The following is an 86823-nucleotide window of genomic DNA, read 5'->3' as shown; positions in this document are numbered from 1 at the left end:
TCTTGCCGTGGTCAACGTGGCCGATCGTGCCAATGTTGACGTGCGGTTTATTACGCTCAAACTTTTCCTTTGCCATTGCAAAGCTCCTTTTTTCTCTTGCCGGTACGTGCAGGCACGCACCCTAAGGGTTGACAGGGTGCGTGGTTTCCCACGCACCACCGATTACGCGTATTTCGCCTGGATCTCGTCCGAGATGTTCTGCGGGACCGGATCGTAGTGGTCGAACAGCATGGTGAACTGGGCACGGCCCGACGACATCGAACGCAGGGTGTTGATGTAGCCGAACATGTTGGCCAGCGGCACGAAGGCGTTGATCGCGATCGCGTTGCCACGGCTTTCCTGCCCGGACACCTGACCCCGACGCGACGTCAGGTCACCGATGATGCCACCAGTGTATTCCTCGGGCGTGATCACCTCGACCTTCATGATCGGTTCCAGCAGCTTGGCGCCGGCTTTCTTCATACCTTCGCGCATACCCATGCGGGCCGCGATTTCGAAGGCCAGAACGCTGGAGTCAACGTCGTGGAACTTACCGTCGATCAGGGCGACCTTGAAGTCGATCACGGGGAAACCGGCCAGCGGACCGCTATCCATGACGGACTTGATGCCCTTTTCCACACCCGGAATGTATTCCTTGGGCACGGCACCGCCGACGATCCGGCTCTCGAAGGAGTAACCTTCGCCCGGCTCGGTCGGGGTGATGACCAGCTTGACCTCGGCGAACTGACCCGAACCACCCGACTGTTTCTTGTGGGTGTAGGTATGCTCGACCTCTTTCGAGATGGTCTCGCGATAAGCCACCTGCGGCGCACCGATGTTGGCCTCGACCTTGAACTCGCGCTTGAGACGGTCCACCAGGATGTCCAGGTGAAGTTCGCCCATGCCCTTCATGATGGTCTGACCCGATTCCAGGTCGGTTTCCACGCGGAAGGACGGGTCTTCGGCGGCCAGACGGGCCAGACCCTGGGACATCTTTTCCTGGTCGCCCTTGGTCTTGGGCTCAACCGCGATCTCGATCACCGGATCGGGGAAGGTCATGGTTTCCAGAACCACCGGATCCTTGGCGTCGCAAAGCGTGTCACCGGTGGTGGTGTCCTTCAGACCCGCCAGCGCGATGATGTCGCCTGCAAAGGCTTCATCGATTTCCTCGCGGTTGTTCGAGTGCATCATCATCATCCGACCAACGCGCTCTTTCTTGCCCTTGGTCGAGTTCAGCATGGTGTCGCCCTTTTTCAGGACGCCCGAGTAAACGCGAGTAAAGGTCAGCGAGCCGACAAACGGGTCGTTCATGATTTTGAACGCCAGGCCCGAGAAGGCCATGTTGTCATCGGCGCGGCGCGCGATGTTCCGCACTTCTTCCTCGTCGCCGGGCTTGAAGCCCATGTAGTCGACAACGTCCAGCGGACTGGGCAGATAGTCGATCACGGCGTTGAGCAGCGGCTGAACACCCTTGTTCTTGAATGCGGAGCCACCCAGAACCGGCACGAAGTGCAGCGCCAGCGTGCCCTTGCGCAGCAGTTTGCGCAGGGTCGGCACGTCAGGCTCTTCGCCTTCGAGATAGGCCATCATCGCGTCGTCGTCTTCTTCGACGGCCGCTTCGATCATCTTGCCGCGCCATTCGTCAGCCATGTCCTTCAGGCTGTCGCGGATCGGGGCCTTGACCCAGCTTGCGCCGAGGTCTTCGCCCTGCCACAGCCATTCTTCCATGGTGACCAGGTCAACCAGGCCTTCCAGCTCGTTTTCCGCGCCGATCGGGATACCGACCGGAACCGCGCGGGCGCCGGTGCGATCTTCGATCATGCGCACGCAGTTGAAGAAGTCGGCGCCGATCTTGTCCATCTTGTTGACGAACACCATGCGCGGCACCTTGTAGCGGTCAGCCTGACGCCACACGGTTTCGGTCTGGGGTTCGACACCGGCGTTGGCGTCGAGCACGCAGACAGCACCGTCGAGCACGGCCAGCGAACGCTCGACTTCGATGGTGAAGTCAACGTGGCCGGGGGTGTCGATGATGTTCAGGCGGTGCTTGGGGGTGTCGGCGGTCTGGCCGTCCTCGGTGCGCTCCCAGAAGGTGGTGGTCGCAGCCGAGGTGATGGTGATGCCGCGTTCCTGCTCCTGCTCCATCCAGTCCATGGTGGCGGCGCCGTCATGCACCTCACCAATGTTGTGGGATTTGCCGGTGTAATACAGGATACGTTCCGAGCAGGTCGTTTTGCCTGCGTCGATGTGAGCCATGATACCGAAGTTCCGGTACAGGTTCAGCGGATATTCGCGTGCCATTGGTCTGAGCCTCTAGAATTACCAGCGGTAATGGCTGAAGGCTTTGTTCGCCTCGGCCATCTTGTGGGTGTCTTCGCGCTTCTTCACGGCGGTTCCGCGCGACTGGACAGCGTCCAGCAGCTCGCCGGCGAGGCGTTCTTCCATGGTGTTTTCGTTGCGGTTGCGCGCGGCGGCGATCAGCCAGCGGATGGCCAGCGCTTCGCGGCGCTCGGGGCGCACTTCGACCGGAACCTGATAGGTGGCACCACCCACACGGCGCGAGCGGACCTCGACCGAGGGTTTGATGTTGTCGAGTGCTTCGTGGAACACTTCGACGGGGGCGCGCTTGATCTTGTTCTCAACGCGATCGAAGGCGTTGTAAACGATGCGCTCTGCGACCGACTTCTTGCCGTCGATCATCAGGTTGTTCATGAACTTGGTCAGAACCTTGTCGCCAAATTTGGCGTCGGGCAGGACTTCGCGTTTTTCTGCGGCGTGACGACGGGACATCTCGGCCTCTCCTTCTTATTTGGGACGCTTCGCGCCGTATTTCGAACGACGCTGCTTACGGTCTTTGACGCCCTGGGTATCCAGAACACCGCGCAGGATGTGGTAACGCACGCCGGGAAGGTCTTTTACACGGCCGCCACGGATCAGAACAACCGAGTGCTCTTGCAGGTTGTGGCTTTCACCGGGGATGTAGGAGATCACTTCGTAACCGTTGGTCAGGCGGACCTTGGCAACTTTACGCATTGCCGAGTTCGGTTTCTTCGGAGTGGTGGTGTAGACCCGGGTGCAGACGCCGCGCTTCTGCGGGCACTGTTCCAAGTGCTGGGACTTCGAGCGTTTTACTTTCGGCTGCCGCGGCTTGCGGATCAGCTGTTGGATCGTTGGCATTCCGGTCTTTTCCCCGTTTTGCAACACACATGTCATGCACGCGCGCTGCGTGCGGCTTAGTTTGGCGCACCTGCATCATATGCAAGCGCAAAACCCGCGAGCGTTCCCATTCCGAGGTGAACGTCGCGGTTGGTTATCAGAGGATCGGGACGATAAAGGTGTCCGGACCTTGACCACGTCTATTTGAAATCGGTCGTGGGGCGACCCACGGTTTCCGAGATAGCGGGCGTAATAGGGGGAGTCGGCCAGAGTGTCAACAGCCCACCCCGGTTGCCAAGGCTGTAGCACCCTGCCAAAGTCGCGACGCAGTGTCGAGAAGGTTTTTTTCATGGACAGCAGAGACATGCAGGCCATCGGCCTGTGCCGGTTCTCTTACCCTGCGATCGGCGGGTTCCAGGTCGAACACGAGACCATCGAGGAGCGTATCTCCTATCTCTATGCCGAAGATCGGCTGGAGGAACGGTTTCAGCTTCTGGAAACCGTCGCACTGCCCTGTTTGCGAGAGCAGACGGATCAGAATTTCGAGCTGATCGTAGTGATCGGCGACACCCTGCCAAAGCGGCATGGCGACCGGCTGCACGACCTGACCTCGAACATGCCGCAGGTTCGGATCGTGGTCGAACCGCCGCGTCCGCAACGCGAGTTGATGAAAAAGCTGCTGAACAGCGCCCGCACAGACCCATCCAAGCCCTGCCTGCAATTCCGTTATGATGACGATGATGCCGTTTCGGTCGATTTCATCGAACGGTTCCGCCGCACGCTGAACGACTGCAGCGGCCTTGTGACCACGAACCGTACCGTGGCCGTCGATTTCAATAGGGGTTACGTGGCCGAACTTGGCGCCGACGGGATTGCCGCCACCGAAACGGTGCGCAACCTCTATGTCGCTTCGCTGGGAATGTATGTGAAAGGCGGCTGCAAGCTGACGATCATGAACTTCGCGCATGAGAAGATCGGGCGCTTTATGCCTGTCATCAGCGTAACCGATGCGCCCATGTGGGTCCGCAGTCACAACGGGTTTAACGACTCGCGCCAGAAAAAGGTCAAACCGGTGCCGGTCGAACCGTTGACCGAAGATCAGAAAGCGGAATTTGCCGCCCGCTTCGCGATCCGCGAGGATCACGTCAAACGCGTCTTTTCGGGGGGCTGAGCATGCAGGTTCTGGGTCTTTGCCGGTTCAGCTATCTTGGCCATGGCGGGTTCAAGGTGATGCACGAAACGCTGGACGAACGGCGCGCCTATCTCTATGCGCCTGCCCGGATGGAGGACCGGTTCCGCCAGTTCGAGGCGATCACCCTGCCCTCGGTCGCGGGACAGACCGACCCGGATTTCAAGTTTCTGGTGGTGATCGGCGAGTGCTTTCCCGACAGCTACCGGGCCCGGCTGGAGGGTCTGGTGCGGGACGTCCCGCAGGTCCGGATCAGCGCCTATCCGCCGCTGCGCCACCGTACTGCCATGGCGCAGGCGCTCGACGATCACCGCCACGACATCGATGCGCCCTGCCTGCAATTCCGGTTGGATGACGATGACGGCATGGCCCGCGATTTCGTCGCCCGCTATCGCGAGGTCGCCGCAGATACCGAAGCGCTCTGGCGCAAACACCCGGCGGTGGCGGTCGATTTCAATACCGGCTACGTGTTTCGCTGTGTCCAACGCGGGATCGAGGTCAGCCCGTTCCAGTTCGCCTACAGCGCCATCGCGCTTGGGGTGATCGTTGCCCCCGGTCATCGTGAGGGCATCATGCATTTCGGTCATCACAAACTATGGACCGTCATGCCCACGATCACGGTCCCCGGCGAGGACATGATGCTGCGCGGCCATAACGACTTTAACGATTCCCGCGCCAAGCCGGGTGCCAAACAGTTCCGCTATCAACCCCTCGATGCGGATGAAGAGGCTTATTTCAAGGCCCGCTTCAATATCGACAATGCCCGCGTGCGCGAGATCTTCTCAGCTCCGCCGCCGTGACGCCCGTTCGCGGAACAGGGTAAACAGCCCAGTCGCCACCACCAGCGCCACCCCGGCCATGGTCAGCGGATCGGGCCAGTCGCCAAAGACGAGCCACCCCAGAACCAGCGCCCAGATCAGGCTCGAATAGCGAAACGGCGCGACAAAGCCGACCTCACCGATCCGCATCACCATCACGCTGAACAGATAACCGCCCAGAACCAGCAGCGAGGCCGCCAGCAGTCCCAGGGACAGGTCCGTTCTCAAGGGAATCCAATCCACTGTCAGCGACCCTACGAGCCCGAAGCACATCACCGACACGGCCGTGGCCAGCGTGACCGTCAGCGAAGGCACCTGCGACGACATCCGCCGCGTTACCAGGTCACGCGCGGTGACGCAGATCACCGCCGCCATCGCATAGATCGCATGAAGCGTGAACCCGTCTGGCCCCGGTCGCACGATCAGCAGCATGCCACAAAAACCAAGACCGATCGCCAGCATCCGCCGCCATCCAACCTGTTCGCCAAAAAACAGCGCCGCCCCCAGTGTCACGGTCAGCGGCAACATTTGCAGCACCGCTGTCACATTCGCCAGCGGCATGTTCAGCAGCGCGGTAAGAAAGAAGTAGGTGGCGCCGATCTCGGACAGGCAGCGCAATGCCACCAGCATCCTGTCGCGGCGCCCAAACCGCAGGTGGAGCGCCCCGAGATGCCGCGCCATGAAATAGATCCAGACCGCCGACAAACCGCTGCGCAGGACCAGAATCTGGAACAGCGGCATCTCGGCGCCCAGCAGTTTCACAACCGTGTCGTTGCAGGTGAATGCCGCCATGCTCGCCATCATCAGAAGCGCGCCGCGCATATTGGGTGACATAACCTGGCCTCGCCAAATGGAATAGGCCGGTACCGGTCTCCGAGGCCGCGCACTGGCTGCGTTTCATTTCTGGCGAGGCCAGAACGAAATGGCAAGTCGCCACATTTCGGGCCCGCGCCTATTCGCGTCGGCGGCGCCACCATAACCAGAGATGCAGTGAGATACCCGCCAGATAGATCAGGATCACCGCCGCCAGCAACGCTCCGGTTCCCCAAGCGGCCAGCACCAGCAACAGCAGCGGTGTGCCCAGCGTGTTGCCCAGATTGCCCATCTGCGCCAGCGCCCCATTCGCCAGCGCCCGATCCTGGGCCGAGGTGTTGAGCGCGGGAATCGCGGCAAAGCTCGCCCCCTGGACCAGGCCCAGTGTCGCAAAGAGCGCCACGCACAGAACCGGCGTGGCCACCCCCAGCCAGAACCCCGACAGCACCAGCGCCGACAGGCCAAAGCCCGCGATCGCAACGCCAGTAGCCGGCCAGTGTCGCAACAGCGGGGTCACCACCAACAGCGCCACCGCAATACTGGTCAAGGGCATCACGCCCACGATGGTCGCCCGCAGATTTTCCGGCAATAGCGGCGGCAGGATCGCCACCAGCGAAACGAAGGTCAGCGTATAGAACAGCCAGCCCGCCGCCGGCGCGGCAATGCGCGGCGAACCATAGGCCGAGAGGTGCCGGGCAAGCAGGTCACGCGGGCGCAGGCTGTTTTCCGCGTCGTCGGCGGTCTCGTCGGCAGGCAGCAGTCTCCAGACCGCAACCGCCAGCATCACCATCGCGCCCCCGTGGCACAGGAACAGGCCCGCCACCCCATGCGTCTGCGCCCAGGGCAGGCCGATCCAGGCGACCAGCGCAAAGGCGACGCCAAAAAAGGTACTCCACAAGGTCATGGCAAAGTTGCGCAGCGGCTCGGGGGCAATCTGCGCAATCAGGGTGGGTGCGGCCACTACGATGGCCAGATGGGAAAGCCCCTCGATCATGCGGCTGGCCAGCATCAGTGCAAATGCGGGCTGTGTGGCCTGCCACAGCGACATGAGCGCGCCCAGGGCAAGACCCGCCACCAGCAACCGGCGACAGCCGTAACGCGCGGTCAGAAGGCCCGCCACCATGCCAAAGAGAATACCAAAGAGGCTGATCACCGAGAGCAGCCAGCCCTGCCCCGCGCCCGCATCGGGATAGAGTTGCCTGACCAAGTCAAAGGGTACCGCGATCTTGGCAAATTGCCCCGCAGCACCCAGCCCTGCCAGCCAAAGCAGCAGGATCAGGGGCAAGGGGGGCAAGGTCAGTTTCGGGCGCATGATCCCGCGATACCCCGCCAGGGCATCACGCGCCACGTATTAATTATGCGGGCTTTGCGCCTGCGAGCAGAGCCGGACCGGCGTGCCGTCGGAAAGATAGAGCCGCTCCCACAAGAGACCGCCCTCGACCACGGTCAGCGCGTCGTAAACCCGGCGGCTGGTATGGAACAGCCGGGGGTTCGGCGTCTGGCTCTCCCACCAGTCCGATCCGTCCAGAGCCGCCTCGGCGGCCTGGATCTCGACCGTGGCATAAGGCCAGAGTGATTGTCCCAGCAGGGCCCGCTGCGATTGCCGCCATTGCCGCGCGCGGGACGGGGAATAGGCCAGACAGACATGATTGGCCTCATCCACCAGATGCAGGCAGTCCGATGAATGCTCGACCAGTCGACGCAGCACCGCATCGTCGCAGACATCCCGTGTCAACAACTCCAGCGCGCGGCGGCGGGTTGCCCCGTCTGGCAGCTGCGTCCCCGCCTCCCAACGCGAAACGGTGGCTTGGCTGGTATCCAGCGCCTCGGCCAGCGCCGCCTGTTTCATCGACCGCGCCCGCCGCAAACGGCGCAACCGGGGGCCAAAGCCGGGTAAATCCCGGAGCATGGGTTCGGGCATGTCACACCTCCTGCGCCGCCCATTCTACGCCAGGTCACACAAAGAAAAACCCCCGTGCGCGGCACGGGGGTTTTTCTCGTTCACATGCGATTGGATCAATCGCGGCTTTCCGGCGTGTCCACCAGCGTGTCGAAATCGTCGTCCACGATATCCGCATCCATGATCGGTGCGGCCAGCGCGGCGGCGGCTTCGGCCTCTTCGCGACGCGCGGCGATGACCACGTTGTCGCGCTGGGTTGCGATGTGACGCATCTGCTGCGTCGCGCCACCGGTCCCTGCCGGGATCAGACGACCGACGATCACGTTTTCCTTGAGGCCGACCAGCTTGTCCTTCTTGCCCTGGACCGAGGCTTCGGTCAGCACGCGGGTGGTCTCCTGGAAGGAGGCCGCCGAGATGAAGGAGCGGGTCTGCAACGAGGCCTTGGTGATCCCCAGCAGGATCGGCTCGCCCGAGGCCGGACGACCGCCGCGGGCGATGGTCTTTTCGTTGGCCGCGTCGAATTCCTGCTTGTCGACATGTTCGCCCTTGAGCAGCGTGGTGTCACCCGAGTCAGAGATCTCCCACTTCTGCAGCATCTGGCGCACGATGACTTCGATGTGCTTGTCGTTGATCTTCACGCCTTGCAGACGATAGACCTCCTGCACCTCTTTCACCATGTAGTTGGCCAGAGCCTCGACACCCAGGATCGACAGGATGTCGTGCGGCGCCGGGTTGCCGTCCATGATATAGTCACCCTTCTGCACGAAGTCGCCTTCCTGCACCGGGATGTGCTTGCCCTTGGGCACCATGTATTCGACGGGTTCCATGGCCTCGTTCGACGGCTCGATCGAGATGCGACGCTTGTTCTTGTAGTCGCGGCCAAAGCGGACATACCCGTCGATCTCGGCGATGATCGCGTGATCCTTGGGACGACGGGCCTCGAACAGTTCCGCCACGCGGGGCAGACCCCCGGTGATGTCCTTGGTCTTGGCGCCTTCGCGCGGGATACGGGCGATGACGTCGCCGGCCTCGATGACCTGACCGTCCTCGACCGACAGGATCGCGTCCACCGACATCGGATAGTGAACCGGGTTGCCCGCGTCGTTGCGGACCGGTTCGCCATCGCTGTCCACCAGGATGATCTCGGGCTTGAGATCGCTGCCCTTGGGCGCGGCCCGCCAGTCGATCACGATCTTCTGGGTCATGCCGGTGGCCTCGTCGGTCTCGTCGCGGACAGCGATGCCCGAAACCAGGTCGACATATTTGGCGGTACCGGCCTTCTCGGCGATGATCGGCAGGGTATAGGGATCCCATTCGAACAGCTTGTCGCCGCGCTTGATCTGGGCACCGTCCTTGACGAACAGCTTGGAACCATAGCCCAGCTTGAAGCTCGCGCGTTCCTCGCCCTGCGCGTCCTTGATCAACAGCTTCATGTTACGGCCCATGACCAGGCTTTCACCTGCGGCATTGACCAGAAGCTGCGGGTTCTCGAACGCGATGGTGCCGTCCTGGTTGGCTTCCTGGAACGACTGCTGGCCACCCTGGGCCACGCCGCCGATGTGGAAGGTCCGCATGGTCAGCTGGGTGCCCGGTTCACCAATCGACTGTGCCGCGATGATGCCAACGGCCTCGCCCTGGTTCACCATGGTGCCGCGCGCCAGGTCACGACCATAGCACATGGCGCAGACGCCCTCCTCGCTCTCACAGGTCAGCGGCGAGCGCACGCGGGCGGTCTGAACACCGGCCTCGTGAATGGCATCGGCCATCCGCTCGTCGATCAGTTGACCGGCAGCCACCAGCACTTCTTCGGTGCCCGGACGCAGGATGTCGTCGGCCGCGACACGGCCCAGCACGCGCTCGGCCAGCGAGGCAACGACTTCACCGTCGTTGACCGCTGCTTCGGCGGTCACGCCGCGATCGGTGCCGCAGTCATGCTCGCGCACGATGCAGTCTTGCGCCACGTCCACCAGACGGCGTGTCAGGTAACCCGAGTTCGCGGTTTTCAGAGCGGTGTCCGACAGACCCTTACGGGCGCCGTGGGTCGAGTTGAAGTATTCAAGAACGGTCAGACCTTCCTTGAAGTTCGAGATGATCGGCGTCTCGATGATGTCGCCGTTCGGCTTGGCCATCAGGCCGCGCATGCCGCCCAGCTGTTTCATCTGCGTAACCGAGCCACGCGCGCCCGAGTGGGCCATCATGTAAACCGAGTTCGGTTCCTTTTCGGCACCGTTCTCGTCACGCGCCGAGGCCGAGATGGTGTTCATCATCGCCTCGGTGACGCGGTCGTTACATTTCGACCAGGCATCGACAACCTTGTTGTACTTTTCACCCTGAGTGATCAGGCCGTCCATGTACTGCTGTTCGAAATCCTTCACCTGATCGCGGGTCTCGTCCACGATGCCCCACTTGTCGTCGGGGATCACCATGTCGTCCTTGCCAAAGGAAATCCCGGCCTTGAACGCCTCGCGGAAGCCCATGGTCATGATCTGGTCGCAGAAGATCACCGACTCCTTCTGGCCGCAATAGCGGTAGACGGTGTCGATCACCTGCTGCACCTCTTTCTTGCGCAGCAGACGGTTGACCAGTTCGAACGGGGCCTTGTTGTTCATCGGCAGCAGCGCGCCCAGGCGCACACGACCCGGAGTGGTCTCGAAGCGCTTGAGCACCTCGTTGCCCTCGTCGTCGATCTGCGCGATGCGCGCCGTGATCTTGGTGTGCAGATGCACCTCGCCCGCGTCCAGCGCGTGCTGAACCTCGTCGATCGAGCCAAAGATCTTGCCTTCGCCGACCATGCCTTCGCGTTCCAGGGTCAGATAGTAGAGACCCAGGATCATGTCCTGCGAGGGAACGATGATCGGTGCGCCGTTGGCGGGCGACAGAACGTTGTTCGTCGACATCATCAGCACGCGAGCTTCCAACTGGGCCTCAAGGCTCAGCGGCACGTGCACGGCCATCTGGTCACCGTCAAAGTCGGCGTTGAAGGCCGAACAGACAAGCGGATGCAGCTGAATGGCCTTGCCTTCGATCAGGATCGGCTCGAACGCCTGGATGCCCAGACGGTGCAGCGTGGGCGCGCGGTTCAGCAGAACCGGATGCTCGCGGATCACCTCGTCGAGGATATCCCAAACTTCGGGGCGCTCCTTTTCGACCAGTTTCTTCGCCTGTTTCACGGTGCTCGACAGGCCCTTGGCCTCGAGCCGCGAATAGATGAAGGGCTTGAACAGTTCGAGCGCCATCTTCTTGGGCAACCCGCACTGGTGCAGCTTGAGTTCGGGGCCGGTCACGATGACCGAACGGCCCGAGAAGTCGACCCGTTTCCCCAAAAGGTTCTGGCGGAAGCGGCCCTGCTTGCCCTTGAGCATGTCAGACAGCGATTTCAGCGGGCGCTTGTTGGCACCGGTGATCACGCGTCCGCGGCGGCCATTGTCGAACAGAGCGTCAACCGATTCCTGCAGCATCCGCTTTTCGTTGCGCACGATGATATCGGGCGCGCGCAACTCGATCAGGCGCTTCAGACGGTTGTTCCGGTTGATGACGCGGCGATACAGATCGTTCAGATCCGAGGTCGCAAAGCGGCCACCATCCAGCGGCACCAGCGGGCGCAGTTCCGGCGGGATGACGGGGATGACAGTCAGCACCATCCATTCCGGGCGGTTGCCGGATTCCAGGAAGCTCTCGACCACCTTGAGCCGCTTGATGATCTTCTTGGGCTTCAGTTCGCCGGTGGCCTCGGCCAGATCGGCACGCAGCTGTTCGGCTTCGGCTTCGAGGTCGATCTGGGATAGCATCTCACGGATCGCCTCGGCACCGATATTGGCGGTGAAGGCGTCCATGCCATACTGGTCCTGGGCATCCATGAACTCTTCTTCGGTCATCAGCTGACCGTAGGTGAGATCGGTCAGGCCCGGCTCGGTGACCACGTAGTTCTCAAAATAGAGGATGCGTTCCAGATCGCGCAGCGTCATGTCCAGCATCAGGCCGATGCGGCTGGGCAGCGATTTCAGGAACCAGATATGCGCAACGGGCGCGGCCAGTTCGATATGGCCCATGCGTTCGCGGCGCACCTTTTGCAGCGTCACCTCGACACCGCATTTCTCGCAGACGACGCCGCGATATTTCATGCGCTTGTACTTGCCGCACAGGCATTCGTAATCCTTGATCGGGCCAAAGATACGGGCGCAGAACAGGCCGTCACGCTCGGGCTTGAACGTGCGATAGTTGATGGTCTCGGGCTTTTTGATCTCGCCATAGGACCACGAGAGGATCCGCTCGGGCGATGCCAGAGAGACCTTGATCTCGTCAAACACCTTGGGCGGTGTCAGCGGATTGAACGGGTTGTTGGTCAGTTCCTGGTTCATTTGTGTACCTCAAATTCGTGCGGATGATGGGGGGAGGCCCCACATTTTTCGACGAAAAATGTGGGGTCGAGAATTTTCGACGAAAATTCTCAGTCCTCCACCTCCGCATCCAGGAGTTCCATGTTCAGGCCGAGGCCGCGGACTTCTTTCACCAGAACATTGAAGCTCTCGGGAATACCCGCCTCGAAATTGTCCTCGCCCTTGACGATCGACTCGTAGACCTTGGTCCGGCCGGCCACGTCGTCCGACTTCACCGTCAGCATTTCCTGCAGGGTATAGGCGGCGCCATAAGCTTCCAGAGCCCAGACCTCCATCTCCCCGAAACGCTGACCGCCGAACTGCGCCTTGCCGCCCAGCGGCTGCTGGGTAACCAGGCTGTAGGGGCCGGTGGAACGTGCGTGGATCTTGTCGTCGACCAGGTGGTGCAGCTTGAGCAGATACTTGATACCCACGGTCACCGGGCGCGCGAACTGTTCGCCGGTACGTCCGTCGAACAGAACCGACTGGCCCGAGGTATCGAAACCGGCGCGTGCCAGCGCGTCGTTCACATCTGCCTCTTTTGCACCGTCGAAGACGGGCGTCGCGATCGGCACGCCACGGGTGACGTTGCCTGCCGCCTCGACCAGCGTGTCCTCATCCATGCCCGAGATGCCCTCGGCATAGACATCCTCGCCATAGGCGTGCTTCATCGCGTCCCGCACCGGGGTCAGGTCGCCCGAACGGCGATATTCCTGCAGCGCCTCGTCCACATTCAGGCCCAGACCGCGCGCGGCCCAGCCCATATGGGTTTCGAGGATCTGACCGACGTTCATCCGCGACGGCACACCCAGCGGGTTGAGGCAGAAATCGACCGGGGTCCCGTCGGCGAGGAACGGCATGTCCTCCATCGGCACCACTTTCGAAATCACACCCTTGTTGCCGTGACGGCCGGCCATCTTGTCGCCCGGCTGCAGCTTGCGCTTCACCGCGATGAACACCTTGACCATCTTCATCACGCCCGGGGGCAGATCGTCGCCGCGACGCACCTTTTCGACCTTGTCTTCGAAACGGGCATCCAGGGCGCGCTTTTGCAGTTCGTACTGCTCGTTCAGCGCCTCGACGATCTGGGCATCCTGCTCACCTTCCAGCGCCAGCATCCACCATTGACCGCGGGTCAGGGTTTCCAGCAGCTCTTCGGTGATCTCGGAACCCGGCTTGATGCCCTTGGGGCCCTTGACCGCTGTCTTGCCCAGGATCAGCGACTTCAGACGCGCATAGATGTTGCGGTCGAGGATCGCCAGCTCGTCGTCCCGGTCACGGGCCAGACGCTCGACTTCCTCGCGCTCGATCTGCAGCGCACGCTCGTCCTTGTCGACGCCGTGGCGGTTGAACACGCGCACCTCGACCACGGTGCCGTAATCGCCCGGCTTGACGCGCAGCGAGGTGTCGCGCACATCGCTGGCCTTTTCGCCGAAGATGGCGCGCAGCAGCTTTTCTTCCGGGGTCATCGGGCTTTCGCCCTTGGGCGTGATCTTGCCCACCAGAATGTCGCCCGGCTGCACCTCGGCACCGATATAGACGATACCCGCCTCGTCGAGGTTGCGCAGCGCCTCCTCGCCGACGTTCGGGATGTCGCGGGTGATCTCTTCCGGCCCCAGCTTGGTGTCGCGGGCGGCAACTTCGAATTCCTCGATATGGATCGAGGTAAAGACGTCGTCACGCGCGATGCGTTCCGAGATCAGGATCGAGTCCTCGTAGTTGTAGCCGTTCCACGGCATGAAGGCGACGACCACGTTCTTGCCCAGAGCCAGTTCGCCCATGTCGGTCGACGGACCGTCGGCGATGACCTCGCCCTTGGAGACCTGCTGACCCACCTTCACCAGCGGACGCTGGTTGATACAGGTGTTCTGGTTCGAGCGCTGGAACTTGCGCATGCGGTAGATGTCGACGCCCGCATCGCCCAGTTCCAGATCCTCGGTGGCGCGGATCACGATCCGCTGCGCGTCGATCTGGTCGATGATGCCCGCACGCTTGGCCTGAATGGCCGCGCCCGAGTCGATGGCGACCTTTTCCTCGATCCCGGTGCCGACCAGCGGCGCCTCGGCCCGCAGAAGCGGAACCGCCTGACGCTGCATGTTCGAGCCCATCAGAGCGCGGTTGGCGTCGTCGTTTTCGAGGAACGGAATGAGCGAGGCTGCGACCGAAACCAGCTGTTTCGGCGACACGTCGATCAGGTCGACACTTTCCATCGGGGCCAGCGTATAGTCACCCGCCTGGCGGGTGTTGACCAGCTCGTTCACGAACTTGCCATTCTCGTCCAGGGTGGCGTTGGCCTGCGCCACGGTGTGGCGCATTTCCTCGGTCGCGGACATATAGTGCACCTCATCGGTGACCTGCCCGTCCTTGACTACGCGATAGGGAGTCTCGATGAAGCCGTATTTGTTCACGCGGGCAAAGGTGGCCAGCGAGTTGATCAGACCGATGTTCGGACCTTCGGGCGTCTCAATCGGGCACATCCGGCCATAGTGGGTCGGGTGCACGTCGCGCACCTCGAAACCGGCACGCTCGCGGGTCAGACCGCCCGGCCCAAGCGCCGACAGGCGGCGCTTGTGGGTCACTTCCGACAGCGGGTTGGTCTGGTCCATGAACTGGCTGAGCTGCGAGGAGCCGAAGAACTCGCGCACGGCGGCAGCGGCAGGCTTGGCGTTGATCAGGTCCTGCGGCATCACGGTGTCGATCTCGACCGAGGACATGCGCTCCTTGATCGCGCGTTCCATACGCAGCAGACCCACGCGGTACTGGTTCTCCATCAACTCGCCAACCGAGCGCACCCGGCGGTTGCCGAGGTGGTCGATGTCGTCCACGTCGCCCTTGCCGTCGCGCAGCTCCACCAGCGCCTTGATACAGGCGATGATGTCTTCGCGGCGCAGGGTGCGCTGGGTATCGGCGGCATCCAGATCGAGACGCATGTTCATCTTGACCCGGCCCACGGCAGAGAGATCATAACGCTCGCTGTCAAAGAACAGGGTGTCGAACAGGGCCGAAGCGGCCTCGACGGTGGGCGGCTCGCCCGGACGCATGACGCGGTAGATGTCCATGAGCGCGGTTTCCCGGTTCATGTTCTTGTCCTGCGCCATGGTGTTGCGGATGTAGGGACCGACATTGATGTTGTCGATGTCCAGCACCGGAATGTCGGTGATACCGTTGTCGATCAGCTCCTTGACAGTGCCGCCGATCAGATCGCCATCCTTGTCATATTCCAGCGTCAGCTCGTCGCCGGCCTCGACATAGATCGCGCCGGTCTCCTCGTTGATGATGTCCTTGGCCGCGAACTTGCCGACGATATGGTCGAACGGGACCAGCAGATCGGTCACGTTGCCTTCTTCGATCAGCTTCTTCACTGCGCGCGGGGTGACCTTCTTGCCGGCTTCGGCGATCACTTCGCCCGAGGCGGCGTCGATCAGGTCATAGGTCGGACGGGTGCCGCGCACACGCTCGGGGAAGAACGGAGTGACCCAACCGCGCTTCTTCTCCAGACGATAGGAGACGGTCTTGAAATAGGCATCCATGATGCCTTCCTGATCCAGGCCCAGCGCATAGAGCAGGGTCGTCACCGGCAGTTTGCGGCGACGGTCGATACGGGCAAAGACGATGTCCTTGGCGTCGAATTCGAAATCCAGCCACGAGCCGCGATACGGGATGATGCGGCAGGCAAAGAGCAGCTTGCCCGAAGAGTGGGTCTTGCCCTTGTCATGGTCGAAGAACACACCGGGCGAACGGTGCATCTGGGACACGATCACGCGCTCGGTGCCGTTCACGATGAAGGTGCCGTTGGGCGTCATCAGGGGCATGTCGCCCATGAACACGTCCTGCTCCTTGATATCCTTGACGGATTTGGCACCGGTGTCCTCGTCCACATCGAACACGATCAGACGCAGCGTGACCTTCAGCGGGGCGCTGTAGGTCATGTCGCGCTGCATGCACTCCTCGACATCGTATTTCGGCTTTTCCAGCTCGTATTTCACGAATTCCAGCACGCTGGTTTCGTTGAAATCCTTGATCGGGAAGACCGACTGGAACACGCCCATGATGCCTTCGCCATCCAGCGGCTGAGGCGCGTCGCCGGAGTTCAGGAACAGGTCGTAGGAGGATTTCTGGACCTCGATGAGGTTCGGCATCTCCAGCACTTCGCGGATTTTGCCGTAATATTTGCGAAGACGTTTCTGGCCAAGGAACGTTTGAGCCATGTCAGATGTCACCTTTCAGTTTCTCACCGGTCAAGGGCACCGCCGGGCCCCGGCGCCTTGACCATTCGAGACGGAGCGTTTCGGATCAATTCATGGCCACCGTCCCGAGTGGCGGCCTCCCGATCCGTGAACCGCGCCTTAGAAAACACCCTGCCGCAAGGGTCCTTTCTAAGACAGGTTCGGCTGGGCCCGGATTCCCCGGGTCCAGCCTCGTAGTTTCGGAGCGCAACCGGAATTTTGCAAAAATTCCGGCCCGTTTTCCGTGTCGGAAAACGGCTCCTGACCGATCGGCCTTAGGCCAGCTCGACCTCGGCGCCAGCTGCTTCCAGCTTTGCCTTGATCTCTTCGGCTTCTGCCTTGGCAACGCCTTCTTTGATCTTGCCGCCGGCTTCGACCAGGTCCTTGGCTTCTTTCAGGCCCAGACCGGTGATGCCGCGAACTTCTTTGATCACGTTGATTTTCGAAGCGCCGGCGTTCTTCAGAACGACGTCGAATTCGGTCTTTTCTTCTTCGGCCGCTGCGCCGGCGTCGCCGCCTGCCGCTGCCATCATCACGGCGCCGCCAGCTGCGGGCTCAATGCCGTATTCATCCTTCAGGATGGTTTTCAGTTCCTGTGCTTCCAGCAGGGTCAGACCCACGATGCTTTCTGCGAGTGCTTTCAGATCAGCCATTTTATCAGCTCTTTCCGTTTACAGTGTGTGTTCCAACGTCAGGGCATATGCCCCACGCAGATCATTCAGTGCCAACCGCTTACGCAGCTTCCGCCTTCTCGATGATGGTGGAAAGGATGCCAGCGATATTGCTTGCAGGTGCGCCAATCGCGCCAGCGATGTTCGAAGCAGGTGCGCCAATGCAGGACACGATCTGAGCAATGAGCTCTTCACGCGACGGCATTTTCGACACGGCTTCGACGCCGGCACGGTCCAGAGCGTTCTCGCCCATTGCACCGCCGAGGATCTCAAATTTCTTGTTATCCTTGGCGAAGCCCTCGGCCACCTTGGCTGCTGCCACGGGGTCCTCGGAATAGGTCAGAACGGTCATACCCGTCAGCAGGTCGGCCATGTTTGCACACGGCTTACCCTCAAGGGCGATTTTGGCGAGCCTGTTCTTGGCAACACGCACAGACCCACCCGCTTCGCGTGCACGCGCGCGCAGGTCCTGCATCTCGGCAACTGTCAGACCGGCGTAGTGAGCAACCACCACGACGCCAGAGCTTTCGAAGATCTGGCCGAGTTCCTCGACCACTTTCTCTTTCTGGGCTCTATCCACAGTTCTCTCCAAATTTGGGATGGTGAACATCCCGGCTCATATTTGCCGGGCTCGCACCCGGCGTTCATGTCCGTTTTACGGGGTGGAGCCAAATAATCGCCCGAGGGTCGAGCCCCCGATCTCTTTGGTCTTTACCCGTCTCAGGCAGGAAATTAAGGCTACGGATGCAGCCACCCACCGTCTTGGACGAAACAAAATAAAGCGCACGACGAATCGCACGCTTTACTTCGCCCCTCCTCTTAGGCCAGAGCGGCGGGGTTTCCAAGGGGTAAAACGACCGTTCGCGCGGGGTCAGGCGGTGGCAAACGTCGCGCCAAAGACCCGGGCCGCGACCCCGTCCACATCGACCCGCGACTCCAGGCAGGCACCTTCGGCCCGCAACCGGTCTAGACGCTCCGGATCGACCGCATGCAGATCGCTGTGCAGCGCCTGCAGACGGCTCTCGGCGTCGGGTTCCACCAACAGCGCCCGGATTCGCTCGGTCAGAGGTACGGTAAAGCCGCTCGACACCAGCCGCCAGTCGAGCTTGGCCCGCCAGATGTCGTAGTCGAGCCCGATGTGATGCAGAAGCGCTGCTGTGCCCACGCGCACCGGCACAAAGGTTTCGGCCATCTCGGCGCCACGTTGCCGCTGCGCCCAATGCTGACGCAGGACCACATCCTTCAGCCCACAACGGATGAAGGATTTACCTTGCGGATGGCCGATCAGCCCCTTGCGCCGAGGCCCGAACAACGCCGCGCTGTCGCCATAGACCCGGCGCGCGGCGTCGCGCTCCATCGGCAGGCGATAGACCGGGCCCGCAGCCCCGTCGGGCGCCGCCACGATCTCGGCGGTCTCGACCCGAATTGCCTCGGCTTCGGCCGGTTGCGCGGCCAGGAATGCCCCGATACCCTCCCCGGGCGCCCACATGAACTCGTCGGCGTCGACATTCAGCAACCATCCATCGGCCTGCCGCCGATAGACCCAGGTTAGCGCCACGTTCTGCCGCTTTGTGAACCGGGTTTCGGGGGTCAGCCCTAGATCCGCCCAGAATTCGGGCGTACACGGCACACAGGTAAGGCGCGGATGCCCGTCGAGGATCGCGATCGCCGGGTCTTGCGGATTGTCGAACAGCAGGGTCACCGCCTCAGCGCCGGCCTCAAGATACCAGGCGGCGAAGCGGAGTGTATCGGCCAGGGTTTCGTTCAGAATGGCGCCAACATGCCAAGGCACCGTCATGCCGCGTTCCGATCGTTCATCACTGCCTGCCTCGTTGATATGCCGCTCTTTTCCGCCGCGTAGCCTATACCGCCGCCCGGCGGCAAGTCAAAGCGGGCCTGGCGCGCGTTGACCCCGGCAAAGGCCGTTGCTAGCATCCCGTCACGCAACGGGCAGCCCCGCCCAAGGCAGCGCAACGCAAAGGGCGGAGGCCGATGACCGAAGCAAACGGTTTCTCACTTCTGACCTTTGTCCTGCAACCGACGCATTGCACTATACTGCGCGACTGGATGGGGTTTTTCGACCAGCTGCCGGATCGCCTTGTCGTACATATCGGCCAGGACCCGGCCATCGCCAAGGATTTGACCGACCTCGCAGGCGCGTTTGGCGCCGAATTGGTGATTGCGGGCCAAACCGATCCCGCCGAGACGACCGAGAACGAAACCGGCCTCTTGTGGCAGCAATTCAATCTGATCGGTGACGATCTAGCTTGTATCGTACGGCTCGACACCCTGCCCTATCGCCAGTCCAATCTACCCTGGCAAGCCGAGGCAATGGAAGCAATGGCCCGCCATGGTGCCCTTTTCCTGACAGGCTCGACCCTGCCGTTTCGCGCCGACACATCCGTGTCCGAAACGGGCCTGATGCGAACGCAACGGTTCAGCAACTGCTTCGCGATCCTGCCTGCACAAGTGTGGCGCGAGGCACAGCAGGCCCAGGAAAGCGGCGCCGATGCCTTTGGCCGGTTTGGCTCCGAAGCGGCGGTGGAACTCTACTGCTCGGAAACCGGGGCCTTTGGTCTGCGCCTGATCAATCGTCCCGACCTGCGTGTGTTTCATTGCCAGGAATGGGGACCGCGCATGGCTGAGGTGCGCGCAGCCTTTCAGGCAGGCCGGGGCATCGCCCCCTTTCTGAAGGGGTATCAGGATGATTTCATGGGCGCCCGGGCTCGGTTCTACATGGAGAAACGCCCCCCCCTGCATCGGCGCGCGCGCATCCTGCTGGGGCGGTGGAAACGCAGCTTGCTGGGGCGGGCGGGCTGAACCGGAAAAAGAAAACCCGGCACTGCGAGAAACAGGCCGGGTTCCCTTGTCTGTATCTGGCGGCCAGAACCGCCAGTCTGACCGCTTAGTTGCCCGAGGCGCTCGCCACGTCAACCGACACGCCCGGACCCATGGTCGAGCTGATCGCGATCTTTTTCAGGTAGGTGCCCTTGGCACCTGCCGGCTTGGCCTTGGCCACAGCATCCACAAAGGCGCGGACGTTTTCGACCAGTTTGGCCTCGTCGAACGACACCTTGCCGACACCGGCATGGATGACGCCGGCTTTTTCGACCTTGAACTGAACTTCACCGCCCTTGGCGTTCTGCACGGCCTGGGCGACATCCATGGTCACGGTGCCGACCTTGGGGTTCGGCATCAGGTTGCGCGGGCCCAGGATTTTACCCAGACGACCGACAACCGGCATCATGTCCGGGGTCGCGATGCAGCGGTCGAACTCGATCTTGCCTGACTGGATGGTTTCCATCAGGTCCTCGGCACCGACGATATCCGCGCCTGCGGCTTGGGCTTCTTCAGCCTTGGGGCCACGGGCGAACACGGCGACGCGCACGGTCTTGCCGGTGCCGTTGGGCAGGCCGACAACGCCGCGGACCATCTGGTCGGCGTGACGCGGGTCAACACCCAGGTTCATCGCGATTTCGACGGTCTCGTCGAACTTGGCCGAGGCGGCCGACTTGACCAGCGCAACGGCTTCTTCGACCGACAGTTCTTCCTTGCCGGCAAAGGCTTCGCGGGCAGCGCGGGTGCGTTTTCCAAGCTTTGCCATCTTACTTCACCTCGATGCCCATGGACCGGGCAGAGCCCAGGATGATCTGCATTGCGCCGTCGATATCGTTGGCGTTCAGATCCTTCATCTTCGCTTCGGCGATCTCGCGGACCTGGGCAACGGTGACGGTGCCGGCGGTCGCGCGCGAGGGGGTCTTGGAACCCGACTGGATCTTGGCGGCTTTCTTCAGGAAATAGGACGCGGGCGGCGTCTTGATGTCCATGGTAAAGGACTTGTCCTGATAATAGGAAATCACGGTCGGGCAGGGTGCGCCCACTTCCATGTCTGCGGTCTTGGCATTGAACGCCTTGCAGAATTCCATGATGTTGATGCCGCGCTGACCCAGCGCCGGACCAACTGGCGGCGACGGGTTCGCCTTGCCTGCGGGCACCTGAAGCTTCAGCGTGCCGATCAGTTTCTTGGCCATTGGCCTTCTCCTTTTCAACTCCACCGGAACGCGATCCGGCAGATGCTATTGATGTGGTCCGACATCCGGGGCGCGCCCCCTCCGTCTCCCACGGGATTCGCCGCCCAAGGGCGGCATCGGGTGCCGATAGACCGGATCGCCCGGCAATGCAAGGGCCGCGCGCGGTAAAGGTCCAAGGCGCCGATGGTTTGAAGGGCAGCGCAGCCTTGCCGCGATCAGCCCTGTTTCGAAACCTGGGTAAAGTCGAGCTCGACAGGGGTTTCGCGACCGAAGATCGACACCGAGACGCGCAGTTTCTGGCTGTCGTCATCGACACCCTCGACCATGCCATCGAAGCCTTCGAACGGGCCGTCATTGACCTTGACGCGCTCGCCGATCTCGAACGAGATCAGGGTGCGCGGCGTCTCTTCGCCTTCCTGCACGCGGTTGAGGATCTGGTTGACCTCGGCATCGCGCATCGGCATCGGGCGACCCTGCGGTCCCAGGAAACCGGTGACCCGGTTGATCGTGTTGATCAGGTGATAGCCCTGGTCGGACATTTCCATGTGCACCAGCACATAGCCGGGCATGAACCGGCGTTCGGTCGAGACCTTCTTGCCGCGGCGCACCTCGATGACCTCTTCGGTCGGCACCAGCACCTCGTCAATCTGATCTTCAAGCCCGTGTTCGGCGACCGAGGCGCGGATCGTCTCGGCGACCTTCTTTTCGAAGTTCGAAAGCACGCTGACCGAATACCACCGTTTCGCCATGACCCTGTCGTCCTCGTCTTCTGGCCGGTCCGCGGGCGCGTCCCGGAGCATTTCTGAATTGTGGCCACCCATTGAGCGGCCCGCCGGAACAAAAAGCGGCGCGCAGCTCGAATCGCCGCACGCCCGTCCCGAAGGTACTGCGTGACCTAGCCCCTGATCCGGCGATGTGCAAGGCCGGATTGCGCCGCGACGCGGGCCCTGGTCAGTTGAACATGCCCAGCAACAGTTGCAGCCCGCCCCGGATCGACAGGTCGACCAGCGCGAAGAAAACAGCCGTCAACGCCGCCATGATGAACACCATCACCGTGGTCAGCAGCACCTCGCGGCGGGTCGGCCAGACGACCTTGGACACTTCGGCGCGGACCTGCTGGATGAACTGGATCGGGTTGATGGTGGCCATATGCCTGACTTCTCTCTGCTTGCGGACTATCGGCACATAGCCGGAGCAGGCCGCGAATTCAAGGCCGGTTCGGCGTCGTCTGGGGCGGGGTCAGATAGTCGGCGTCGCTCACCTTCTCCAGCCAGTTGGCGACCTGACCGTCTTCGGCCTCCTGAATGGCCAGGTGCACCATGCCGGTTTCCGGGCCCGCGCCGTGCCAGTGCTCCTCGCCGGGCGGGATCCAGACCGTATCGCCCGCGCGGATCACGCGCGGGGCGGCCTCGCGCAGGCCGACCAGACCGGTGCCGGACAGCACATACAACGTCTGGCCCAGCGGATGAGTATGCCATGCAGTACGCGCACCCGGTTCGAACCCGACCCGCAGCGCCCGCACCCGCGCGGGCGCCGGCGCCTCGATCACCGGATCCTGCCAGACGGTACCGGTGAACCAATCCGACCGCGCTTTGCGCGTCGGGCGACTGCCATTCTCATAGATATCCATCTTATCCCTCCCCTTCGGTTCCAACTCTGGCGCGGGGCGCGGCGGGGTCAAGGCTTGGGCTTGTCGTCCCAGTCCCCCGACAGGATACGGCGCGCGTCGCCCTCGGGGTCGTCATACTGATCGGATCGAACCGTATAGACAAAAGCCAGCAGGCCCACCGCCCCCAGGATTAGCGATATCGGGATCAGGATCGTCAGGACTTCCATCAACTCACCTCAGGCGCAGGGCATTCAGGGATACGGTAATCGACGAGGTCGACATCGCCAAGGCCGCGATCAGCGGCGAGCAAAGACCAACAACCGCCAGCGGCACCGCGATCACGTTATAGACAGTGGCGATACGGAAGTTTTCGCGGATACGTCTGGTCGCGCGGACGGCTGTGTCGCAGGCCCCCGCAATCGGTGACAGGTCGGTACCCAGCAGCACGATATCAGACGCCACGCGCGCGGCGTCCAGCGCCGAGGCCGGCGAGATCGAGACATGGGCGGCGGCCAGAGCGGCGGTGTCGTTCAACCCGTCACCCACCATCAGCACCCGCTTGCCCGCATTGGCCAATGCCTGCACCCGGTCGGCCTTGTCCTGCGGCAGCGCCTCGGCCATCCAGGTCTCGATCCCCAGACGGCGGGCCAGCGCCTCGACCGCGCCTGTGGTATCGCCCGAAATCAGCAGAACCTCCTTGCCCGCGGCCTTGAGGCCCGAGACGGTTTCCTCGGCCCCCTGGCGTAGCGCGTCGGAGAACAGAAAGGCCACCGGCGCCCGGTCGCCGACCGCCAGCCAGGCCGAGGTCTGCGCGGCCTGTTCAGCGCCCACCCAGGCGGCACGGCCCAGCCGCACCCGTTGCCCCTGCCAGATACCTTCGGTGCCGAAGCCCGGCACCTCGGTCACATCGTCGATCCGGGCCGGATGCAGCCCCGCAGCCCGCGCTGCGCGGGTGATCGCAACAGAAAGCGGATGCGAGGATGCCTCGGCCAGGGCCAGCGCGACCTCCATGTCGGCACGGCGGTGATCGCCCAGATTGGTCAGTTCGGGTGTGCCCGCCGTCAGCGTGCCGGTCTTGTCGAACACCACCGTGTCCACTTCGGCCAGACGTTCCAACGCGGTGGCATGCTTGATCAGCATTCCCCGCTTGAACAGCCGCCCCGAGGCGGCCGTGGTCACCGCCGGCACCGCAAGGCCCAGTGCACAGGGGCAGGTGATGATCAGCACGGCGGCGGCGATGTTGAGCGCGGTGCGCACATCCCAGCTGTAGAGATACCAGCCGACAAAGCTGAGCGCCGACAGGATATGTACCCCCGGCGCATAGAGTTTCGCGGCGCTGTCGGCCAGTGAGGTATAGCGCGAGCGCCCGCTTTCGGCGATGGCCACCAGATCGGCCATGCGGTGCAGCGAGGTATCCTGCCCTACCGCGCTGGCGCGGATCACCAGCGGACCGGTCAGGTTGACCTCGCCCGCGCTGACCACAAGCCCCGGTTCGGCAAAGATCGGCAGCGTTTCGCCGGTGAGCAGCGAGCGGTCCAGTTCCGAACGCCCCTCGACAATCTCGCCATCGACGGGCATCCGCCCGCCGGGGCGCACCAGGATCAGGTCGCCCACCGCCAGCTGCGCAACGGCGACCTCGGTTTCGACCCCGTCTTGCAGCCGGATCGCGCGCGGCACCTCCAGCGCGGCCAGTTCCTCGGCTGCGGATCGGGCCACGGCGCGGGTACGGTAATCCAGATAGCGACCTGCAAGCAGGAAAAAGGTCAGCGTCAACGCCGCATCGAAATAGGCATGTTCGCCGCTCAACGAGGTTTCCCAAAGCGAGGTGACCAGCGCCAGAACGATGGCCAACACGATGGGTACATCCATGTTGAGCCGCTTTGCCTTGAGCGCCCCCCAGGCGCTGACAAAGAAAGGTTGGCCGGAAAAGGCGATGGCAGGCATCGCGATGGCGGCGGAAATCCAGTGGAACATGTCCCGCGTCGCATCCGAGGCACCGGACCACACCGAGACCGACAGCAGCATCACGTTCATCGAGGCAAAGCCCGCCACCGCCAGCCGCATCAGCAGGTCGCGCCCCGCCCGGTCGGTGCGGGTGGCGTTGAGCGTGCCGGGATCCAGCTCGTGCGCCTCGTATCCGACACGCTCCAGCACCGGGATCAGATCGGCGGCGCGCAGTTCGGGACCGGCCTTGATCAGGGCCCGTTTCAGCGTCAGGTTCACCCGCGCATCCTCGACCCCCGGATGCGCCTGCAAGGCGCGCTCGACCGTCGAGATACAGGCCGAACAGTGGATGCCCGGCAAAGACAGCGCGATCTGCACATCCTCGGGCACCGGGCGGGCCGGCTGGGCCGGGACCGCAACACAGGCCGGACAGGCCGCGGGCGAGGGGCGAAGTTGCGCCGTCATCGGGTCAACCCTTCACATGCAAAACGACGCGTTGGATAAATTCGGTGCCGTCCTCGGCCCGCGCCACCATGCGGATGTTCCAATTGCCATCACCCAGTTCCGCCTTGGCCACATAGGCCGTGCCGTCAAAGGCGAAATCGGGTGCGAAATCCTCTTGCACATGGGTGGCGCGACCCAACACCGCCTTCAGTTCGGAAACCTCGACCGGCTTGCCCGCCTGATCGGTGATCGACAGGACCACCAGACCACCGGTCGCATCGGCGCGCACATGCCAGCCCAGCGCCTCTTGCGCGTCGCGGCGCGTGTCGAATTCCTGGCTGGCGACATAGGAGTTCTTAACCTCCAGACCCGGAAAGGTCTTGATCGCGCTATAAGCCAGCAGGATGTTCACCCCGATGATGATACCGAATGCGCCGACAAAGACCATGGCCGCATGTTTGCCGGTGAAGGTGCGCTCAGCCATCTTCAGTTCCCCCGTCCGTTGAATGTCGTGTCCTTATAGGCGCGCTCGCCGTTGCTCTGATCCTCGACCCAGATACGGACATCTGTGCTGGCCGCTTGCGATGGGGCCGCGTCCTTGGGTGTCACGATATAGACCCGCTGCAAAAAGGCGGTATCGGCAGGAACGGCGACCTTGTTATCGGGCAGGCCTTCGAGCTCGATCCGCATCGCCGGATCGCCGACCACGGACAGCTGGAACGGGCGTTCCTCACCATGCTTGTTGCGCAGTCGCACGTCATAGGTGTTGCGGATCGACCCGTCCGAAAGGGTAACAAAGGTCGGGTTGCGAACCGGGGCCACCGTCAGGTCGATGTCGGACCGGATGAACAGCGCGAACAGCAACGCGAAACCGACCAGCGACCAGAGACTGGTATACATGATGGTGCGCGGCCGCAGGATATGTTTCCAGATGTTCTTGGGCGGGTGACCGGCACGCTCGGCCTCTTCGTCCTTGAGCGCCATATAGTCGATCAGCCCGCGCGGCTTGCCGATCTTCTCCATCATGTCGTCACAGGCGTCGATACACAGCGCGCAGGTGATGCATTCCAGCTGCTGGCCATCTCGGATGTCGATCCCGACCGGGCAGACGTTGACGCAGGCCATGCAGTCGATGCAATCGCCCAGTTCCGAATCCTCGGTGCGCTTGCCCTTGCCGCGCGGCTCGCCCCGCCATTCGCGGTAGCCCACGACCAGCGTATCCTCGTCCATCATCGCGGCCTGAATACGCGGCCAGGGGCAGGCGTAAATACAGATTTGCTCGCGCGCAAAACCACCGAAAAAGAAGGTGGTAAAGGTCAGCACGGCCATCGTCGTATAGGCGATGGGGTGGGCGTTGCCGGTCACCAGATCCCGCAGCAGCGTCGGCGCATCCGCGAAATAGAAGATCCACGCCCCGCCGGTGGCGAGACCGATCAGCAGCCAGGCGGTCCATTTGGTGACCCTGAGCCGCGCCTTGCGGAAATCGAGCTTTTTCTGGCGGTGCAGGCGCAGACGGGCGTTGCGGTCGCCCTCGATCCAGCGTTCGACGAGAATGAAGAGGTCGGTCCACACTGTCTGCGGACAGGCATAACCGCACCAGACCCGGCCCAGCGCCGACGTGAACAGGAACAGGCCAAGCCCCGCCATGATCAGCAGACCCGCGACAAAATAGAATTCGTGCGGCCAGATCTCGATCCAGAAGAAGTAAAAGCGCCGGTTGGCCATATCCAGCAAAACCGCCTGATCCGGCAGGCTGGGCCCACGATCCCAGCGAATCCAGGGTGTCAGATAGTAAATCCCCAGCGTTACCGCCATGATGAACCATTTGAGATTGCGGAACGTGCCCGAAACGCGCCGCGGGAATATGGGCTCTCGGGCAGCGTAAAGGCTGGGTTCTGGGGTCGACTCGCTCACGGACTCACTCCGGTTTTGGCTATTCTACAGCGCGACTTCTTCCAGATGCGCGCGCGACAGACTTTGACATGGGTCAAAAAGCGTATCTGTGGCGCAGCTTTTGATGCTGCAATTGCATCGGGCGTTACGTCGCACGCGGCCAAAACGACCGAAAACATTGTACAAATGGCGCATCCATTCGCTGAACATCACGAAATAGTGATTACATCCCAAGCCATTAACTGTTCCGCGCCCCTGTCACAAAAAAGATCCGCCGACCGGATTGGTCAGCGGATGCTTTGTCATTATGACTAAAGGCGCCGGCTGTTCAGGAAACGCGCGAACAGATCGAACAGCCGACGCCACCCTCCGGGCCGCGATAGCAGCCCGGAGGTATCCTTATGCTACTCGCCACCGCCCAGCTGGTGGACATAGACCGAAACCGCGCGGATCTGCGCTTCGGTCAGGCGGCTGTCCCACGGAGGCATCACGCCAAAGCGGGCGTTGTTCACCGACTCTGCGATCGCAGCGTAATCGCCACCATAGAGCCAGATGGCATCCGCCAGGTTGGGGGCACCCTGCGCGCGGTCGCCAGTGGCGTCCTCGGCATGGCAGGACGAGCAGTTGTCCTCGAAGACCACTGCACCGGCCGCTACCTGAGAGGCATCCTGCGGCTCACCCGACAGTGACATCACGAAATTGACCACCTGGTCGATCTCGGCGGCTTCCAGCAACTCGTCACGGCCAAAGGCGGGCATCTCGGAATAGCGCGCATCATCGTTTTCCGTGTTCCGGATACCGACAGTGACGGTTTCGTGGATCTCCTCGACCGAACCACCCCACAGCCAATCGTCATCCAGCAGGTTGGGATAACCCACCGCACCGGCAGCGCCCGACCCGTGACACTGGGCGCACCAGGTCTTGAACACGGCAGACCCCGCCGACACGGCATAGGAGTTCAGATCCGCATCCGATGCGATAGCGGTCAGTTCGACTGACTCCAGCTTGGCATTGATCGGGGCGTTTGCCTCTTCCACTGCGGCGATATCGTTCGCCACATTGGCCCGCGTCGACCAGCCCATCACCCCGGCGGTGGCCGAGTTGATCATGGGCCAGGCCGGATAGGCAATGGTATAGCCGATGCCCCAGATGATGCAGAGATAGAAGGTCCACAGCCACCAGCGGGGAAGCGGGTTGTTGTATTCCTCGATCCCGTCCCAGCTGTGGCCGGTGGTTTCGACCTCTTGTTTCTGAACAGGTTTCTTGCTCATTGCCGCGCCTCCTTGAATGTGGCGGGTTTGTCGTTGCCTCGCAGGGGCGCTGCCGTAACGCCCTGACGAGGCGCAGGTGCGTCCGCATGCCGAAACGGGATGTTGGCGGTGTCGTCATAGGTTCTGGTCGATCCCGGGCGGAACACCCAGACCACCACACCGATGAAGAACGCGAACAGTGCAAGCAGCATCCAGCTGTCCGCGAACTGCCGGAGAAGGGTATATTCTTCCATGTCCCCCTCCTCAGCGGCTCGCGTCCGGCGTGAAGGTCGAGAAATCGACCAACGTACCCAGCATTTGCAGATAGGCGATCAGCGCATCGGCCTCGGAGACACCCGGCTGGCCGTCGAAGTTGCGCACATTGACCTTGTCGCCATAACGCTCCAGCAGCCCGTCATAGTCGCTGTCGGGATCGGCCTGGGCGGCAAAATCGGCTTGGGCGGCTTCGATCATCTCGTCCGTGTAAGGAACGCCGACGATCGCGTTGGCGGCCATGAGATCACCGATATACTTGCCGTCGATCATGGTGCGTTCCAGGTAGCCATATTTGGGCATCACCGATTCCGGCACCACCGATTGCGGGTCGCGCATGTGATCCACGTGCCAATCATCCGAGTAGCGACCGCCCACGCGGGCCAGGTCGGGCCCGGTCCGCTTGGACCCCCACTGGAACGGGTGATCGTACATCGATTCCGCCGCCAGCGAGTAGTGGCCATAGCGTTCGACCTCGTCCCGCATGGGGCGGATCATCTGGCTGTGGCACACATAGCAGCCTTCGCGAATGTAGACTTCGCGCCCCGCCATCTCGAGAGGGGTGTAGGGCCGCATGCCCTCCACCTTCTCGATGGTGTTTTCCAGCCAGAACAGCGGTGCGATCTGCACGATGCCACCGATGGTCACGACCAGAAAGCTGAAGATCAGCAGGAGGGTCGCGTTGGTCTCGAGGATTTTATGTTTGTCGAGAATTGCCATTGCTCCGGCCCTCCTTATTCAGCCGGGACCGCGACGGACAGGCTGGCCTCTTTGGCCGGTGCCTTCCGAACGGTCATCCACAGGTTGTAGCACATGATGATGGCACCGGTGAGGTACAGGACCCCGCCCAGACCACGCACCACATACATCGGGAACTTGGCGGCCACGGTGTCGGCGAACGAGTTCACCAGGAAGCCGTTTGCATCCACTTCGCGCCACATCAGGCCTTCCATGATCCCGGTCACCCACATCGAGGCGGCGTAGAGCACGATGCCGATGGTGGCGAGCCAGAAGTGGTAGTTCACCAGTTTCAGCGAGTAGAGGCGATCCCGCTTCCACAGCACCGGCACCAGGAAGTAGAGCGCGCCGAAGGTGATCATGCCGTTCCAGCCCAGCGCACCCGAGTGCACGTGACCGATGGTCCAGTCGGTGTAGTGGCTCAGCGAGTTCACCGCGCGGATCGACATCATCGGGCCTTCGAAGGTCGACATGCCGTAGAAACCGACCGAGATCACCATCATCCGGATGATGGGGTCGGTGCGCAGTTTGTCCCAGGCGCCCGAGAGCGTCATCAGACCGTTGATCATACCACCCCAGGACGGCATCCACAGCACGACCGAGAACACCATGCCCAGCGTCGAGGCCCAGTCAGGCAGCGCGGTATAGTGCAGGTGGTGCGGACCGGCCCAGATATAGATGAAGATCAGCGCCCAGAAGTGGATGATCGACAGCTTGTAGCTGAACACCGGACGTTCGGCCTGTTTCGGGATGAAATAATACATCATGCCGAGGAAGCCGGCGGTCAGGAAGAAGCCCACGGCGTTGTGGCCATACCACCATTGCACCATGGCGTCCTGCACGCCCGGCCACACGATGACCGATTTCGAACCCCAGATGCTGACGGGGATGGTCAGGTTGTTGACCACATGCAGCATGGCGACGGTGACGATGAAGCTCAGATAGAACCAGTTGGCCACATAGATATGGGGTTCCTTGCGCTTGATGATCGTGCCCAGGAACACGGCCAGATAGGCCACCCAGACCACCGTCAGCCACAGGTCCACATACCATTCGGGCTCGGCATATTCCTTGGACTGGGTACCGCCCAGCAGATAGCCGGTTGCCGCCAGCACGATGAACAGCTGGTAACCCCAGAACACGAACCACGCCAGATTGCCGCCCCAGAGCCGCGCGGCGCTGGTGCGCTGAACCACATAGAACGAGGTCGCGATCAGCGCGTTACCGCCAAATGCGAAAATCACCGCCGAGGTGTGCAGCGGGCGCAGACGACCAAAATTGGCATAACCCTGGGCCCATTCGAAATTCAGCCCCGGAAAGGCAAGTTGAAATGCGATGAACGTCCCGGCCAGAAAGCCGACGACGCCCCAGAATGCGGTTGCGATGACACCGTAACGGACGACATCGTCCATGTATTCGCCCGACAGGTCGAGCAGACCGCCGGCCTCGTCGGTCTTGCGCAGCGTCCAGATGAACAGCCCACCGGAGACAAGCAGCACGATGACTGCATGCACCATGTAAGCCACGTCGCGCGCATAGTTGATCCCCATCGCCGCGAACAGTGCGATGAGACCAAGCGCGATGAGCTTGATATAGTTCGACATATTGCGTCCCTTTGCCTTGTCCCGCGCGATTCTCACGCCACGCCAGACGGATTAGACTGGTCGCTTAATTGAAGAGTTGAGCAAAAACCCGCTTTGATCTGCATCAAGACGCGACCCTGAAATGTGTGACACGCATATCTCAATTGAAACGCCCGGGCCGATCCGGGCAAAAATGCAGTCACGAGGTTCATGATGGCCTATAAATCCCTGTTGACCGTTCTGACCGATCCCAAGCTCGCCCCCGCGGCCTTGGCACAATTGGTCGCCCTGGCCGAGGCTCAGGACGCCCATGCCGAGGCGCTATGCCTTGGCGTCGACCGGAGTCAGACCGGCTATTACTATGCCGGCGCCAACGCGCTGATCCTGCAAGAAACGCTGAACCGGGCCAATGCCGAGGCCGAAGAGGTGCTGAAACTGGCTCAGGATACACTGGGCAAGTCCGGCGTGCGCTGGTCCGCCGAAAGCGGCGTCGCCCAGATTGCCGATCTGGGACGGCATGTGGCTCATCGCGCCCGTTTCTCGGACCTGGTGGTGCTGTCGCGCCCCTATGGCGAGGATCGCGGCAGCGAGGCCGAGCCCATCGTCGAAGCCGCCATGTTCGAGGGGCACGCCCCGGTTCTGGTGGTGCCCGACAACGCTCCGGCGTTGAAACAGCCGCGCACTGTCCTGCTGGGGTGGAATGAAAGCGTCGAGGCGATGCGCGCGATCCGGCTGGCGATGCCCTTCCTGCGGGCCGCCGATCTGGTGCGGATCGTGGTGATCGACCCGCCGCGCCACGGCCCCGACCGCTCGGATCCGGGTGGCCTGCTCAGCCAGATGCTGGCCCGCCATGGCGTCAAGGTGGAAATCGACGTGCTCAGCAAGACGATGACGCGGGTGTCGGACATCCTCAATCGCCACGCCACCGACACCAGCGCCGACATGCTGGTAATGGGCGCCTATGGTCATTCGCGGTTCCGCGAGGCGATTCTCGGCGGCGCCACCCGCAACATGCTGGAACAGGCCACCGTTCCCGTTTTCATGGCGCATTGAACTGGCGCGGGGCTACTCCGGTAGCCCCATCGCCCTGAGCAAGCGCGTATTCTGCGCGGTGTGCAATGCAGTGCGAAAATACTTGTGGTGGTCCTGAAACCGGGACACCGAGAATTCGGGTGACAGGTCCAAGAGCCTGTTAGCCAGAACTTTTGCTTCGTCCATCCTGTCCAATTCGCACAGTGAACAAATCGAATGGACATAAAGCACCACGACATTGGGATTGAGCCGCAATCCCTCTTGAGCGGCCTCCAGCGCCTCTTCAAACCGTCCAGCATCCCGATGAACGGCGGCGATGGCGACAAGTGCGCGAAACCACAAAGGATCTTTGGGGTTGAGTTGACGCGCGCGCGCCGCAAGCTCCAGCACCTTGTCGCTGTCGCCCTGCAACGCTTCGAGCATCGCGAGCGAGGTCCACGCCCAGGCAAAGCTTGGACAGCCTTCACATGCTTGCCGGACCAGCCCCATGCCCCGTTCTATCTCCAGGCCAAAAAAGGCCAGTGCGTACCCAGCATAAGCTGCCACCTCGAGATCGCCCGGGGCAAGATCAAGCGCTGCATCGGCGAGCTCTCCGCCTCTGGTCCGGTCGGTCTCTTGGGCATAACCGACACGCCACGCCACGTTCAGAGTGTGGCACCACGCCCTGATCGCCATCGCCTTGGCATAGTCCGGCGAAGCCTTGATCGCTGCATCTAACAGATCGGCCGCCTTGGCCACCTGCGCCCGGTTCAGCGCGGCCAGCCCCTGCAGATAGTAATCATATGCGCTGGCATTGCCCGGCGCGCTCTGGGCAGCGCGCTGCATCTCGGCCATCTGCACGGTGGGCGCCACAGCGGCGACCACGGCGGCGGTCACCTTGTCCTGCAAATCGAATATGTCCTCGTCGGTGCCATCGAACCGCTCTGACCAGACCTGTGCACCTGATGACGTGTCGGCAAGTTGGCCACTGACCCGGATCCGGTTGCCCTGGATGCGCATGCTGCCTTCCAGAACATATTTGACCCCCAGTTCCCGGCCGATCTGTCGGACGTCCATCGGGGTGCCTTTGTAGGCAAAGGAAGAGTTCCGGGCGATCACGAACAGCCACGGAACCCGTGCCAGTGCGGAAATGATATCTTCGGTCAGGCCATCGGCAATGTACTCCGTTTCCGGATTAGCCGACCAGTTCGTCAGGGGAAGAACGGCCAGCGACGGTTTGTCGGCGATTGCGTTTACCCGTTCTACCGGCGCATCGGCCTGCTTCTGTGGCCGCCACTCGAAGAGACGGATGCTGCGCGAGATGTTCTTCAGGGCGGGCGTGCCAGCATCCTGAAAAGCCATGTCCAACCGCCCCGAGATCTCCTCGTGGACCCTGCCCGAGACAACCACGCCGCCTTCCGGCGAAAACGCCTCGATCCGGGCCGCTATGTTAACTTCCTCACCAAAGATGTCGCCATTCTCTGCCAGGATCTCACCGGAATGAACGCCAACCCGAAGATACATGCTTTCTTCTGCATCCAGCGGCGCATTTCGCTCCACCATCCGGTTCTGAATCGCTACGGCACAGCCCACTGCATCCCGGGACGAGGTGAACTCGGCTAGCAAACCGTCGCCCATAGTCTTGACCAGCCTCCCCCGGTGTAGGCCGATCACCAGTTCGATGGCATCCAGATGCCCGCGCGCCGCGCGAACAGCCAACTCCTCGTTGCGTCCGACATGGGCACTGTAACCCGCAAAATCCGCGACCAGCACGGCCGCCAACCGTCTCTCCATAGGGCGGTTTCCCCGCTTCAAGACAGAAACATCATGCCTTGCGGACCAGCCCGATCAGGAACAACAGGATCACCGCCCCGATCGTGGCATGGATAACCGATGCAATGAAACCGCCACCGACGGCAAAGCCCAAAGCGGGAAAGATCAACCCCGCAAGGAACGCGCCAACAATCCCGACGATAATGTTTCCGATCAATCCGAATCCGCGTCCCGCCATGATCCGCCCGGACAACCACCCGGCCAGAACACCCACGATAAGCATCACGAACAGGCTTTCGAACTGCATGATCCCTGTCTCCCGAAATCTGAGGCCTCGAGCAGAGTAGAGCACGGATCACCGAACCGGTCACGACCTGATGTAATGCATCCCCTGGAACCGCGCCCGCATCTCGCGGGTGCGCAATGCGACTGCATCGGGGTCGTTACCAGTAAGTCCTTGGGTGATCAGCCAGCCCAGTTCGGCAGCATGATCGGGCGTTACCCCGCGCCGCACCAGTTCCGGCGTGCCGATCCGGAGGCCGTTCATATCCCCCGCAACCGGTGCGATAGGCAGGCCGATACCGCAAGCCAGGAACCCCGCCCGGCGCAGCATCTTCGATGCGGCCTGACCGCCCCCGAACCGCGCCGCCTCGACCGCGAACTGGTGCGAGGCGGTAGCCCCTCCTGCCCCATGGAAGACCGGCAGGCCCAGCGCCGCCAGTTCGGCGGCCAGCGCCTGCGCCAGATCGACCATCGCCTGCCCATAGGCCGCGCCATGATCGACCCAGTCCAGCAGCGAGATCGCCAGCGCCGCCGATTTCGCCGCGTCGAAATTGGCGGTCATGCCGGGAAAGGCGATGGCATCCAGCCGCTCGGCAATCTCGGCCTCGTTGGTCACGATAAGCCCGCCCGCAGGCCCGCCCAGGCTCTTGTAGGTGCTCATCGTCATCAGATGCGCCCCCTCGTCCAGCGGGTTGGCCCAGACGCCACCGGCGATGATCCCGCATTGATGTGCCGCGTCGAACAGAACCTTGGCACCGACCCGGTCGGCGATCTCGCGCACGGCCGCCACCGGATGCGGAAACAGGTTCAACGAGCCGCCCACGGTAATCAGCTTGGGCCGGTGTCGCTCGGCCAGTTCGGCAAGCGCCGTCAGATCCAGGCTGTAACCATCCGCATCTACCGGCGCCTCGATGGTGCTCAGACCGTAAAGCCCCGCACAACCCGCCTTGTGATGGGTCACATGGCCGCCAATGCTGGCCGGTGGCGCGATGATCGTGTCACCGGGCCGGGTCAGCGCCATGAACCCATAGAGATTGGCCAGCGCGCCCGAGCCAACCCGGATCTCGGCATAGCGCGCGTTGAACACCTTTGCGGCCAGTTCTGCGGCGATGACCTCGATCTCTTCGATCGCCTCAAGCCCCATCTCGTATTTGTCGCCCGGATAGCCCAGCGAGGGACGGCTGCCCAATCCCCGCGCCAGCGCGGCCTCGGCGCGCGGGTTCATCACGTTGGTCGCGGGGTTCAGGTTGAAACACTCTTCGTCATGAATCGCGCGATTTTCTTCGATCAGCGCCTCCAGTCGGGCATCGATCGACGCGCTGTCGGCGCGCGCAGTCACGTCCGCGATCTGCTGGACGCGGGTTTCGCAATGGGCGGGCACCCAGGGTCGGGCGGCAAGCTGTGGCATGGGAACCTCCGTATCTCTGCCCGCAGGATCACCAAACCACCCCTTGCGCACAAATCAGTTTCCCGAAAAATTAGGGCCAGAAAATCTAAGGCTTTCTCATGCCCGTCGCCCCGCCCCGCCCACGCCCTCTTCCGCTGAACGCCCTGCGCGCCTTCGAGGCCGCCGCGCGACTGGGCGGTTTCGCCGCCGCCGCCGAGGAACTGGGCGTCAGTCCCGGCGCGGTCTCGGCTCAGATCAAGCAGCTCGAGGATATGCTGGGCGTACCACTCTTCGACCGCAGCGCCCGGGGCGTCACCCTCACCGCTCTCGCGGCCGATGTTCTGCCCGATCTGACCGGCGCTTTCGACCGGCTGGCCACGGTCAGCCATGACCTGCGCACCGGCGCCAAGCCGCAGGTGGTACATGTGGCGGCCCTGCCCTCGGTCGCCCAGCTCTGGCTGTCGCCGCGCCTGCCCGGTCTGCGCGCCGCGGCCCCCGAGATCGAGATCTCGGTTACCGCGATGGAACAGCCACCCGATCTGAAACGCGCGCCCTTCGATCTTTGCCTGTTCTTTGGCGACGCTCCGGGCGAGGCGCTGGCCGCAGATACGATTACCCCCGTCTGCGCACCCGCACTGGCAGATCGGTTGAACCGGCCCGAGGATCTGCGCCACCTGCCCTGTCTCATCGACACCACATGGCATGGCGACTGGTCGCTCTGGATGGCGGCTGCGCTACCCGGCCAGATCTTTGTGCCGCGCGGCCCCGAATTCTCGCTCTATGCGCTGGCGGTCGAGGAAACGGTGAACGGGGCCGGGGTACTGATGGGGCACGAGGCATTGGTTGCGCCCTATCTGGCGCGCGGCCAACTTGTGGCTCCCTTTTCCGCCCGGGTTACTCTGTCGCACGCCTTGCGACTCTGGGCCCCGCGGCCGCTGGCGCCCGGCTCAGCCGCCCGGCGCGTGGCCGACTGGCTGCGGCGCCAGAGGTGAGCCCCGGCCCACCCCCTTCATTTCGCCATAAATACTCCGGAGCGCGAGGCAGAGCCTCGCAAATACTTGGTCTCAGACCAGGAACCCGCCATCGGTGTCATCCCCCGCTTCCTCCATCAACCGGCCCATATCCGGGATGGTGACGTGGCGCTTGCCTTCCAGGTGAATCACCCCGTCCTTTTTCAGCGCCGAGATCTGGCGGCTCACCGTTTCCAGTGTCAGGCCCAGATAGTCGGCCATCGCCTCGCGGGTCAGCGGCAGGTCGAACACCATCGGCCCGCTCATGCCCCGCTTGGTCAGCGAGGCATCACGGCGGGCGATGATCGACAACAGGCTCGCGATCTTCTCGCGCGCGGTCTTGCGGCCCAGCACCAGCATCCATTCGCGCGCGGCATCCAGCTCGTCCAGCGTCATTTCCAGCAGCCGATGCGCGATATGCGGGGTGCGCGCCATCAACTCCTCGAACGGTTTCTTGCGGAAACAGCACATGACCAGATCCGTGGTCGCCACCACATCATAAGGCGCACCGTCGCGCCCCGGGCGCCCGACGAAATCCGACGGTAAAAGCAGCCCCACCATCTGGGTGCGGCCGTCCTCCATCGTCTGGGTCAACGATGCGATGCCCGACACCACCGATCCCACGAAACTCATCTGGTCACCCGACCAGATCACGGTCTGCCCCGCCTCGAAGCTGCGGTAGTACTTGATCTCTTCCAGCTCCTCCAACTCGTCCGTGTCGCAGTGAGCGCATACGGCGCGATGCCGGATCGGGCAATCGTCACAGTTGGAATGGCAAAGCTGAGGCTGGGTGCTCATGGAATTCGGCCCTACTTGATCTGAGTCAAGGTCCTTCACGGACCGCTCTCATAACGGTACTCGCATGATAGCGAAATCACAATTGGCCCGGCTCGGACTTTTTGACGCGAAAGTGCCGAGATATACGAGCTACCCGACCGCCCCCCATTTCAGCAATGACGTGGGGCCTGATCGTTTCGGTGACTGGATTTCGGGAATCACTCCGGGCAGCGCGATTTCGCTATACGTGCATGTGCCCTTCTGCCGGAGGCTGTGCTGGTTCTGTGCCTGCCGTACCCAGGGCACCCAGACCGACAATCCGGTCATCGCCTATGTGGACACGCTCAAGGCGGAATTGGCCCTATTGGGCGAGCGCCTGCCCGAGGGCGTGCACCTGTCACGCCTGCATTGGGGCGGCGGCACGCCGACCCTGCTCAACCCCGACCTGATGCGCGATCTGGCGCGCAGCATCTTCGACGCGGTACCACTGGGCCCCGAGGCCGAATTCTCGGTCGAGATCGACCCGAACGAGATAGACCCGGCCCGGCTGGATGCGCTGGCAGAGGCGGGGATGAATCGCGCCTCGATCGGGGTGCAGGATTTCGACGACGAGATCCAGAAAACCATCGGCCGCATTCAGGGCTATGACGTCACCCGCGACGCGGTCGAGATGATTCGCGCTCGCGGCATCTATAGCCTGAACGCAGATATCCTTTATGGCCTGCCCCATCAGACCCGCGCGCGCATGACCGAAAGCGTGCAGAAGCTCTTGTCCCTCAACCCGGACCGGGTCGCTCTCTACGGCTATGCTCACGTACCCTGGATGGCCAAGCGGCAACAGTTGATTCCGTCTGACGCGCTGCCGACGCCGGAACAGCGGCTCGACCTGTTCGATACCGCGCGGCGCCTGTTCATGTGGGACAATTACGCCGAGATCGGCATCGACCATTTCGCCACACAGGACGATGGTCTGACCCGCGCGCTGAAGGCGGGCAAGCTGCGCCGCAATTTCCAGGGATATACCGACGATCAGGCCGACGTGCTGATCGGCGTGGGTGCCAGTTCGATCTCGCGATTCCCACAGGGTTACGCGCAGAATGCACCGGCCACCTCTGCCCATACCGGCGCCATCCGGGCCGGGCGCTTTTCAACCGCGCGCGGCCACCTGTTCAAGGGGCAGGACGTGATGCGCGCCCGCCTGATCGAGGCGCTGATGTGCGATTTCCGCATCGACCGGGCGGAGATCCTGCGCGATCACGAGATCTCCGCCGACGAGTTGGATCAAATGTTCCGCTCCGCCAACGAGGCGTTCGATGGCCTGCTGCGCGTCACCTCGGACGGGCTGTTCATCCCGCAAGAGGCGCGGGCGCTGACCCGGATGGTGGCGCGGGTATTCGACGCCTATGACCTCAGCAAGGCCGGACACAGCTCGGCGATCTGACAGACCCGCACCAGCGCCGGTTTCCCGCCCATGAGCACCAAAGGGCTTGACGGCCAAGTGCCGGATTTCACACACTCGGGACAGGGCGGGTTGCCCTGCACCCGGCAAGGATTGCGCCGGTCAGCGTGGCGCCCTTGCCCCCGAGGCAGGCTATTGATGCACGACAGGCATGCGATGCGAGGGCATCCGCTGGAACCCCGATTTCGCAGCAGATGACAGGATTGCAACAAGAAAAGGGATAGCCTCCATGCGCGTATTCACCGTTCTCGGACCGAGCCAATCCGGCAAGTCCACGCTGGTCGGGGCCATCAGTCGCCTCGACAGCCGCCCGACCACATTCGACCTGTCCGAAACCGTGCATCTGCACGGTTTTTCTTATTTGGAGGAACCCTGGTGCGCAATCGACGTGGATGGTGGCAGCGATGCGCTGGCCTTTGCCGGGCCGGCCATGGCGATCTCGGACGCGGCCGTGATCGTGGTGCCACCCGACCCCGAGGCGGCGGTGCTGTGCGCACCCTACCTGCGGCTTGTCGAAGAGGCCGGCATCCCGGCCTTTCTGTTCATCAACCGGCTGGACAACCCCAATGGCCGCATCCGCGACATCGTCGCGGCGCTTCAGGCCTATTGCACCCATCACATCGCCCTGCGCCAGGTGCCGATCCGCGAGGGAGATCAGGTGGTGGGCGCGGTGGACCTGATCTCGGAGCGGGCCTGGAAATACCGCGAGGGCGAACCCTCGGCCCTGATCGAGTTGCCCGCTGCGGCGGTCGAGCGTGAACAGGAAGCGCGCGCTGAACTGCTCGAGGCACTGTCGGATTTCGACGATCATCTTCTCGAACAGCTGATCGAGGACCGCCAGCCGCCCAGTGCCGAGGTATATGACCTGGCGGCCCGAGTGTCGCAGAATCACCAGTTGATCCCGGCCTATCTGGGCGCGGCGAGCCATGGCAACGGGCTGACCCGGATGATGAAGGCACTGCGCCACGAGGCCCCCGAATTCGACATTGCCGCCGGTCGCGATGCAGCCAGCGAACAGGCGCGCGCCATCGCGGGATTTGCCGATGTGCGCAAGCACATGGGCAAGATCGTGGTGCTGCGCGGCCTTGGCGACGGGGTAAAGGCGCATGAGGCCTTGGGCGGCGACACCGTCGGTAGCCTCATGGAACTGGACGCGCGCAGCCAAATCGGCGCGCTGGCGGCCGGGCAGATCGGATTGGCGGTGAAATCCGACCACCTGAGCCCGGGACATATCTATGACAGCGCCGGGGCAACCGACCTGCCCGACTGGGCGCGCAGCCATCCGCCTGGCCATCGCCAATTGGTCAGCCCGGCGCATGAACGCGACGACGCCCGCCTGTCCACTGCGCTGGCCCGAATGAATGAGATCGACCCGGGCCTACATGTTTCGTCCGACGACGCCACCGGCCATGCGGTGCTGGGCTGTCAGGGACCACAGCACCTGCGCCGGATCGCAACCAAGCTGGCCGAGGACTTTGGCGTCGAGATCACCTCGGAACCGGTGGCGACGGCCTATCGCGAGACGATCCAGAAACCTGTTGAACACCACTATCGCCATCGCAAGCAATCCGGCGGCGCCGGGCAATTCGCCGATGTGCTGCTGACGGTCGAGCCGCTGCCGCGCGGGGCCGGGTTCCAATTCGACGAGGTGGTCAAAGGCGGCGCGGTGCCCAAGACCTATATTCCCTCGGTTGCGCAGGGGGCGGAAGAGGCGCTGGCGCGCGGTCCAGAGGGTTTCCCGGTAGTTGATGTGAAGGTGACACTGAAAGATGGCAAACATCACGCGGTAGACAGTTCCGATTACGCCTTCCGCACCGCCGGCAAGGCGGCGGTGCGCGAGGCGTTGCCGCAGGCAAAACCGGTGGTACTGCAACCGATCCTGCGGGCCGAGATACACGTGCCGTCGATGTTTGTGGGAGATCTGGTGCCCGCGATCAGCGGGCTCCAGGGCCAGGTTCTGGGGTTCGAGGCGCATCCCACGGCCGCAGGCTGGGAAATCTTCAACGCCCTGCTGCCAGCAGTCGCAGAGGACGAGCTGCACCGGATGCTGGCCAGTTCCAGCCGGGGCACCGGCTGGGTCAGGTTGAGCTTCGATCATTACGAGGAATTGCGCGGCCCGGTCCCGAAACCGTCCCGCGAAACCGCAGCCGCAGGCTGATCGGAATTCTGCAAGAATTCCGGCCCGGAAAACACCTGTTTTCCGGGCCGTTTTCCGTGTCGGAAAACGGCGACCTACCCTGCCGCCGCGATCAGGCTGCGGGTATAGTCGGTCTGTGCGTTGGTGAACAGCGCCTCGGTCTCGCCCATTTCGATCACGTCGCCCTGACGCATCACGATCACCTTGTGCGACATCGCCCGCACCACCTTCAGGTCATGACTGATGAACAGATAGGCCAGACCGTATTTGCGCTGCAACTCGCGCAGCAGCGCCACGATCTGCACCTGCACCGTCATGTCCAGTGCCGAGGTGGGCTCATCCAGCACCAGCAACCTGGGCCGCAGCACCATGGCCCGTGCGATAGCGATACGCTGCCGTTGACCGCCCGAGAACTCATGCGGATAGCGGTCCATCGTTGCCGGGTCCAGCCCCACTTCCCGCATCACTTCGGCCACCAGCTCGCGCGGCGCACGATGGGGGTCGACCTTGTGAATCGCCAACCCCTCCGAGATGATCTGGGCGCAGGTCATCCGTGGGCTCAGACTGCCGAATGGATCCTGGAACACGATCTGCATGTCCTTGCGAAGCCGGCGCAGCTCGCGCGTGGACCAGCCGCGCACATCCTCGCCGCGAAAGGTGATGCCGCCCTCGGAGCCGATCAGCCGCATGATCGCCAGCGCCAGCGTGGTCTTGCCCGACCCGCTTTCGCCCACGATACCGAGCGTCTCACCCGCCCGCACCGAAATCGAGGCGTCGTTCACCGCCTTCACATGCCCCACCGTGCGTCGCAGGAAACCGCGCTGTATCGGGAACCAGACCCGCAGGTGATCGGTGCGCGCCACCTCTTCGGCTCCGGCCGGCACAGGGTCAGGTCGGCCCTTGGGTTCGGCCGCCAACAGCTTGCGTGTATACGGATGCCGGGGATTGGCAAAAATCTCTTCGGTCCTGCCGCTCTCGACGATCTCGCCCGCCTTCATCACGCAGACCCGGTCGGCGATCCGCCGCACGATACCCAGATCATGGGTGATGAACAGCATCCCCATGTTCTCCTCGCGCTGGAGATCGGCCAGCAATTCGAGGATCTGCGCCTGGATGGTCACATCCAGCGCCGTGGTCGGCTCGTCCGCGATCAGGATGTCGGGTTTGTTGGCGAGCGCCATTGCGATCATCACCCGCTGCCGTTGCCCGCCGCTCAGCTGGTGCGGATAGGCGTCGAGCCGGGTTTCCGGGTCGCGGATGCCGACCTTGACCAGCAACTCCAGAATGCGCTCTTGTGCCGCCTCGCCCACCAGACCCTGATGCAAGGCCAGCGATTCCGCCATCTGCTTGCGGATCGTGTGCAGCGGGTTGAGCGAGGTCATCGGCTCTTGGAAGATAAAACTGATATCGTTGCCGCGCACATCCATCAGCCGCTGCTCACTGGCGCCGATCATCTCTTGCCCGTCGTAGGTGACCGAGCCTTCGACAATCGCGCTGTCACCCAAGAGAGAAACGGTGGACAGCGCCGAGACCGACTTGCCCGAGCCACTTTCACCGACCAGCGCAACGGTTTCGCCCCGGTTAACCGTGAAGGACACGCCGCGCACCGCCTGGCTGATCCGCCCATCCTGGCGAAACGAGACACTCAGCCCTTTGACCTCGAGAAGCGCACTCATGAGAAGGTCTTTCTGGGGTCGAATGCATCGCGTACGCCTTCGAAGATGAAGACCAGCAGCGACAGCATGATGGCAAAGGTGAAAAACGCGGTAAAGGCCAGCCAGGGCGCCTGCAGGTTCTGCTTGGCCTGCAAGGTCAGCTCCCCCAGCGACGGGGCCGAGGAGGGCAGGCCAAAGCCCAGAAAATCGAGCGAGGCCAGCCCGCCGATGGACCCCGTAACCAGGAATGGCAGGATGGTAACCGTCGCCACCATCGCGTTGGGCAGCATGTGGCGAAACATGATGGTCCAGTCGCTGACACCCAGCGCCCGCGCCGCGCGCACATATTCCAGGTTTCGGGCGCGCAGGAACTCGGCCCGGACCACGCCCACCAGCGCGGTCCAGCCAAACAGGATCGAGATGATGACGAGCATCCAGAAACTGCGCTGAAAGATCGAGAACATGATGATGATCACGTATAGGCCCGGCGTGGCGCCCCAGATCTCGATCACCCGCTGCATGATCAGGTCGGTACGACCGCCAAAGAACCCCTGTATCGCGCCAGCGATCACCCCGATGATCGAGGCGGCAAAGGTCACGATCAGTGCAAACAGGATCGACAGGCGGAACCCGTAGATCACCCGCGCCAGCACGTCGCGCTTGGTGTCGTCGGTGCCCAGCAGGTTCTGCTCGTTTGGGGGCAGCGGTGCTGCGCCGGGGCGATCGACCGAGGTGCGATAGGAATAGGGTATCGGCGGCCAGATGGCCCAACCCTGTTCGAAACCCTCGGCCTGATAGGTGCCCGCCTCAATCTGTTCGATCACCCCTTCGGGATCGTCGAAACAGTCTTCGATGCCGCCGCTGGCGATCAGGCATTTCACCTCGGGGTCGCGATAGATCGCCTCGGTCTGGAAATCGCCACCAAAGGCGGTTTCGGGGTAGAAAGAGAAGATCGGCATCCGCAACTCGCCGCGATAACTGACCAGGATCGGCTTGTCATTGGCAAGGAACTCGGCGAAGAGCGAAATCCCGAACAGGACCGAAAACACGATCAGCGACCAGAAGGCGCGGCGGTTCCGGCAAAAGTTGTTCCAGCGGCGCTGGTTCAGAGGCGACAGGCGCATGGCTCAGCCCTCCCGCCGCTCAAAGTCGATGCGGGGATCGACCAACACATAGGTCAGGTCCGACAGAATCCCGACCAAGAGGCCAATCAGGCCGAACACGAAGAGTGTTCCGAACATCACCGGATAATCACGCGCCACCGTGGCCTCGAACCCCAGTCTGCCAAGACCGTCGAGCGAGAAGATTGTCTCGATGATCAGCGAGCCGCCCAGAAAGACCGACAGGAACACGCCCGGAAAGCCCGAGATCACGATCAGCATCGCATTGCGGAATACGTGGCCATAGAGAACCCGGCTTTCGCTCAGCCCCTTGGCGCGGGCGGTGATCACGTATTGCTTCTTTATCTCGTCCAGAAAGCTGTTCTTGGTCAGCAGCGTCAGCGTGGTGAAGGCGCCGATGGTATAGGCGGTCAGCGGCAGGGCGATATGCCAGAAATAATCCAGCACCTTGCCCAGCAAAGACAGCTCCGAGAAATTGTCCGAGGTGAGGCCCCTCAGCGGAAAGATCTGCCAATAGCTGCCCCCGGCAAACAGAACCAAAAGCAGGATGGCGAACAGGAACCCGGGGATCGCATAGGCCGCGATGATCAGCCCGCTGGTCCAGGTGTCAAAACGCGAGCCATCGCGCACCGCCTTGCGGATGCCCAAGGGGATCGAGATCGCATAGGCAATCAGCGTCGACCACAGGCCCAGCGTGATCGACACCGGCATCTTCTCCAAAACCAGGTCGACAACGTCGATCTTGCGGAAATAGCTTTCGCCGAAATCCAGATGCAGATAGTTCCAAAGCATCAGCAGGAACCGTTCGTGCGCCGGCTTGTCGAGCCCGTAAAGCTCTTCCAATTCCTTGATGAATTCCGGCGGCAGGCCACGTGCACCGATATAGCGGTCGTTCACCGCGTTGGTCTGGCTGTTCAACTGCGCATCGTTGCCCTGGCCTGCGAAACCTTCGAATACATCGCCACCGCCCTGCAACTGAGCGATGGCCTGATCCACCGGGCCACCCGGCACGAATTGCACCAGCACGAAATTGACCAGCATGATCCCAAGCAGCGTCGGGATCACCAGCAGCAATCGTCTGAGGATATAGGCACCCATCGAGACCGGTTACCTCAACGCGCCCGAAGATTTCAGCGCTGCTGCACGGTCAGAATCGATCCACCACAAATCCTCGACCCCCAGCGCATAGGGAGGCAGGTTCTCGGGATAGGAATACTTGTCCCAATAAGCCACCCAGTATTTGCCCAGGTACCATGTCGGCACCATGATCCGCTTGGCCCGCAAGACGCGATCGAGCGCGCGCACGTTGGCCTGCAACTCTTCGGTGGTCGACGCTGCGACGATTCCGTCGATCAGCGGCTCGATATCCGGCCCATGGACGCCCGAAGGGTTGAACACGGAATAGGCCGCCGCCTCGCTTCCGAATTGCTGATAGAGCCCGGTCGACGGTTGCAGCGACATCGGGTAGCCGCCCATGATCATGTCGAAATCGCGGTCGCGCCGCCGCAGGGTGAATTGCGCATCGTCGACGCGGTTGTACCGGGCGTCGATGCCCATGACCTTGAGGTTATCGACAAAGGGCTGAATGATCCTGTCAAGCGTCGGTTCATCCGACAGGAACTCGATCCTCAGCGTTTCGCCCGCCGCATTACGCCGGATACCATCGCTGCCGACGGCCCAGCCCGCCTCATCCAACAGCTTCATCGCGCGGCGCAGGTTCTTGCGGTCGTTCTGACGGTCTGGGCTGGAACTATGGGCGCTGACCGGCTCTTCACTCAGAACCGCTGGATCGAGGGCGTCGCCCAGCGCCTCAAGCACCTCGCGCTCGCGGCCTTGGGGCAGCCCGGTCGCCTCCAGCGGCGTGCCCTGCCAGAAGGAATGGCGCTGCTGGAACAGACCATATTGCAGGCTGTCATTGGTCCATTCAAAGTTGAACGCCAACTGCACCGCCGCGCGTACGCGGATATCCTGGAACTGCGGCCGGTCCATGTTGATCACGAAACCGCTGGCACTGGGCACGTCGCCATCCAACAGTTCTGCCTTGACCACATGGCCTTTTTCGATGGCCGGAAAGTCATAGGCGGTGGCCCAGCTTTTCGAGTTGTTCTCCTGCCGCAGCGTGTAGTTCCCCGCCTTGAACCCCTCCATCGCGGCGATGGTGTCGGTGTAATACTCGATCCGGATACTGTCGTAGTTGTTGCGCCCGACATTCACGTTCAGATGCGCCCCCCAGTAATCGGGATTGCGGCGATATGTGATGCGCCGGTTGATGTCGAAGCTGTCCAGCACATAAGGCGCCGATCCGATGCCCTGCTCCAGACGCGGTTCGTCCAGACGGCGTTTCTCGGGGTCGGCCATGAACCAGGCCTTGGAAAAGATCGGCGTACCCCCGACCTGGGTGATCAGCGCACGGCGCGGGATGTCCGGGGCGAAATGGAATTTGACACGGTGATCATCCAGCGCCTCGGCCTTGGGAATGCGTTTCCTGACTGCCTCGGCATAGGATTTCAGCCCTTGCTCCAGCAGCAATTCGTGGCTGAACACCACATCTTCGGCGGTGATCGGCGTGCCATCGGAAAACCGCGCCTCGGGCCGAATGTTGAAAATCACCCAGTCTTGGCTTTCGGGGTATTCCAGGCTTTCGGCTACCAAACCGTAGTAGGAAGCCGGTTCATCATATGACGGCGTCAGCAGAGATTCGTACTGGTCCGCCGATCGCGCCGCCGCCCGTCCCTTGCGGGTGAACGGGTTGAGGTTGTCGAAGGTCCCGATCGCGGCATAACTCAGTTCGCCGCCCTTTGGCGCATCAGGATTCACATAGTCGAAATGTGCGAACCCCGCGGGGTATTTCAGATCGCCGAATTCAGAGAACCCGTGGCTCTTGATGATCGTCTCTTCGGCGCGCGCAAGTCCAACCAGCGCCAGCAGGACGATCCCTGCGACCAGCAGCATCACACCGGGCCGGATATCCAATGCTTTGGCACGGGTGGCGGCGCGCGGGCGTATAGTCAAGGCTCTTCCTCCGGGTTGGGTTGGCATATCCACCAATCTTGTTGCCGTTAGCTAATGGTCCAGCGTGGGGAGTTGCAAGTTTAGAATAGGTGAAGCAATCGTGAAGTCACCCCGACCGACGAAAAAGGCCGCTGCACGGGGCAGCGGCCTTTGGTCAAAACCGGTCTGTGTCGAGCGATCAGTTCGAAACGCTCTGCAGATAGGCAATCAGGTCAACCCGGTCGCCCTGTTTCTTGAGGCCCGAGAAGCTCATCGAGGTGCCCGGAACCGCCGCCGAAGGCTTGGCCAGGAATTCATCCAGCGCCTCGGGCGTCCAGTCTCCGCCGTGACCCTGCATGGCGCCGGAATAGCCAAAGCCGGCAACCGAGGCGACCGCACGGCCAACCACGCCATCCAGATGCGGGCCGGTGGCGTCTTCGCCATTGACCTTGTGGCAGGCGGCGCATTTCTTGAACACTTTTTCGCCCTTGGCGGCATCCGCCGAGGCCATCAGCTCTTCAAAGCTGACGGTTTCTTCTTCACCGGAGGCATCTTCGGCTTCGGCTACTTCGATTGCATAGGCGGGCTCGTCGCCGTGGCCACCAACATGATAGACCGTCTCGGCCGCCCACTTGGCGAGAAGAAGCGCCAGGAAAGCGCCGAACAGGCCGGCAGCGGCCTTGGTAACTGTCATCGTGTCGAACATTGATCGCGAGTCCATTTCAGCTGTCTGGGCGGCTGTCTAAGGCTTCCCCTCGCAAGAGGCAAGGTATAGACACCGCGACCAAACGCCCAAAATGTAACTTGTTGCACGGAAACGACCCCATGACCCATCGCATCGCCTTTCAGGGAGAGCCCGGCGCCTATAGTCACGAGGCTTGTCGCAACGCACGCCCGGACATGGAGGCGCTGCCCTGCCGCACCTTCGAGGACGTGATCGACGCGGTGCGCCGGGGCGAGGCCGAGCTGGCGATGCTGCCGGTCGAGAACACCACCTATGGCCGGGTCGCCGATATCCACCGCCTGCTACCCCATAGCGGACTGCATATCATCGACGAGGCCTTTGTTCGCGTGCATATCAACCTGCTGGGTGTGCCGGGCGCGACACTGGACGATATCCGCGACGCCCATTCGCATCTGGTTCTGCTTCCGCAATGTGCGGGCTTTCTGAAACAGCACGGCATCACCGGCCGGGTCAGCCCAGACAACGCCCGCGCCGCGCGCGAAGTGGCCGAACGCGGCGACAAGACCCACGCGGCACTGGCCAGCGAACTGGCAGGCGAAATCTATGGGTTGAACGTGCTTGCCCGCCATATCGAGGATACCGACAACAACACAACGCGTTTCCTGGTGATGTCGCGCGAGACAGACGATTCGCGCCGCGGTGATTTCGGCATGATCACCAGTTTCGTGTTCGAGGTGCGCAGCATTCCCGCCGCCCTGTACAAGGCGCTGGGAGGATTTGCCACCAATGGCGTCAACATGACCAAGCTGGAAAGCTACATGCTGGATGGCTCGTTCTCGGCCACGCAGTTCTATGCCGATATCGTCGGTCACCCCGAGGACGACAATGTGCGCCTCGCGATGGACGAGCTGAATCATTTCACCAACAATGTCGAAATCCTGGGCGTTTATCCCGCTGCCCGGCCCCGCAGCTGAAACGACCGCCTGACTGTTCGATTCACAAAGGCGCCCGCTCAGCGGGCGCAGCGGCTTTCGATTTCCTTGGCGAATTCGGCCATCCGCAGCTTGAACCGGCGGGACATGTTCTTGCGCGCCAGTTTCAGCGATTGCAGAAACAGACGTGCCGAGAGGGTATTGGCCTTCAACTCGACCGAGAAACTCAAGCGGGTACGGCGCGGCGACAGCGCCAGCAGCTCGATCACAACATCGCCGTTGATGCCCTTGCTGTGACTGGCAAAGCGCATCAGCGACGGTGCGTCATACTGTTTCAACACCACATGCATTTCGCGCGGCTTACCGCGCAGACGAAACCGGGTGTCCCAGGCCATGCCTGCCCCGATCGGGGCGCTGGCATCGACGCGCTGCACCTCGACCCCGCGGCGCATGGCAGAGCGTTCGAAGGTTTCGAATTCCGACAGGATGGCAAAGACCTGCGCCACAGGCGCCTCGATGTCTTCCTTGCTAACGAACTGCATGATCCCTCGTCGGTTGTGATTTTTGCGCGAGTTTCCCCTTAATCCAACGTGTCCGCAAGCCAGTTCTGCAACAGGAAATGGGCAATCGCCCCTTTGCGGGCGGGCAGCAGGCGTGGATGCTCTCCGGCAAAGGCCAGCATCATGTCGCTGCGGCTGACCCATATGGCATCCTCGATCTCGACCGGGTCGATTTTCAGGTCGCGCGACAGGGCCTCGCCCGCGCAGCCGAACATCAGAGAGGCCGGAAACGGCCAGGGTTGACTGGACAGATAGGTGACCGAGCCGACGCGCACGCCCGCCTCTTCCAGCACCTCGCGGCGCACGGCTGCCTCCAGCGTCTCGCCCGGTTCGACAAAACCCGCCAGCAGCGAATACATCCCCTCGGGCCAGCCCGGAGAACGCCCCATCAGCACCTGGTCGCCGTGTGTGATCAGCATGATCACCACCGGATCGGTACGTGGGAAGTGCTGGCCACCACAAGCCGGGCAGCCGCGTTGCCACCCCGCCTGCGATATTTCGCTGCGGGCGCCACAGCGGGCGCAGAACCTGTGACTGGCGTGCCAGCCGATCACGGCCTTGGCTGTGGCGGCCAGTTCAGCATCGCGCGGGCTGAGCCGGGTCATGATCCGCCGCAACTCGGCAAACACCTGCCCCTTGGGCAAATCGGGGTGCTGCTGTTCGGAGCGGTCCACGAACCCGCCAAGCCCGGTCAGGTCCTGTCCCTCGGCCTGCCACGCCGAAATGTCCTGCGCAAAAATCGGCGCGCCGTCCTCATCTAGGCCCAGGAAAATAGGCGTCTCGGCCTCACCGCCTGGTCCTTCGGTCACCAGAGCGTGGGTTGGCGCAACCCACGCCAGAAGCTCTAGCCGCTCACCTTCCACCAACAGCTTGCCGCGCCAAAGCAACAGACAACGAGCGCGCGGATCGGCCGACATACGCTCCTGTTCCGTTACGTCACCGCGTAGATGCGCCGCCCGGTCCAGACCCGACCCTCCGAATGTGACCTGTTCTGCGATTTTCATGACTGCCCCCAAATTTGTCGTTCACCGACCCACCGGTTGCTCAGGGCTGCCATGGCGGGTGGCGCAATTCAATCGCCATCTGCGTCAGATGACGCCAGACAGAGACAGAGTTGACACAAATCCTGAGCAACTAACCTCTTGCCATACAGCGATTTTGTATATTTGACAGTAGGGAACTCTACCCAGGGATGAATTGTGCGGCGACTGGATACCGGATTTTGAATAGCCCTTCTGAGAACCGCTCAGCCCACTCCCTTACCACATCCCGGCGCCCCGTGATGCGTCTGCGTCTACTCGCCACCACTGACCTGCATATGCAGCTGACAGGTTTTGATTATTACGCCGACCGCCGGGAAAGATCCGGAGGGTTGACTCGGATTGCCCCGCTGATCCACACCGCCCGCACAGAACCGGGTGTGGATCTGTCCCTGCTGCTGGACAACGGCGACAGCATTCAGGGTACCCAGATGGGCGATATCGCTGCCAAACGTCCCGAAGCCCCGCATCCGCTGATGCGGGCCTTTACCTATCTCGGATATGACGCTCTGGGGCTGGGAAATCACGATTTCAACTTCGGGCTTGAGGTGCTGGATCGAGTGTTGGAACAGGCACCCTGTCCGGTGGTTTGTTCTAACGCGCACAGGCTGGACGGCACGGCCCCCTGGCAGCGGATGGCTATCCTTGATCGAGAGGTTCGAAAGGCCTCCGTTGCGACCCGGTTACGGATCGGCGTGTTAGCCGCATTGCCACCGCAGACGATGGAGTGGGATGCTCATATCCTGGCAGGCCGGATGCGCGTCGAGGGCATCGTCGATGCCGCGCGCGAGACAGTGTCGCGACTCAAAGCCGAAGGCTGCGATCTGATCGTCGCTTTGGCCCATTCCGGCCTGGCAGAGGCGGTAGCCGCTCCTGATCAGGAAAACGCTGTAATCCCTCTGGCGGCACTTGAAGGTATCGACGCGATAGTTGCTGGACATACGCATCTGCGGCTTCCGTCGCATGGCCCCAGCTCTTGTCCCGACAGGCGCGTATCCGAAGCGCTGATACGTGGCACGCCGGTTGTTATGCCGGGACACCACGGTTCCCATCTGGGGATCATCGACCTGGAACTGCAACAAGGCACAGATGGTCGCTGGCGCGTCGACCAGGCAAACGCTAGCCTGCGCCCGACCGACGACTGCGAGGATGCGGTACTGACCCACCTGCTTGCGGCGGATCATGCCGCCACGCGCGCCGCCGCTAATCAGCCTGCCGGACTTGCGCAAGAGCCGATGCACAGCTATTTTACCTTTGTCGCTCCGGATCGTGGGCTGGCCAAGGTTGCCGCCGCTCAGGCCGCCGCATTGCGCCCGTTTCTTGAAAGCACGGCTCTTGCCGAACTGCCTGTGCTTTCTTCGGTCTCACCACTCAAGGCAGGAGGTCGCGCCGGGCCGGACCACTATACCGACGTTCCCGCTGGACCATTGTCGATGCGCCATGTGGCCGACCTGCACATGTTTCCCAACGAGTTGCGGGCGCTGGTTCTAACCGGCGCCGAACTGCGCGAATGGCTGGAAATGGCCGCCGGCGTGTTCCTGACCCCGGCACCAGCCGGGGCCTGTGACATGTTGCTGGATACTTCCGTGCCCGGACATAATTTCGACAGCCTTTACGGGTTGACCTATGAGATCAATCCGAGCGCGCCAGCGCGCTACGATACCGGCGGTCACCTGATCGCGGAGGAGAACCGGCGGATCGGTTCCCTGCACCACAACGGAGCGCCGGTTAATGACCGACAAAAATTCGTGGTTGTACTCAACAACTACCGCACCAACGGCGGCGGCCATTTCCTGATGTTGAAGCGGGGTCAGCCCATTCCACTGCCAAGCCTGCGCATACAGAGCGCCCTGCATGACTACCTCTCCGGACGGCTGCCTGACGACCCACTGGAGCAGGCGCCGCATCCCTGGAGGTTGGCGCCCATGCCTGGGCAGAGCGCGATCCTTCGCACCGGACCGCGGGCCCGCGACCACCTCGACGAGCTTGCCGGGCGTGACGTCACCGATCTCGGTCTGGATGACGAGGGGTTTCTCTGCCTGCGCCTCGGGCTTTGAGATCTTGTCATCCCGGCCCGACCTGCCTATATCGGGTCGCGAGAGGTTGGCGCGGGCGAGCGCCTCGCCAACCTGGTCAGGTCCGGAAGGAAGCAGCCACAACGAGTCCCGCTTGGGTCGATGTCCAGCCTCTCACTTGCACCGCCGCGCTTGCGGCTCCCGGAACCCTGTAGACTGCGGAGGGATGTATGATTGTAGCAAAGACCCTTCGGGCAGCGCGGTTCTGACGACTCACACCCCTGCCTGAACCCGTTCCGGCCGGATGCGCGTGCGCCATCCGCCCGTCTTGCGTTCTTTCGCAACAGGCAGACCGATGTCTCTTACACTCCCGGACCTTGGATGGTCCTCTTTCTTTGCCGCGCAGGCCGCGGCCCATTCCGGCTGTACGCCCTATCGCCTGACAGCCATTCACCGCAGCACCCTGACCGGATTGTCGCCCGAGGGCGAATGTACCCTGATGACCCCACCCGACCAGTCGACCGGCACCTTTGCCGTGGGCGATTGGGTCCTGGCCGATCCCGAGCACCGCATCCGGCATCTGCTCGACCGGCGCAGCCTGTTGAAACGGCGCGCGGCGGGTACCGGGGCCGAGGCGCAGCTGATCGCGGCCAATGTCGACGTTCTGTTCATCACCAGTTCCTGCAACGCCGATTTCAACCTGCCCCGATTGGAGCGCTATCTGGCGCTGGCCCATCAGGCCGGGTGTTATCCCGTTGTAGTGCTGACCAAGGCCGACACCTGTACCGACCCCCGCGCCTATGTCGCGCGGGCCGAGGCGCTGGCGCCGTTTCTGACGGTGCTGGCGGTCAACGCTCTTGATCCTGCCGATCTGGATCAGATCCTCTCATGGTGCCCATCCGGCCAGACCGGGGCGCTGGTGGGCTCATCAGGCGTTGGCAAGACCACGTTGATGAATGCTCTCACCGGTACGCAGGAGGCCACGGCCGGCATCCGCGAGGATGATGCCAAGGGCCGTCACACCACCACCGCCCGCGCCCTGCGGCGGATGGTCAACGGCGGCTGGCTGGTCGATACACCGGGCATGCGGGCCCTGCGCCTGCTGGATGCGGGCGACGGGATCGACGAGGTGTTTCAGGACCTTTCGGACCTTGCCACCGGCTGTCGTTTCTCGGATTGCGGACATGACAGCGAACCGGGCTGCGCCATCCAGGCCGCGATTGCGGCGGGAACGCTGGAGCCTGCCCGCCTCGACCGCTGGCGCAAGTTGCGGCGCGAGGATGCGCGCAACTCGGAAAGCGTGGCCGAAGCACGCTCGCGCGACAAGGCGTTTGGCAAGATGGTTCGCGCGGTGATGCGCGACAAGGAGGGCCGGAACAAGGGCTGACCAGCCTCGGGATCGCCCCCGCGTCAGGGGGCGATCAGCCGGGGCCAGAGTGCGACATTGCGCCGGGCAAAGGCGCCCAGATGGCCGATTTCGCTTACCCCGTGCTCCTTTGGCCGCAACAGGTGCCGCCGGGCACTGGCGCCATAGAGATCGGCCAGACGCCAGACACACTCGGGCGGGATCGTATCGTCATCCGCGCAGGCAAAGAGATCGACCTGCGCGTTCGAGCGGCCCCAATCGGGTTTCGGCAGGCGGGTGCCTGTCTCGGACAGATAGGCGCCGGGTGTTGTGCACCAGCGCCGCCATTCCCAATAGACGCCGGGCGGCAGGTCGGTGCCAAAGCCAATCGCGCGGCCCGGCAGATAGCCCAAGGTCTTGACCAGCAGGGGCGCATGGCCGAACCAGAACAGCCGTGCCAGCGCCTGATAGGGCCAGGGGTGGTCCGAGTGATGCACCAGCCCGGAACAGACGCAGATCATGCGCGCGATGGGCTCGATGCCCGGTTGCAGCGGCCCCAGCATGCCGCCCAGCGAATGGCCGATCACCCAGAGCGGCAGGCCGGGAAACCGGCGCTGCATCTCGGCATAGGCGGCGGGCATGTCAATGAGCGCCCAGTCGGACATGGTGGCGGTCGAGGCCGCAAGCGGCCCCCGCAACGAATGCCCGAAATCGCGATAATCATAGGTCAGGCAGGCCATGCCCTGCTCGGCCGCCAGCCATGTGGCGAAATGCTGGTAATAGTCGCGCGGCACCCCGGTGGCGCTGTTGATCACCACCGCAACCCGGGGCGTGCCCGCCGGGAGATAGAGCCGCGCCGAAAGCTGCGCCGACCCGGCGGGGAAATGAAAATCCTCGACCCTGACAGATGACTGCATATCCAGCATTGCGACCTCCAGATTCCCTAGACCGATTGGTCTATTCCTCATGTCTGGACCAATCGGTCTAGAGCTGTCAATATCCCCGGCACATGACCCAACGTCCGCTTCCGACCAAAGATCGCTTGATCCGCACCGCCGCCCAGCTGTTCCAGCGCCGGGGGTATCACGGTGTTGGATTGTCCGAGCTGCTGGCCGAGGCAGAGGCGCCCAAGGGCTCGCTCTATCACCACTTTCCCAATGGGAAATCCGACCTGGCGCTGGCCTCGGCCACCTGGGCCTCGGACCAGATGCTGCGGCTGATCGCGGCCTCGTTCGAACCAGCCGAGAGCTTTCATGCCGGGATGGAGGCTCTGTGCGGCAAGGTCGCGAAACTATTCGACAAATCGGGCCAGTGGGATGGCTGCCCGATCTCGTCGACCCTGTTCGAAGGGCCGGACAACGCCGCGTTTCGCGCCCATGCCCGCCACCTGTTCGAAGGCTGGATCACCGAGGGCGCGCATCACGCCAGGCGCTTTGGGCTGGCCGATCCGCAAAAGACCGCCGAGACCATGTTCATCCTGCTGCAAGGCGGCTGGATGCTGGCCCGTGCCCGGCAGTCCTCGGACGTGCTGCGCCGTCTGCCCGAGATGCTGCCGCGCGCGGATTAGAGCCGGTTGGTGCTGAACGTGTCGCAGCTTGCGACCCGGCCACTATCAAAGCCGCGTTCGAACCAGGCCGCCCGCTGCGCCGAAGTGCCGTGGGTGAATGTATGCGGTTGCGGCACCCGGCCCGCCTGCCGTTGCAGCCGGTCGTCGCCGATCATCCGAGCGGCGTTCAACGCCTCTTCCAGATCACCGCGTTCCATCAGACCCCGGACCGAGCGCGCCCAGACCCCGGACAGGCAATCGGCCTGCAATTCCAGCCGCACAGTCAGGGCGTTGGCCTCGACCTGCGAGGATTGCCGGCGCGCCTGATCCACCTGGCCCAGAATGCCCAGCTGATTCTGCACGTGATGGGCCACCTCGTGTGCGATCACATAGGCGGCGGCAAAATCGCCACCCGCCTGCAAGCGCCGCGCCAGCGTGGCAAAGAAATCTGTGTCCAGATAGGCCTTCTGGTCGGCCGGGCAGTAGAAGGGCCCGGTCGCGCCCGAGGCGCCGCCGCAGGCGCTGGATGTCACCTGAGAGAACAGCACCAGCGTCGGCGGGATGTAGTCGCGGCCAAGCTGGTCGCGGAACACCGTGCCCCAGACATCCTCGGTTGTGGCCAATACGCGCGAGACGAATTCGCCCGCCTGCCGCTCTTCGGCGGTCAGTTCCTTGGGTGTGCTCTGGCTCGGGCCCGGCTGTTCGGTCAGGAACGGGGTGACGTCGATGCCGGTAAAGGCGCTGATCACCAACAGCAGCAGCACCCCGCCGATACCCAGCCCACGCCCGCCGATGGCTATGCCACCGCGGCCGCGCTGCGCGCGGCGATCCTCGACATTCTTGCTGCCGCGCACCCCTCTCAACCGCATAACGGCACCCTTTTTCAGCCTGACTACTCGATACCCATACTAGCATCCCGCCACATGGGGAAAAATCCGGCAGAAACACCCGGCTTGACTTCGGCCCGCATCACCCGCTACCGCTGAGGCGATGGTTCCCGGTGGCACATGCGCCGGGATGAAAAGGGAACACGGTGCGGCCCTCTGGCGACAGGGGACCAATGCCGAGACTGCCCCCGCAACTGTAAGCGGTGAGCGATGCCGAAATGCCACTGGCCCTCCGGGCCGGGAAGGCCGGCAAAGCCCGGACCCGCAAGTCAGGAGACCTGCCATCGCAACCGTAACTCGAACCCGGGCGGGGTGTCCGGACGGGATGCCTAGGCCCTGATCGGCCGGTCCCCGACACCCTGTTCCGCCGCGCGGAGGGCGCAGGATGATCTGGACTACAAGAACGCATGAATTTGCCGCAACGCTCTGTCGCCGAACCGGCAGGCCCTGCCCGGCGTTGTCGGCATTGGCCGAGAACCTCGCCCGCGCGCTGCGGCAGGCTGAACCGATGACCGATGCAGGTTTCGCGATCGAGGGGCATTGCGAGATGCCCCCGTGTGGAGCAGGTTGCATGGCCCGCTACGCCGCCTCGCACAGCCGGATCCGCGTGTTCTGCGGCGTCGACGAAGACACCGCCCTGTCGCATCTGAATCGCTTTGCCGATGCGCTGATGACACCCGACGGAGCGGGATTTGCCGCCGGGCTGGGCCCGGTACCATGCGCCATGGCCGAGGCCCGCCCCCGCTGCGTCCACTCTGCTGCGACAGCGCAAGCAACGGCCTGAAGGATCAGTCCCGGATAGCACGGCCTGCCAGCGCCCAGTCCATCTGGGCGTCGGTTTCCACCGCACAGGAGCGGACCGACCGCAAATGCGCCAGCGCCGCCTTCGGCTCTTCGCCCGTCTCGATCATCAGGCGCAACGCCGCCATGCCCGACCGGCCACAGCCGCCCTTGCAATGGATCAATACGCGCCCGCCGCCGCGCAGCGCATGCCGGGCCGATTTGCTGATCGCCTTCCAACTGATCTCGGCATCACGGCCAGGCACTCCGAAATCATCGACCGGCAGATGAGCCCAGCGGCAGGCGCGACTCTGGATATCAGCACCAAAATTGCGTGCACCGTGCTGCAACATCTCGACCTCGGTCGTCATCGAGATCACCAGCCCGGGCGCCCAGGACCCGATCAGATCAATATCACTTGAATAGTTGCCAGACAGGCCCGGCAACTGGCAGATCGCCAGCGAGCCTCCCCCAACTTGCAGCGCATAGATCACCAATTGCGCCATCCGCAAAATTCCCTCTCCGATCGAGCCCACATCCAAGGCCGCAACACCTTGCCCAGCCGCAACATGACTCCGAAAGAAGCTTTGTCGCAAGTCACGATGCTGGTGAGTGCGCAAGGATTCGGGGCACAAAAGGGCAACCCGGCAACAGTGAATCCTACGCTTTAGGCCGTTCAGACCCCGCCTGAAGGGCAGCTAAGTTAAAGCTTACCGACAGGCGAGCCAAACCCTTGGCCAGAAATGCACGGAAGGGCCCGGTGCCATGTTTCCTACTTGGTCCCAACCCGGCTAGAGTGCGGGTAGTCTAGACCGGAACTGCAGGCTTTCCGACAGATATGTAAAAGGTATGCGCGCCCATGAATATCCTGTTCATCATGTTTGATCAGCTGCGCTGGGATTACCTCAGCTGTTACGGCCACAAGACCCTGAACACGCCCAATATCGACCAGTTGGCGACACAAGGGGTGCGCTTCGACCGTGCCTATATCCAGTCGCCGATCTGCGGTTCGTCCCGGATGAGCACCTATACCGGGCGCTATGTGCATTCGCACGGAGCCAGCTGGAACGGCATACCGCTCAAGGTGGGCGAGATGACCATGGGCGACCACCTGCGTGCGGCCGGGATGGGCTGCTGGCTGGTGGGCAAGACCCACATGCGCGCGGACGAGGAAGGCATGGCACGGCTGGGGCTTGAGCCGGATTCGCTGATCGGGGCGCGGGTGGCGGAATGCGGGTTCGACGTCTTCGAGCGCGACGATGGCATGCTGCCCGAGGGACCGGATGGCTATTACGACCCCGATGGCGCCAGGGAATACAACAAGTACCTGCGCGCCAAGGGCTATGAGAGCGACAACCCCTGGCACGACTTTGCCAATTCCGGGCTGGATGCCGAGGGCAATGTGCAATCGGGCTGGTTCCTCAAGAACGCGACCCGCCCCGCCAATATCGCCGAAGAGGACAGCGAGACCCCCTATCTGACCACCCGCGCGATGGAATTCATCGAACACCAGACCGGTCCGTGGTGCTGTCACCTGAGCTATATCAAGCCGCACTGGCCCTATATCGTGCCCGAACCCTATGCCAGCATGTATGGCCCCGAACATGTGCAGGACGTGGTGCGCAGCGACAGCGAACGGCAAAACGCCCACCCGCTGTTCAAGGCCTTCATGGACACCAAGGTGGGTGAGGCGTTTTCCCGGCAAGAGGTGCGCGATGCGGTGATCCCCGCCTATATGGGGCTGATCAAACAGGCCGACGACCAGATGGGGCGGCTCTTCACATGGCTCGAGGAGACCGGGCGCATGCAGGACACGATGATTGTCCTGACCTCGGATCATGGCGATTTCCTGGGCGATCACTGGATGGGGGAAAAGACTTTCTTTCACGATGCCGCGACGCGGGTTCCGCTGATCGTCTACGATCCGCGCCCCGAGGCCGACGCGACCCGGGGCAGCGTCTGTGACGCATTGGTCGAAAGCATCGATCTGGCGCCGACATTCGTCGAGGCAGCGGGCGGCAAACCGGCGATGCATATCCTCGAAGGGGAAAGCCTGATCCCGATCCTGCACGGCGCGCGCGACCACACGCTCCGCGATCACGTGATCTGCGAATACGATTTCTCGGCCTCGCCGATTGCGCATCTGAACGACATCTCGGTGCGGCAGGCAGTGATGTTCATGGTGGCGGACAAGGACTGGAAGCTGATCCATTTCGAGGCCGACCCGCGCCCGATGCTGTTCGATCTGAGGAACGACCCGCAGGAACTGGTCGATCTGGGCGGCGACCCGGCCCATGCCGATGTGATAGCCGGGATGTATGACAAGCTGTTCCGCTGGACCCGCCGCCAGTCGCAACGCACCACCCGCAGCGAGGAACAGCTGATCGCCATGCGCACCAAATCCCGCAAACGCGGGATCGTGTTGGGCATCTATGACGAGAACGAAACGCCGCTGGAGCTGACCGTGAAATATCGCGGCCGCAAGGCGCGGCCGTACAAGGACTATCTGAAGGGGTAAGAGCCGCGCAAGCGCCAGACCGCGGGATGGCGATCCTTGGGTTGAGCGGGGCAGTTAATGCCAGCCAAGTCCGGATAACCGTCGAAGGGCGTGCTGGCGGTCCAATATCGCCAGCCCGTGCGGGCGGTCTGGCGATTGCGCGGCAGCCTTAGGCCTTGATTCCGCGCTGGCGCAGGATGACCCCTTTACCTGCTCAACCCCCCATGCAGGTTCGGCATGTCCAGCGCCGTAAACCCGTAGTGGCGTAGCCAGCGCAGGTCGGAATCGAAGAAGGCGCGCAGATCGGGGATGCCGTATTTCAGCATTGCCAGACGGTCGATACCGATGCCGAATGCAAAGCCCTGATAGACATCCGGGTCGATGCCGCCGGCGGCGATCACCTTGGGATGCACCATGCCGGACCCCAAAATCTCCAGCCAGTCGTCACCTTCGCCGATCTTCAGCTGGCCGCCTTCCCAGGAACAGCGGATATCGACCTCGGCCGAGGGTTCGGTGAAGGGGAAATGCGAGGCGCGGAACCGCAGTTCGACATCGTCCACCTCGAAGAACGCCTTGACGAATTCCTCAAGCGTCCATTTCAGGTTCGCCATCGAGATATCGCGGTCCAGCGCCAGGCCTTCGACCTGGTGGAACATCGGCGTGTGGGTCTGGTCGTAATCTGCGCGATAGACACCGCCCGGACAGATCACGCGCAGGGGCGCGCCCATTTTCTCCATCGAGCGGATCTGCACCGGCGAGGTATGGGTACGCAGCACATGCGGCGGGCGATTGTCGCCCTCGGCGCGGTGCATGTAGAACGTGTCCATCTCGGCCCGTGCGGGGTGGTGGCCGGGGATGTTGAGCGCGTCGAAATTGTACCAGTCGGTGTCGATGCGCGGCCCTTCGGCAACAGAGAAGCCCATTTCAGCAAAGATCGCGGTCAGTTCCTCGCGGGCCTGGCTGATCGGGTGCAGCGTGCCCTGGCGGCGGTTGCGCGCGGGCAGTGTCACGTCCAGCCATTCGCTGCGCAGACGCTCGTCAAGCGCGGCATCGGCCAGCGCCGCCTTCTTGGCAGCCAACGCAGAGTTGATCTCGTCTTTCAGCGCGTTCAGTGCCGGGCCCGCGGTCTGGCGTTCCTCGGGCGTCATCTTGCCCAGTTCACGCATTTTCAGCGCCACCTCGCCCTTCTTGCCCACGGCGGCAAGGCGGATCGCTTCGATCGCGGCCTCGTCGGCGGCCTCTGCGATCTGGCCCAGATATTTGGCTTTAAGATCGTCCATGACGGTCCCCTGAATTTGGTCCAGAACCTGCTATCGGCCAATGGGCGCGATTGCAAGACGGGCTGGGTGGTTTGACCCGGCTGTTTCCCGGATGCCGCGCCTGTCTCAGGTCATGCGCCGCATCATCGCCGCCATGGTATAGGCATTGGCATAGCCCAGATCGCGGGCGACCCGGGCGGCGGGCCTGCCCTGGGCCAGCCCTCGCAGCGCCGCCTGACAGCGCAGCCGTTGCGCCCACTTGCCGAAACTCACGCCGGTTTCCATCTGGAAATGTCGGCTGAAGGTGCGGCGGCTCATCCCCGCCTCGGTGGCCCAGCCGTCCAGGTCGCGCGGGCTGGCGGGTGTGGCGATCAGCGCGTCGCAGACCCGGCGCAAACGCGGATCGACGGGGTAAGGCAGTGCCAGGGGCGAGACCGGGGCGGCCAGCAGTTCGATCAGGATAAGCTGGCTCAGATGCAGGGCGCGGGGCGGCATCGGCCAGGGATTGTCCATCTCGCAGAGTGCCGCGATCAGCTGCGCCAGCAGCGGCGACACCGTGACCAGCCGGCATCGGGCCAGCGCATCCGCTCCGGGCAGGCCTGCGCGGACATAGAGCGATTGCAGGCGCACAGCGCCGATCATGCGGATCTCGTGCGGCTGCTCTGCCGGGACGATCAACCCATATCCGGGCGGGATGGCATAGGACATGGCCTCCGTCTCGGCCATCATCAGGCCCGAGACCGCATAGATCAGCTGATGCCGGGGATGCCGATGCCGGACCGAGACATAGCCGTCGCGATAGTCGCGCGCATAGCCGACCACATCATGTGGCAGGGACTGCACACGATCCGCCGAGGAGCCCGGCAATTGGAACTGATCGTCAATTTGGCCCATTTGCTAAATCTTTGGCCACATTCCTCTAAAAGGACAAGCTAGGACAGGGGCAATCTGGAAAGGATCTGCCGATGCGCCCCATAACCGACATGACCGAGCTTGAAACCCTTTACGACGCGGCGGTGCCCGCTTCGCTGACCAAGGTGCGTACAAGGCTGAGCCCGCTCTACCGTCAATGGATCGAGGCCGCACGGTTCTGCGTGCTGTCGACGGTGGGGCCTGAGGGCACCGATGCCAGCCCGCGCGGTGATGACGGCCCGGTGGTGCGCATTGTCGACGATGCCACCCTGTGGCTGCCCGACTGGCGCGGCAACAACCGGATCGACTCCTTGCGCAATATCGTGCGCGACAACCGGGTGAGCCTGATGTTCATGGTGCCCGGCTGTCAGAACGTGGTGCGGGTGAACGGTACCGCCTTTCTGACCCCTGACGCTCAGGCCCGCGCCAGTTTCGAGCGCAAGGGGCGCCAGCCCGCAACGGTCATCGTGATCCAGGTGGGCGAGATGTATTTCCAATGCGCCAAGGCGCTGATGCGCTCGGGCCTCTGGACGCGGGGCGACGAAAGCGGGCTGGTCCCCACGGCGGGACAGTTCCTGCGTGAACAGGACGACGGCTTCGCCGCCGAGGACTATGACGCGGGCTATGCCGAATACGCCAAGTCGCGGATGTGGTGAGCGACTGCGCAGACCAAGAGTTGGAGGGGAGCAAAGACACGCGTCCCAAATGATGCTAGCATCGACCGAGGGCCGGATCTGCCCGTGTCTGTGAATGTGACAAATGGGCAGCCTCTCCATGACGACCGCATCGACCAGACGTCAGGTTCTCGCAGCCATCGGAGGATTGGGGGCGCTCGGCCTTGGGGCACGGGGTGTGCTCGGTCAACCGCAGGGTCGCATTCTGGTTGTCGGCGCCGGGCTGGCGGGCTTGTCGGCGGCCCGCGTCCTGCGCGATGCCGGGCGGAACGTCACTGTTGTCGAGGCGCGATCGCGCATCGGCGGTCGCATTCACACCTCTCGCGTCTGGCCGGATTTGCCGATGGACCTTGGGGCAAGCTGGATTCACGGCCAGCGCGGCAATCCTCTGACCGCCCTGGCGCGCGAGGCGGGGGCACGGGTCGTGGCCACCCGCTACGATGCCGCCATCCTGAAGGATGCAAACGGGCGCGATATCGACCCGGACTTGCGTGGTGCCGAACGCATTCTGCGCGGGGCGCTGGCAGAGGCCGATCGGAAGTCGCGTGACATGTCTGTCCTGGACGCGCTGGAGGCTTCCTCGGGCTGGCGAGGCGCGGATGCGGGGTTGCGCAGGCTTGTACTCTACCTCGTCAATAGCACGCTTGAGCAGGAATATGGCGCCCCCGCCAGGCAGCTTTCAGCCTGGTATGGCCAAGAGGATGCCGAATTCGGGGGACAGGATGCGCTGTTTCCGGGCGGGTTCGACCAGATTGTTGCTTATCTGGCGCGGGGTCTCGATATTCGACTTTCCGCCGAAGTGACCGGGATCGCTCCGGGACACGTGCGCCTTGCGGATGGCGGCCGGATCGACGCCGATGTGATCGTTTGCACGCTGCCGCTGGGCGTGCTGCAATCCGGGCGCATCCGGTTTGCCGAACCACTGGCGCAGGATCGCGTTGCTGCGTCCCGCAGCCTGCGGATGGGTCTTTTGAACAAATGCTGGCTGCGCTTCGATGGCATCCATTGGCCAGACGATGTCGACTGGATCGGCTGGCTTGGCCCCAGGCCCGGCCTATGGGGCGAATGGGTATCGCTTGCCCGGACACTAAGGGCACCTGTCCTGGTGGGTTTCAATGCTGCCGATGCGGCGACCGAAGTGGAAAGCCTGAGCGACCGCGATACCGTCGCGGCCGCTCGGGAGGCGCTCCGCTCGATGTTCGGGTCGGGTTTTCCGGCACCGCGCGCGGCCCAGGCCACAAGGTGGGGGCAGGACAGGCACACGCTCGGCAGCTACAGCTATAATGCCGTAGGTACGCGCCCCTCCACGCGCGCGGAACTGGCAGGACCGGATTGGGACGGAAAAATCTGGTTCGCGGGCGAGGCGACTTCAGCCCGCTATTTCGGCACGGCACATGGCGCCGTTTTGTCGGGCAGGGCGGTGGCCCGAGATATCCTGGCGAAAGATTGATTGTGTCGGCACGACGAGGCTTGTGATCCAGTGTCCAAATCAGGGCGCCCGACCAATGGGGAAGATGCCGAAGGCCCATGCTGGTCTTTGCCATGAAACGAAAAGACCGCCCCGGGGGGCGGCCTTTCCTTCACTGTCTCTCGTCTGATGCGAGGTATCAGGCGGCCAGCGCGGCCTGGGCCTTGGCGACGATGGCGCCAAAGGCTTCGGGCTCGTGCACGGCCAGGTCGGCCAGGACCTTGCGGTCCACTTCGATGCCGGCCAGGTTCAGGCCGTTGATGAAGCGCGAATAGGTCAGCGCCTCGTCGTGGCTGCGCACGGCGGCGTTGATCCGCTGGATCCACAGCGCGCGGAAGTTCCGCTTGCGGGCCTTGCGGTCACGGGTTGCATACTGGTTGGCCTTGTCGACGGCCTGGGTTGCCACCTTGAACGAACTCTTGCGGCGGCCATAGTACCCTTTGGCGGCCTTGAGGACTTTCTTGTGACGGGCGTGGGTTACGGTTCCACCTTTAACGCGGGACATCTCTCAAATCTCCTCTTAGCGGTCGTAGGGCATGTAGCCCTTGACGATCTTGGCGTCGGGGGCGGACAGGGTGGTGGTGCCACGGGCGTCGCGGATGAACTTGGTCGTGCGCTTGATCATGCCGTGGCGTTTGCCGGCCTGACCTGCCTTGACCTTACCCGTTGCGGTCACCTTGAAGCGCTTCTTGGCGCTCGATTTGGTCTTCATCTTGGGCATTTCCGTCTCCTTTTTGGGTTCGGTTTGCGCGCGACTCGGCATGCCACACCGGCCGGTCGCGCGAATAGAGGCGCCGTTTACGCAGAAAGCGCGTCCGAGGCAAGCGGTTTTTCCCGGGTTTCAGGAGATGAAACGGGCCAGAACCGAAAAGAACACCTCTGGGATCTCGGCCAGGGAATAGCCGCCCGGTTTGGTCCGAACGGCATGGACCGCCATGCCCCCGGCAATGATCAGGGTGACAAAGGCGGCGATCGGGCGGCGGGCCTCGCTGTAGGCCGAAACCATGGCCGGAATCGACAATGCGGCAACGACCATGCTTATCACCAGGATCAGATCGGCGTCCATGTCGGGCCCTCCTCCTTGCGGTGCAAGCTTAGCCCGGGTCGGTGTTATAGATCAAACGTTCGTCACAGGGGGCAACCCGAAGGATGTTGGTGGTACCCGGTACGTTGAAGGGCACGCCGGCGGTCACCACGATCTGATCGGTCTCCATGGCGAAACCACCTGCGCGCGCGGCGCGCGCGGCATTCACCACGGCGCCCTTGAACCGCTCCAGTTCCGGGGTAATCACGCAGTGGCATCCCCAGCTGAGGCAAAGCCGCCGGGCGGTTGCCAAAAGCGAGGTCATGGCGATGATCGGTACTCCCGGGCGTTCGCGCGCGGTCAGCAGGGCGGTGGTGCCCGATTGGGTAAAGCAGCAGATCGCCTTGATATCGGTCTTTTCCGCGATCTCGCGGGCGGCGGCGACGATCCCGTCGGCAATTGTGCTGCCCTTGGCGGTGCGTGAGGCGGCGATGATCTGGCTATAGGTGGGGTCTGCCTCGACCTCGATGGCGACCTTGTCCATGGTCTGCACCGCCTCGATCGGATACTGACCGGCCGCGGACTCGGCGCTGAGCATGATGGCGTCGGTGCCCTCGTAAATGGCGGTGGCCACGTCGGACACCTCGGCCCGGGTGGGCATCGGGCTTTCGATCATGCTTTCCAGCATCTGGGTGGCCACGATCACCGGTTTGGCGGCGGCGCGGCAGCGGCGCACCAACCGTTTCTGGATGGGCGGTACCGCCGCGACAGGCAGTTCCACGCCGAGATCGCCGCGCGCCACCATGATCCCGTCCGAAGCATCCAAAATGGCATCGAATTCCTCGACCGCGGCGGGTTTTTCGATCTTCGACAGGATCGCGGCGCGTCCATCGGCCAGGCTGCGCGCCTCGAACACATCGCGTGCGCGTTGGACAAAGCTGAGCGCCAGCCAGTCAACGCCCAACTGGCAGGCAAATTCCAGGTCGCCACGGTCCTTTTCCGACAGTGCCGCCAAGGGCAGGACGACGTCGGGCACGTTGACCCCCTTGCGGTTCGAGATGGTGCCGCCGGTGATTACGGTGCAATCGGCGAAGTCGGGGCCGCAATCGGTCACTTTCAGCCGGATCTTGCCATCGTTGACCAGCAGATGCGCGCCGGGTTCCAGCGCCTGGAAAATCTCGGGATGCGGCAGGCAGACACGTTTGGCATCGCCCGGCGCGGGGTCCAGATCAAGCCGGAACGCCGCGCCCTCAGCCAGGTCCTCGGCGTCGTTGGCAAAGGTTCCAACCCGCAACTTGGGGCCCTGAAGATCGGCGAGAATGGCGATCGGACTGTCCAGATCCTTCTCCACCTGCCGGATGATCTGGTGCTTGGCGCGGATCTCGTCATGGGTGCCGTGGCTCATGTTCAGGCGGAACACGTCGGCCCCGGCCTCGTGCAGCGCACGGATCGTCTCATAGGTTTCCGACGCCGGTCCCAGCGTTGCCACGATTTTCACTTTTCTCAGGCGACGCATGACCGACCGCTCCCTTGCTCAAGCATTGTTACCGCAAACATCCATCGCGCTCGTTATGGCGCAATTCCCTTTTGTCGGCAACTGTCCTACACCTGCGGCAAACTAGATGACAGGCCCATGACATACACCCCGTTTTTTATCCACGGCGAGGATCGGCGTTCACGCTGGCTCATCACCTGCGACCATGCAACCAACACGGTACCGCCTGATATCTGCGGCGGCGACCTGGGTTTGGCGCGCGAGGACATGGAGCGCCATATCGCCTATGACGTGGGTGCCTACGAAGTGTCGCGCCTGCTGGGCGAGATGCTCGAGGCACCTGTGATTGCCGCGAATTTCTCGCGGCTGGTGATCGACCCGAACCGGGGCGAGGACGATCCGACGCTGCTGATGAAGCTCTATGACGGCTCGATCATTCCCGGCAACCGCCACGCGGATGCCGCCGAACGCGAACGCCGGCTGAACATGTGCTATCGGCCCTATCACAACGCGCTGGCACAGTTGGCATCACCGCCCGGTGTGGTGCTGGTGTCGATGCATTCGTTTACCCGTCAACTGCGCGGCCGGGAGCCGCGGCCCTGGCATGTTGGTGTGCTGCATACAGCGGATCGGCGTTTCTCCGATCCCCTGATTGCGCGCCTGCAAGCGGAACGGGACCTCTGCGTCGGTGTGAACCAGCCCTATACAGGTGTGCTGCCGGGTGATGCCATCGACACCCACTGTACAGCTTTTGGTCGACCCAACGCACTGATCGAACTGCGTAACGACCTGATCGGGGATCATGCCGGGCAACATGCCTGGGCCGAACGACTGGTGCCGATCTTGCAGGGCGCGCTGGTCGATAGTGGTCTTTGACCTTGTGCGGGGGCCGGAAAACGATACGTTTTCCGGGCCGTTTTCCGAGACGGAAAACGGCGCTACCCTCAGATTTGTCGAGACATTGAAACGCGCGCCGTCGCCCTCAACCTCCGGAGCCACGACATGGACAAGCAAACCGAAATCGAAATCCAGGCAGCAGCCTTTCGCCGTTTGCAAAAGCACCTGATGCAGGACCGCACCGACGTGCAGAATATCGACCTGATGAACATGGCCGGGTTCTGCCGCAACTGCCTGGCCCGCTGGTACCAGGAAGCCGCTGGTGAAAAGGGGATCGAGATGGGCAAGGACGAGGCTCGCGAGATCTATTACGGCATGACGATGGCCGAATGGAAAGCCAAGTATCAGACCGAGGCGAATGCCGATAAACAGGCCGCTTTCGAGGTGGCGTTCAAGGAAAACGTGACCGACCGGGGCTGAAACGCGCGCGTCATCCGGTGACGCAGCTGCGTCCGACCAAGGCCATCAGGGTTGCGGTCATGGTGGCAATCGCCCGCTCCTGACCATCCTGCTTCGCATAGGCTGTGGCGGTGGCCACGGTCAGGGTGCGGCCGGGTTTTACCACCTCGGCCCGGAAGACAAATGTTTTGCCCTGGGCCGGATTCAGAAAGTTGGCCTTGAACTCCACGGTCAGCACCGCCGCCTCTTTCTCCATCAGGGAAAAGGCCGCATAGCCGCAGGCGCTGTCCAGCACGGTCGAAACGATACCCGCATGCAGAAATCCGTGCTGTTGGGCAAAAGCCGGATCATGGGGCATGCTCAGCTCGATCCGGCCCGGCGACAGGGTGTCGATCCGGGCGCCCAGTGTCGCCATCACCGGTTGACGCGCAAAGCTGTCGCGCACCTTTTGTTCAAATCCGCCAAAACGTGGTTGGAACTCGCTCATTTCGGCCCTTTCCCGGTTGCCTCCGTCTTCGCGACGAACGGCTGTCCGATCAACCTTGCCCAGCGGTCGCAGAACCGCAAGTGGTGACGCTGTGGGCTGGCGGGTCACCCCGGCATATGCAAAAAGCCACCCGACAGGGTGGCTTTGGCAGGCTTCAGGCCGGAACCCTTTCAGATCGCGGTCTTTCGCGCTTCATCAATGTAGATCTCGCGCAGGCGGCGGGCGATCGGTCCGGGCGTTCCGTCACCCAATGTGGCGCCGTCGATCTCGACCACCGGCATCACGAAGGCGCTCGCCGAGGTGGTGAAGGCCTCATCCGCAGATTTCGCCTCGTCAATGGTGAAGAGCCGTTCCTCGACCTCCATCTGGGCCTCTTGCGCCAGCCGCAGCACCGCCTTGCGGGTGATGCCATGCAGGATGTCATTGGACAAAGGCCGGGTGACGATCTTGCCGTTCTTGACGAAATAGGCGTTGTTAGAGGTGCCCTCAGTCACATATCCATCCTCGATCATCCAAGCATCGTCGCATCCGGCCTTCTTGGCCATCATCTTGCCCATCGAGGGATAGAGCAGCTGCACTGTCTTGATGTCGCGGCGGCCCCAGCGAATATCCTCGATCGAGATGATCTTGGCCCCTTTTCTGGCCGCCGGACTGTCGGCCAGGCCAGGCTTGGACTGGGTAAACAGAACCAGCGAAGGCGGCGTGCCTGCCGCCGGGAAAACAAAGTCGCGATCCCCGTCCGAACCGCGCGAGACCTGAAGATAGACCAATCCCTCGACGATGCCGTTCAGATCGACCAGCTTGCGGTGGATTTCCAGAAGCTCCTCGCGCGAGCAGGGCTCGGCCATCTCCAGCTCGTCCAGCGAGCGCTTGAGACGAACCGCATGCCCGTCGAAATCAATCAGCTTGCCATCCAGCACGCTGGTCACCTCATAGACGGCATCCGCCATCAGGAATCCGCGATCAAAGATGGAAACCTTGGCTTCGGTCTCGGGAAGGTATTCGCCATTAACGTAAACGGTACGGGTCATGTGTGGCTCCTCTGGGACATGCAGTCTCTTGCGGCGATTGGCGGGCAGCGTCAAGTTCGAGCGGGCGGCGGAAACCGCAGACCGGTGACATCGACTATGAAAAACGGGAAATAGGCATCGGTCCCGAAGTGATTACCCGCCTCGACATGGGTCGGGATCCGGATACCAGCAAAACTTTGGGGGGCGGACAGGAAGGCGCCGAATGGCTGCAAACGCCACTGGCGTTCAGGATTGGCATTGCTCCAGCGCTCAAAGACGATTTTTTGTGGCGCGCCTTCGGCATCCACGGTCATCTCGATCGCCTGCTCCATTCCGTCATGCGCGATGATCACGCGCGCGGTCTCTGCGTCGATACCCTGCCATGTGATGCCCGGCCGCGGCAAAACCGCCGCTGGTGTCCACATCACCGCCTCAGCGGCATAGCGGCCAAAGGCCGAGCGGCGATGATCTTGCGTGCCGCCAAAGCGGGCGACAGGCACCAGCCCGGCCAGCCAAAACCGGGTCCCGCCGGCGCTATCCGAGCCCGACATCCGACGCAGGCCTTGCCCGGCTCGCATGGACCAGACGAATCCTTGAGGGCTGGCAAGGGTTTGCCGCGCCGTCATCGGCATGTAGCCCGGGTGCGCCTTGTTCCCCATACCGAACCGGCCCTGCATCTCCAATGCGGCGACGGTAAACAGCTCGGCGCCCGGCTCGATGGCCCAGAGAAAGAACTTGCGGGCAGGATCGGGCAAATCGGCAACCATCGCCGGATCGAACCGGCGGGGCGGCGCTGGCTGGAACGCCTGCAAACGCAGCGCCTCGGCCCTATCGGCCCGGAGGTCACGCCAGCGCAAGAGCCCCAGGCCAGTCAAACAGGCAAGACAGACGCCCGTCAAAATGACCCATGCCATCATCGCCAGCGGTCCTGTCGCTCAGCCCCAGAGCGTGGCGCTCGGGGGATGCACACCAGCAGCGTCGAAGATCAGTGGTGTCTCGCGATCCTCTGCCAGCAGCAATGGGCCATCCAGATCGGTGACCAGAGCGCCCTGCGCCACCAGTGTCGCCGGCGCCATTGCCAGCGACGAGCCAACCATGCAGCCCACCATGATGTCATAGCCTTCGGCGAGGGCTGCACGGCGCAGCTCCAGCGCCTCGGTCAGCCCGCCGGTCTTGTCGAGCTTGATGTTGACCACGTCATACTTGCCCTTCAGCTTGGGAAGGCTGCTCCGGTCATGACAGCTTTCGTCGGCACAGACAGGCACCGGGCGCTCCATGCCGATCAGGGCGTCGTCCTGACCTGCGGGCAGGGGCTGCTCGACCAATGCCACCCCCAGGCGCACCAAGTGCGGTGCCAGGTCGGCATAGACCTCAGCAGACCAACCCTCGTTTGCGTCGACAATGATTTTCGCGCCAGGTGCCCCGGCGCGCACCGCCTCGAGGCGCTGCATGTCATCGGGAGTCCCCAGCTTGATCTTTAGCAAGGGGCGATGCGCGTTCTTCGCGGCCTGCGCCTGCATCGCCTCGGGGGTGTCGAGCGACAGGGTATAGGCCGTGATCTCGGGCCTTGGTTCGGGCAGCCCAGCCAGTTCCCACACCCGCTTGCCAGCGCGCTTGGCCTCGAGATCCCAGAGGGCGCAATCGACCGCGTTGCGCGCGGCTCCCGCAGGCAGCAGGTCCATCAGGGCAGTGCGGGTGATCTCGCCCGGCAAGCCTACGATCTCGGTTTCGACCGACTCGAGCGTTTCATCGTAGCGGGCGTAGGGAACGCATTCGCCCCAGCCCTGATGCACACCGTCGGAGACCCGCACCGTAAGAACCTTGGCTTCCGTCCGCGAGCCGCGTGAGATCGTGAACACCTGCGCCAAACGGAAAACGTCGCGCGTTACCTCGATCTTCATGCTGCCCGTTCCTTTCACTTTGCCTCAAATACTCCCGCCGGAGGCGAGATTTTTCGTCGAAAAATCTCTCGTGCCTCCGCCGGGGCGTTAGATCACATCGCAGCCAGGGCATCCACCAATTTACCCGGGCCAAAGCGGAACGGATCGGTGGCGGGCAGGCCCATCTCGGCCTCGACGCTGGCCAGATAGGCGCGGGCGTCGTCTTCGCTCATGTGCTGGGTGTTGATCGAAACGCCGACCACCTGGCATGCGGGATTGGCGACCTTGGCCAGCGACAGCGCCATATCGCGCACCGCCTCCAGCGTCGGCAACTGGTACCCCGGCAGTCCGCGCATATGCTCGCGGGTCGGTTCGTGACACAGGATCAGCGCATCGGGCTGGCCGCCATGGATCAGCGCCATCGTCACCCCGGAATAGGAGACGTGGAACAGGCTGCCTTGACCCTCGATCAGGTCCCAGTGGTCCTCGTCATTGTCAGGTGTCAGCCATTCCACCGAGCCGGCCATGAAATCGGCGATCACCGCGTCCAGCGGCACACCGTCGCCGGTGATCAGGATGCCTGTCTGGCCGGTGGCGCGAAAGGTCGATTTCATGCCCCGCTCGCGCATCTCGGCATCCATGGCCAGCGCGGTGTACATCTTGCCCACCGAACAGTCGGTGCCCACGGCCAGGCAACGCTTGCCCTTGCGCTTGACGCCATTGGCGATCGGGTATTTCACCGAGGGGATACGCACATCATGCAGCTTGCGCCCGCAAGCTTCGGCGACGGCAACCAGGTCGGGTTCGTCGCGCAGCAGGTTGTGCAGGCCCGAAGCCAGGTCGAACCCCTCTTCCAGTGCCATCACCAGCACCTTTTTCCAGTCCTGGCTGATCACGCCGCCGCGGTTGGCGACACCAATCACCAGCGTCTTGGCGCCGGCCTCGCGGGCCTGGGCCAGATCCATGTCGGTCAGCCCCAGATCGGCCTTGCACCCTTCCATCCGATACTGGCCCACGGCGTTCTCCGGGCGCCAGTCCTTGATGCCCACGGCGACCTTGGCCGCGAGTTGGTCGGGGGCATCGCCCAAAAACAGCAGATACGGTGTCTCGATCATCGCAGGTCTCCAGTTGAATACCGGCGAAGGCTAGTTGAAAGTCGTTCGAAAAATCACCGAATTCTGCACCACACCCCAAAATTTTTCGAAAGTTCTTCTAAGCAGGTAAACATGCGTGCAAGATTTTTGCGAAAACCTCTGATCGTCAGTAGATCAGGAAGGTCGGAACGAGTGCACCTTCCTTCAATCCCTCCAGCAGTTCTGCCAAGGGAATGAAGCTGAGAAATACCAGAGCATCAAAGAAGTTCCGTCGCAATGTTTCGACGTTGAAGGTGATCTCGGAGCGCGTGTGAAACAGCGAGGGGCGTGGCAGGATCCGGGGTGTTCGTGCGGCGTAGTCGTCGTATCTCTTTCCGAATTCGGTCCGCAGAAACGCTTCTTCACGCGCCGCGGTCGCCGAGAGAATGGAGAAAGTCGCGGCTCCGAGAACCGCAGTCAGCACAACGCTGCCCAGCATCAGGCCAAAGCCGACCGCACCCATGCAGGAAAAGAAATAGAGTGGATGGCGGCACATGCTGTAGGGACCATCCTGCATGACCTCTGAATTCTTGCGTCCCCCGATGTATAGAATCGACCAGAACCGGCCCAGAACCGCAGCGATGACCAGAAAGACACCGGTAACCTCGAACAGATCAAACAGCCATTCAGGGTGGAGCCAGGCGGATTTGGAGAACACCAGCAAGGGGAGCATCGCAAAGAAAGCCAGGCGCAGCAGATTGATGCGAAGCCGTTGGTTCGCTGGCAGGGCAGTGGGTTTGTTCATGGAAGAAACTCCGAAAGTTGAGCGACCGTTATTGCCGAATGCGCTCTTGTCAACAGGGCGCTGCAGCGTTGCGCGACAACTCGCCGAGCGGCCAATGCTGCATGTGCAGAAAGAGCCTTGCGCGCGGAGGTGTAATTTAATACCCAACAGGGCAGAAAAATCGCAATTTCCTTACCTGGCGAAAGGTCTACCCATGAGTTTCCGCATTCAGCCCGCCGCGCCTGCGCGCCCCAATCGTTGCCAGTTGTTCGGGCCCGGGTCGAACACCAAGCTGTTTGTGAAAATGGCGGCCTCGGCGGCGGATGTCATCAACCTCGATCTCGAGGATTCGGTGGCGCCCAGCGACAAGGACAGCGCGCGGGCGAATGTGATCGAGGCGCTGAACACGATCGACTGGGGCAACAAGTATATGTCCGTGCGGATCAACGGTCTGGACACGCCCTATTGGTATCGCGACGTGGTGGATGTGCTGGAACAGGCAGGTGACCGGCTCGACCAGATCATGATCCCCAAGGTCGGCTGTGCGGCTGATGTCTATGCTGTCGATGCGCTCGTGACCGCCATCGAGCGTGCCAAGGGCCGGACCAAGCCGATCAGCTTCGAGGTGATCATCGAATCCGCCGCCGGCATCGCCCATGTCGAAGAGATCGCGGCCAGCAGCCCCCGCTTGCAGGCGATGAGCCTGGGTGCGGCGGATTTCGCCGCCTCGATGGGCATGCAGACCACCGGTATCGGCGGCACGCAAGAGAACTATTACATGCTGCGCGAAGGGGCCAAGCATTGGTCCGACCCCTGGCACTGGGCCCAGGCCGCCATTGTCGCCGCCTGCCGTACCCATGGCGTACTGCCGGTGGACGGACCGTTCGGCGATTTCAGCGATGACGAGGGCTATATCGCGCAGGCCAAGCGGTCGGCGACGCTGGGCATGGTCGGCAAATGGGCCATCCATCCCAAGCAGATCGCGCTGGCCAACCAGGTCTTTACCCCTTCGGACGAGGCGGTGACCGAGGCGCGTGAAATCCTTGCCGCGATGGAGCAGGCCAAGGCCAAGGGCGAAGGTGCCACCGTCTACAAGGGCCGTCTGGTCGATATCGCCTCGATCAAGCAGGCCGAGGTCATCGTGGCCCAGGCGGAACTGATCGCCGCAAACGGCTGACGCTCGACGATACATGTTGCAAAGGGCGTCCATCGGGCGCCCTTTGTCATTCGGAGAGGACCATATGGCTGACCTGACCCTGTTTCATACCGCCGAGGTGCATCGCGCCACTTTCGATGCGCTGGCCGCGCGGATCGCGCCGGGGGTGCGACTGACCCATGTGGTGCGCCCCGACTGGCTGGCGCGCGCGCAAAACGGGATCGATGCCGATCTTGCGGCCGAGATCACCGCCGCTCTGGCCGAGGCGCCGGTGGCGCTCTGCACCTGTACAACCATCGGCAGTGTGGCAGAGCGAGCTGGGGCCTTGCGCATTGACGCGCCTATGATGCAGGCCGCAGCGCGAAGCGGTGGGCCGGTCCTGCTGGTCTGCTGCCTTGAGAGTACCAGGGCGCCCTCGACCGCACTGCTGGAGGCGGCGTTTGCCGCCGAAGGCACTCCGGTGCGGATCGCTCATCTGGATCTGTCCGACCTCTGGCCGCTCTTCACCGAAGGCGACGGAGATACCTTTGCTGACGAAATCGCGGGGCAGGTCGAAAGCGCGCTGGCCGCTCAGCCGGACCTGAGCGCCGTGGTGCTGGCCCAGGCCTCGATGGCCGGGGCACAGGCGCGGGTGCGGGTGCGGTCGGATGTGCCGGTGCTGGCCTCGCCGGAACTGGCGCTGCGCGCCGCGCTCAAGCGGGCCGGAGCATGAAAACGGAGCCGCTCGGCCCCGTTGTTCAGATCGTTCTGGAGCGCAGGCTCAATACCCGAACACGTCGTTCGGGACCCATTTCATGCCTTTGCCCTTTTGCCCCCAGCGCATCATCAGGCACGAGGTATTGAGGCGGTTGAAATAAGTGATATCGACCTTGTACCAGCCGGCCTGCGGCACCTCGACTTCGGAGACGATGGTGCTGTCGCATGTCTGGCGTCCGTCGAAATGGCCAACCCTCTGGCCGCCGATACGTGCGTCGATCCCGTCATTGGTGAAGAAGTCGATCTCGTAAACACCCGGAGAATCGAAACGAATATAACCCCTGATCGCGGCGGCCACATTCTCTGCCCGCTTCGAGGTTAACGTGTTCTCGCCCTTGGCGGTGTCACGATAATCTAGCCCGCGCAGTGCCTTGCCGCGCTGCGCGCCCGCCTTGAGCACGCTACGCGCCTCGGCCAGTTGGCGGATGTGCTCGCCCTCCCTGGCATATCCATAGCTGACAGACAGGCCACGCTTCAGCCCGCCGGGCTGCGGATTGGCCGGTTGCAGTTTGGCCGGTCCTGCCGACAACGCTCCTGCACAGATCATGGCAAGCCCTGCAAGCGCGCCGATCCAGATCGCTTTCATATGTTACACTCCCGGTTTTCTGCGCCGCGACCGGTCTTGGCGCCGGAGTTGGGCAACGCATTCGTGATCAGCCTAGGCATCAAATTTTCGTGCGGCAAGGGCCGATACGATCACTTTTTCCCCGCACCTCAGGCGCGCAGGTCCTTGGGAGAACCCATAACGACATAGGTCGTGATCGAATTCACATGCGGAAGGGTGCCCAGAACATCGGTGTGAAAGGTCTTGTAGCTGGGCAGATCGGCGCATTCGACCCGCAGCAGGTATTCGATGGTGCCGGTGATGTTATGGCATTCCACAACTTCGGGTGCGCGGGCGACGGCGCGCTCGAACCGCTCTTGCGCTGCCTTGGTATGCTCACCGAGGCCGACACCCATATAGGCGACAAATCCGATGCCCAGCGCCGCCGGGTTCAACACCGCGCGGTAGCCGGCGATAACGCCCGCCCGTTCCAGCTCCTGCACCCGGCGCAAACAGGCCGAGGGCGACAACCCCACCCGCGCCGCAAGGTCGAGATTGCTGATCCGACCGTCGCGGGACAATTCTTGCAATATCTTGCGGTTGATTTCGTCGATCTTCGTCATTGATTGCGAATTTACAGCGAACGATCGCAAGAACGCAATTTCATTTGCCCTGCGCCGCGCAAGAGTTTGCGCATGACATACGATCTGCTCATCGCCCTTCTGCTCTTTGCCTTTGTCTCGTCGATAACGCCGGGGCCGAACAACCTGATGCTGATGGCTTCGGGCGCCAATTTCGGCTTTCGCCGCTCGGTTCCGCATATGCTGGGGATCGGGCTGGGCTTTACCTTCATGGTGGTGATGGTTGGCGTCGGGCTGGTGCAGGTCTTTGACGCCTGGCCGCCCAGCTATACGCTGCTGAAATACGCTTCGGTCGTCTATCTGCTCTATCTTGCCTGGAAGATCGCCAATGCCGCCCCGGCCAAGCGGGGGGCCGAGGCGGGCCGCCCGATGACCTTTCTTCAGGCTGCGGCCTTTCAATGGGTCAACCCCAAGGCCTGGGCGATGGCGCTGACCGCGATCTCGGCCTATGCGCCGGGACAGACGCTGATGGCGGTGCTGGTGGTTGCCGCGATTTTCGGGGCGGTCAACCTGCCTTCGGTCAGCACCTGGACCGTGCTGGGTCAGCAGATGGCGCGGTTGCTGACCAATCCACGCCGCCTGACGGTATTCAACTGGACCATGGCCGGGTTGCTTGTTTTGTCGCTCTACCCGGTGCTCTGGCCCGGCTAGGGTCGCAGGGGAATGCACAGATCGGTGCGCAGCGCCTCGGGCGCCGTGTGTTCAGGATCGTCGTGATAGATCTCGAAAGGCGGCGCAAGATCGGGCCAGACCCGCAGGCGCCGCAACTCGCGCTCGTAGAGGCTGCGGAACTTGTCCGGAATCTGGTCATAGGGTCCCACATGGCGATGTATGGCACAATGACAGGGCCTCTGGCGCCACGGTTCCAGACCCGCAACCTCGCCTGTGTCCCGCGATACCGCGCATCCGGCAAGATAGATCTGTTGCGATGGCGGGGTTCGGGTCGGGTCGGACAGGTAGAGCCCGACCACCGGCCCCCAGCCGCGTGTCCGCCAATCGGGCGGCAGGCAGGAGAGGAGTTGCGCAAATCCCGCGGCCTTCTGCGCATAGGGTCCGATATGGCGAAAGGCGCGCAGATCGAAGCCCTCGAGATGGTCGATTGAGACATCCAGGTTTTCATTGGTCACGACCAAGGCCTCACTTCAGGGGCAGACAGATTTCGGTCAGCAGTTCTTCGGGTGGAACCGCGCGCGGATCGTTGAGGTAAATCTCGAAACAAGGGCTGTCCGCCGGCTCCTCGCCCGAACCGGGCAACCATGTGCCGAACAGAGAATGATAGGCGGCGGCAAGCCCGGAATAGGGACCTTTGTAGGTCATGACCGCCGTCCTGCCGCCGGGCAGGTGGTGTTCTTCCATCCCTTGCGGGATATCATCGCCGCGCCATGTTCCGCCTGCAAAGGACCGCAGTTCCGCCACGGGGACGCAGTCGGGGCTGTCGAGATAGACCGCAACCGAGTCCGCGATCTGCGGCCACAGGTTGCGGGACTGGCACAGGGCCGCAAAACTCTCGAAGCTGCGGCCAATGGTGGCATAGGCCCCTTTGTGGGCGATCCCAGCCAGACGCCGGGCAGGTTCATCGCGGATTTCCACGGGAAGCATCGGATAGTCTCCTGTCTTGAAGGGGGGCAGAGGCGGCAACAGCCGATTGGCCCGGCGAAAGGCCGACGGGCTTTGCCCATAGGCCTCGGCAAAGGCGCGCGCGAAGGAGACCGGGTTGGGATAACCGACCGAAGCGGCGATCTCGTCCACCCGCGTCCGGGTCTGCACCAGTGCGGTAGCTGCCCGGTGCAACCGCATCCGCCGCACCGTCTGGGCACAGGTCTCGCCCGTCAGCGCCCGGAACACCCGGTGCCAGTGAAACCGCGACATTGCCGCCACATCCGCCAACTGGTCCAGCGACAGGTCGCCGCCCGGATTGTCATGGATGTAGTTCAGCACCCGCAGGATGCGCCCTTCGTAATCTGTCATTGCCTGATGCCTGTTTCCTCTGCCCCGGCAGATTGCCATCGAAGCGTCCCACAAATCTTGCCGAGTTGCATCCTGCGCGACCTGAGGTCATATAGCGTGAAACTCCGCGACGTGAGGGCACCATGACCCAGTATCTGGATTTCGAGAAACCGCTGGCCGAAATCGAAGGCAAGGCCGAGGAACTGCGCGCTCTGGCCCGCGCCAACGAAGAGATGGACGTGGCAGAAGAGGCCGCGGCGCTCGATGCCAAGGCGGCCAAGCTTCTGGACGAGCTTTATCGCGATCTGACCCCCTGGCGGAAATGTCAGGTGGCCCGGCACCCCGAACGCCCGCATTGCCGCGACTATGTCGATGCGTTGTTCACCGAATACACGCCGCTGGCTGGCGACCGGAACTTTGCCGATGATCTGGCGGTAATGGGCGGGCTGGCACGGTTCAATGACCGCCCGGTCATGGTAATCGGCCACGAAAAGGGGTCCGACACCAAGTCCCGCATCGCCCACAATTTCGGCATGGCTCGGCCCGAAGGATATCGCAAGGCGGTACGCCTGATCGAGATGGCCGGCCGGTTCGGTCTGCCGGTGGTGACCCTGGTCGATACCGCGGGAGCCTATCCTGGCAAGGGCGCTGAAGAGCGCGGCCAGTCCGAGGCCATCGCCCGTTCGACCGAGATGTGCTTGCGCGCCGGTGTGCCGCTGGTCTCGGTCATCATCGGCGAAGGCGGCTCGGGCGGCGCCGTCGCCTTTGCCACCGCCAACCGGGTGGCGATGCTGGAACATTCGATCTATTCGGTGATCTCGCCCGAGGGCTGCGCCTCGATCCTGTGGAAGAATGCCGAAAAAATGCGCGAGGCCGCCGAAGCGCTGCGCCTGACCGCGCAGGACCTGCTGAAACTGGGCGTGGTCGACCGCGTGATCCCCGAGCCGCGCGGTGGTGCCCATCGCGACAAGGCTGCCGCGATGGAGGCGGTACGCACCGCCATCTCCGCCATGTTGAAGGAGCTTGAGGGCAAATCCGCCGAGGCGCTGATCAAGGATCGTCGCCAGAAATTCCTCGATATCGGATCCAAAGGGCTGGCTGCATAGGAAAGGGCGCTGCGCGCCCCTTCATTTCGCCTGAAATACTCCGGGGGAGTCGCCCATCGGGCGACGGGGGCAGCGCCCCCGCCCCGCTCAGCTCAGCGCAGCATCCGCAACAGCTCGACCGAGGGTGTGCCGGTCACTGCCAGCCCACGCGCGCGCTGATAGTCGCTGATCGCAGCGGTGCTTTTCGAACCGATCACCCCGTCTGCACCGCCGGTATCATAGCCGGCCGCGCTCAGGCGGGTCTGCAACTCCTTGCGCTCTTCCAGCGTCAAACCGGTCTCGTCCGGCCCGAACGATGCCTTGAACGGCCCGCCGCCCTTGAGGCGGTCCGACAGGTGTCCCACGCCGATGGCGTAGCTGTTGGAGTTATTGTAGCGCTTGATCACGTTGAAATTCTTGAACACCGCGATCTTGGGTCCCGGCACCTGCGGTTGCAGCACGGCCAGCGGCGTGCCCGAATTGGCGGCGGCGGATCCCACTTCGCCCCCCCAGGGCTGGCCCCGCACCCAGCCCGCATTGGCCAGATAGGCGGCGGTCGAGGCCAGCGCATCGGTCGGATCCTCGGACCAGATATCGCGCCGCCCGTCGCCGGTGAAATCCACCGCATAGGCCAGGTACGAGGTTGGGATGAATTGGGTATGGCCCATCGCACCCGCCCAGCTTCCGGTCATGTTTCGGGGTGACGTATCGCCGTTTTGCAGGATCTTCATCGCCGCGATCAGCTGCTTCTCGAAGAACGCGCCGCGCCGACCGTCATAGGCCAGCGTCGACAGGGCCGAGACGATCGGCACATCGCCGCGCCGGGTTCCATAGCGGCTTTCCAGCCCCCAGATTGCGGTCACCACCGCCTTGTCGACCCCATAACGTTGCTCGATCCGGCCCAAGAGCGCGCCGTGCCGGGCCAGCATCTGCTTGCCGGTCGCGATCCGCTCGTCCGAGGCCGCGATGGCCAGGTAATCCTCCAGCGAGCGTTTGAACTCGGTCTGGTTGCGGTCCCGCTCGATCACCTTTGGGATATAGCCCGCGCCGCGAAACGCGCTGTCGAGTGTCGAGGCGGAAATGCCCTGCGCCGAGGCCCGCCCCTTGAAAGAGGCGACCCAGGCGTTCCAGCCCGCGTTGGGAACGGTGGGCCAGGCTTCTGCCGGTGCGGCGGTGGGCGCGGTCGTAGCCCCGCCACAGGCCGAAAGCGTAAGCGCCCCCAAGCCGAAAGTAAAAAGGCGACGATCAATCATGGTGAATCCTGCTCGTTTGTTTTGCCGCAGGATACCGCGATCAGCCGCGCCAGACCAGCAAGCGTTTCTCGATCTTGCCGATGGCCCAGCTGGTCAGCACCCCGAGGCAGGACAAAATGACAACACCGGCAAAAAGCCGCTCAAGATCATAGAGCGCGCCCGCTTGCAGGATATAGGCGCCGATCCCGTGTTCGGCGCCCAGCATCTCGGCCGCGACCAGCAGGATGATGCCGATGGCCAGCGACACCCGCAGCCCCGACAGGATACCGGGCAGCGCGCCGGGCAGCACGATCTTGCGCACGATCGACCACCAGCCCAAACCAAAGCTCTGCCCCATGCGAATGAGCCCCCGGTCGACATTGTCGACCGCGCCATAGGTGGCCACCACCGTGGGTGTGAAGGTCCCCAGCGCGATGAGCGCGTATTTCGACCCTTCGTCGATGCCGAACCAGATCACGAACAACGGCAGCAGGGCGATTTTCGGGATCGGGAAGATCGCCGCCACCAGCGGCACCAGCCCGGCCCGGATGTAAGAGAAGAGCCCGATCAGCACGCCCACACCAACACCCGCGCTGACTCCCAGAACCGAACCCACCGCCAACCGGCTGAGCGACGGGAGCAGATGCGTCCATAGCGCGCCGGACCGGGCCAGATCACTCAGCGTCGCGGCCACGTCCGACGGGCGCGGCAGGGTCAGGTTGGAGATCCAGCCCGTCCGCGTGCCCCATTCGATCAGGAACAGCAGCAGCACGAACACCGCGATGCCAGTGCCGCGCCGCGCCTCGGGACGGAAACCGCCGCCACGAAAGGGAACCCGGATCTCAGGCATCCAGCAACTCCAGATCGGCAGCCACCGCCTCGTCCCGCATCAGTGCCCAGAGATGGGCCTGGATCGCCTCCAGCCCCGCGTCCCCTGCATGCCGTTCCGACAGCGTCCCCGGCACCTCGATCACCTCGCGCACGCGGCCAGGGCGACGCGACAGCACCGCGATGCGGTGACCCAGGCGCACCGCCTCGGCCAGGTTGTGGGTGACATAGACGCCGGTAAAGGGCTGCCGCTCCCACAGGGCCACAAGATCCTCCATCAACAGCTCGCGCGTCTGCGCGTCCAGCGCCGAGAGCGGCTCGTCCAGCAGCATCACCGCCGGGTTCACCGCCAGCGCCCTGGCAATGGCGACCCGCTGTTTCATGCCCCCCGACAGTTGTCGGGGCAGGGCATCGTGGAAATCCGACAGCCGGGTGCGGGCCAGCACATCCTCGATGATCGCGCGCACCCGGTCGCCCGGCAGACGGTGATCTTCGAGCACCAACGAGATATTGCCCGCCACGCTGCGCCAGGGCAGCAGGGCGAAATCCTGAAAAACATAGGTCAGCGGGTTCAGACAGCCCTCGGGCGGGGTGCCGCCTTGCAGCACCTCGCCCCAATCGGGTTGTTCCAGCCCGCCCAGCATCCTGAGCAGCGTGGACTTGCCGCAGCCCGACGGACCGACCACGCACAGGATCTCGCCCGCCGGGATATGCAGCGAGACATCGTCCAGCACCACCATGTCGCCATAGCGATGGGTCAGACCGCGAACCGCGAGCTCCATGTGCCGTCAGATCATCGGTGCATAAGATCCGTCGACCAGCACCTCGGTGGTGATGCTGTCCTTGACCAGACCTTCGGACTTGAACCAGCCCAGCTGATCCTCGACCGAACCCATGTTCAGTCCCGCATCCTTGTTCAGGCGCATCGCGCCGTTGCGGATGGATTTCTCGGCCTTCTCGAAGGGTTGGTCTGCATAGACATATTTGTGCACCAGCTTGACCATTTCGACCCCGGCCTCGTCCCCGGCGGTCTTGTCCACCAGGGCCGCGTTGAAATCCGCCGCCCCGCGCGAGAAGGCGCGCAGGAACGCCTCGGTCTGCGCCCGTTCGCCGGATGCATTGCTGGCCGAGGTAAACACGGTGGTGACCTGATAGTCGGGCAGATAATCCGCAACCATGCCGATGTGCTTGACCGCACCACCGCCCGACAGCGCCTTGCCGATATGGGGCACGATGGTCCAGGCATCGACCTGACCCGACTTTAGTGCGCCGATGATCGCACCCACTTTTTGCAGCGGCGTGAACTTGACCGAGGCCCCCTCGGCCGCCGCGATCTTGGCGCCCATATAGTGGAAGGACGAGCCCGGCTGCGTCACCGCAAAGCTGCGCCCATCCAGCGCGGCGGCGCTGGTCAGCCCCGCGTCATAAGCCGCGTTCGAGGCCAGGATCATTTGGCCGTCAATGCCCTTTTCCTCGCTCAGCGCGCCGCCGATCACCTTGGCTGCGCCTTTTTCGGCTAGGCTGATCAGGCCGCCGGTGATCGCGGTGACCGCATAATCGGCGTCACCGCTGGCGATTGCCACCGCCATCGGTTGGGCCGCCTCGAAAAACTTGAATTCGACGTCCAGCCCCTCGTCAGTGAAATAGCCGCGTTCAAAAGCGACGAATGACGCCGCGTGGCTGGTGAAGCGCAACGCGCCGACCGTCATCTTGGTATTTGCCAGGGCCGGTGTTCCCAGCATCGGCAAGGTGGCCGCGCCACCGATCAGCCCCAGCGCTCCGCGCCGCGAAAACCTGTTCATCATGTCACTCCCCGTTGAAATCCGGTCTCAGCTTATGACCAAGGCAAAGCGGCGCGCAACCATGCAACGCGATCACGTCACCAACAGCCGCAGGCCCTGGGTCACGTCGGAACGCACCGCCAGCCGCAATCCGGGTTCATCGCCTGCCTTGAGCGCGGCGATGATCAGCTTGTGATATTGCGGCGGATCGGTGCGGCGTAGTCGGCCATAGAGCGCGCGCATCGTCGGCCCCAACTGCAGCCAGACGGTTTCCGCCATGGCCAGCATCGCCGGCGCCTGCGCCCGAAGGTAAAGGGTGCGGTGAAATTCCAGATTGGTGCGGATATACCCCACCGCATCGCGTTTCGAGACCATCTCGGCCACCGTGCCGTTGATCGCCTGCAACCGGTCGATCAGCGCCATATGGGCGCGGGGCAGGGCGCGGCTGGCCAGCTCCACCTCGAGAAGCGCACGCAGGGCGGCCAGTTCCTCGATCCGGTCGCTGCTCAACTCGGGGGTCGACACGCGGCCCGAACTGGACAGGAACAACGCCCCCTCGGCCACAAGGCGACGGATCGCCTCGCGCGCGGGGGTCATCGAAACGTCGAATTCCTTGCCAATGCCGCGCAGGGTCAGTGCCTGACCCGGTGACATTTCGCCATGCATGATGCGGGTGCGCAGGCTGCGATAGACCCGGTCATGGGCGGCGGCTGTCTGGTCGGTCGGGCGCGGGTTCTGCATGTTTCCTTGTGATCACATCTGCGAGCAGCGTCAAGCCGACCGGATCATTCCGGCAGGCCCGCGGCGCGCAACGCCTGCTCCAGACGCGCAAGCGTGCTACCTTCGCGATAGGGATAGATATCGGGCAGGTTGGCAATCGTGATGCCGGGTTGAAGCGCAAGTGCCTCGACCACTTCCCATTCGGCATCCTCGATCTGGCCCAGCTCGGTCAGGATCGCGCCTTGCAGCAGACGTTGGCGCAGCGCTTCGGGATTTCTTTCCAGCGCCTCGGTGCTCCACTCCAGCGCCGCTTCCAGGTTGCCAAGGCTGAAATGCACCTCGGCGATTGCATTCAGATAGGGAAACGGCGCCCGCGGGTTCAGGCGCATGGCGTGCTCAAACCCGGCCAGGGCGCGCTCCGGCTCACCAGCGTAATGCCAGTTCCAGGCCTGCATTCCGAAACCATCGGCATAGTTCGGGTCAAGCTTCACCGCCTGTGCGAAAGAGGCATCGGCCTTGTCGTATTCCCGGCGAAACATGTGAACCAGTCCCAGCGAGGCATGGACGGCGGGCAACTCGGGGTCGATCGCCACCGCCTGACGGGCGAGCCGATACGCGGTTTCCAGCGATTCGGCGCTGGCGGTCAGCGAGACGCCGGTGCGATTGGTATAGGTCGTTGCAAGGATGGCCTTTGCCAGCGCGAAATCCGGATCCAGATCCAGCGTGGACCACAAATATGCCTGGGCCGCCTTGCGCGATTCATCGTTGAACCGCCAGATCTCCTCCCATGCGCGCAGGAACAGATCATAGGCCTCCAGATTGTCGGTATGGCGCTTTGACAACCGCCGCCGCTGATCCTGTGTCAATTCGATCTTGAGCGCGTCGATGATCTGCGAGGCGACCTGATCCTGTAATGCGAAGAGATCGCTGAACTCGCGGTCCAGCCGTCCGGCCCACAATTGGAACCCGGTCGTGCCATCGACCAGATTTGCATTGATACGGACGTGATCGCCGGCCCGCTGCACGCTGCCTTCGACCACATACCGCACGCCCAGAACCTTGTGGACGGTCTGGGCGTCCATCGCCTCTTGTCGGTCGCGAAAGGAAAAGCTGGTGTTGCGGGCAATGACCAGCAGACCGCCGACCTGGCTGAGATCGTTGATCAGGTTGTCGGTCATACCGTCGCTGAAATAGGCCTGATCGGGATCGCCCGACAGGTTGGCGAAAGGCAGTACAACGAGCGAGGGCCGATCCTGAATGGGCGGTACCGCTATCGGGGCAACCTTGGCCGTTTCGTTGCCAGCGTTGCGACCCAGCACGACATAGCCCAGGCTGACGGCGGCGATGACAAGGAGGACCAGTGCAAGAGCAGGCGCGCGACGGCGCTTGAGTGGATCTGGCGCGCGGGCTGCATCGGCGCCGGTGCCTTCTGCCGACAGATGAAACACAGCGACCGGCTCGGTCACGTTCTTGACCATATGCTTGCCGCCATCAACGAAGTGAAGATCGGCTCGTTTCCGGGCCTGGTCATACACGTTTCGGGAAACCGCGATGCCTCCCGGTTGGGCCAGGGCCTCAATCCGCGAGGCGACGTTTACGCCGTCGCCATAGATATCATCCTCATCGACAATCACCTCTCCTAGGTTGATACCGATCCTGAGTTTCAGCGGATGGGTCCGCATCGCGGCCTGAATCTCGCAGGCACAATCAAGCGCGCTGGTAACACTGGCGAATTCCGCCAGCGCACCGTCACCCATCAATTTGACCAATCGCCCGTCATGGCGTGCCAGCGCCGGTTCGACATAGGTACGGCGCGCATCAAGGACGAACGCAAGAGTGCCCGTCTCGTCCTCGCCCATCAGGCGGGTAAAGCCGACAACATCCAGCATCATGATGGCTGCCAGCCGTCGCTTTTCCTGTTCGGTCATGGCACCCCGACCTGTCATTCCCTAAGGTCACCTTAGCAAGTCGCCCGGTTCGGACCAACAGACTTAGAACAGGTAGCTGTGCAGTTGGGCACCATTGTCACGCAGCCACTGGCGCTGCTCCAAATAGGGGCCATGAATGCGTGTCACCTCGGCCCAGAAACGTTGTGAGTGATTCATTTCAGCAAGATGCGCTACCTCATGCGCAGCCACGTAGCGCAGCACCGCGGGTGGCGTCAGGATCAGTCGCCACGAGAACATCAGCGCCCCCTCGGCGGTGCAGGACCCCCAGCGCGAGCGGGTATCGCGCAGGCTGATCCGGGCATAGGGCCGGCCCAGTTCGGCTGCATAGAAATCGCAGGCCGCTGCCAGCCGGTCGCGCGCCAACTCGCGCAGGAAACGATGCAGACCCGCACCCATGGCAGCCTCTGGCACCCGGAGCTCTTTCGCCTGCCACAAGATACGGCTGCCGGACGCTGGAAGGAGAGGTGTCGGCACCCCTTCGATCGGTATTAAATCCCCATACCCTGTCTGCCGACGAGGTGTGTGTCTGGCCAGATGCCCACGGATCCATTCCGATTTGCTCTCGGCGAAATCCATGGCCTCACTCTCGGAAACTCCCACCGGCAAAGTCAGGGTTACCCGTCCATCCAACTGCGACACACGCAGGCTTATCCGTCGTGCCCGTGCCGAACGGCGCAGCGTCAGCTGCACCGGAGGTGTACCCGGAAGGTGGTGCTTTCCCATATGTACGCTCCCCTTGGCGTAAAGGCTTTGACAGGCTGCACCTCATGTGGCACGAGGCCAGAATCTTCGAAGCGACTCATCAGATATCAAGGGGATTTCACATGCCCAAGGAAGAATGGGGTGTAAAGCGCGTTTGCCCGACTACCGGCAAACGGTTTTATGACCTGAACAAGAATCCGATCGTTAGCCCGTATACGGGCGAGGTCGTTGAACTCGACCTCGGCAAGGGTCGCATGATCGCAGCCGATGCCGAAGACTCCGCCACTCGCAAAGCCCGCCAGACCACGGATGACGATGAAATCGTGCTGGATGACAGCGATGACGATTCGGTCGACATGGATCTGGATGATGACATCCTCGAGGACGATGATGACGAGGACAGCGTTTCGCTGGACGACATCAAGGATATGTCTTCGGACGACGAATGAATGGCGGCATTCTAGCACTAGAAGGGCGGGCTAGACCCGCCCTTTTTTTGTGCCCAGCATCGCTATTTCTCCGTCATCAAGAAAAACGGCATGTCACGCAATTTTGGACTTGCACTCACCCGGCTGCTCTCATAAACGTCCGCTCACTGCAGCGATCCGAGTGATAGCTGACCGGTCAGGGGCCTTAGCTCAGTTGGGAGAGCGCTTGCATGGCATGCAAGAGGTCAGGGGTTCGACTCCCCTAGGCTCCACCAAAATTTCGATCTTCAATACCAATACAAGCAGTAAAGCTTGCTTCAGAAGTTTGATTTGTAGCGTCCGCCAAGATGGTGTGATTTCCCAGATGGCCTGAGTTCATGCTCAGGCGGCTTTCTTGGCTATGGGCGTCACTGATCACCAGTTTCATGACGTCGAGGCCCCAGGCATTCAAGCCGCTCATGAAGTCCATCCGGAAGGTTTCGGCTTCTGATGGGCCGACACCCAAGCCAATGATTTGACGCCGCGCCTCTGTGTTGGCAACAACGTCGATTATGGCTGCCGCGCAGACGATCCGCCCGCCTTGGCGTTGCTAGAAATATGGGGCGGTGAGCCAGTCCTCGGTTAGCGGGCGGTTCAGGAGCTCGCCTACGGTTGTGCGGGATCAAGCTGCATTCGATCAACAATTGGCTGGGCAACAATGAAGATGATGATCGCGTAGCATCTGTCAAGACCTGCAAACGAAAGTGCGCGCCGGGACCGTGTCGTTCGAAAACCGCGACGGATGGGCAGACAATATCTTTGTCTGCCATACAGGAATATGGGGATTATCTGTTTAGAGAGAATTGAGTATTTATTAGGTTTGGCGGTGACCTACTCTCCCGGGGCTTGAGCCCGAGTACCATTGGCGCG

At 62.8% G+C, this 86823-nt stretch carries 83 protein-coding genes, 1 tRNA gene, 1 other RNA gene, 1 pseudogene and 1 riboswitch; of the genes and pseudogenes, 24 read left to right on the top strand and 62 right to left on the bottom strand.

Translation table 11 applies throughout. From position 1 onward, the window contains the following. Nucleotides 1-162: 162 nt before the first annotated feature. Genes fusA through rpsL form a run of 3 tightly spaced genes read right to left on the bottom strand, consistent with a single transcriptional unit; the run spans nt 163 to nt 3156 of the window. Nucleotides 163-2280, bottom strand: a complete 2118-nt coding sequence (fusA, locus tag MB818_RS17540) for an elongation factor G (protein ID WP_234138806.1) — start codon at nt 2278-2280, stop codon at nt 163-165. Nucleotides 2281-2298: 18 nt separating this feature from the next. Next, on the bottom strand, nt 2299-2769 hold the full coding sequence (gene rpsG / locus MB818_RS17535) for a 30S ribosomal protein S7 (RefSeq protein ID WP_011049181.1): 471 nt from the start codon (nt 2767-2769) through the stop codon (nt 2299-2301). 15 nt (nt 2770-2784) lie between these two features. After that, nucleotides 2785-3156, bottom strand: coding sequence for a 30S ribosomal protein S12 (rpsL, locus tag MB818_RS17530; RefSeq protein ID WP_005862801.1), 372 nt, complete (start codon nt 3154-3156; stop codon nt 2785-2787). 343 nt (nt 3157-3499) lie between these two features. Between rpsL and MB818_RS17525 the strand changes: the two genes are divergently transcribed. Together MB818_RS17525 and MB818_RS17520 are read left to right on the top strand one after the other, a co-directional pair. Next, the gene (locus MB818_RS17525; protein ID WP_234138818.1) at nt 3500-4306 is read left to right on the top strand and encodes a putative rhamnosyl transferase; all 807 of its coding nucleotides are present in this window, start codon (nt 3500-3502) and stop codon (nt 4304-4306) included. A 2-nt stretch (nt 4307-4308) separates the two neighbouring features. Next, nucleotides 4309-5124: a putative rhamnosyl transferase gene (locus MB818_RS17520; protein ID WP_238905879.1), complete on the top strand. Its 816-nt coding sequence runs from the start codon at nt 4309-4311 to the stop codon at nt 5122-5124. Here MB818_RS17520 and MB818_RS17515 read toward each other — a convergent pair. The 8 genes from MB818_RS17515 to MB818_RS17480 all read right to left on the bottom strand — a co-directional run bounded on the left by MB818_RS17515 (nt 5107) and on the right by MB818_RS17480 (nt 18926). Then, on the bottom strand, nt 5107-5976 hold the full coding sequence (locus MB818_RS17515) for a DMT family transporter (protein ID WP_234144477.1): 870 nt from the start codon (nt 5974-5976) through the stop codon (nt 5107-5109). The genes MB818_RS17520 and MB818_RS17515 overlap by 18 nt on opposite strands. 118 nt (nt 5977-6094) lie before the next feature. Next, nucleotides 6095-7303 (bottom strand): MFS transporter, encoded by a 1209-nt coding sequence (locus tag MB818_RS17510; RefSeq protein ID WP_238905877.1) that lies wholly within the window; start codon nt 7301-7303, stop codon nt 6095-6097. 3 nt (nt 7304-7306) lie between these two features. Then, nucleotides 7307-7876 (bottom strand): helix-turn-helix domain-containing protein, encoded by a 570-nt coding sequence (locus MB818_RS17505; protein WP_234167628.1) that lies wholly within the window; start codon nt 7874-7876, stop codon nt 7307-7309. A 95-nt stretch (nt 7877-7971) separates the two neighbouring features. After that, on the bottom strand, nt 7972-12213 hold the full coding sequence (rpoC, locus tag MB818_RS17500) for a DNA-directed RNA polymerase subunit beta' (RefSeq protein WP_234138801.1): 4242 nt from the start codon (nt 12211-12213) through the stop codon (nt 7972-7974). Nucleotides 12214-12302: 89 nt separating this feature from the next. Continuing rightward, entirely contained in the window at nt 12303-16439 is a 4137-nt protein-coding gene (gene rpoB / locus MB818_RS17495; protein ID WP_238905876.1) for a DNA-directed RNA polymerase subunit beta, read from the bottom strand. A gap of 293 nt (nt 16440-16732) precedes the next feature. Next, nucleotides 16733-17110: a 50S ribosomal protein L7/L12 gene (gene rplL, locus MB818_RS17490; RefSeq protein ID WP_234138799.1), complete on the bottom strand. Its 378-nt coding sequence runs from the start codon at nt 17108-17110 to the stop codon at nt 16733-16735. A 79-nt stretch (nt 17111-17189) separates the two neighbouring features. Then, nucleotides 17190-17708, bottom strand: a complete 519-nt coding sequence (gene rplJ / locus MB818_RS17485; RefSeq protein ID WP_234138817.1) for a 50S ribosomal protein L10 — start codon at nt 17706-17708, stop codon at nt 17190-17192. Between the two features lie 291 nt (nt 17709-17999). After that, nucleotides 18000-18926 (bottom strand): glycosyltransferase family 2 protein, encoded by a 927-nt coding sequence (locus MB818_RS17480; protein ID WP_234167632.1) that lies wholly within the window; start codon nt 18924-18926, stop codon nt 18000-18002. A gap of 194 nt (nt 18927-19120) precedes the next feature. Between MB818_RS17480 and MB818_RS17475 the strand changes: the two genes are divergently transcribed. Continuing rightward, nucleotides 19121-19948 (top strand): hypothetical protein, encoded by an 828-nt coding sequence (locus MB818_RS17475; RefSeq protein ID WP_238905875.1) that lies wholly within the window; start codon nt 19121-19123, stop codon nt 19946-19948. 85 nt (nt 19949-20033) lie between these two features. Here MB818_RS17475 and rplA read toward each other — a convergent pair whose 3' ends face one another. From rplA to ccoN, 13 genes are all read right to left on the bottom strand, one after another. Beyond that, a complete protein-coding gene (gene rplA, locus MB818_RS17470; protein WP_234138796.1) occupies nt 20034-20732 on the bottom strand; it encodes a 50S ribosomal protein L1 in 699 nt (232 codons plus the stop codon). A 1-nt stretch (nt 20733) separates the two neighbouring features. Next, on the bottom strand, nt 20734-21159 hold the full coding sequence (gene rplK, locus MB818_RS17465; protein ID WP_234138795.1) for a 50S ribosomal protein L11: 426 nt from the start codon (nt 21157-21159) through the stop codon (nt 20734-20736). A gap of 215 nt (nt 21160-21374) precedes the next feature. Next, complete coding sequence (gene nusG / locus MB818_RS17460) at nt 21375-21908, bottom strand: transcription termination/antitermination protein NusG (protein WP_238905874.1); 534 nt, start codon at nt 21906-21908, stop codon at nt 21375-21377. Nucleotides 21909-22110: 202 nt separating this feature from the next. After that, nucleotides 22111-22308, bottom strand: coding sequence for a preprotein translocase subunit SecE (gene secE, locus MB818_RS17455; RefSeq protein ID WP_234138793.1), 198 nt, complete (start codon nt 22306-22308; stop codon nt 22111-22113). A gap of 58 nt (nt 22309-22366) precedes the next feature. Beyond that, the gene (locus tag MB818_RS17450; RefSeq protein WP_234138792.1) at nt 22367-22789 is read right to left on the bottom strand and encodes a (R)-mandelonitrile lyase; all 423 of its coding nucleotides are present in this window, start codon (nt 22787-22789) and stop codon (nt 22367-22369) included. A 47-nt stretch (nt 22790-22836) separates the two neighbouring features. Continuing rightward, nucleotides 22837-22995, bottom strand: coding sequence for a cbb3-type cytochrome oxidase assembly protein CcoS (gene ccoS, locus MB818_RS17445; protein ID WP_234138791.1), 159 nt, complete (start codon nt 22993-22995; stop codon nt 22837-22839). 4 nt (nt 22996-22999) lie between these two features. After that, nucleotides 23000-25177 carry a heavy metal translocating P-type ATPase gene (locus MB818_RS17440; protein WP_234167638.1) on the bottom strand — a complete coding sequence of 726 codons (2178 nt, stop codon included), beginning with the start codon at nt 25175-25177 and terminating at the stop codon, nt 23000-23002. 4 nt (nt 25178-25181) lie between these two features. Continuing rightward, nucleotides 25182-25640 (bottom strand): FixH family protein, encoded by a 459-nt coding sequence (locus tag MB818_RS17435; protein ID WP_234138789.1) that lies wholly within the window; start codon nt 25638-25640, stop codon nt 25182-25184. Between the two features lie 2 nt (nt 25641-25642). Next, complete coding sequence (gene ccoG / locus MB818_RS17430) at nt 25643-26971, bottom strand: cytochrome c oxidase accessory protein CcoG (protein WP_439653298.1); 1329 nt, start codon at nt 26969-26971, stop codon at nt 25643-25645. Between the two features lie 482 nt (nt 26972-27453). Then, nucleotides 27454-28320 (bottom strand): cytochrome-c oxidase, cbb3-type subunit III, encoded by an 867-nt coding sequence (gene ccoP / locus MB818_RS17425; RefSeq protein WP_234138787.1) that lies wholly within the window; start codon nt 28318-28320, stop codon nt 27454-27456. Beyond that, a complete protein-coding gene (locus MB818_RS17420) occupies nt 28317-28553 on the bottom strand; it encodes a cbb3-type cytochrome c oxidase subunit 3 (RefSeq protein ID WP_234144492.1) in 237 nt (78 codons plus the stop codon). The genes ccoP and MB818_RS17420 overlap by 4 nt, the downstream gene beginning before the upstream one ends. Before the next feature lie 10 nt (nt 28554-28563). After that, entirely contained in the window at nt 28564-29292 is a 729-nt protein-coding gene (gene ccoO, locus MB818_RS17415) for a cytochrome-c oxidase, cbb3-type subunit II (RefSeq protein WP_011049205.1), read from the bottom strand. A gap of 14 nt (nt 29293-29306) precedes the next feature. Next, nucleotides 29307-30914, bottom strand: coding sequence for a cytochrome-c oxidase, cbb3-type subunit I (gene ccoN / locus MB818_RS17410; protein WP_234167642.1), 1608 nt, complete (start codon nt 30912-30914; stop codon nt 29307-29309). Between the two features lie 192 nt (nt 30915-31106). On the opposite strand from ccoN, the gene MB818_RS17405 reads away from it, so the two are divergent. Continuing rightward, entirely contained in the window at nt 31107-31946 is an 840-nt protein-coding gene (locus MB818_RS17405) for a universal stress protein (RefSeq protein ID WP_234138784.1), read from the top strand. A gap of 12 nt (nt 31947-31958) precedes the next feature. Here MB818_RS17405 and MB818_RS17400 read toward each other — a convergent pair whose 3' ends face one another. The 3 genes from MB818_RS17400 to glyA are packed head-to-tail and all read right to left on the bottom strand — an operon-like array spanning nt 31959 to nt 35367. Then, the gene (locus MB818_RS17400; protein ID WP_238905886.1) at nt 31959-33677 is read right to left on the bottom strand and encodes a tetratricopeptide repeat protein; all 1719 of its coding nucleotides are present in this window, start codon (nt 33675-33677) and stop codon (nt 31959-31961) included. A gap of 52 nt (nt 33678-33729) precedes the next feature. Next, nucleotides 33730-33984: a GlsB/YeaQ/YmgE family stress response membrane protein gene (locus tag MB818_RS17395; RefSeq protein ID WP_234138783.1), complete on the bottom strand. Its 255-nt coding sequence runs from the start codon at nt 33982-33984 to the stop codon at nt 33730-33732. Between the two features lie 60 nt (nt 33985-34044). After that, on the bottom strand, nt 34045-35367 hold the full coding sequence (gene glyA, locus MB818_RS17390) for a serine hydroxymethyltransferase (protein WP_238905872.1): 1323 nt from the start codon (nt 35365-35367) through the stop codon (nt 34045-34047). Nucleotides 35368-35465: 98 nt separating this feature from the next. Between glyA and MB818_RS17385 the strand changes: the two genes are divergently transcribed. Continuing rightward, on the top strand, nt 35466-36338 hold the full coding sequence (locus MB818_RS17385; protein WP_238905871.1) for a LysR family transcriptional regulator: 873 nt from the start codon (nt 35466-35468) through the stop codon (nt 36336-36338). A gap of 72 nt (nt 36339-36410) precedes the next feature. Here the strand turns inward: MB818_RS17385 and fnrL are convergent, their stop codons facing one another. Next, nucleotides 36411-37154, bottom strand: coding sequence for a transcriptional regulator FnrL (fnrL, locus tag MB818_RS17380; protein ID WP_234138780.1), 744 nt, complete (start codon nt 37152-37154; stop codon nt 36411-36413). 64 nt (nt 37155-37218) lie between these two features. Between fnrL and hemN the strand changes: the two genes are divergently transcribed. Both hemN and MB818_RS17370 read left to right on the top strand, forming a co-directional pair. Then, nucleotides 37219-38574, top strand: coding sequence for an oxygen-independent coproporphyrinogen III oxidase (gene hemN, locus MB818_RS17375; protein ID WP_234163695.1), 1356 nt, complete (start codon nt 37219-37221; stop codon nt 38572-38574). A 247-nt stretch (nt 38575-38821) separates the two neighbouring features. Continuing rightward, a complete protein-coding gene (locus tag MB818_RS17370) occupies nt 38822-40750 on the top strand; it encodes an elongation factor G (RefSeq protein ID WP_238905870.1) in 1929 nt (642 codons plus the stop codon). A gap of 74 nt (nt 40751-40824) precedes the next feature. Here the strand turns inward: MB818_RS17370 and MB818_RS17365 are convergent, their stop codons facing one another. From MB818_RS17365 to MB818_RS17345, 5 genes are all read right to left on the bottom strand, one after another. Beyond that, nucleotides 40825-42405, bottom strand: a complete 1581-nt coding sequence (locus MB818_RS17365; RefSeq protein WP_234217251.1) for an ABC transporter ATP-binding protein — start codon at nt 42403-42405, stop codon at nt 40825-40827. Further along, the gene (locus MB818_RS17360) at nt 42402-43508 is read right to left on the bottom strand and encodes an ABC transporter permease (RefSeq protein WP_234138776.1); all 1107 of its coding nucleotides are present in this window, start codon (nt 43506-43508) and stop codon (nt 42402-42404) included. The genes MB818_RS17365 and MB818_RS17360 overlap by 4 nt, the downstream gene beginning before the upstream one ends. A 3-nt stretch (nt 43509-43511) precedes the next feature. Further along, nucleotides 43512-44603, bottom strand: coding sequence for a microcin C ABC transporter permease YejB (locus MB818_RS17355; RefSeq protein ID WP_234138775.1), 1092 nt, complete (start codon nt 44601-44603; stop codon nt 43512-43514). Nucleotides 44604-44612: 9 nt separating this feature from the next. Next, nucleotides 44613-46544 carry an extracellular solute-binding protein gene (locus MB818_RS17350; protein ID WP_439653297.1) on the bottom strand — a complete coding sequence of 644 codons (1932 nt, stop codon included), beginning with the start codon at nt 46542-46544 and terminating at the stop codon, nt 44613-44615. 151 nt (nt 46545-46695) lie between these two features. Next, nucleotides 46696-47202: a c-type cytochrome gene (locus tag MB818_RS17345; protein WP_238905869.1), complete on the bottom strand. Its 507-nt coding sequence runs from the start codon at nt 47200-47202 to the stop codon at nt 46696-46698. A 119-nt stretch (nt 47203-47321) separates the two neighbouring features. Between MB818_RS17345 and MB818_RS17340 the strand changes: the two genes are divergently transcribed. Further along, entirely contained in the window at nt 47322-48155 is an 834-nt protein-coding gene (locus MB818_RS17340; RefSeq protein ID WP_234138774.1) for a prephenate dehydratase, read from the top strand. A 38-nt stretch (nt 48156-48193) separates the two neighbouring features. Here MB818_RS17340 and MB818_RS17335 read toward each other — a convergent pair whose 3' ends face one another. Both MB818_RS17335 and nudC read right to left on the bottom strand, forming a co-directional pair. Then, nucleotides 48194-48655, bottom strand: coding sequence for an SRPBCC family protein (locus MB818_RS17335; protein ID WP_234138773.1), 462 nt, complete (start codon nt 48653-48655; stop codon nt 48194-48196). Between the two features lie 38 nt (nt 48656-48693). Then, entirely contained in the window at nt 48694-49677 is a 984-nt protein-coding gene (gene nudC, locus MB818_RS17330; protein ID WP_238905868.1) for an NAD(+) diphosphatase, read from the bottom strand. 278 nt (nt 49678-49955) lie between these two features. Here nudC and MB818_RS17325 point away from each other — a divergent pair, with 278 nt between their 5' ends. From MB818_RS17325 to rsgA, 3 genes are all read left to right on the top strand, one after another. Continuing rightward, complete coding sequence (locus MB818_RS17325; protein WP_255700171.1) at nt 49956-51770, top strand: 5'-nucleotidase C-terminal domain-containing protein; 1815 nt, start codon at nt 49956-49958, stop codon at nt 51768-51770. A 39-nt stretch (nt 51771-51809) separates the two neighbouring features. Continuing rightward, nucleotides 51810-51908, top strand: an RNA gene (gene ffs / locus MB818_RS17320) — signal recognition particle sRNA small type. 175 nt (nt 51909-52083) lie between these two features. Continuing rightward, nucleotides 52084-53115: a ribosome small subunit-dependent GTPase A gene (gene rsgA, locus MB818_RS17315; RefSeq protein ID WP_238905867.1), complete on the top strand. Its 1032-nt coding sequence runs from the start codon at nt 52084-52086 to the stop codon at nt 53113-53115. Between the two features lie 23 nt (nt 53116-53138). Here rsgA and MB818_RS17310 read toward each other — a convergent pair whose 3' ends face one another. Further along, a complete protein-coding gene (locus MB818_RS17310; RefSeq protein WP_238905866.1) occupies nt 53139-53999 on the bottom strand; it encodes an alpha/beta hydrolase family protein in 861 nt (286 codons plus the stop codon). An 83-nt stretch (nt 54000-54082) separates the two neighbouring features. Between MB818_RS17310 and MB818_RS17305 the strand changes: the two genes are divergently transcribed. Further along, complete coding sequence (locus MB818_RS17305; protein WP_238905865.1) at nt 54083-54640, top strand: TetR/AcrR family transcriptional regulator; 558 nt, start codon at nt 54083-54085, stop codon at nt 54638-54640. Here the strand turns inward: MB818_RS17305 and ypfJ are convergent. Next, nucleotides 54637-55488, bottom strand: coding sequence for a KPN_02809 family neutral zinc metallopeptidase (ypfJ, locus tag MB818_RS17300; protein ID WP_238905864.1), 852 nt, complete (start codon nt 55486-55488; stop codon nt 54637-54639). The genes MB818_RS17305 and ypfJ overlap by 4 nt on opposite strands. A gap of 105 nt (nt 55489-55593) precedes the next feature. Then, nucleotides 55594-55806: riboswitch (cobalamin riboswitch) on the top strand. An 85-nt stretch (nt 55807-55891) separates the two neighbouring features. Here ypfJ and MB818_RS17295 point away from each other — a divergent pair. After that, nucleotides 55892-56290, top strand: a complete 399-nt coding sequence (locus tag MB818_RS17295; protein WP_238905863.1) for a hypothetical protein — start codon at nt 55892-55894, stop codon at nt 56288-56290. A gap of 4 nt (nt 56291-56294) precedes the next feature. Here MB818_RS17295 and MB818_RS17290 read toward each other — a convergent pair whose 3' ends face one another. Then, complete coding sequence (locus MB818_RS17290) at nt 56295-56792, bottom strand: protein-tyrosine phosphatase family protein (RefSeq protein WP_234138766.1); 498 nt, start codon at nt 56790-56792, stop codon at nt 56295-56297. A gap of 353 nt (nt 56793-57145) precedes the next feature. Between MB818_RS17290 and MB818_RS17285 the strand changes: the two genes are divergently transcribed. Further along, a complete protein-coding gene (locus MB818_RS17285; protein ID WP_238905862.1) occupies nt 57146-58804 on the top strand; it encodes a sulfatase-like hydrolase/transferase in 1659 nt (552 codons plus the stop codon). A gap of 185 nt (nt 58805-58989) precedes the next feature. On the opposite strand, the gene pheS is transcribed toward MB818_RS17285, so the two are convergent. After that, a complete protein-coding gene (pheS, locus tag MB818_RS17280) occupies nt 58990-60063 on the bottom strand; it encodes a phenylalanine--tRNA ligase subunit alpha (RefSeq protein WP_238905861.1) in 1074 nt (357 codons plus the stop codon). Between the two features lie 105 nt (nt 60064-60168). After that, nucleotides 60169-60936 carry an AraC family transcriptional regulator gene (locus MB818_RS17275; RefSeq protein ID WP_238905859.1) on the bottom strand — a complete coding sequence of 256 codons (768 nt, stop codon included), beginning with the start codon at nt 60934-60936 and terminating at the stop codon, nt 60169-60171. A gap of 71 nt (nt 60937-61007) precedes the next feature. Between MB818_RS17275 and MB818_RS17270 the strand changes: the two genes are divergently transcribed. Further along, on the top strand, nt 61008-61610 hold the full coding sequence (locus MB818_RS17270; RefSeq protein ID WP_234144568.1) for a pyridoxamine 5'-phosphate oxidase family protein: 603 nt from the start codon (nt 61008-61010) through the stop codon (nt 61608-61610). Between the two features lie 118 nt (nt 61611-61728). Beyond that, a complete protein-coding gene (locus MB818_RS17265; protein ID WP_238905857.1) occupies nt 61729-63078 on the top strand; it encodes a flavin monoamine oxidase family protein in 1350 nt (449 codons plus the stop codon). 157 nt (nt 63079-63235) lie between these two features. Here the strand turns inward: MB818_RS17265 and rplT are convergent, their stop codons facing one another. The 4 genes from rplT to pyk form a co-directional block, all read right to left on the bottom strand. Further along, on the bottom strand, nt 63236-63601 hold the full coding sequence (gene rplT / locus MB818_RS17260; RefSeq protein WP_093034506.1) for a 50S ribosomal protein L20: 366 nt from the start codon (nt 63599-63601) through the stop codon (nt 63236-63238). Nucleotides 63602-63616: 15 nt separating this feature from the next. Further along, the gene (gene rpmI, locus MB818_RS17255) at nt 63617-63817 is read right to left on the bottom strand and encodes a 50S ribosomal protein L35 (RefSeq protein WP_234138760.1); all 201 of its coding nucleotides are present in this window, start codon (nt 63815-63817) and stop codon (nt 63617-63619) included. A gap of 120 nt (nt 63818-63937) precedes the next feature. After that, on the bottom strand, nt 63938-64162 hold the full coding sequence (locus MB818_RS17250) for a hypothetical protein (protein WP_234170744.1): 225 nt from the start codon (nt 64160-64162) through the stop codon (nt 63938-63940). A 28-nt stretch (nt 64163-64190) separates the two neighbouring features. Next, nucleotides 64191-65636, bottom strand: a complete 1446-nt coding sequence (pyk, locus tag MB818_RS17245; protein WP_234182464.1) for a pyruvate kinase — start codon at nt 65634-65636, stop codon at nt 64191-64193. Nucleotides 65637-65753: 117 nt separating this feature from the next. On the opposite strand from pyk, the gene MB818_RS17240 reads away from it, so the two are divergent. Both MB818_RS17240 and MB818_RS17235 read left to right on the top strand, forming a co-directional pair. Continuing rightward, on the top strand, nt 65754-66491 hold the full coding sequence (locus MB818_RS17240; protein ID WP_234163706.1) for an N-formylglutamate amidohydrolase: 738 nt from the start codon (nt 65754-65756) through the stop codon (nt 66489-66491). A 126-nt stretch (nt 66492-66617) separates the two neighbouring features. Further along, nucleotides 66618-66932: a DUF1244 domain-containing protein gene (locus tag MB818_RS17235; RefSeq protein ID WP_234163713.1), complete on the top strand. Its 315-nt coding sequence runs from the start codon at nt 66618-66620 to the stop codon at nt 66930-66932. Nucleotides 66933-66942: 10 nt separating this feature from the next. On the opposite strand, the gene MB818_RS17230 is transcribed toward MB818_RS17235, so the two are convergent. From MB818_RS17230 to MB818_RS17205, 6 genes are all read right to left on the bottom strand, one after another. Beyond that, nucleotides 66943-67398 carry a PaaI family thioesterase gene (locus tag MB818_RS17230; protein ID WP_234178020.1) on the bottom strand — a complete coding sequence of 152 codons (456 nt, stop codon included), beginning with the start codon at nt 67396-67398 and terminating at the stop codon, nt 66943-66945. A gap of 170 nt (nt 67399-67568) precedes the next feature. Continuing rightward, nucleotides 67569-68429, bottom strand: coding sequence for a D-amino-acid transaminase (locus MB818_RS17225; RefSeq protein ID WP_234138754.1), 861 nt, complete (start codon nt 68427-68429; stop codon nt 67569-67571). A 50-nt stretch (nt 68430-68479) separates the two neighbouring features. After that, nucleotides 68480-69325, bottom strand: coding sequence for a DUF6544 family protein (locus tag MB818_RS17220; protein WP_238905855.1), 846 nt, complete (start codon nt 69323-69325; stop codon nt 68480-68482). 18 nt (nt 69326-69343) lie between these two features. Then, nucleotides 69344-70309: an N-acetyl-D-Glu racemase DgcA gene (gene dgcA, locus MB818_RS17215; protein WP_234178021.1), complete on the bottom strand. Its 966-nt coding sequence runs from the start codon at nt 70307-70309 to the stop codon at nt 69344-69346. A gap of 92 nt (nt 70310-70401) precedes the next feature. After that, nucleotides 70402-71403, bottom strand: a complete 1002-nt coding sequence (gene dgcN, locus MB818_RS17210; protein ID WP_234138751.1) for an N-acetyltransferase DgcN — start codon at nt 71401-71403, stop codon at nt 70402-70404. A gap of 145 nt (nt 71404-71548) precedes the next feature. Further along, nucleotides 71549-72313, bottom strand: coding sequence for a methyltransferase family protein (locus MB818_RS17205; protein WP_234138750.1), 765 nt, complete (start codon nt 72311-72313; stop codon nt 71549-71551). Nucleotides 72314-72359: 46 nt separating this feature from the next. Here MB818_RS17205 and MB818_RS17200 point away from each other — a divergent pair, with 46 nt between their 5' ends. Beyond that, nucleotides 72360-73322, top strand: a complete 963-nt coding sequence (locus tag MB818_RS17200; RefSeq protein WP_234138749.1) for an L-malyl-CoA/beta-methylmalyl-CoA lyase — start codon at nt 72360-72362, stop codon at nt 73320-73322. Nucleotides 73323-73386: 64 nt separating this feature from the next. Next, nucleotides 73387-74013: a hypothetical protein gene (locus MB818_RS17195; protein ID WP_234138748.1), complete on the top strand. Its 627-nt coding sequence runs from the start codon at nt 73387-73389 to the stop codon at nt 74011-74013. Between the two features lie 48 nt (nt 74014-74061). On the opposite strand, the gene MB818_RS17190 is transcribed toward MB818_RS17195, so the two are convergent. Further along, nucleotides 74062-74643, bottom strand: coding sequence for a PA14 domain-containing protein (locus MB818_RS17190; protein WP_234138747.1), 582 nt, complete (start codon nt 74641-74643; stop codon nt 74062-74064). A 128-nt stretch (nt 74644-74771) separates the two neighbouring features. Then, nucleotides 74772-75224 carry an Lrp/AsnC family transcriptional regulator gene (locus MB818_RS17185; RefSeq protein ID WP_234167704.1) on the bottom strand — a complete coding sequence of 151 codons (453 nt, stop codon included), beginning with the start codon at nt 75222-75224 and terminating at the stop codon, nt 74772-74774. Between the two features lie 72 nt (nt 75225-75296). Between MB818_RS17185 and MB818_RS17180 the strand changes: the two genes are divergently transcribed. Next, the gene (locus MB818_RS17180) at nt 75297-75893 is read left to right on the top strand and encodes a LysE family translocator (RefSeq protein WP_234144556.1); all 597 of its coding nucleotides are present in this window, start codon (nt 75297-75299) and stop codon (nt 75891-75893) included. Here MB818_RS17180 and MB818_RS17175 read toward each other — a convergent pair. Beyond that, nucleotides 75890-76369, bottom strand: coding sequence for an AraC family transcriptional regulator (locus MB818_RS17175; RefSeq protein WP_238905853.1), 480 nt, complete (start codon nt 76367-76369; stop codon nt 75890-75892). The two genes, MB818_RS17180 and MB818_RS17175, sit on opposite strands and share 4 nt — an antisense overlap. A gap of 10 nt (nt 76370-76379) precedes the next feature. Beyond that, nucleotides 76380-77210, bottom strand: a complete 831-nt coding sequence (locus tag MB818_RS17170) for an AraC family transcriptional regulator (protein WP_238905851.1) — start codon at nt 77208-77210, stop codon at nt 76380-76382. A 122-nt stretch (nt 77211-77332) separates the two neighbouring features. Between MB818_RS17170 and MB818_RS17165 the strand changes: the two genes are divergently transcribed. Beyond that, entirely contained in the window at nt 77333-78295 is a 963-nt protein-coding gene (locus MB818_RS17165) for an acetyl-CoA carboxylase carboxyltransferase subunit alpha (protein WP_238905849.1), read from the top strand. Between the two features lie 92 nt (nt 78296-78387). Here the strand turns inward: MB818_RS17165 and MB818_RS17160 are convergent, their stop codons facing one another. The 7 genes from MB818_RS17160 to MB818_RS17130 all read right to left on the bottom strand — a co-directional run bounded on the left by MB818_RS17160 (nt 78388) and on the right by MB818_RS17130 (nt 85507). Then, on the bottom strand, nt 78388-79527 hold the full coding sequence (locus MB818_RS17160) for a lytic murein transglycosylase (RefSeq protein ID WP_238905847.1): 1140 nt from the start codon (nt 79525-79527) through the stop codon (nt 78388-78390). 40 nt (nt 79528-79567) lie between these two features. Then, the gene (locus tag MB818_RS17155; protein WP_234163724.1) at nt 79568-80356 is read right to left on the bottom strand and encodes an ABC transporter permease; all 789 of its coding nucleotides are present in this window, start codon (nt 80354-80356) and stop codon (nt 79568-79570) included. Next, on the bottom strand, nt 80349-81116 hold the full coding sequence (locus tag MB818_RS17150) for an ABC transporter ATP-binding protein (protein WP_234144550.1): 768 nt from the start codon (nt 81114-81116) through the stop codon (nt 80349-80351). The genes MB818_RS17155 and MB818_RS17150 overlap by 8 nt, the downstream gene beginning before the upstream one ends. 6 nt (nt 81117-81122) lie before the next feature. Then, nucleotides 81123-82136, bottom strand: a complete 1014-nt coding sequence (locus MB818_RS17145; RefSeq protein WP_234138812.1) for an ABC transporter substrate-binding protein — start codon at nt 82134-82136, stop codon at nt 81123-81125. Nucleotides 82137-82208: 72 nt separating this feature from the next. Next, nucleotides 82209-82856 (bottom strand): GntR family transcriptional regulator, encoded by a 648-nt coding sequence (locus tag MB818_RS17140; RefSeq protein WP_234138738.1) that lies wholly within the window; start codon nt 82854-82856, stop codon nt 82209-82211. 44 nt (nt 82857-82900) lie between these two features. After that, nucleotides 82901-84763, bottom strand: coding sequence for an adenylate/guanylate cyclase domain-containing protein (locus MB818_RS17135; protein WP_238905846.1), 1863 nt, complete (start codon nt 84761-84763; stop codon nt 82901-82903). A 63-nt stretch (nt 84764-84826) separates the two neighbouring features. Continuing rightward, nucleotides 84827-85507 (bottom strand): M48 family metallopeptidase, encoded by a 681-nt coding sequence (locus MB818_RS17130; RefSeq protein WP_234163725.1) that lies wholly within the window; start codon nt 85505-85507, stop codon nt 84827-84829. Between the two features lie 101 nt (nt 85508-85608). On the opposite strand from MB818_RS17130, the gene MB818_RS17125 reads away from it, so the two are divergent. Then, nucleotides 85609-85935: a TIGR02300 family protein gene (locus MB818_RS17125; RefSeq protein ID WP_234138735.1), complete on the top strand. Its 327-nt coding sequence runs from the start codon at nt 85609-85611 to the stop codon at nt 85933-85935. A gap of 178 nt (nt 85936-86113) precedes the next feature. Next, nucleotides 86114-86189: transfer RNA gene (locus tag MB818_RS17120), tRNA-Ala, on the top strand. On the opposite strand, the pseudogene MB818_RS17115 reads toward MB818_RS17120, so the two are convergent. After that, nucleotides 86177-86488: pseudogene (locus tag MB818_RS17115) on the bottom strand (transposase); the annotation flags it as partial. The gene MB818_RS17120 and the pseudogene MB818_RS17115 sit on opposite strands and share 13 nt — an antisense overlap. Nucleotides 86489-86823 lie beyond the last annotated feature (335 nt).

The organism is Ruegeria alba (assembly GCF_022321465.1).
Taxonomy (GTDB): Bacteria; Pseudomonadota; Alphaproteobacteria; order Rhodobacterales; family Rhodobacteraceae; genus Ruegeria_B; species Ruegeria_B alba.
This window is presented reverse-complemented; position numbering and strand designations above follow the sequence as displayed.

Coding starts and splice junctions, on each gene's coding strand:
- ccoO (WP_011049205.1), bottom strand. CDS start 29,292: ATGGCAATTCTCGACAAACATAAAATCCTCGAGACCAACGCGACCCTC.
- rsgA (WP_238905867.1), top strand. CDS start 52,084: ATGTCTCTTACACTCCCGGACCTTGGATGGTCCTCTTTCTTTGCCGCG.
- MB818_RS17180 (WP_234144556.1), top strand. CDS start 75,297: ATGACATACGATCTGCTCATCGCCCTTCTGCTCTTTGCCTTTGTCTCG.
- ypfJ (WP_238905864.1), bottom strand. CDS start 55,488: ATGCGGTTGAGAGGGGTGCGCGGCAGCAAGAATGTCGAGGATCGCCGC.
- MB818_RS17140 (WP_234138738.1), bottom strand. CDS start 82,856: ATGCAGAACCCGCGCCCGACCGACCAGACAGCCGCCGCCCATGACCGG.
- dgcN (WP_234138751.1), bottom strand. CDS start 71,403: ATGATCGAGACACCGTATCTGCTGTTTTTGGGCGATGCCCCCGACCAA.
- MB818_RS17160 (WP_238905847.1), bottom strand. CDS start 79,527: ATGATTGATCGTCGCCTTTTTACTTTCGGCTTGGGGGCGCTTACGCTT.
- ccoG (WP_439653298.1), bottom strand. CDS start 26,971: ATGGCGGTAACGCTGGGGATTTACTATCTGACACCCTGGATTCGCTGG.
- MB818_RS17225 (WP_234138754.1), bottom strand. CDS start 68,429: ATGACCCGTACCGTTTACGTTAATGGCGAATACCTTCCCGAGACCGAA.
- MB818_RS17405 (WP_234138784.1), top strand. CDS start 31,107: ATGGCCTATAAATCCCTGTTGACCGTTCTGACCGATCCCAAGCTCGCC.
- MB818_RS17295 (WP_238905863.1), top strand. CDS start 55,892: ATGATCTGGACTACAAGAACGCATGAATTTGCCGCAACGCTCTGTCGC.
- MB818_RS17310 (WP_238905866.1), bottom strand. CDS start 53,999: ATGCTGGATATGCAGTCATCTGTCAGGGTCGAGGATTTTCATTTCCCC.
- MB818_RS17135 (WP_238905846.1), bottom strand. CDS start 84,763: ATGACCGAACAGGAAAAGCGACGGCTGGCAGCCATCATGATGCTGGAT.
- MB818_RS17345 (WP_238905869.1), bottom strand. CDS start 47,202: ATGTTCGACACGATGACAGTTACCAAGGCCGCTGCCGGCCTGTTCGGC.
- MB818_RS17305 (WP_238905865.1), top strand. CDS start 54,083: ATGACCCAACGTCCGCTTCCGACCAAAGATCGCTTGATCCGCACCGCC.
- MB818_RS17220 (WP_238905855.1), bottom strand. CDS start 69,325: ATGATGGCATGGGTCATTTTGACGGGCGTCTGTCTTGCCTGTTTGACT.
- MB818_RS17365 (WP_234217251.1), bottom strand. CDS start 42,405: ATGAGTGCGCTTCTCGAGGTCAAAGGGCTGAGTGTCTCGTTTCGCCAG.
- nudC (WP_238905868.1), bottom strand. CDS start 49,677: ATGAAAATCGCAGAACAGGTCACATTCGGAGGGTCGGGTCTGGACCGG.
- MB818_RS17355 (WP_234138775.1), bottom strand. CDS start 44,603: ATGGGTGCCTATATCCTCAGACGATTGCTGCTGGTGATCCCGACGCTG.
- MB818_RS17360 (WP_234138776.1), bottom strand. CDS start 43,508: ATGCGCCTGTCGCCTCTGAACCAGCGCCGCTGGAACAACTTTTGCCGG.
- MB818_RS17350 (WP_439653297.1), bottom strand. CDS start 46,544: ATGCCAACCCAACCCGGAGGAAGAGCCTTGACTATACGCCCGCGCGCC.
- MB818_RS17450 (WP_234138792.1), bottom strand. CDS start 22,789: ATGGATATCTATGAGAATGGCAGTCGCCCGACGCGCAAAGCGCGGTCG.
- MB818_RS17170 (WP_238905851.1), bottom strand. CDS start 77,210: ATGACAGATTACGAAGGGCGCATCCTGCGGGTGCTGAACTACATCCAT.
- MB818_RS17195 (WP_234138748.1), top strand. CDS start 73,387: ATGGCTGACCTGACCCTGTTTCATACCGCCGAGGTGCATCGCGCCACT.
- ccoN (WP_234167642.1), bottom strand. CDS start 30,914: ATGTCGAACTATATCAAGCTCATCGCGCTTGGTCTCATCGCACTGTTC.
- MB818_RS17150 (WP_234144550.1), bottom strand. CDS start 81,116: ATGGAGCTCGCGGTTCGCGGTCTGACCCATCGCTATGGCGACATGGTG.
- rpoC (WP_234138801.1), bottom strand. CDS start 12,213: ATGAACCAGGAACTGACCAACAACCCGTTCAATCCGCTGACACCGCCC.
- MB818_RS17475 (WP_238905875.1), top strand. CDS start 19,121: ATGACCGAAGCAAACGGTTTCTCACTTCTGACCTTTGTCCTGCAACCG.
- fusA (WP_234138806.1), bottom strand. CDS start 2,280: ATGGCACGCGAATATCCGCTGAACCTGTACCGGAACTTCGGTATCATG.
- MB818_RS17130 (WP_234163725.1), bottom strand. CDS start 85,507: ATGGGAAAGCACCACCTTCCGGGTACACCTCCGGTGCAGCTGACGCTG.
- MB818_RS17155 (WP_234163724.1), bottom strand. CDS start 80,356: ATGCCTGAGATCCGGGTTCCCTTTCGTGGCGGCGGTTTCCGTCCCGAG.
- fnrL (WP_234138780.1), bottom strand. CDS start 37,154: ATGAGCACCCAGCCTCAGCTTTGCCATTCCAACTGTGACGATTGCCCG.
- MB818_RS17265 (WP_238905857.1), top strand. CDS start 61,729: ATGACGACCGCATCGACCAGACGTCAGGTTCTCGCAGCCATCGGAGGA.
- rplA (WP_234138796.1), bottom strand. CDS start 20,732: ATGGCAAAGCTTGGAAAACGCACCCGCGCTGCCCGCGAAGCCTTTGCC.
- dgcA (WP_234178021.1), bottom strand. CDS start 70,309: ATGAAGATCGAGGTAACGCGCGACGTTTTCCGTTTGGCGCAGGTGTTC.
- rplL (WP_234138799.1), bottom strand. CDS start 17,110: ATGGCTGATCTGAAAGCACTCGCAGAAAGCATCGTGGGTCTGACCCTG.
- MB818_RS17285 (WP_238905862.1), top strand. CDS start 57,146: ATGAATATCCTGTTCATCATGTTTGATCAGCTGCGCTGGGATTACCTC.
- MB818_RS17275 (WP_238905859.1), bottom strand. CDS start 60,936: ATGGGCCAAATTGACGATCAGTTCCAATTGCCGGGCTCCTCGGCGGAT.
- glyA (WP_238905872.1), bottom strand. CDS start 35,367: ATGCCACAGCTTGCCGCCCGACCCTGGGTGCCCGCCCATTGCGAAACC.
- MB818_RS17385 (WP_238905871.1), top strand. CDS start 35,466: ATGCCCGTCGCCCCGCCCCGCCCACGCCCTCTTCCGCTGAACGCCCTG.
- MB818_RS17185 (WP_234167704.1), bottom strand. CDS start 75,224: ATGACGAAGATCGACGAAATCAACCGCAAGATATTGCAAGAATTGTCC.
- MB818_RS17480 (WP_234167632.1), bottom strand. CDS start 18,926: ATGACGGTGCCTTGGCATGTTGGCGCCATTCTGAACGAAACCCTGGCC.
- MB818_RS17190 (WP_234138747.1), bottom strand. CDS start 74,643: ATGAAAGCGATCTGGATCGGCGCGCTTGCAGGGCTTGCCATGATCTGT.
- rpsL (WP_005862801.1), bottom strand. CDS start 3,156: ATGCCAACGATCCAACAGCTGATCCGCAAGCCGCGGCAGCCGAAAGTA.
- rplT (WP_093034506.1), bottom strand. CDS start 63,601: ATGTCCCGCGTTAAAGGTGGAACCGTAACCCACGCCCGTCACAAGAAA.
- MB818_RS17420 (WP_234144492.1), bottom strand. CDS start 28,553: ATGGAAGAATATACCCTTCTCCGGCAGTTCGCGGACAGCTGGATGCTG.
- MB818_RS17520 (WP_238905879.1), top strand. CDS start 4,309: ATGCAGGTTCTGGGTCTTTGCCGGTTCAGCTATCTTGGCCATGGCGGG.
- MB818_RS17515 (WP_234144477.1), bottom strand. CDS start 5,976: ATGTCACCCAATATGCGCGGCGCGCTTCTGATGATGGCGAGCATGGCG.
- MB818_RS17340 (WP_234138774.1), top strand. CDS start 47,322: ATGACCCATCGCATCGCCTTTCAGGGAGAGCCCGGCGCCTATAGTCAC.
- ccoP (WP_234138787.1), bottom strand. CDS start 28,320: ATGAGCAAGAAACCTGTTCAGAAACAAGAGGTCGAAACCACCGGCCAC.
- rpmI (WP_234138760.1), bottom strand. CDS start 63,817: ATGCCCAAGATGAAGACCAAATCGAGCGCCAAGAAGCGCTTCAAGGTG.
- MB818_RS17230 (WP_234178020.1), bottom strand. CDS start 67,398: ATGAGCGAGTTCCAACCACGTTTTGGCGGATTTGAACAAAAGGTGCGC.
- MB818_RS17370 (WP_238905870.1), top strand. CDS start 38,822: ATGCGCGTATTCACCGTTCTCGGACCGAGCCAATCCGGCAAGTCCACG.
- pyk (WP_234182464.1), bottom strand. CDS start 65,636: ATGCGTCGCCTGAGAAAAGTGAAAATCGTGGCAACGCTGGGACCGGCG.
- MB818_RS17235 (WP_234163713.1), top strand. CDS start 66,618: ATGGACAAGCAAACCGAAATCGAAATCCAGGCAGCAGCCTTTCGCCGT.
- MB818_RS17165 (WP_238905849.1), top strand. CDS start 77,333: ATGACCCAGTATCTGGATTTCGAGAAACCGCTGGCCGAAATCGAAGGC.
- MB818_RS17505 (WP_234167628.1), bottom strand. CDS start 7,876: ATGCCCGAACCCATGCTCCGGGATTTACCCGGCTTTGGCCCCCGGTTG.
- MB818_RS17395 (WP_234138783.1), bottom strand. CDS start 33,984: ATGCAGTTCGAAAGCCTGTTCGTGATGCTTATCGTGGGTGTTCTGGCC.
- MB818_RS17325 (WP_255700171.1), top strand. CDS start 49,956: ATGCGTCTGCGTCTACTCGCCACCACTGACCTGCATATGCAGCTGACA.
- rplK (WP_234138795.1), bottom strand. CDS start 21,159: ATGGCCAAGAAACTGATCGGCACGCTGAAGCTTCAGGTGCCCGCAGGC.
- nusG (WP_238905874.1), bottom strand. CDS start 21,908: ATGGCGAAACGGTGGTATTCGGTCAGCGTGCTTTCGAACTTCGAAAAG.
- MB818_RS17200 (WP_234138749.1), top strand. CDS start 72,360: ATGAGTTTCCGCATTCAGCCCGCCGCGCCTGCGCGCCCCAATCGTTGC.
- MB818_RS17440 (WP_234167638.1), bottom strand. CDS start 25,177: ATGACGGCGCAACTTCGCCCCTCGCCCGCGGCCTGTCCGGCCTGTGTT.
- MB818_RS17250 (WP_234170744.1), bottom strand. CDS start 64,162: ATGGACGCCGATCTGATCCTGGTGATAAGCATGGTCGTTGCCGCATTG.
- MB818_RS17525 (WP_234138818.1), top strand. CDS start 3,500: ATGCAGGCCATCGGCCTGTGCCGGTTCTCTTACCCTGCGATCGGCGGG.
- MB818_RS17290 (WP_234138766.1), bottom strand. CDS start 56,792: ATGGCGCAATTGGTGATCTATGCGCTGCAAGTTGGGGGAGGCTCGCTG.
- rpoB (WP_238905876.1), bottom strand. CDS start 16,439: ATGGCTCAAACGTTCCTTGGCCAGAAACGTCTTCGCAAATATTACGGC.
- MB818_RS17335 (WP_234138773.1), bottom strand. CDS start 48,655: ATGCAGTTCGTTAGCAAGGAAGACATCGAGGCGCCTGTGGCGCAGGTC.
- secE (WP_234138793.1), bottom strand. CDS start 22,308: ATGGCCACCATCAACCCGATCCAGTTCATCCAGCAGGTCCGCGCCGAA.
- rpsG (WP_011049181.1), bottom strand. CDS start 2,769: ATGTCCCGTCGTCACGCCGCAGAAAAACGCGAAGTCCTGCCCGACGCC.
- MB818_RS17125 (WP_234138735.1), top strand. CDS start 85,609: ATGCCCAAGGAAGAATGGGGTGTAAAGCGCGTTTGCCCGACTACCGGC.
- MB818_RS17240 (WP_234163706.1), top strand. CDS start 65,754: ATGACATACACCCCGTTTTTTATCCACGGCGAGGATCGGCGTTCACGC.
- pheS (WP_238905861.1), bottom strand. CDS start 60,063: ATGGACGATCTTAAAGCCAAATATCTGGGCCAGATCGCAGAGGCCGCC.
- MB818_RS17145 (WP_234138812.1), bottom strand. CDS start 82,136: ATGAACAGGTTTTCGCGGCGCGGAGCGCTGGGGCTGATCGGTGGCGCG.
- hemN (WP_234163695.1), top strand. CDS start 37,219: ATGATAGCGAAATCACAATTGGCCCGGCTCGGACTTTTTGACGCGAAA.
- ccoS (WP_234138791.1), bottom strand. CDS start 22,995: ATGGAAGTCCTGACGATCCTGATCCCGATATCGCTAATCCTGGGGGCG.
- MB818_RS17435 (WP_234138789.1), bottom strand. CDS start 25,640: ATGGCTGAGCGCACCTTCACCGGCAAACATGCGGCCATGGTCTTTGTC.
- MB818_RS17270 (WP_234144568.1), top strand. CDS start 61,008: ATGCGCCCCATAACCGACATGACCGAGCTTGAAACCCTTTACGACGCG.